This window comes from Veillonella sp. CHU594 (assembly GCF_003992265.1).
In the GTDB taxonomy this organism is placed as follows: Bacteria; Bacillota; Negativicutes; order Veillonellales; family Veillonellaceae; genus F0422.
Genome location: NZ_RQVB01000002.1, coordinates 173,014 through 278,657, shown reverse-complemented (window position 1 = coordinate 278,657; position 105,644 = coordinate 173,014). Strand labels below are relative to the sequence as shown.

Below are 105,644 nucleotides of genomic sequence, written 5' to 3'. Positions count from 1 at the left end.
AGAAGGTTTACGTTTCGCGATTCGCGAAGGTGGCCATACAGTAGGCGCTGGTGTTGTTACAGCTATCGAAGCATAATCTGACTGAAAGATTATCTATATAAACCGTGCAATCAAGGAGCGGCAAATTTGCCGCTCTTAGGTTGTGTATAAACTATGATATAGAAGGTTGCCCTCGCGAGGGAGAATTTCTATGGAGCAGTTCATTCTGGAAATGGACGAAGGGAGATATATAACAATGGCAAAACAACAAAAAATCCGTATTCGCTTGAAAGCATATGATCACAAAGCATTGGATCAAAGTGCTCAACGTATTGTAGACGTTGCAAAACGCAATGGCGCATTGGTTTCTGGACCAATTCCATTGCCTACAGAAAAAAACATTTTCACGATTCTTCGTTCTCCACATGTTAACAAAGATTCTCGTGAACAATTCGAAATGCGTACACATAAACGCTTAGTAGAAATTATTGAACCAAATTCGAAAACAGTAGATGCAATCACTCGCCTTGATTTGCCAGCTGGTGTATCTATTGAAATAAAATTATAAGAAATAAGGAGGTGCGATTATGTCTAAAGCTATTTTGGGTAAAAAGTTAGGAATGACTCAAGTCTTCACTACTGAAGGCAAACTAGTTCCTGTCACTGTAGTGGAAACTACACCTAGCGTAGTAGTGCAAGTAAAAACTGTTGAATCCGACGGTTACAATGCAGTACAGCTTGGATACGGTTCCATTAAAGAAAAACATTTAACTAAACCTGTAAAAGGCCAGTTCGATAAAGCCGGCGTTGCGCCAGTTAAATATCTTCGTGAACTTCGCCTTGCTGAAGCAACTGATTACACAGTGGGCCAAACTCTGGCAGCTGATATCTTCGCAGAAGGTGAGCTAGTAGATGTTGTGGGTACAGGTAAAGGTAAAGGTTTCGCTGGTACAATTAAGCGTCATAACTTTAGCCGTGGTCCTGAAACTCATGGTTCCAAATCTCATCGTGAACCAGGTTCCATCGGTCCAATGATCTCCGGTGGCGGCGGTAAAGTATTTAAAGGTAAAAAACTTCCTGGACAAATGGGTGGTGGCAGAGTTACTGTACAACGTCTATCTGTTGTAAAAGTTGATACTGAACGTAACCTTTTATTAATCAAAGGTGGCATCCCTGGTGCTAAAGGTAGCCTAGTGATGGTTCGCAACACAGTAAAACCTGTTAAATAACTAATTGTCGAAAGGAGGATACATAATGCCAACAGTAACTAAATACAACATGTCCGGCGCTAAAGTCGGCGAAATCCAGTTGAATGATGCAGTATTCGGTGTTGAAGTAAACGCTGCTGTTATGCATCAAGCCGTAGTTCGTCAATTGTCTAACGAACGACTTGGTACACATGCAACTAAAACTCGAGGAGAAGTACGCGGTGGCGGTAAAAAACCTTGGAGACAAAAAGGTACAGGCCGTGCTCGTGCTGGTTCTAGCCGTTCCCCAATTTGGGTAGGTGGTGGTATCACTTTTGGTCCACAACCACGTAGCTACTATAAAGCTATGCCTCGTAAAGCTAGACGCTTAGCAGTTAAATCTGCATTATCTGATAAAGTAAATAACAGCGAATTGTTCGTAATCGACGAATTGAAATTAGCTGCACCAAAAACTAAAGAAGTATTAAACATTCTTAATAACTTCCAAGTAGGTGACGCAAAAGTTCTTTTCATCACTGATGGTGATGTAAATGTGGAATTATCTGCTCGTAACATTCAAGGTGTGAAAGCTCTTCCATACACGAACATTAATATCTTCGATTTATTGCATCACGACAAACTCTTCATCGCTGAAGGTGCTATTGCAAAAATTGAGGAGGTGCTTGGATAATGAACAAATTTGATGTATTAATTCGTCCAATCATTACAGAAAAAACAACTTTGTTAATGCAAGAAAACAAATACACTTTCCAAGTTCCTTTGAATGCGAACAAAGTAGAAATCCGTAAAGCTGTTGAATCTATCTTCAACGTAAAAGTAGAAAAAGTAGCCACTATCCGTGTATTAGGAAAAACTAAACGCATGGGTCGCACAATGGGTAAACGTAGCGATTATAAAAAAGCTATCGTAACTCTAAAAGCTGGCGAAACTATTGAATTATTTGAAGGTGTATAAGAGTCTAGTAAGGAGGCCCAATAATGGCAATTAAATCATTTAAACCGTACTCCGCTGGTCGTCGGTTTATGACAGTGTCTGCCTTTACTGAAATTACAGCAAGCAAACCTGAAAAATCCTTGCTCGCAAAAGTAACTTCTAAAGGTGGTCGTAATAACACTGGTAAAATGACAGTACGTCATCAAGGTGGCGGTCATAAACGTCAATACCGTATTATTGACTTCAAACGTACTAAAGATAATATCCCAGCTCGCGTAGCTACAATCGAATACGATCCTAACCGTAGTGCTCGTATTGCATTGTTAAACTATGCAGATGGTGAAAAACGTTATATCATTGCTCCACATGGTCTTAAAGTGGGTGATGTAGTTTACTCCGGTCCTGAATCCGATATTAAACCAGGTAATGCATTACCATTGGCTAATATCCCATTGGGTACTCAAGTACACAACATCGAAATGAAAATCGGTAAAGGCGGACAAATCGTTCGTTCTGCTGGTACTTCCGCTCAATTAATGGCGAAAGAAGGCAACTATGCATTACTTCGTTTACCATCTGGTGAACTTCGTCGTGTACGCGTAGAATGCCGTGCTACAGTAGGTGTTGTATCTAACATTGACCATGAAAATATCACTATTGGTAAAGCTGGCCGTCAACGTTGGTTAGGCATTCGTCCTGGCAACCGCGGGGTTACAATGAACCCTTGTGACCATCCTCATGGTGGTGGTGAAGGTAAATCTCCAGTTGGTCGTAAACATCCTGTTACACCTTGGGGTAAACCAGCTCATGGCGTTAAAACTCGCGACAAGAAAAAAGCTTCTAGCAAGTTAATCGTTAAACGTCGTACAAAATAGGATATAGGAAGGAGATATAACAGTGTCCAGATCAATTAAAAAAGGCCCTTTTGTTGCAGAATCTCTTCTGAAAAAAATTGATGCCTTAAATGAAACTAATGATAAAAAAGTAGTAAAAACCTGGTCCCGTGCATCTACTATTTTCCCACAATTTGTAGGCCATACGATTGCTGTGCATGATGGTCGCAAACATGTACCTGTATTCATTACAGAAGATATGGTAGGTCATAAATTAGGTGAGTTCGCTCCTACACGTACTTATAAAGGTCATGGTAAGGACGAAAAATCTACAGGCAGAAAATAGGAGGATTTAACATGGAAGCAAAAGCAATCGCTAGACATATTCGTATTGCGCCTCGTAAAATCCGCATCGTTGCAGATTTAGTGCGCGGTAAAAACATCGGCGAAGCATTTGCCATCTTGAAGTTTACTCCGAAAGTTGGCGCCGATGTAGTAACTAAAGTTTTGACATCTGCTATTGCAAATGCAGAACACAATTTTGATATGAATGTAGATAATCTTTATGTGTCCGAGATCTATGTTGATCAAGGCCCAACAATGAAACGCATTCATCCTCGTTCCCGTGGACAGGCTTTCAAAATTTTGAAACGTTCTAGCCACGTAACAGTAGTTGTTAAAGAAAGAGCTTAATCGAAGGAGGGAAACAGAGTGGGTCAAAAAGTAAATCCACATGGCTTGCGTGTTGGTATCGTAAAAGATTGGGACGCAAAATGGTATGCTGATAAAGATTTCGCATCTAACCTTCATGAAGACGTAAAAATTCGTACTTTCTTGAAGAAAACACTTTTCATTGCTGGTATTTCCCGCATTGAAATTGAGCGTACAAATAAACGTATTAAAGTAACTATCCACACAGCTAAACCAGGTATGGTTATCGGTAAAGGTGGACAAGGTATCGAAGATATCCGTAAAGAGTTAAAACGTTTTACAGATAAACAAATCGATGTAAACATTGCTGAAATTAAACAAGTAGACATGGAAGCTCAACTTGTTGCTGAAAGCATTGCTAGTCAATTGGAACGCCGTGTAAGCTTCCGTCGTGCAATGAAACAAGCAGTAGGTCGCACTATGCGTTTAGGCGCTAATGGTATCAAAGTAATGGTATCCGGTCGTCTTGGCGGTGCAGAGATCGCTCGTAGCGAATCTTACCGTGAAGGTTCCATTCCACTTCATACACTTCGTGCAAATATCGACTATGCAACAGCAGAAGCACATACAACATATGGTTGCATCGGTATTAAAGTATGGATCTACAAAGGTGAAGTTTTGCCAGAAGCTAAACAAACATCTAAAAAGGAAGAAGGTGACAACTAATGCTAATTCCAAAGCGCGTAAAACATCGTAAACAATTCCGCGGTCGTATGAAAGGCCGTGCAATGCGTGGTAACAAAGTTGCTCATGGTGATTTCGGTTTAGTAGCATTAGAGCCATCTTGGATCACAAACCGTCAAATCGAAGCAGCCCGTATTGCTATGACACGTTACATTAAACGTGGTGGTAAAGTTTGGATTAAAATTTTCCCTGATAAACCAATCACTGCAAAACCAGCAGGCGTTCGTATGGGTTCCGGTAAAGGTTCTCCAGAAAAATGGGTAGCAGTTGTTCGCCCAGGACGTGTAATGTTTGAAATGAACGGCGTTCCAGAAGTAGTGGCTCGCGAAGCTATGCGTCTTGCAAGCCATAAACTTCCAATCAAAACGAAGTTCGTTGTTAAGGGTAAAGAATTGGGTGGTGACGTAAATGAAGGTTAATGACATTCGCAATTTGAGCGCTGCCGAGTTGAACACTAAAGTTTCCGAATTGAAAGAAGAGTTGTTTAACCTACGTTTTCAACTCGCTACTGGTCAATTAGAAAATCCAATGCGTATCCGTGAAGTTAAAAAAACTATCGCTCGTATCAAAACTGTACAACGAGAAGAAGAAATTAAAGGTAACGCATAATAACAAATTTTGTTTGGATTGAATAGGAGGCTTAAAGTCGTGGCAGAAGTAAGAAATGTACGAAAAGCACGTGTAGGTAAAGTTGTAAGCAACAAAATGGATAAAACAGTTGTTGTACAAATCGATCGTAAAGTACCTCACGAATTATATAGCAAGCCAATGGTAACAAGCAAACGTTTTAAAGCTCATGATGAAAATAACGAATGCTTAGTTGGCGATATCGTAAAAATCGTAGAAACTCGTCCATTATCTAAAGATAAACGTTGGAGAGTTGTAGAAATTATTGAAAGACAAAAATAATCAGTGATGTAAGGAGGAAAAGTCATGATCCAGCAACAAACAATTTTGAATGTTGCCGATAACACTGGTGCGAAACGCATTATGTGCATCCAAGTGATGGGCGGTTCTTACCGTAAATTTGGCAATATTGGTGACGTAATCGTTGCTTCTGTAAAAGATGCATCACCCGGTGGCGTTGTCAAGAAAGGCGACGTTGTAAAAGCCGTTATTGTTCGTTCTAAAAAAGGTATCCGTCGTCAAGATGGTTCCTATATCCGTTTCGATGAGAACGCTGCTGTAGTTATTAAAGACGACAAAAGCCCTCGCGGAACTCGTATTTTCGGACCTGTAGCAAGAGAACTTCGTGAAAAAGATTTCATGAAAATTATCTCCCTTGCTCCAGAAGTGTTATAAGAAGGAGGAGCTCAACATGTCCCAAAAACTACATGTTAAAAAAGGTGATACAGTTGTTGTTATCTCCGGCAAGGAAAAAGGTAAACAAGGCGAAATCATCGCTGTTGATATCAAAAAAGAACGAGTAACTGTAAAAGGTCTTAACCTAGTTAAACGTCATACAAAACCTAGCCAAGCGAACCCTCAAGGTGGCATCATTGAAAAAGAAGGTACAATCCATGTATCCAATGTAATGGTGTTAGATCCTGAACAAAAAGTTCCAACTCGTACTAGAAAAGTTGAGGAAAATGGTTCTTTAGTTCGTGTAGCTGTTAAAAGTGGCGCTAAACTTTAATTGATAAGGAAAGGAGGTCTTTTACAAAATGTCTCGTTTACAAGAAAAATATACTTCTGAAATTAAGAAGGCTTTACAAGAGAAATTCCAATATGGCAACGTAATGGAAATTCCTAAATTAGAAAAAATCGTAATCAATATCGGCGTAGGCGATGCTGTTGGTAACTCCAAAGCATTGGATGCAGCTGTTAAAGATTTAGAAATTATCGCTGGTCAAAAACCAGTCGTAACTCGCGCGAAAAAATCCATTGCGAACTTCAAAGTTCGTGAAGGTATGCCTCTTGGCACAAAAGTAACTCTTCGTGGCGAACGCATGTATGAATTCCTCGATAAATTGATTAATGCGGCATTGCCTCGCGTGCGTGACTTCCGTGGTATCAGCGCTAAAGCGTTTGATGGTCGTGGTAACTATGCATTGGGCCTAAAAGAGCAATTAATCTTCCCTGAAATCGAATACGATCAAGTAGAACGAGTAACAGGTATGGATATTATCTTCGTAACAACAGCTAACACTGACGAAGAAGCTCGTGAATTATTGGCACAATTCGGCATGCCTTTTGAAAAATAATTAGGAGGAAACGATAGATGGCTAAAAAATCTATGATCGAACGTGAGAAAAAACGTGCACGTATCGTTGCAAAATATGCAGCAAAACGCGAAGCGTTAAAAGCAGCAGGCGATTATGAAGGTTTATCCAAATTACCTGCCAACGCATCCCCAACACGCTTGCACAACCGTTGCAACTTAACAGGTCGTCCTCATGGTTATATACGCAAATTCGGTATTAGCCGTATTGCGTTCCGTGAATTGGCGTACAAAGGACAAATCCCTGGCGTGAAAAAAGCTAGTTGGTAATAGGATAACGAGAGGAGGTTTTTAGAAGATGGTAATGACAGATCCGATTGCGGATATGCTGACTCGCATCCGTAATGCAAACTCTGCACTTCATGAAACAGTTGAAATCCCTGCTTCTAAAATGAAGGCTGCTGTTTTAGCTATCCTTAAAGACGAAGGTTTCGTTAAGGAAGTTGAAACAATTGAAAATGAAAAACATGCTACTTTAAAAGTAACATTGAAATATGGTTCTAATAATGAAAAAGTAATTACCGGTATTAAACGTATCTCTAAACCAGGTCTACGTGTATACGCGAAAAAGGAAGAACTTCCTCGCGTACTTGGTGGTTTAGGTATTGCAGTTATTTCTACATCTAAAGGCATTATGAGCGACAAACAAGCTCGTAAAGAAGGCTTAGGTGGCGAAGTAATCGCTTACGTTTGGTAATCATAGCAATAGGAGGTAGAAAGAATGTCACGTGTCGGTAGAATGCCTATCGAGATCCCAGCTGGCGTAACAGTATCTCAAAACGAGAATACGTTAACAGTTAAGGGTGCAAAAGGTGAATTAACTCGTACTTTCCATCCGGATATTAACATTGCTGTTGAAGAAAATGTAATCACAGTAACTCGTCCTAGCGATGGAAAAGAACACCGTTCTTTACACGGTTTAACTCGTGCTCTTGTTGCAAATATGGTAACAGGCGTACATGAAGGCTTTACTAAAACTTTAGAAATCAATGGCGTTGGTTACAGAGCGGCTAAGCAAGGTAACAAACTTGCTTTAACATTGGGCTTCTCCCATCCAGTAGAGATGGAAGCTCCTGCTGGTATTACAATCGATGTCCCAGCTCCTAATAAAATCGTTGTTTCTGGTGCTGACAAAGAAGTTGTTGGTGCAGTAGCAGCTGATATTCGTAAATGGAGAAAACCAGAACCTTACAAAGGTAAAGGTATCCGTTACGAAGGCGAAGTTGTTCGTCGTAAAGCAGGTAAAGCTGGCGCTAAAGGTAAGTAATAACAGTTTACATTAGAAAGGAGTGGACATCTTGGCAGGAACATCCAAACGCAAAATTGCTCGTGCAAAACGTCATTTACGTTTACGTCGTCACATTTCCGGTACGGCTGCACGTCCTCGCTTGAACGTATATCGTTCTTTAAGCAATATTTATGCTCAAGTCATTGATGACGTAGCTGGCAAAACATTAGTATCTGCTAGCTCTCAAGATAAAGAATTAAATCTTTCCTACGGCGGTAACGTAGCTGCTGCTAAAGCAGTTGGTGAAGCTGTTGCGAAAAAAGCAATTGCTGCAGGTATCGATACAGTAGTATTTGACCGCGGTGGTTACATTTATCATGGTCGTGTAGCAGCCCTTGCAGAAGGTGCTCGTGAAGCAGGCTTAAAATTCTAAGAAGGAGGAACTATAGACATGGCAAGAATTGATTACACAACTCTTGATCTTAAAGAAAGAGTAGTATTCATCAACCGCGTAGCCAAAGTTGTTAAAGGTGGTCGTCGTTTTTCCTTCAGCGCCCTTGTAGTTGTTGGTGACGGCAACGGTCATGTAGGTGTTGGCTTAGGTAAAGCTGCGGAAGTACCTGATGCAATCCGTAAAGGCATTGATGATGCTAAGAAAAACCTTATTCATGTTGTTATTAAAAATGGTACAATCCCTCATACAGTTACAGGAACATTCGGCGCAGGTCGTGTATTCTTGAAACCAGCTGCAGAAGGTACTGGAGTTATCGCTGGTGGCCCAGTGCGTGCCGTATTGGAATTAGTTGGTGTTCGTAACATCTTGACTAAATCCTTAGGATCTTCTAATCCTAACAACATGGTTCGCGCAACACTAGAAGGTTTAGCTCAATTAAAACGAGCTCAAGACGTGGCTGCACTTCGTGGCAAAACTCTTGAAGAAATTTACGGTTAATAAGGAGACCAATAATGGCACAAGTTAAAGTAACATTAACAAAAAGCTTAATCGGTCGTCCTGCAGATCAACGTGCGACTGTTAAAGCTCTTGGATTGAAAAAAACTAACTCCCAAGTAGTTAAAGAAGTGACACCTCAAATCGAAGGTATGCTTCATAAAGTTAGACATTTAGTAAAAGTAGAAGAAGTATAATAGATAAGGAGGTGCACGAATGAAACTTCATGAATTAGCTCCGGCTGCAGGTTCCAAAAAAACTCGTACTCGTGTAGGTCGTGGTCTTGGATCCGGTTTAGGTAAAACTTCCGGTCGTGGTCAAAAAGGTCAAAATTCTCGTAGTGGTGGCGGTGTGCGCACTGGCTTCGAAGGTGGCCAAATGCCTCTTTATCGTCGTTTACCAAAACGTGGTTTCAAAAATATCTTTGCACTTCAATATGCAGAAGTTAATGTATCCCAATTGAATCGTTTTGAAGACGGTGCAACTGTAGATCCAGTAGCTCTTATTGAAGCTGGTATTTTGAAAAACGTACGTGATGGTATCCGTATCCTTGGTAACGGAACTTTAGAACGTAAATTAACTGTTATCGCTAACGGATTTACAAAATCTGCAGTAGAAAAAATCGAAGCAGCAGGTGGAAAAGTAGAGGTGATCTAGGGTGCTAGATAGCCTCTTGAATATCACAAAAGTAACGGAATTACGCAACAAAGTAGTTTATACATTACTTATGTTCATTGTCTTTCGCTTAGGTATCCATATTCCGGTACCTGGCGTAGAGGCATCTGTTATTGAAAGCTTATTCACCAGTGGTAACTTATTTGGTTTGCTAGATTTGTTCGCCGGTGGTGCGTTAAGTAAGTTCTCTATCTTTGCAATGAGTATTACTCCTTATATCAATGCATCAATCATTATGCAATTGTTAGGAGCCGTAGTACCAACATTTGAAGCATGGAGTAAAGATGGAGAAGAAGGGCGTAAAAAAATTGCTAAAGTAACACGTTATGGTACAGTAATTCTTGGCTTTATTCAAGCCTTTGGTATGACTTATGCATTACGTGCTAGCAACGCACTTATTGATAATAGCTTCATGTCTGTAATTCTAATCTCTATTATTTTGACAGCAGGAACATGTTTCTTGATGTGGGTAGGAGAACAAATTACAGCTCATGGCATAGGTAATGGTATTTCTCTCATTATCTTTGCTGGTATCGTGGCGCGATTCCCTGATGGGGTTCAAACCATTTACCAGTACCTACAAGTAGGTACAATTAATGTATTTCAAGCGATTCTATTTGCTATCATTGCGGTAGCTATGATCGTTCTTGTAATTGCTGTGACACAAGGCCAACGTCGAATTCCTATTCAATATGCTAAACGCGTAGTAGGACGAAAAATGTATGGTGGTCACTCAACATTCCTGCCGTTGAAAGTCAATCAAGCAGGGGTTATCCCAATTATCTTTGCGTCATCCATATTGATGTTCCCAGCCACATTGGCACAATTTGTACAAGTACCTTGGGTACAAACAGTTGCAAGTTATTTCCAATGGGGAACGCCGATACAAACTATTTTGTATGCTGTGTTGATTTTATTTTTTACATACTTCTATACAGCTATCTCAATCAATATTACGGATATGGCAGATAATATGAAAAAACACGGTGGTTTTATCCCAGGTATTCGCCCAGGAAAACCGACTGCTGACTATGTAGACCGAGTAATGACTCGAATTACATTAGTAGGTGCATTTTTCTTAGCTTTCGTTGCAATCTTACCAAATATGATTGGTGGATTGACAGGTATTCAAGGTGTGTACTTTGGTGGTACAGCACTACTTATCGTGGTGGGCGTAGCATTAGATACAATGCAACAAGTAGAATCTTTAGTATTAACACGCCAATATAAGGGCTTTGTGAAATAGGAGATTATGATATGTATATTTTATTAATGGGACCTCCAGGTGCTGGTAAAGGCACGCAGGCAGCTCGTCTGATTGAAAAATATGGTATCCCTCAAATTTCTACAGGTGACATGTTCCGTGCCGCTGTAAAAGAATCTACTCCATTAGGATTAGAAGCTAAGAAATATATGGATGCTGGACAATTAGTTCCAGATAGCGTTACCATTGGCATCGTTCGTGAACGCTTGTCCAAGGATGACTGTAAACAAGGTTTCATTTTAGATGGCTTCCCTCGAACAACAGCACAAGCTGTTTCTTTGGATGCGATTTTAAAAGAAATGAACATCGTTCTTGATGCTGTACTTAATTTAAGTGTTCCCTCTGAAGAGTTGGTTCGACGCATCAGTGAAAGAGCACGTCTTGAAAATCGTGATGATGACAAACCGGAAACAGTACAGAAACGTCTTGCTGTATACGAAGAGTCTACTAAACCATTGATCGATTACTATCGTAATAGTGGTCAATATGTAGAAATCAACGGCTTACAGGATGTGGACACAGTATTTGCAAATATCGTTACGGCTTTGGAGAAATAATCAATGATTATTTTTAAATCGCCCGAAGAAATTGAGCATATCCGAAAGGCATCTCAACTGACAGCAGCAACGTTAACCGAGCTTGCTAAACTAGTTAAGCCGGGTGTTTCAACGCTTGAGTTAGACCAATTTGCCGAAGAATATATTCGCAGTCATGGAGGAGTTCCAAGCTGCATTGGTTACTATGGGTATCCAGCAACTATCTGTGCTTCCATAAATCATGAAGTGGTACATGGGATTCCAAGTGCATCTCGTATACTAAAAGATGGCGATGTCATCAGCATTGATTTAGTATCATCTATTAATGGATATCATGGGGATTCTGCTATTACTGTTCCAGTAGGAGAAGTAAGTCCTAAAGTCTATGCATTACTAAAAGTTACAGAGGAATGTCTTTTCAAAGGGATTGAACAAGCTGTAGCGGGTAATCATGTAGGAGATATTTCCCATGCCGTACAATCTCATGCAGAACGTCATAGATATGGTGTTGTGCGAGATTTTGTAGGACATGGTTTAGGAAAAAGCATGCATGAAGATCCACAAGTTCCAAATTATGGTACTAAGGGCAAAGGTCCAGAACTTAGACCAGGAATGGTCATCTGTATTGAGCCAATGATTACTATGGGCACGCACAAAGTAAGAGTTCTTGAAGACAACTGGACTGCGGTCACAATGGACCGTAAGCCAGCTGCTCACTTTGAACATACCATTGCCATTACTGAAAATGGTACTGAAATACTTACTATGCGTGATACACCGAGGTTAATACAATAACCAGTAACCGGAGGATAAAAGATATGTCAAAAGAAGACGTTATTGAAGTGGAAGGTACGGTCGTTGAGGCACTACCAAATGCTATGTTCCAAGTTGAATTGGAAAATGGGCATGTGGTTTTGGCTCATGTGTCAGGTAAAATGCGTATGAATTTTATCCGTATCCTTCCTGGTGATAAAGTTACTATGGAACTGACACCATATGACTTAAGCCGTGGTCGCATCACCTATCGCTTTAAGTAAGCATAGGATCCACAAAGGAGGTACTTATGAAGGTTAAACCATCAGTTAAAAAGATATGCGAAAAATGTAAAATTATTAAACGTAAAGGCCGTGTAATGGTTATTTGCGAAAACCCAAAACATAAACAAAAACAAGGATAATTGATAGGAGGTGGATGAATAGATGGCACGTATAGCCGGTGTAGATTTACCACGTGACAAACGTGTGGAAATTGGTTTAACTTATATTTACGGTATCGGTCTTACTCTTTCTAAAGAAGTATTAGCAAAAACTGGTATCAACCCAGATACTCGCGTTCGTGATTTAAGTGAAGATGAAGTAGCTAAAATCCGTGAACTTCTTGATGCAGAGTATAAAGTAGAAGGTGATCTTCGTCGTGAAGAAGCACTTAACATTAAACGCTTAATTGAAATCAACTCCTATCGCGGTAAACGTCATCGTATGGGACTTCCATGTCGTGGTCAACGTACGAAGACAAATGCTCGTACTCGTAAGGGTCCTCGTAAAGCAATCGCAGGTAAGAAGAAATAATAAAGGAGGGATATTGTGGCTAAGAAAACAGTTAGATCCAAAAGAAAAGAAAAGAAACATATCGAATCTGGTGCAGCGCATATTCGCTCCACTTTTAACAACACTATCGTTACAGTAACAGACGTAAACGGTAATGCTCTTTCTTGGGCATCTGCTGGTGGTCTAGGTTTCCGTGGTTCCCGTAAATCCACTCCATTTGCAGCACAAATGGCAGCTGAACAAGCGGCAAAAGCAGCTATGGAACACGGTCTTCGCACTGTAGAAGTATTTGTTAAAGGTCCAGGATCTGGTCGTGAAGCAGCGATTCGTGCGTTGCAAGCAGCTGGTCTTGAAGTAACAAGCATTAAAGATGTGACTCCAATTCCTCATAACGGCTGTCGTCCTCCAAAACGTCGTCGCGTATAATCTGAGCTATATACTTAGAAAAGTGACAAGTTTTAGAGGAGGGTATACCTGATGAGCGAAGAAAAAAAACTTAGAATCGAGAAAGTAGTAATGACAGAAGATGGCCGCTACGGTAAATTCGTATGCGAGCCATTGGATCGTGGTTATGGTATTACTCTCGGTAATAGCTTGCGTCGCATTTTGCTTTCATCCTTAGATGGAGCAGCAATTACTTCCATCAAGATTGACGGAGTACTTCATGAGTTCTCTACGATTGAAGGTGTTCGTGAGGATGTATCCGATATTATTCTGAACCTTAAACAGTTGTGCATTCGTCTTGAAGATGAAGCACCTGTACCGATGGATGTACATATCGATGTTCGTAAAGATGGAGTATTAACAGCAGGTGACTTGATTCAATTCATGCCTCCTGAAATCGAAGTCTTAAATCCAGAATTGGTAATTGCTACAATGGATGAAGCAGCTCATCTTGTAATGGATGTGCGTATCGAACGCGGTAAAGGATATGTACCATCTACTAAGAATAAACGTGAAGATGATATGATTGGTCAAATTCCAATTGATTCTATCTTCTCGCCAATTCTAAGAGCAAAATATGAAGTCAGCGATGTCCGCGTGGGCAACGAAATGGACTTTGATAAGCTTACTTTAGAAGTTTGGACAAATGGTTCTATTACAGCATCTGATGCAATTGCTAAATCTGCAGCAATCATGATTTCCTATCTAGGAAACTTTACTCGACTAGCTCATTCTCATGATATGATCAATGTAGGGGAAAGTGAAGCAGAATTAACAAGTGCAAATGGTCAAGAAGGTGGCGATATTGATGCTGAACCTAAAGGACCAACGACAATTCCTATTGAAGATCTTGAGTTGTCTGTTCGTGCTTTCAATTGCTTGAAACGTGCTAACATTCATACTATCGGTGACTTAACTGGTAAAACAGAAGACGAATTAGGAAAAATCCGCAATTTAGGGAAAAAATCTGTAGAAGAAATTCTAGAGAAATTACAATCTTACAATGAGAGTAATGATTCCTTAACATCTCAAAGCGAATAAGAGGAGAAAGACTAATGGCATACAGAAAATTAGGCCGCAACAGTTCCGCTCGTAAAGCGTTGTTCCGCGGTATGGTAACATCTCTCTTCGTACATGAACGCATTGAAACAACAGAAGCAAAAGCAAAAGAGCTTCGCAAATATGTTGATGAAATGATTACATTAGGCAAACGTGGCGACTTACATGCTCGTCGTCAAGTTCTTGCTTTTCTTATGAACGAAGATGCAGTAAAAAAATTATTTGATGAAATTGCTCCAAAATATGCTGAGCGCAACGGTGGTTACACTCGTGTAATCAAACTTGGCCTTCGTAAAGGCGATGCAGCTCCATTAGCTATTCTTGAGCTTGTATAATCAACAGCAATCTGGTTGTGATAGGATGAGTTTCACTCATTCTGTTGCAGCCTTTTTTGCTTTTCTATGGAAAACAGCGACTCTGTCCCGTGGGATGGAGTCGCTGTTTTAGTATTAATTAAATTGTGTTTCGTCTACTTCTAAGAATCCGAAGTATTCCATACGTCGAATCATTTCTTCGTAGAAAGCAAGGATCATAGTGTATTTGTTAGATTGTTGTAAGGCTAGAGGGCTAATGCTTTCTTCTGTCATAGCCTCGTAGATTTTGCACATTACATCATGTTTTGTGGTTGGTTTGCTGAGGAGTTTCATGAACTCCAAATCTTCTTCATTAAAATCGGAAATAGGGTCATTGTAGCGATTGCCAGGATAGATGTAGGCGTTCACGCCTTCTTGTGGCATAATTTCTACGAATGGAATATAGCGCTCAGGGATGTAGCTTTTCTTCTCTTCAAAAATATGATGTTTGAAAGGATGCTCTGTTTCCAGCACAGATAGGGTGATACCGCCTTGAATGATGTGTTCTACTAGGAATTGATAGAACAACGGCAAGCACATATCAGGAATGGTATGCTCTCCTGTATAGGTCACTAATGTGTTGTGTTTCACATAGAAATGCGGGCCTTCTTGTTGGAACAAATCTACCAATGCTTTTGTTGCAGAGCTATCCATCTGTTTTGCTAAGGCTTCAAAGATTGGCTCTAAATGTTCCGATGGAATGCGAAGAGTGAATAGGAATTGCTCCAAGCTGTTTTGGAAGTCTGCATCAGTGACAGATGTTTCGGTGATGCATTTTGGCGTAGCCCCTTTGTGGGTAAATAAGGATTTGCGGAATGCTGTATTCAGCATGAAATCGATGTACTGTTCTCGTGCCAATGGATCATGTGGAGCTAGCTCTTGTAATTGCGTGCGCAATGTTTCGTCATACACATCGGGAAATGATAAATTTAGATCGCAGTCGCAGAGGTAGGTGAATCCATGCTCTGCCATATGGTCCATGCATTGGTGAAAGTACACCGGCGTGTTCACTGGCTCTAAATGGTCATGGCCTACATAGCAATCCTGCTTTTGCAATGTTTGACGTAAGGACTGCAAAAATGATGTCTGTTGGTTTTTTACCGTATCGTATTCAAGCATGAGAGCGCCTAGCTTGCTCGCCACCGTTTTACCGTGGCGCACTTTTTCGCGATGGTTCAAGGTGTCGATATCTTTGTTGGCAAACTTCAAGAGAGCGCGAACACTGTCCATTTTATGCCAACCTGGGTAGGTGTTATAGGACATGTACAAGATGCCGTTCTCCGCTAAATGCTCTTTGCAGAGGCGAAGAAAATTATCCTTTGTGTCCTCGTCCACCCAAGAATAGAAACCGTGGGCAATGATGTAATCGTAGGTGCCGAGGTGATCGTGGCTTTCATTCACATCACCTTCTAATAAGTCAAGGTTTGTGATGCCCAATTGGTCAATATAGGTCTTGCCTACACTCACTTGGGTGGGGGCAATTTCGATGCCTGTGAAAGTCGCCTGCGGATAGAACAGGGCTTGGGAAATTAAATTACCGCCGTAGGAAGATCCGATTTCCAAAATGCGAGCTGTATTAGCAGGGGCTGGTGAAAGACCTAATAGACGAGCGTAACTTTCAAGGAATGGAGCAGACGCATACGGAAAGGGCTGAGATAAATACCCTAAATCAGCGTAGATTTCTTTAGCCTGCTCTTTAGTCATTCGTGTGTTGTATCGCATAAAAACTCCTTTATTCTCTGGGATGTTATAGTAGTATTCATCAGTTGCTATGAGTAGTAGTTTGCATAGTTATATAGTTATAAGTATATCAGAAAAGATATAAATTACATACTATTATCTATGGCGACTAGGGGCTCAAATTATTTTGTATAGAGAAAGAGTGTTTTCTATTGTGACCTCAAGCTATATATGGATGAAAATTGAAGATAGAGCTGTATAAGTAAATGAAAATAATTTTTAAATAACAGAAGGTTATATGTGATATAACTAATAGAAATACGGGGGGGGGGTTAAATTTTTTATTGATTTACTTAATTAATTCTGTTATTATGAACGTAACATGAAATTATAGAAGGGTTTTACTAATAACTTAACTTCTAAGTCTTTTTAGTGTGGTACAAGTTGTTTAACTAGTAGAAAAGGGGAAATCTATTATGAATCAAATTTTCAAAGTTGTGTACAGTGCAGCAAAACAATGTTATGTGGTAACATCTGAGTTTGCTAAATCAAATGGTAAAAAAGCAGCAGTCGTAGCAGCTGCGTTGGTATTAACAAGTGGTGTGGGGGCTGTAAATGCAGCTGATGTAGAGACACGTTTAACGGCTGTAGAATCTAATATTCGTACAATGAATGCTACAATCGCTAATATTAAAGATACAGTAGATAGTACAAGTGATGCACAAGTAGCGACGAATAAACAAAAATCTGAAGCTAACGAAACTGCGATTAATGAGCTAAAACCAAAAGTAGAAGCTAATACTGCAGCAGTAGGAAAAATTGATAATAAAATCGATACAGCAAAAGCAGCAGCTATTACAGAAGCTGGCACAAAAGCAGAAGAAAAAGTTAATGCTGCAAAAACAGAACTAGAAGGAAAAATTACTACAGCAAAAACAGAAGCTATCACGGAAGCTGGCACAAAAGCAGAAGAAAAAGTTAATGCTGCAAAAACAGAACTAGAAGGTAAAATTACTACAGCAAAAACAGAAGCTATCACAGAAGCTGGCACAAAAGCAGAAGAAAAAGTTAATGCTGCAAAAACAGAACTAGAAGGCAAAATTACTACAGCAAAAACAGAAGCTATCACAGAAGCTGGCACAAAAGCAGAAGAAAAAGTTAATGCTGCAAAAACAGAACTAGAAGGCAAAATTACTACAGCAAAAACAGAAGCTATCACCGAAGCTGGCACAAAAGCAGAAGAAAAAGTTAATGCTGCAAAAACAGAACTAGAAGGCAAAATTACTACAGCAAAAACAGCATTAGAAGCAAAAGACCAAGAACAAGATGGTAAAATTGCAGATTTAGAAACTAAATATAACTCTGCCACTGATATTAAGGCTGCTAATGATCGTTTTACTGCTCTTGAAGATGCAGATAGAGCACATGATGAAGCTCTTACTGGTATCAATAACAAAATCTCAGAGATAAAGAAAGATATCCAAGATAATGATGAAGCGATTGATACTATTTCTGAAACTGTAACTAAACATGCAGAAATGCTCAATAGCCATACAACTGATCTTGAAAAAATGGGTGAATCTGTTAATAAAAATACAGAGGATATTGGCAAAACTAGAGATAGCTTGAGAGAATTAGCAACGGGTATTCTTGAAGGCAATGAAAAGTTAAGTGAAGATATTAATAATATGGCTACTGAACTTAAAGAAGAAATTAAGGAAAATGCTGATGCTATTGATGCCAATACGAAGGCCATCGATAAAAATACGGCAGCCGTTGATGAAGCTAATAAAAAGTTAGTAGAACATGCAACAGTAATTAATGAAAATACAAAAGCTATTAATGACAATGTTGATAGTATCAATACAAATGCTGAAAGTATTGCTAAAAACACAGGCTATATTAAAGAAATAGTAGAAAAAAATATAGAATTAGGTGAAGCTGTAAAAGAAAATAAAGAGAATATCAAAACAGTAGCAACTGGCTTAATTGAAACAGCAAAAGAAATCGATGCGTTAGAAGCTAAAAATACTGAACAAGATGGTAAAATTGATGCTAATACAAAAGCTCTTGAAGAAGCTAAAAAAGCTTTAGAAGAAAAAGATACTGCATTAGAAGCTAAAAATACTACTCAAGATGGTGAAATTACAAAAGCTCAAGAGACAGCAGATGCAGCTAAAGCAGCAGCAAAAGCAGCGGATGATAAAGCGGCTGCAGCAGCTCAAGCAGCTACTACTAAATCTGAAGCTGCAAAAACTGAAGCAGTAGCAGAAGCTGGTACACAAGCAGATTCTAAAATTAAGACAGCTAAAGAAGCCATTGCTGAGGATATCAAAGCCGCAAAAGCGGAAGCTATTGAAACAGCTGGTACTAATGCAGATGACAAAGTAATGAAAGCAACTAAAGCTTTAGAAACAAAACTTAGTGGCTTAGATTCTTCTACAGTTAAACTAGATAAATATGGTCAAGACATTGCAGCTTTACAAGAAAAAGACAAAAACCATGAAGCTCGTTTAACGACTGTTGAAAATGATGTGAAAATTGTAGGCGCTAATGCAGCGGCGTTAGCAGCGTTGAAACCTTTACAATACAACCCTGGTCAAACTACTCAAGTAATGGCAGGTGTTGGTACATACCGTGGCAAAACTGCTGTAGCATTAGGTGCAGCTCATTATGCTAGCGAAAACTTAATGTACCATGCAGGCGTAAGCTTCGGTAATGGTAACGGCGCAATGGCTAATGCTGGTGTTACAATTGGATTCGGCAGCGGAGAAGGTGCAAAAGCAAACTCCTCCAAAGTAGCTGAATTACAAAGCGCAGTAGATCGTTTAACAGCTGAAAACGAACAAGTAAAAGCAGCGTTGTACGATATCTACGCAAAATTACAAGCTAAATAAGAAATAACTTAGAGAATAGATAACTAGGGTATCTCCTAGTGTATAGATACTAAGATTATGACAGGAATACATGTTAGGTATACTCTATTTTGGGTATCCTAACATGTATTTTTTATATGAATCAATGTATGTTGTTTGAATGTCTACATATATTTTGTATCTAAGTTTTCAATGACTAAGCTAGAATAATGATACTCCTTATGACATATTAGGACTGCGTTAGAATTTCACAGGTGTGGTATAATTGTAATAGAATCTATATAACATGTCCCTACTCAGGTATTAGGGACGATGAGGAGTCATATGAAATATATTAAGGAGCCTTTACAATTAGATAATCCTTTGGAGTTTTGGCTAAACTTCGAGGGTGAGGAACGAGTCTTTTGGGTGGACCGTCAAAGCGATCGTGTGGTGGTAGGCGCCAAACGATTGGCGGTGGTACAAGACGACGTCGATCGGAAACAGTATGCCTATGTATTTTATGGGGGCACGTTCTTCCCAACTGTGAAAGATAAAAAATGGAGTAATATGGGCCATGAAATGGTGGCTTTCACCCATTACTATATTGTGGAAAATGGGGAGTCCTTTTACTTGCATGCAGGGGAGGGCGTAGACATACAGCGCCATAAGATTGAGCGGGTGGACCATACGTTTACAGAAACTAGTGATGATAAACAAGATTGGGATACCTTGATGGATGCCATTTTGACAAATATCCATGAAGGGCGCATGACGAAGGTGGTCTCCTCTCGTGAGGTAGAGTTTACCAGCCCTACAACGTTTGATGTGGTGAGTATCTTGGACCGTTTGGTGGAGAATAACCCAAATTGCTTTATTTTTGGGTATGAGAAAGAGGGACGTACCTTTGTGGGGGCATCCCCTGAAATTCTCGTGCGCCATCGGGGGGATGAAATTCTAAGTTATGCTTTGGCAGGGACGGCACCGAAGTTTGGTCCTAAGGCGTGGACGAAAGAGCGATTCCTGAATGATCATAAAAATCGAGTGGAGCACAATATTGTGCGAGATCGTATTGTGCATACGATGCGACAAGTGACGGAGGACGTGACTGTAGGAGAGATGGGCATTATGGAGCTTTCACGGCTATACCATTTGCGGACTATTATCACCGCTAAAGATAGCACGAAGTCCCTCATCGAATGGGGCCGATTATTACATCCTACACCAGCATTAGGGGGCGAACCGAGAGAGTTAGCCATGGACCTATTGGCGAAGTACGAAGCCCATGAACGTGGTATGTATGCGGCGCCCTTTGGATTTATGAAAGATATGGGAGATGGTATTCTAGTGGTTGCCATTCGGTCTGCCCTCATCATGAATAACAGACTCTATGCCTATGCAGGGTGTGGTATTGTGAGCGAATCCAATAGTGATGAAGAATACGAAGAAACCATCAACAAAATGGGTACTATATTGGATGCCTTGTAGGATGATACATCCACGTATAGATCCAATTAGGCATGCCATAGGGTAGGATGATGAATCCGTACCGATGTATTGAACAGATACAGGAAGTTAAACAGGAATGTTGAGCAATCAGCATTCCTTTTTTTGTTATGAACCCATGTCTATGTATGTCAGTTCATTATGAACGAGATAGGGGCGTCTAGGTGTTAGATAGATACCCAGTGCAACTCATATGGATACGTACAGAATCTAAAAACAATGGTATAATACATAGTAGATAGCACTATTAACTATAACGCAATGCCACAGGTTGGTATGGGAGATACGATATGAATGAATATATAGCAAGTTTGGTGGATGAGTTATACCAATTAGGGATGCGCCATGCGGTGTTCAGCCCTGGTTCGCGGTCCACTACATTAGCCATGCTTTTTCAAAGCCATGGAGGCTTTCACACGCATATGAATATTGATGAGCGGTCCGCTGGGTTTATGGCATTGGGCATTGCCAAAGCGCAAGGCGAACCAGCCGTATTGGTGTGTACATCGGGGTCTGCGTTGACTCATTATGGACCGGCGGTGGTGGAAGCCAAGCACAGTGGTGTGCCTATGATTATTTTGTCCGCTGACCGTCCGTACACCTTGCAACAGGTGGGGGCACCGCAGACCATTGACCAACAGAAATATTTTGGCACCTCCGTGAACTATTATGAGGAATTGTCTGTGCCTAGTGAAAGTCACTATTACACGTACCCTCGTCAAGTGGCACGCCGTGCCTATTTGAAAGCGAATGACCACAAACTGGGACCGGTACACATCAATGTACCTTTGTTTGAACCCTTGGTGCCCAATCGTGAGGAGGAGTATTTTAAACAAGGTCGCAGTGCGAAACCATTCCGACTTGTGAAACATCAGGAGATAGCATCCTTGGCATCATTGCTGGACGGAAAACGAGTGCTCATTTTGGGTGGTCCTACTGTGACGAATCCGAAAGCAGTTGTAGACTTCGCCGATCGGATTGGTGCTGTTGTCATCGGTGATCCCTTGTCTAATTTGCGCCAATACGAAAAAGTGATCAGTACCTACGATGCGTTCTTGGCTCATCATGAACGATGGGAAGAGTTGCGACCTGATGTGGTCATCCAATTGGGACAAATCCCTGTGTCAAAACGGATTCAGCAATGGATGGGGACCTTGACGGACATCGATTATATTACCGTCAGCCCTAATGCAGAGGTGGTGAATCCTAGTTTGACGACTACCATACATGTGATGGCGAGTGTAGATGTATTTTTAGCGGAGATCTATCGTGGCTTATTTGCTGTATTGGGTCTAGGTAGTCGAATAGGCGATACAGTGCAGGGATTATTAGACAAGAGTGATACGGAAGGCTCTAGCTCTTATAAATTTGGACTGGAACAGGACATCACAGATATCAATCATCGACATAGATTAGAGGAATCTAACACAGCATATACTTGCTATACAGTATCGGATCTAGAGTATGTTAGAGTATGGCAAGGTATCGAATCCAACAGCCGTGAACAATTAGACAAAGTCCAAGAGGAACCGAATCTATTTGAAGGTCAGACCATTCACATGTTACAACAAATGATGCCAGATGAGGGACAACTTCTGGTGGCGAACAGCATGTCTATTCGTGATATGGACTATTTCTGGGCCACTGGGCGCTCCCAAGCCATGGTGTACGGAAATCGTGGCACCAATGGTATCGATGGGACCGTGTCTACAGCGTTAGGACTTAGCACGAATGGAAAACCAACAGTGATGCTGACGGGAGATTTAAGTTTCTTTCACGATATGAATGGTTTAGCCATTGGAAAGACACATGGTATGAACTTGACCATCATTTTGCATAACAATGATGGAGGCGGGATTTTCCAATACTTGCCACAAAAAGGGACGGATGATTTTGATTACCTATTCAACACACCGCAAGGCATCGATTACAGTGGCTTAGCGACCATGTATGGCTTAGACTATGTGAAAGTCACCAACAATGCAGAATTAGAACAGGCGATGCAACATTATATCGGTACAGAGGGGATTCACCTCATTGAAGTGCCTACCTCTAAAGAAATCGGTCGTGAATTGCACAAGGTCTATCGGGTACAATAATATGAGACTAATGATTCAAGATATACGAACCTTAGATATGCAGCGTATGCAGATCCACATGGGAGAATACTACTATGGGGTGACTGTAATGGGTACGGGAAAACCGTTAGTTTGTTTTCATGGATTTTCTGAATCCGGGTCTACCTGGGATGGCATTGGGGTCAGTGGGTATCGACTGATACGTATCGATAGTATGGGTCATGGTAGGTCGGCTCGACCTATGGAATTACAACCTTATACATTGACTCAGATGCTTAGCGATTTGCACCGGGTTATCTATGCCGTAGCCGGTGAAAGATATGCCCTCATGGGATATTCCATGGGAGCTAGGCTAGCCTTAGTATATGCATTAGAGTATCCTCAGGAAGTGACGCATCTAGTCTTGGAAAGTGGCTCTGTAGGGATAGAAGATAGAGTAGAACGACAAGACCGCTATGTAGCCGATCAAGGGCTGGCTGAACGGATCCGATCACATGATATCACTTGGTTTAGCGAGACTTGGGCTCAGCTAGAAATTTTCAAGACACAACAAGGTTTACCTACAAAGGTGCAACAGCAGATTAGAGGACGGCGCTTGCTCAATAGCCCCCATGCATTGGCTTTCACCTTGGAAGGAAGCGGACAGGGGAATATGCCTTACGTAGGACATCGATTATCGGAGCTAACCATGCCCGTTTGTTATATTAGCGGTGAGCTAGATGCAAAATATACAGCCATTGGTGCTAAATATTTTGGTGATGTTCATCGTATTGTACCGCAGGTGGGTCATAATGTACATGTGGAAGCACCAGAGGCGTATCGGCAAATTTTAAAACAATTTTTCCTATAATCGGAAGTATTAGTGAATGTGTGGATTATTTATACTCTTAGGATGCGCGGATATGGAAGAAGATAGTGGCTAGGAGTGTATTCACTATGTAATACAGTAATCGACATCGTATCTACTAAATAATATAGTGATGAATCTATGTAATACAGTCATAGAGGAGCTATAGTATGAAGTTAGCTAGGTTATCTTAAAAGGTTAACTAGACGTATATAATTCTAGTTGCAGTAATAGAAATGAGAGGTGTCCTATGATTACAAATATCACCCTGTACCATGTGCAACTACCGATGAAGTTTACTTTCAAAACGGCAAAGGGCGAAGTCGGTGTCAGGGATACTCTCATTGTTCGTTTGGAAGATGAAGCGGGCTATGTAGGCTACGGCGAATGCGTGGCTTTCGTAGACCCTTTTTATACAAAAGAAACGGTGGCATCTTGTTGGGATACCTTATGTACGAGGTATTTACCAAACCTGTTGGGGCAAGAAACAACAACCACATTGCCACAACAATGGCTGATGGAAGGAATGCCTATGACTGTGGCATCTGTGGAAAATGCCTTGCTTCATCTACAATGCCATCACTTAGGGGTCAATACAGTGGAATATGTGCTACAGCAATCCTTACTGCCGACCGTATCTACGGGCATTGTCATTGGGGACGTCCCTTTGGATACCTTGGTGGATGCTGTGTCTGCTTATGTATCACAAGGGTGTCAGCGCATTAAATTGAAAGTATCCCCCAAGGATGGGTATGAACGAGTACAGCGAGTGCGTTCAGCCTATCCAGACCTTACGTTAGCGGTGGATGCGAATCAAAGTTACACCTATGAAGATGTGGATAAGGTGCGGGCCTTACAGGGGTTTCATTTGGCCTGTATAGAAGAGCCTTTTCAGATACAGAGTTTAGAAGACTATCATCATTGTAAAACAACTCAAGAGTGGGATATTACCATTCCTATATGCTTAGATGAGTCGATTTTGAGCTATGATGATTTGGTCTATGCCCATAGGCATGGTTTGTTGGATGTACTCAATGTAAAAGTGGGTCGTTTAGGTGGTCTTCGAGAAACGGCTAAGGTCATACAGTATTGTCGAGACCATGGAATCCAGTACTGGATTGGATCCATGGTAGAATCCAGTATTTCTAAATGGATGCATGTACAATTAGCGGCTCTAGGAGATACCTATATGCCGGGAGATTTGTCAGATTCGTTACGCTATTTTGAGCGAGATTTGACTCGACCGCCTATTATTAGTACAATAAAAAACTGCAGTACAGAGAGACTTTCACAGTTTGTAGAGGTGCCTAATGGTGCTGGATTGGGTGTAGACGTTGATATAGAGGCGTTAGAGGCGTATTGCATACATAAGAAATTATGGCACCTATAACTGATTTATATACTTGTATAGCTTGTGGATGTGGTATGATACAATATACAAGTAGTGTATGAAACTATATGACATATACAGATATGATGCATTTCAAGTAGAGGTGGAATGTATCGTTGTTTTACATAGATATGTAGGAGGTTTGTATGACAGAGTACATAGAATTATTAAAACGTGAGGTAAAACCAGCCTTTGGTTGTACGGAGCCGATCGCCTTGGCATTTGCAGCGGCGAAAGCGGCAGAACTATTAGGCGTTCGACCAGATCACATTCATGGTCGGTTAAGTGGCAATATTATTAAGAATGCAAAAAGTGTAACCATTCCTAATTCAGAAGGTCGTACGGGCATTTATTATAGTCTTATTTTAGGCACCTTAGTAGGGACTGCAGCGAAAGAATTAGAAGTATTAGAAGACCTTACTCATGAACAAGTGGTAGAAGCAGACCGTTTATTTGAAGCGGATTACTGTGATATTGAGCTAGCAGAAGGGGTAGAAAACTTATTCATCGAAGTCACTGCTGTGGCTGGTGAACATACGTCTAAGGTCATTGTTCAAAATACACATACCACTATTTCTTACGCAGAAAAAGACGGAGAAGTGTTGATTGCCTTATCTGCAGAAGAAGTGGCTAAACATTCTATGGAATTGTGCTTTGACTCTTGCTATGAGTTTGCTAGTACTGTAGATGCGAAAGAGTTGGAAGATATTTTAGGACCACAATTAGATTTGAATATGGCTATTGCCGAAGAAGGTATGAAAAACAATTATGGTTCCAACATTGGTAAATTGATTATTTCCAATTCTTCTTCCATTGCGGATAAAGCTCGTGCCTATGCAGCTGCTGGCTCTGATGCACGCATGGACGGTTGTTCTATGCCAGTAATGATTAACTGCGGTAGTGGTAACCAAGGGATTACATTATCTGTACCTATTATGATGTATGCTAAAGAATACGGTATCGATCGTGACCATACGTTGCGTTCTTTAGCCTTAGCCAATGTGTTAGCTCTATACATTAAACAATACATTGGTCGTTTGAGTGCTTACTGCGGTGTAGTGAGTGCTGCTTCTGCTACAGCCGCTGGTGTAGCATTCTTGCTTAATGAATCCAAGGAAGTAGTTTGGGAAACATTATCAAATGCATTAGCAGGCACATCCGGTGTGGTTTGCGATGGAGCAAAAGCATCTTGTGCTATGAAAATTGGTATGTCCCTTGGTAATTCCTTATTAGCCTATACACAAGCAAAGACAGATAATAGCTTTAAAGCAGGCCAAGGTATTGTAAAAGAAGACATTGACCATACGGTGCAAACGGTAGCAACCATTGCCCGTGAAGGAATGAAGCAAACCGATGTTGTCATCCTAGAAACCATGTTAGAAAAGTAATCTATGCATTATTGGTATAGAGAATGAGAATAATTCTATATTGATTTTTCTAAAAATATAGTGTATGATAGACACATAGATTGATTTCATAGTCACATACTCAGTATGTGCTATGTATAGGTTGTAACAATAAAGGAGATTTAGCATGGCAATCATCGGTAAACAACTACCAGCTTTTGAATTAGATGCATTCCGTAAACCAGAAATTATTAAAGTAAGCAATAAAACTATCGAAGGTAAATGGAGCGTGTTTGTATTCTATCCAGCAGACTTCACATTTGTATGTCCAACAGAATTGGCAGACTTACAAGATCAATACGCAGAATTGAAAAATTTGGGCGTAGAAGTATTCTCCGTATCTGTTGACTCTGCGTTCGTTCACAAAGCATGGTCCGATGCATCTCCTACAATCAATAAAATCGAATACACTATGATATCCGATATTAAACATGAATTAGCTGACTTCTTCGAGACATTCTCTGAAGAGTCTGGCCAAGCGTATCGCGGTTCTTTCGTGGTAGACCCAGAAGGCATCGTTCGTGCCGCAGAAATCTGTGACATGGGTGTAGGTCGTTCTGCTGCTGAGTTAGTACGTAAAGTACAAGCTTGCCAATTTGTTGCAAAACATGGTGAAGTGTGTCCAGCAAAATGGACTCCTGGTGAAAAAACGTTGAACCCAGCAGATCTTGGCTTAGTTGGCAAAATCTAATGTAAATAAACAGCTCCTGTAGTAGTTGTGGTTGAAGGCTCCTCTCCCTCTCTCGAATCTTCAACAATACATGATGGACTACTTGAGTGTGTTGACTATATTTGTAAACTTTCCTAAGAACACATCTTAGATCCTTTACTTCCCATAAAGACGACAAAGCTATGCTTTGTCGTTTTTATCTTTCTCAAATTATATAGTTGTATTACTAAAAAGTATCCTTTATTCATTTAAATTATTAGATTTAGTTTAGAAATTTGTATATAATAGGGAGGTAAGGTTACAAATAGAATGCATATAGGAGAATGAGAATGTTAGAAGTTACATACGAACGATTGGCAGGGATTTTTAAAGCTCTTAGCGATGAAACAAGATTGCACATTGTAGACATGTTGTCTTGTAATGAATTATGTGCGTGTGATATTTTGGCTAGTTTTGAGTTATCTCAATCTACTCTTAGTTATCACATGAAAATTTTAATTGATGCAGGTATTGTGAATTCTGTGCGTAGCGGTTTGTGGACACGCTATTCCATTAATGAAGAAGCATTTGATGAATTTGTTAAATTCTTGCCTGAATTATATAAAACAAAAGATGAGTGCATTTGTGCACAAATCAAATACTGCCGTATTGAGGATGCTCCACAAGCGGTGGCAGAATAATATGAAACGTTGGATTATGCATGTAGACATGGATGCTTTCTTTGCATCTGTAGAACAACATGATCGTCCAGAATTACAAGGTCATCCAGTTATCGTGGGTGGCCTTTCTTCACGTGGTGTGGTGGCTACGTGTAGTTATGAAGCACGGAAATTTGGGGTACGTTCTGCTATGCCTATTGGGAAGGCTAGAAAATTATGTCCAGATGGTATCTATCTATTGCCACGAATGGAACGATATCACGAAATTTCTGATCAAATTCATGACGTGTTGCATCGGTTTAGCCCCTATTTAGAGCCCATTTCTTTGGATGAGGCTTTTTTAGATATTTCAGGATTAGGAAAACTCTATGAGTCTCCTATGGCGGTGGGCCGTGCTGTGAAAGAACAAATTAAGGACTTAACGGGCTTGGTCGCATCTGTTGGAATTGGACCGAATAAGTTTTTAGCAAAACTAGCGTCGGATTTACGAAAGCCAGATGGTTTATATATTATTCCTCATGGGCAAGAAAGAGCTCATATTAAACATTTACCGGTACGCAGGTTGTGGGGCGTAGGGGCTCATATGGAACAAGCATTACAGCGAGGCGGCTTTCATCGGATTCAAGATATTGCACAGTTAGATTCGTATCATGAGTTAGAACCCTATTGCGGTCATCAAAGTGAACGTGTGTATTTGCTGTCTAAAGGCATTGATAATCGTCCTATTGAGTGGAATCGTGAGTTGCAATCCGTAGGCAATGAACTGACCTATGAAAGGGACTTAATGGACCCAGAGGAAATCGACAATGAATGGCGATATTTTGCGCATCATGTAGCTAAGCGTTTGCGCCAGAAAGGTCTCAAAGGTCACACCATTGCTATCAAAGTACGATTGTCTGACTTTACCACCAAAACAAGGCAAAAACGATTATCCTATCAGACGGATAGAGAAGATGTATTGTATGAGACGGCCTGTGTATTATATAATAAACTTAATGTACAGGGGCCGTTCCGGTTATTGGGGATTACGGTCAGTGGCTTTCACCAAGAGGTGGAGCAAGAGTCGCTCTTTCAGAGTGAAGAAACAGAGCCAGATCGGTTAGCACAAGTACTAGATACTTTGGAAGAACGATTTGGAGAAGATATTGTTACCACAGGAGCTATGTGGAAACGAAAATTGAAGGATGACACGACATCGTCCTAGGAGGATAGTATGCAACAATATATATTGGACCAGGAACAGATTGAAAAGTTGTTACAAGGCTTGCAAACAGCGTATGGTCATTGCAAAGAAGTACAACAGCAATATGTGGCGAATTTAGAGGCGCACCATATGGAGTCCCCTGAAATGGCTATGGAAGTGGTAGAAGACTTAGAAAACTTTGCTCATATGTTGGCTCTATTGGGAAAACAATGGGAAGAATTACGTGGGCTCCAAAGTATGGTAACAGAGCACTATCTGTATGATATGATATCTTCCTTAGAAGAGACACCAACAGTAGAAGCTGTGGCGGATGAAGGTGTGGAAGGCTATGATGTAGGTGTGGCATTAGGCGTAGATTTTGTGATGGCTGAGCGTTGGCAAGGGGAAACCTTTGCAGAGAAGGTTGAACCGAAGGCGACATCGAGTTCTTTTATGAGTTTATTCAGCAATACCAGCGAAACGAAGCATATTAATGAGTATGACTATGATGACGATGGGGAGGATGACGACCCTAAAGACGATGAAGAGGATGCGGTCATTGAGTTAACGAAATATACTAACAAAAAATCTAACTTGTATGATATGTTTGAGATGGAGTCGTCAACAGAGACAAAAAAACAGCATAAAAAGCGTTGCAAACATTGCACAGAAGATTCTCCCATACCAGAAGAGCGAGACAAATGCTGCATTGTTAAACAAGAAAAAAAGAAAAAGAAGGAAAAAAGCAAAGATAAGTCGAAACATAAAAAAGAAGCTCCCTCTGTAGACAAGTGGGCAAAAAAATTGTCTAAATGGGAACGCTATGCAGAAGAGCATGGCGATGCATGGACAGAAAAAGTCTTGCAAAAAGTAGCAAAAAAGGCAGAGAAAAAAGCGGAAAAGCGAGGCATGAAAGCGGTCTTCAAAAAGCATAAGTTAGACCGATTTGCGAAGCTGTCTAAGGAGGATTAAGGTATGGATGTGGTAAGTGTATTAGGCTTTGTATTGCTAGGCGTAGTTGTAGCCGCATTGGGAACCATCATTGGTGCAGGTGGCGGATTGATTTTTGTGCCAGTATTTCTTTACTTCTTTCCAGAATGGACGCCAGCTATGGTAGTAGGTACATCCTTGTTTACGGTAACCTGTAATGCCATTTCGGGTACTATTGCCTATGTGCGGCAGAAGAAAATATTATATAGCGCAGCAATTCTATTCGGGATTGCCACCTTCCCAGGGTCGATTATCGGTGCTCATGTAGCGGAATATTTTGATCCTAGTGGGTTCCGATTCTGGTTTGGTTCTTTCTTGCTAATCATGTCTTTGTTCATTGGTTATAAAAATATGAATAAAGGGGAACGCAAAGAAGAGTCCTTGCAATTAGAAGAGTTGACCTATAATAAAGTGGTAGGTATCTTAATTAGCATGGGAGTAGGCTTTATTTCTAGCTTATTTGGTATCGGCGGTGGCTTGATCCATGTGCCGGCTTTCATTTATATCATGGGATTTCCTACGCATATGGCCACCGCCACTAGTCATTTTATCTTGGCTATGTCTACCTCAGTAGGGACTTTAACACATTTTTTGAGTGGTCATATTCATTTTGAAATTGCCATTCCTTGTGGTATTGGTGCCTTAGCGGGTGGTCAATTAGGGGCGTTCATTGCGAAACGATTGCGAGCAAAAACGATTTTAATTGGGTTATCCATTGGGATTGGATTACTGGCATTACGCTTAATTTACACATCTCACGTATTGTTCTAGTGTCATAGTATAGATTAAATAGAGAGGACTTTATGGGAAAGGGAAAGAAACGGAAACAACACCAACCACAGCCACAACAGACGATTACGACAGCCCGTTTGACCACGATGATTAAATGGATGTTGTTTATTAATCATTTAGCTTTGTGCTGGTTCTTTAATGGTCGGGCTGATATGAGTTTACTAGCTGCTAATATGCTAGGTGGCTTAGCCCTTTGCGGGATTTACTGGATGCGTTTTAAGAAGGAAATGTTCACCGATGAAGATGTAGAGCGTGGCATGCGCTATGTATTGTCCTATATTCTGATGACGATGACAGCTTTCTTTTATACCTTGGCGATGTATCGTTCGGGGGAGTTAACGGATACTATGTATATGATTATTACAGGAGCTAGTTTCTTTGTGTGGTTCTGCTTGTATAGCGCTACACAAGGGTTTATCAAAAAAAGTGAATAATATATACTACAAGTTCTCATTACGTTATAGGTAATGGGAACTTTTTATATTTAAATATTTCGATAAACTATATGAAAAGCTATTGCATTTTATGATTTACTATGCTAAGATATACACATAACAAATAATAATTATTAATTGCTAATTAGAATAATTAGCAAAATTAGTAAAATAACTAAAGAAAAGGAGAAACAGGTATGAAAAACTTACAAGCAGTCAATCAATATATTGCAAACTTAGCAATTTGGAACATTAAACTTCACAATTTCCATTTTAATGTAGTAGGATCTCAATTTGTGCCAGCTCACAAATATTTAGAAGAAGTTTACGATGTAGCATTTGATTATTATGATGCAGTAGCTGAGCATGTAAAAATGCAAGGTGAAGAACCTGTAGTGCATGTGGCAAAATATTTAGAAATTGCTTCTTTGAAAGAAGAACCAGGCAACAAATTCTCCGTAGAACAAGTGTACAACTTCTTAGTAGGAGATTTCGAATTGTTGAACAAAGAAGCTCGTGCCATCCGCGAAGCAGCTGATGAAGAAGGTAACTTCGGATTAGTGGCTATCATGGAAGACCACATTGCTTACTATGAAAAACAATTGTGGTTCTTACGTGCTACTTTAGGCTAATTCCTCCTGACAGTAACATCGAACCAATCACATAACACTCCCTTATATGTGATAATATCCTGAATATGACTAACACAATATAACTATACAATTAACTATACAAGAGGACCCCTGTTTCGCGCAGGGGTTCTTTCAGTATATAGAACATACCTTTGAAAGGTGATAAAACGATGTATTGTAAAATTTCATTGCCAGGTGATACAATACAAGTAATGTAAGAGAGGTTGAGAAAGGGGCATAGAGGATGAATCGATTTTTACGACGAGGACAATTACAAACTATAGAACCACAGAAGGATACATCTGTGGTAGAAGACATGGATACGCTGGTGAGTGAAGTGAGTTCGGATGAGTTCTTGGACATGGTGCAACAAGAGGGGACGTCAAAGGATTTGAACCGAGCTATGGATATGGTGGAGATTGAAGAGTCAGAAGAAAACCGTGCACCTTTGGACCCTTATGAAGCAATGACGATTCGTGATTATAGTCAATTGGATGTATTGCCAGAGCATGCTGATGAAGATTATGGTTTTTCTAGTGCAAACGAAACAGAACAGGATCAATTTTTCCATAACAACTACAATGATATTATGGAAGATGAGTTAGAGTATGATCAACAAGAGGCTGATAGTTCTTATGATTACAATTCTGGAGATAGTTTTGACTTCGACTTTGATGTTGACTTTGACTTGTTTGATGACTTTGATAATGACTAGTAAGGAATGAATGATGACGAAGCCCATACATACAAGGACATCAGTATGTCCTTATGATTGCCCAGATGCCTGTGGATTGATCTTGACCATTGAGGGAGACCAGTTACAACGGGTACAAGGTATGAAAGATCACAGCTTTACGAGAGGAACGCTGTGCCAGAAAATGCAACAGTATGAACGAACAGTCCACCATAGGGAACGTCTGACAACGCCTTTGCGACGCATAGGTCCTAAGGGAAGCGGTCAATTTAAACCGATTACTTGGGACGAAGCACTAGAGGAAATTGCTCAGCAGTTTCAGCACTGTATCCATACATACGGTTCTGAAAGTATTATGCCCTATTCCTATGCAGGGACCATGGGAATCTTACAAAAGAGTGCAGGGGATCCACTCTTTGCCATACTTGGTGCGACCCGTCAAGATAAGGGGATTTGTTCCCCTGCCAAACGGTATGGTTGGGCTAGTCTTATGGGGAATACCCTAGGGAGTCGTCCACAAGATATACAATACAGTGATTGTGTGGTGTTGTGGAGCCTCAATGCAGTGGCTACGGATGTACATGTCCTACATGATGTGACCATAGCTCGCCAGCGAGGTGCCAAGCTTTGGGTGATTGATACGTACTATACGGAGACAATGAAATTAGCAGATGAAGTCATTATCATACGACCAGGTACAGATGGAGCCTTTGCGTTGGGTGTGGCTTATGTGCTCGTGGAAGAAGGATTAGTACATGAGGAATTTATTCATCAGTATGTACAAGGCTATGAAGGATTCCGTGATGCTGTTACTTCTCAATATCCACCATCGAAAGTGGCTCGAATCACAGGCGTACCAGAGGAACGGATTATCCAGTTTGCTCGTGCTTATGGACAGGCAATGGCACCATTTATCCGCTTAGGCAGTGGACTATCTCGCTATGGGAACGGAGCGAATACGGTGCGATGTGTAGTGGTACTACCTGCCTTGGTGGGGGCGTACCTACATACAGGAGGTGGCCTCTTGTCGAGTGCCTCGGGTAGTCAATTTGTTGGCGGTAAGCGTGTCAGTTGGGAGCGCTTTCAGACAAAAGAAACACGGTTGAACCCTATGATTCATTTCGGACCGATGTTAACAGAGGCGGACAACCCACCGATTAAGGCCCTCTATGTATATTCCAGCAATCCTGCGGTGACCTCACCGGACCAAACAGTGGTACGCAAAGGATTGTCACGAGAGGACCTATTCACAGTGGTGCACGAACGGTTTATGACAGATACGGCAAAGTATGCGGATATTGTACTCCCTGCAACTACGTCCGTAGAGCATAATGATATCTATAATTCTTATGGGCATTACACCATTGGTTGTGGTTATCAAGCCATACCTCCTGTAGGTGAAAGTCGCTCTAACTGGGACACCATTTGTAGTATTGCCAGAACTATGGGCATCGATGACCCTGTGTTTGCTATGTCAGAGTTGGAGATGATTGAAGATATTGTGCGATATGCTCCGATTTCAAGAGAAGTGCAAGATAGAATCTTGGCAGGGGAGCTAGTGGAGATGGATCTATCCAGTACGTATAAGCTAGAGTATGGTACACCATCGGGTAAGATTGAATTATATAACCCATTAGAGTGTGAGCCCTATCCTGTGTATCGTGAGGCTCATGGAGATACAGCGGAGTTCTTCCTCATCAATGGTGCTGATCCACGTATACTAGATTCGTCCTTTTGTGAGATACAAGAAGATACACCAAAGATGGTTGCTCGTATGCATCCTGATGATGCCCAGCGCAAGGGCGTATGGCACAGTGAATTTGTGCGTATGTATAATGAGCGAGGTTCCTTGCGGATTGCCTTAGTCATTGATGATGCGGTGCCAAAGGGGACTATTGTGAGCAGTGGTGTCTGGTGGCAATCGCAGTCCTATGATACAGAGCATACCATCAATGTATTAACTGCCTCACGATCTACCGATTATGGTTGGGGTAGTACCTTTTATGATGTGAAAGTATATGTAGAGCCCTGCGACTAAAAATAAGTAATGCTTGGTTATAGTTAATAGATGTAGTTTGCCTATCAATTATAGTTCGGATATATATGCATAATTGGTATAGACAAAGCCATTTTCCACAAAGAAAATGGCTTTTTATTTTACTTATAATTAGATATAATAAAAAAATAAGCATAAGAAGTGTTTTTATACAGTGTATATTTGTTATTATGGGATGTATTTGAAAGGAGATATTATGTCAGATCATACTCAACTATCGGGGCGAGCCTATATTGCTATCGGCCTGATGCTGTTCGCTTTATTCTTTGGGGCAGGTAACTTAATCTTCCCTGCTACCTTAGGTCAACATGCAGGTACCAATGTGTGGTGGGCCATCTTAGGGTTTATCGTAACTGGTGTAGGTTTACCATTGTTAGGGGTTATGGCCATGGGATACTCCGGTAGCCGTAACGTACAAAGTTTGGCAAGCCGTGTGCATCCAGTGTTTGGGGTCCTATTTACATTGGCATTATACTTATCCATTGGCCCTGCTTTTGCCATCCCTCGTACGGGGACTGTATCCTATGAAATTGCAGTGAAACCATTCTTAGGTGGAGCTGCCTCAGATACAGCACTATCCTTGTTCCTTGTGGGGTTCTTCGTAGTCACATTGTGGCTCTCTATTAATCCGCAAAAATTGGTGAATCGCATTGGTAAAATCTTAACACCAGCCTTGCTACTGACCATCGTGGTATTGATTGTTAAATCTTTGATTACTCCATTAGGCAGCTATGGTACACCGACAGAGTCCTACGCTACTAGCGGTACAGCATTCCTACAAGGATTCTTAGATGGATATAACACATTAGATGCCTTAGCATCTTTCGTATTTGGTATTTTGGTTATCGAATTCGTGACACTTTCAGGGGCACAAACACGTGATGAGATTACACGCGCCACTATGAAAGCAGGTTTAATCGCTGTAGGTTGTTTAGGCGTGGTGTATATCTTCATTGCTAGCTTAGGCGCTACCAGCGTAGAACAGTTAGGCATCTTAGATACAGGGGCGCCTGTATTGGCAGAATCTGCTCGTTTGTTATTCGGCGATTTAGGGGCTATGATCTTGGCAGTTATCGTATTGTTGGCGTGTTTGACGACGAGTATCGGACTTGTTACTTCTTGTGCACAGTATTTTAGCACACAATTTGGTGGCTTATCCTATAAATCCTATGCAGTGCTATTCGTGTTGATTTCTTTCGGCGTAGGCATGTTTGGATTGAAAACCATCATTACTGCAGCCATTCCTGTGTTGATGTTCCTGTACCCATTATCCATCGCATTGATTGTGTTGGCTTTCTTACATCCGTTGTTCAACGGTCGCCAATGCGTATATGCTTGGACAGTAGGGGCAACCTTCATCACAGCTCTTGTATCTGGCTTAGAAACAGCGAGCATAGACTTAGGTAGCTTAGGGCAATTCTTTGCTACACAAGTACCAATGCATGGCATCGGTATGGACTGGCTTGTATTCGGCGGCGTAGGATTCGTGATTGGATTGATCCATCGGGCGTTGGTGAAAGCGTAAGGTAGATATAGTATTAATAACTAAATATGGTCTGCACATTTATAGTTAAATAGTATTTAGCATTTTTATAAGGTCTTCTTTTGATTAGGTTCGTAGAATCTATTGTCATAGAGAAGACCTTTTTGTATGTACTTTTAATGAATACAAAACATTAAAAATGTTGACGGGGGGGGGACATTTGCTATTATGAAGATATCATGAAGAAATAATATATTTTTGTAATGAATGTCAGAAAGGGAGATTATAAAATGAGAAAAAAACGACTTCGTTATATCATTTTATCTGCTATCGCTGGGAGCGTATTATTAACACCTGCCATGGCACATAATTATGACTCTTACATCACGAATCCAAGAGAGCCAGTTACGTATATTGTAGATGGTAAAGCGAATACTATGCAAATTGCTAAATTAAGTAAAAATGACCCTTATGAGGGTTATGATGGTAAGCATGCATTTACATCTACTAACATTGAGGATCGCTTTGAATCTCGTGGGGCAGTGACACGATATACACGACCAAACTCTGAAGATGCCGATGGAGCCATGAGTGTCAATCCAATGTCGGTACAATCGATAAACCATCCTAATGATAAAGTAACTTGGGGACCAGATGCGGGTGATTCTGATAAAGATGCTGAGTTTAATTATGTAGCACTGCAAAATGGAACAACAGAAACTGTATATGTGGTTAATCATCCTATGAGCGGGCATGGAAATGCTAGACTAAATGTATTAGAAATGTTCAGTGGCGATAATTTGCATGAAATTGCAGCGGTAAATAATGCTGTGAATGCAATGCAAAATCGTGTCATTCTACGAAATGTAGGACGGTTGCGAGATGTCATAGGTGCTGAAATCAATAATGGAGATGGCAGCGCCATTGATAATGATGTCTTCGTAGCTGGTGGTAAAGATATTGATATTATTTATGGAGCTAGAGCTTATAATACTTTTCCTGCAACAGGTTCTTTAAAAAATAATTTAGTTACCTTAGGGGCAGGCAAAGTAGTCACAGCATTTGGTGCTTATGCTACTACTCGAGATGAAGAAGAATCATTTTTCCAAGGAAAACCATCAACAGAAAAATCTAAGGAAGTTATTGGAAACCGAGTTCAATTAGGGTTTAATCCAGATGATAAATGGCAAGCGGACGGAAGAAGCCCAGCTACAGTAGGTCAAATCGTAGGTGGTTTTTCTGCAACCAATAAAGCTAATAAAAATACTGTGATTATCGGTGAAGGATCCATCGGTGGTCTAGGTATGTTCAAAGTAAAAAATGAACAATCTAAACATAATATTAATGGTGTAGATACAAATGGTATTTATACGGATGAAGTTCCTTATGGTGACGATAACACAGTCTATAAATATTTCCGCCAACCAGGTAACTACTACATCATCGGCGGTATGAGTGATGTAGAAGCCACAGGTAATACGGTAGATATTAATAAAGCAGAACCATTTGCTAATAAACAAGTTGGTATTTGGGGTGGCCATTATATCCTAGGTGGTTCTACTGGTGATATCAAATCTGGTAATACCTTGAATGTAAATAAAGTAAAAGGAATTACGTTATCTCATTTAGCAAACTTTGAAAACTATAACTTTGATTTACCTGAAAATGCTGTGAATGGAGATACTATCCTTACAGTAACCGATTCACATGGCACAGATGTATCTAATACAAAAATTAATGTAGGTGTATCTGGGGCAGCTCCAGTATTACATAATGGAGATAGCATTAACCTTATCTATAACAGAAATGGTGTGAATACAACAGGTGTTCAATATGGCAAGTTACAACAAGGCGTATCTTTAAGCTATGATATCACTGCTAAAGCAGGAGATGATAAAAAATCTGTTGTTGCTGTAGTAGGTAAAAATACAAGTGGTCGTCCAGCGACAACTAGCATAGATGAGGTTACAACTAATAGTTTGTCATCCTATACTAGTTACTTAGTAAATACTGCTAATAGTACCTCTCAACCAATTACATTAAATGCGGCTACTGCGCATAGAGATGCTAATGGAAAAATGGTATTTACAACAGATGACATTGGAAGTCGCATCCAATCTCGTGGGGAAGAAACGAAGTATGAACGTCCTGAAGGACCTAAGGTAGAGATGAGTGTAAATCCACTTCATGAGTTTGATTCGCATGATAATGGCGAAGCAAGTACATCGAAACCTAGAACTTGGGGACCTGAACTTGTAAATGCACGTGGAGGTAATAGTGCTAAAAATAATTATCTAGCATTAGTAGATGATACAGATCAACAAGCATTTACGGCTAATGTCGATGGAAGTGGACATGCAATTGGAAATGTACTTGAATTATTCGCTTATCATAAAAGTAGTGTACCAGTAGGTGTTAATAATAAAATAGATAAGTTAAGTCCATTGGATAAAGCTCCTAATGAATCTGATAAAGGTATAATAGGGGCAGCGATTGTAACTGGTAGCGGTAATGCCTCTAAAAACCAAGTTGTTATTCAAAGTGATGATAGACACTATAGTGATATTGTGGGTGCAGCTATAGTTAAAGCTGAAGGAGATAGCCCTAATAACGAGCCAAATGGTGATGCAGTAGATAACGAAGTAGTAAGTCTTGGTGATGCGACATTAGAAACTTTATATGGAGCGATGTCCGTTAACAAAAATGCTAAAGGAACTTTAAAAAATAATAGGGTTGTTATCATTAATGGATATCCAACTGTGGCATATGGTGCATTTGCAACCGTGCTAGATGAAGATGAAACTATATTCAATGGCATTAGATCCAAACAAATATCAAAAGAAGTAGTTGGTAATTTGGTTCAGCTTGGTGCTGGAGCAAATGAAAAGTCTTTAGTAAAAGGTAAGGATCCTGCTACGGTAGGTCAAATTGTAGGAGGATATTCTGCAACGAATAAAGCCAATAAAAATGCTGTGATTATTAATGACGGTATTATAGGTGGTGTTGGTGTATTCAAAGTTAAAAGTGAACAAAAGCAACATAATATTAATGGCATAGATGCAAATGGTATTTATACAGATGAAGTATCGCCTATTGAAAAAAACTCTGATCGTAAATATTATAATAAACCAGGTAACTACTACATCATCGGCGGTATGAGTGATGTGGAAGCCACAGGTAATACGGTAGATATTAATAAAGCAGAACCATTTGCTAACAAACAAGTTGGTATTTGGGGTGGTCATTATATCCTAGAGGGTTCTACTGGTGATATTAAATCTGGTAATACCTTGAATGTAAATAAAGTAAAAGGAATTACTTTATCGCATTTAGCAAACTTTGAAAACTATAACTTTGATTTACCTGAAAATGCTGTGAATGGAGATAGTATCCTTACATTAACTGATCCACATGGTACAGATGTATCTAACACCAAAATTAATGTAGGTGTATCTGGCGCAGCTCCAGTATTACATAATGGAGATAGCATCAATCTTATCTATAATAGCAATGGTGTGAATACAACAGGTGTTCAATATGGCAAGTTGCAACAAGGTGTATCCTTAAGCTATGATATTACTGCTAAAGCAGGAGATGATAAAAAATCTGTTGTTGCTGTAGTTAAAAATTCTTCTGAAGAAACAACTACTCCAGCAAAACCATCTACAGGCGATACAGCAAAACCAGTAACACCAGTAGTACCAAGCACAGGTGATACAACAAAACCGGTAACACCAAGTACAGGTGATACAACAAAACCAGTAACACCAGTAACACCAAGCACAGGCGATACAACAAAACCAGTAACGCCAGTAGCACCAAGTACAGGTGATACAGAAAAACCAGTAACACCAGTAGCACCAAGAACAGGTGATACAACAAAACCAGTAACGCCAGTAGCACCAAGTACAGGCGATACAGTAAAACCAGTACTACCAGTAGTACCAAGCACAGGTGATACAACAAAACCAGTAACACCAGTAGCACCAAGAACAGGTGAAACAACAAAACCAGTAACTCCAGTAGCACCAAGCACAGGTGATACAACAAAACCAGTAACGCCAGTAACACCAAGCACAGGTGATACAGAAAAACCAGTACCACCAGTAGTACCAAGTACAGGTGATACAACAAAACCAGTAACACCAGTAACACCAAGTACAGGCGATACAACAAAACCAGTAACACCAAGTACAGGTAATGTTCCTGTAAAAGTATTGCCACAAACTAAATCTTTAGTGGAAACTAGAACAGCTGTTTCTGGCTTTATTAACAATGGACAAGATAGCATTACTAAAGCATTTGCAAATCATACTGGTGAAACTTCACCAATCATTGCAGGGATTAACCATGACCGCATGAAAATGGAAACAGGATCTTATGCAAATATTAAAGGATCTCATGCTGTTTTAGGTTTATCTAAACAGTCAGGAAGAACGTACTGGGGACCATTCTTAGAAATGGGGTGGGCTCGTTATGATAGCCATTTGGATTCTGGTCTTCGTGCAGAAGGAAATGCGAAATACTACGGTGTTGGTATGTATGCAAAAACAACCCTTGATAATGGAGTATATGTAGAATCTAGTGTACGTGGTGGACGTACGAATTATACCTATGAAAGTAATGAGTTAGTAACAGCTTCTAGCAATGTTCATGCTTCTTATGATGCGCATAACAGCTACTATGGTGCACATTTAGGACTTGGAAAAGTAGTGTCTTATGGTAATCATTTAGAAGGTAATGTATATGCTAATGTATTCTATAGCCATCAAGGAGAAGCAAATGCCACTCTTACAGGTAAAGGGCTAGGTGAAACATATGCATTTGACAGTGTGAATAGTGTTCGTACACGCTTAGGATACAAAGTTTCTAAACACATGAGTAATCATAATACATGGTATTTAGGTGTTGCTTATGAACGTGAATTCTCTGGCGAGGCGCATGCAACTGTTAAAGGTTTAAGTACATTGGCTCCTTCTTTAGGAGGTTCCAGCGGTCTTGTAGAAGCGGGCTATACATATGGCAGCAATAAAGATGCTTTCAGTGCTACGCTTAATGTTGAAGGCTGGTTCGGTCAAAAACGTGGGGCAACTCTCGGAGGAAGCATTAATTGGAAATACTAATCATGTTACCCTGGTAGCCTGATATAAGAAAATTAGCACTAGTTATGTATAGCTAGTGCTAACTTTCATTCCTATTTTAAATTAATATGATATATCTATCATTAGTTACAATCTAGGATAGTTAAATCATAAAGCTCTTTAAATTACATACCAATCGAGAAAACAAAAAGCTACACAGTAGAATGTATCTACGTGTAGCTTTTATGTATATAACCTTACAGGCATTCTTATTCCAAATCATCGAAATCAAATGCTGCTGCTTTTGTATAGTTTGTAACTTTTGCTTCAAAGAAGTCAGTTTTCGTGCTATTCAAGTTGGAGAAACTTTCAATCCAAGCCATAGGATTTTCTTTGATTTCTGGATATAACGGTTGCAAGCCGATGGAATCAGCACGTTGGTTTGCTAAGTATTTGATATAGCGCTCGATCAATGTGTTGTTGATGCCAAGGATTTTGTCATCTGTAATGTATTGACCCCAAGCGATTTCATTTTCTGTACCTTCGTGAAGCATTTGTGTCAATTCAGCCTCTAGTTCAGGAGTGAATAGTTCAGGGCGTTCGATGCGAAGCTCACGGATAATGTTTTGGAACAATACTAAGTGAGTCACTTCATCGCGATTGATGTATTTAAAGATCGTGGAAGTTGCGGTCATTTTACCTTGGCGAGCCAATGTGTAGAAGAAGCTAAATCCGGAGTAGAAATAGATGCCTTCTAAAATGTAGTTTGCCATGATAGTGCGAATCAAATTGTGCTCTGATGGTTCATCGCTAAAACGTTGGTAAATGTCAGCGATGAAGCGGTTACGAGCTAGTAAATGTTCATCTGTACGCCACTCATCATAAATGCGGTCACGAGTAATTGGATTCGTTACCGTATCTAAAATGTAAGAATAGGATTGAGCGTGAATTTCTTCTTGGAAGGCTTGGATATTCAATAAAGAAGCCACTTCGGATGCCGTAATATAACGGCTCAAGTTTGGCAAGTTCTCGCTTTGAATGGAGTCCAAGAAGTTCAAGAAAGAAATAATTTTGTCGAAGGCACGGCGTTCGCTGTCCGTTAAATAAGGGAATTGCTTAATATCTTCGTTCAAAGAAATTTCTTCAGGAATCCAGAAATTGTTCAGCATCGTGCGATACAATGTATTCGCCCAATCGTACTTAATACGATTCCATTCCCGTAAATTCGTCGTATTACCGCCCACCATACTTTGTGTGCCACGGTCGCCATGTTCATTAAAAATCAGTTTCTTTTCCATGAAAGTAACTCCTACCTTATCTATAATAACAATATATTTATGAATTATTATGAAAGCCTGGATAGAATACATGCTTTCATAGGTCTGTAGATATAAACTACCTCCTATTATACTAAAAATGCATACTAAAAAGATAGGGGGAGGGATGATTAATAGGTAGAGCGTTGTGAATTTGGATATAGCAATATATAATGATATTAGATAAAAGTTAAAACAATAGTGTATCCGTATTTATTAGAGGTATTAGAAAAATAAAATCGTTAATGAAATGAAAAAAGGGAGGTATATATGTATGGAGAATGTAGGTCGTGTGTCTAAAAAGACACAGGAGGTACGGAAAGAAAATAAACGAAATACATTAGTATCTTTAGCCAGTTTGTTGAAGGAAGAATTGGATAGGGAATTGCAAAAAGGAATAGATTCGTTAAAGAATGATAAAACCTATAGTATAGATGAAGTAGATGCATTTTTTATGAAGAAATATGGTATATAAAAAGCACAGGGACGCGAGCCCTGTGCTTTTGTATACTTTATATTAGAATGTGGGGGCTATTCATTTAGTACAGTCTTATATCATCATTTCTGTACATTCTTATGATAGCATTTATACATTTATAAACTGTTTTCCAACAAAAAATCAATCACATGTTTGTGAACGATTCCATCTTGGCTAAAGTCAATGGTATCCATGGAGAGAACAAACTTAGGGTAATTATCTTGTACATGCGCATAGACGCCAAATTCACGTTGTCGTGTAGCTTCTGTTTCCATAAGATAGGACACTTGATAGTATATTCGTTCTTTATCCTTCGTAGCAATAAAGTCGATTTCCATATCCTTTACCTTCCCAATTTCTACGGTATATCCTCTAGATATCAGCTCAATATATATGATATTTTCCAGGGTTCTTTCAATATCTTTCGTATTAGAATACCCTTTGGCAGCCCGAAATCCATGGTCTGTAAGGTAATATTTTTCATCGATTTTAAGATTCTTTTTACCGACCGTATCGAATCTAGGCACTTTTTTCAGGATGAAAGCTTGCTGACAATAGTCTAAATAATTCAGTATAGTATCAATGGAAACATCCCGATGCTCGCTCTTTAAATATTTTTTAATACTAGTTGCAGAAACGGGGGACCCTATATTTTGTATAGTAAATGATAGGATTCGATTGAAAATATCTACATCGCGAATTTTATTGTGTGTCAACACGTCTTTGATCAAAACCGTATGATACACATCATTTAGATATTTATAACTACTATTTTCTTCTAAGTTAAAGTATTTTAAGGTAGGCATACCACCTAATTGGATGAACTTAGTGAATAGCTCTTCCTTACTAAGCTGTTTTTCTTGGAATACTTCTACAAACTCATCAAATGTAAACGGCTGTATTTCAAATTCTACATATCTGCCAGCAAGAAGGGTAGCAAGTTCGCCAGAGATTAAGGTGGAGTTGGAACCAGTAATATAGATGTCGCAATCTTTATCAACACGTAGACCATTTACAACTTTTTCCCAATCTTCCACTAACTGTATCTCGTCAAAGAAATAGTAAAGCTTCCCATCCAAGTGCTTTGTTGTTTCTATGAGATATTTTGCCAATAATGTGGCATTGTTTATCTCTAAAAATTCTAAGGATTCAAAGTTAATATAAACTTTACGTTCATCAGGCACTTCTTGTAAGATAGTGTCTTTAATTATCGTTAATAAAGTAGACTTTCCAACACGGCGCATACCTGTGAGAATTTTAATTACAGGCTTATCAATGAATGGTTCTATTTGGGTTAAGTACTTAGGACGTTTAATATATTCCATAGCTAATACCTCACTTTCATTGATTCTATTATACTCGAAACAATTAAAGATTCCAATAATTATTTCGAGTATGGTCGAAAGTATTACAGATTGCGCATATCAATTCGATTATACTCGAAAGGGTGGGAGAGAATTTGGTTTTGATTATAAACGAAATCCATAGAAGAGTCATCAACGTGAGTTGGGCTCATCTCTTCCTATTATGGGAGGAGGTGATACTATGACGAAATATGAAACAATCAGCTTGATCATTTCTATTTTATCATTAGTAGTTAACATTATTGCTTTATATAAATAATGAAAACGCCTAACGTAAAGAGGTATCTCACCACCTCAACACGTTAGGCCATTTCATTTCATCATTTTTTTGAGATGAGCCTAACGCCACCACACGTTGAAGACTCTTCTTGTTTGTAAGTCAAGTATACCATAGTTACTAACAGAATACAAACATACCTATAAATGATGACTAATTTTTCATCGATTTTAAGTTTATTTACCCACTGTATCAAATCTAGGTATGTTCTTGAGGCTGAAAACTTACTGAGAATAGTTTAATGATAGAAACTTTAACCGTGTGCAATTCGACACGTTTAGAAAACAGTTAATAATAGAATTATCAAAGAAACTAACAAGAGAATATGGTAAGGGATTTTCAAGATAGAATTTGCAAAATATAAGGAACTTTTATTTGTTATATCCAATTTGCCAGATAGTGTCTAGCAAATTAAGTTGGTCACTAGGACAATACTATAGACATACCAAAAGAGCACAGTGTGCCCCGAACAAACATCATGAAATGCCGTTTGTGAGGAGCATGCCGTGCTCTTATATGTATCAGGTTTAACCCCACCAAAGATTAGGAGGAACAGCTAGTGCATTCATCCATTTCTAAGGATTGGTTACGGATATAGTAAATTGTCTTAATACCTTGTTTATACGCTTCCACATATAAATCTAGAATTTCTTTTGCTTTCATTTGTGGCGTAATATACAAGTTGAAAGACTGTGCTTGGTCGATATGGCGTTGGCGGATACCGCACGCTTTGATAGACCATTGTTGATCAATCGTGTGGGCTTCTTTGTAGAACCACATAGTTTCGTTGCTCAAATCAGGTGCTGTTTTAGGTGTAAAGCTACCTTTTTTCTCTTCAATGAAGAATTTTTTGAAGATAGGATCGATACCAGCTGTGGTATTAGCAATGTTGGATGTACTGCCTGTTGGAGCGATAGCCATTAAGTAACCGTTACGGATACCGTATTTTGCCACATCTGCTCGCAGTTGTTGCCATCTTTCAGAGGTATATCCACGGCGTTCAAAATATTCCCCCGTTTCCCATTGAGAACCTTTGAAAGCAGGGTAAGCACCTTTTTCTTTCGCTAATTCCATGGATGCCTTGATGGCAGCGTAGGCAATATTTTCAAACAATGTGTCAGCTACAGCCAAATGCTCATCGCTTTCCCATTGTACTTTATGTTTCACCAAGTAGTGGTGGTAACCGCTAGTGCCAAGGCCGATAGCGCGATATTTTTCACTTGTTACCCGTGTTTCAGGCACAGGGAATTGGTTGATAGTAATAACGTTGTCTAACATACGAACTTGTAAGGCGATATTTTCTTCCAATTCTTCGTCAGAGGTTTGACCTAGGTTGATAGAGTTCAAATTACAGGTTACCATGTCCCCTGCTTTTGTACGAGTCACAATGGAACCATCGTCTTGGATAATTTCTTCATCTAAATCGGTGAAACCAACGTTTTGTGCGATTTCATGACATAAATTGGAAGCATAAATCATACCCGCATGTTTATTAGGGTTCGCACGGTTCGTCGTATCTCGGAAGAAGATGAAAGGTGTACCAGTTTCTACAGCAGAACGCATAATTTTTTTCATCATGTCTAAAGCACTGACTTCGATGCCGTGTAAATCTGGGCTAGCTTCACAAGCTAAATATTTTTCCGTGAATGCTTTATTCGTATCGTCATCGTAATAGTCTTCTAATTGGAAGCCCATCACACGAGATACTTCATGTGGATCGAATAAAGTGAAGTGCTCACGATTGATAACACGTTCCATGAAAATATCTGGTACAGATAGAGCAGGGAAAATGTCGTGTGCCTTACGGCGATCGTCACCATTGTTCGTACGAAGTTCAACAAATTCGTAGAAATCTTTGTGCCACACGTCAAGTGTTACTGTAGCACCGCCTTTGCGTTTTCCTAACTGGTCTACGGCAACGGCAGTATCATTGTATAAACGAATCCAAGGGATGACACCGCCAGAAGAATTTTTATAGCCACGAATGTCAGAGTTCAAGGCACGTACTTTACCAAGATAAATACCAAGAGCGCCACCATGCTTAGACACACGGGAGAACTTTGCATTCACATCGTAAATGGACCATAGATTATCTTCTACACCAGAAATAAAGCAAGAACTCAATTGATGGAATGGTGTACCAGCATTCGCCAATGTTGGTGTAGCTGTAGTCATTTTTAATTCACTCATCAAATCATAGAATTTTTTAGCGTAGTAGACTTTTTTGTCCCCTTCGATGACAGCTAAATGCATAGCGATAGCCATGAAACGCTCTTGTGGAAGTTCGTAAATTTCTTTGTTGAAGCCTTTCACTAGATAGCGGTCTGCCAATAATTTAATACCTTCGTAGTTAAATAAGTAGTCACGTTTTGGCTTGATATAATCGCCTAGTTCTTCTAACTCAGCTTCTGTATATTGTGTTAAGAAAAAGTCTGCATAACGGCCAGCAGCAACTAAGGTTTTTACTAAATCAGTGAAGTTACCATACCCAAAGGCCTTGTATTTACGGTTAATAGCAGCTTCTTTGTATAAATCGAACAAGTATAGACGAGCTGCCACGAATTGCCAGTCTTGGTTCATACGGTTCACCATGTTACCGAAACCATCATCTACCTTTTGGATGACTTTCTCGATGGCAGTTTGAACAAGAGTTTGTTGAATTTGTTTCGTAGTCATGCCGTCCACGAACTGCAATTTACAGTCCATTTCAAGCTCGATAGGGTCACAAGAGTCTAAGCCTAAACAAGCAAAGGCAACCATTTTCTTCGTTTTTTCTACCGACAATGGCTCATAATGGCCATCCCGTTTCTTGATCATAATGCTCATGAGAGTCTCCTTTTTCTGACGATGTAGTTTTTGTACCTGTTGTAAAAATTATCCACATATATTGAATATATGTGAAAGCATATCCGGTTAACATAATGTATTAGGCCTTGACCATAAAAGGCCTCCCATTTACGAATCGCAAATGAGAGTGCATAGATATGTTTTCACACGGACTCAATATCAATATATTGTATAGAGATAAAGTGCTTTGGCACAACATCTTCTAAAATTATACTATATCAGTCATTTTTTCACAACGCCCTCAGCATGTCAAAAATGCATACCATAATGAGGAAAAGATACTTTACAAAATAAAGAGAATGAAAAATTTCGTCGTTTTTGTATAAGATAGTTTGTAGTGGGTACTTTCAGAAAAAGAAAATGGAAAAAAATAGATATGACTTGTAGTCGAGGTGTGATAAAAATCAATATATTGTAATATGAGTTTTAGTAATTTTAATAATGCAAAATAAATATATAAAAGAAAGAAAATAAATTATGAGAAAAACTATCACATAATAAAAATGAGTAATTTTAGAAATAGTAAGAGGAAATTATTTCTAAAGAAACTTTTAATAATGACAAAAAATTATATAACCTAAAAAATTGTGTAATAACAAGATAGTTGGGGGAAAAGATAAAAGTACACTGTATAAGTATAAATTGAATGAGAATTACCTTGAAAATAGTATATTGTTAAATGCTTACTTAAAACCTGTGAAAAGCGTTATCAAAACCGCTTAATCCCTTGTAAAAAGAGGGTTTTTAAGGGCTGCTGTGACAATTGTAACACTTTGGAATACCGTATATAATAAGGCTATAGATTGATGCATATATCAGTCATATATGCAGTTAAACATAGTTCCTTATTTTAAGAACAGTATGTAAGAGGTATAGTTCAAAATAAGACAAGTGTTTTTTGAGGAGGTACGTATGGAACAATATGATGTTCTCGTAGTAGGTAGTGGTGGAGCAGGCCAACGAGCTGCTCTAGAAGCTGCACGACGTGATGGCTTGCGTGTAGCATTAATCACAAAAATTTTCCCAACACGTTCTGCCACAGCAATGGCACAAGGTGGTGTTAATGCGGCGTTAAATAACGTAGCAAAAGAAGACTCTACAGAAGTTCACACATTCGATACTGTAAAAGGTTCTGACTATCTTGGCGACCAAGATGCTATCGAATTCTTCTGTCAACGTTGCCCAGAAGGCGTATTAGAAATGGATTTCATGGGAACTCCTTTCTCTCGTACAGACGAAGGCAAAATCGCACAACGTAACTTTGGTGGACAATCCTATCCACGTACATGCTACAGTGCGGATAAAACTGGTCACGTAATTCTTCATACAACATATGAACAATGTCTTAAAGAAGGCGTACATTTCTTACAAGAATGGTACCTATTAGATATCGTTGTAAAAGACGGTAAAGCTGGTGGTGCTATTATCTGGAATATGAAAAAAGGTAAAGTAGAAATTATCAAAGCTAAATCCATCGTATTATCCACTGGTGGTGCTGGCCGTGTATTCTGGACTCGTACAACTAACCCATTCCTTTCTACTGGTGACGGCATGGCAGTAGCTTTCCGCGCTGGTGTAGGCTTAAAAGATATGGAAATGATTCAATTCCATCCAACTGGTCTTGGTAAAACTGGTATCTTGATGTCCGAAGCTGTTCGTGGTGAAGGCGGATACTTGTTAAACGTTGAGGGCGAACGTTTCATGAAAAAATACGCTCCTAACAAAATGGAATTAGCGTCTCGTGACGTTGTAGCAAAAGCAATCGAAGATGAAATCGCAGCTGGTCGTGGTTTCAATGGTTCTGGCCTTGATGCATACGTAGTAGCTGACCTTCGTCATTTAGGACCTGAAGTTATCATCGAAAAACTTCATGGTATCCGTGACTTGGCTCTTTGCTTTGAACATTGCGATCCTTTAACTGATCCAGTGCCAATTCGTCCTACTTGCCATTACATCATGGGTGGTATCGACGTAGTAGACTACAAAACTTGTGCTACAGAAGTTCCTGGTATCTTCGCATCTGGTGAAGCATCTTGTATCTCTATTCATGGTGCTAACCGTTTAGGTGGTAACTCTTTGGCAGACGGCGTTGTGTTCGGTAAAGTATCCGGTGCGGGCGCTGCTGATTATGCACAAGCTAGCGCATTCGCAGATTGCGATGCTGAATTAAAAGCAAAAGCTGAAGAATGGGAAGCTAAATTCGTTGAAGTTACATCCCGTACTTCTGGTCGTCCAGTAGCTGAAATTCGTGATGAATTGGCAGTAGCTATGTGGAATAAAGTAGGTATCTTCCGTAATGAAGCAGGTATCACAGAAGCTCTTGAAGTGATCGATCGTTTGACAGAAGAATATGAAACTTGCTATGTAGGTGACTCTAACCGTACTTACAATATGGCATTCGTAAACTACGTAGAAATCAAATCTATGTTGACAGTTGCGAAAGCTATCGCTTTGGGCGCTTTACATCGTAAAGAATCTCGTGGTGCTCACGTTCGTGAAGAATTCCCTAAACGTGATGATTCCCAATACTTAAAACACGCTATTTGGAAACTTGGCGAAAATGGCGAATACGTAATGTCCGAACGCGATGTAGTGTTCACTAAATACGAACCACAAGAAAGGAAGTACTAAGATGAGACAAATTACTTATCATATCCACCGCTTTAACGAAGGCCGCGCGTATGTACAGTCTTATACTTTCGATTATGAAGCAGACCGTACTATCCTTTGGGGCTTACAAAAAATTAAAGATACATTAGATCCAACATTAACTTTCGTAGCAGCTTGCCGTTCTGCAGTATGTGGCGCTTGCTCCGTGAAAGTTAACGGTCAAGCTATGCTTGGTTGTGAAGCTAAAATTGATGAAATTACAGAACGTTTCGGTTCTGATGAAATCACAGTAGCTCCAATCGGTAACTTTGATGTAATCCGTGACTTAGTAGTTGACTGGGAAGCAAAAGTTAGCCGCTTGAAAGAAGTAGCTCCTTGGATTTTCGTAAAACCAGAATTCACTACTAAAACTGGTACACGCCAATCTGCTGCAGACTTCAAAAAATTCGTTATGAACACAGAATGTATCCTTTGCGGATGCTGTGCTTCCGAATGTAATAAATTGTCTGCTAACCGTGAAGACTTCTTGGATCCATATGTATATACAAAAGCTAATCGTTTTGTAATGGATTCCCGTGATGTGTCCCCAATGGCGCATACTACACCAGCTTTCAATCATGGCTTGTGGAAATGTGTACATTGTATGAACTGTATCACTCGTTGTCCAAAACATTTGAAACCAGAAAAAGATATTTCCAACCTTCGCCGTGTAGCGACACAAGCAGGCTTGTCCAATAAAGGTACTCGTCATGCTATCGCGTTCAAACAAGACTTGTTAAAAACTGGTCGCCTAAACGAAGTAACAATGAGCTTGAAAACAGACGGATTATTGGATTCCGCAAAACAAGGTCTATACGCTCTTCGTTTATGGAAACATGGCAAAATCAATCCATTCGAATTGGTAGTTCCTCATAAACCAGTGAATGGTATTGAAGGTGTTCGTACAATCGGTCGTGCAGTAGAGGAGGCTGGAAAATAATGAAATACGGATTTTTCCCAGGTTGCGTATTAGAAGGCGCATCTAAAGAAGACTACTTAGCAACCGTTGCAGTAGCGAAAAAATTAGGTATCGAAATCCAAGAATTAGATGGATGGACTTGCTGCGGCGCATCTCATGTTCAAGATATCGATCCATTATTGACTCTTTCCACTAATGCTCGTAACATTGCGTTAGCTGAAAAAGAAGGCTTAGATATTCTTACAGTTTGTAACACTTGTACTTTAATGCTTCGTGAAGCTAAAAAAGAGCTTGATGACCATGAAGTAACTCGCCAAAAAGTTAATAACATTCTTGGCGAAGCTGGTATGAGCTACAAAGGTACTAGCGAAGTAACACATTTCTTGTGGGTACTTATCCGCGAATATGGTTTAGATAATTTGAAAGCAAAAGTGGTTCGTCCATTGACTGGTCTTCGTGTTGCTGAATATTATGGTTGCCATATCCTTCGTCCAGAAGAAGAAATGGGCTTCGAAGATATGCAAATCCCAACAAGCTTGGCAGATTTGATTACAGCATTAGGTGCTACTCCAATCGATTTCTCCCGTAAATTAGATTGCTGTGGTTTCCATGCAGTATATCCTGCACATGATTCTGTAATGCAAATGACTGGTTCTATCAATGCTGATGCGCAAAAAGAAGGTGCTGATTGTGTCGTAACACCATGCCCACTTTGCCAAATGCAATTGGATATGTTCCAAAAAGAAGCAAAAGCAACTGTTCCAATGAATGGTGATATGCCTATCATCCACATGAGCCAATTAATTGGCCTTGCATTGGGTTGCACTCCAGCAGAAATGGGTATGACAGATCGTCACTTGGCAAGCACTGCTTCCTTGAACCGTTTCTTATAATCAGAAATACAATCGTATTACACAAACTTACAACAGGTTGTCCCTCGGGGCAACCTGTTTTTTGCGTGCTCATGGAAGCCTTATATTGTAATTGTACATGTCTAACTGTGGCTTATAGGACAAAATGAGTTTGTTTTAATAGAGGCGATCCTAGTTAAATACTAGCTTCGTTGCATGTTAAAGTTGTTTTAAAAACGTTGAGGTCGGATATAATGAGATGCATTTCCTAGTGGTAAACCAAGTCAAATACAGGGCATATTGTGTAGTAATCTTTTTAAAATATAGTAAATTACTATACTATTGTAAGATTAATATACCGAACATATATATTGAAAAAATAGAACAAATATGCTACTATACTAGTGTGGAGGAGGGATAGTATGGCAGTGTATATGTGTTTAGATTTGAAGAGTTTTTATGCTTCTGTGGAGTGTGCAGATTTGGGGGTAGATCCCTTTACAACTCCATTAGTTGTGGCCGATGCATCACGTGGGCTAGGAGCGATTACATTAGCTATTTCTCCGGCATTAAAGCAATTAGGCGTCAAGAACCGATGTCGATTGTTTGAGATTCCCTCTACTATTGAGTATATGGCAGTAAAGCCTAGGATGCGACGATATATGGAAGTATCTGCCTCTATTTATGGCGTCTTATTGGACTATGTGGCACCAGAAGATATTCATGTGTACTCTATTGATGAGTATTTTATTGATGTGACTCCCTATAGTCGATTGTATAAGAAAACATGGCGAGAACTAGCATTGCTCTTCAAATATAAGGTATTAGAACAGACTCATATTCATGCTACAGTTGGATTAGGAACTAATTTATTTTTAGCTAAGGTAGCTCTCGATGTGTTGGCCAAGCATGCGCCACAGGGAATTGGTATTCTTAATGAGAAGCTATTTAAAGAAAAAATATGGCATCATCAACCGATTACAGATATTTGGCAAATCGGAAGGGGAATCGCAAGCCGGTTACATAAGTATGGCGTAGTGGATTTGCATGGTATTACGACGGTGCCTGAGGAACGCTGGTATAAGGAATTTGGGATTAATGCAGAGCTGCTCATTGACCATGCTTGGGGGCGTGAGACATGCACTATGAAAGAGATCCATATGTACCGACCAGCGAAACACTCTTTGTCGAGAGGGCAAATTTTGCTGAGGAATTATTCCTACGAGGAGTGTCTTGTGCCTCTTCGGGAGATGGTGGAATCTTTATTGTTGGAATTGATTGCAGAGGAAGCGCTGACAAAATATATTTCCTTAGGGGTGCGGTATGCAGATAAAAAGGTGAAAGGTACCGGTGGATCAAGACGGTTATCGAAGTATACGTGCTCCTTAGAGGTACTTTCACAGGCAGTATTGGAACTGTATAAAAAAACTACTCACCCTCATCAAGAGATTCGGCAGTTATCGGTGGGGTTTGATGATTTGGTCAGTCGTGAGGCCGTACCTTGGGAAGAAGATTTGTTTTCTACGTTTCAGGATAGGGAAGAAAAAGCATACCAAGTGGAACGGACCGTATTGTCGATTAAGGAAAAATTTGGAGGTAATTCTATACTTCGTGCTAGCAGTTTGCAAGAAGAGGGGACCATGCAGTTTCGTAATACCTTGGTGGGAGGACATAATGCAACATAAACGACCAAAGATGACATTGTTACAGAGGGCTAAACAATTTATGCCCTTTGCTGCCTTGAAGGGATTTCAAGAGTTATTGGAGGAAACTGCACGATATAAAGAGAATCGTAAAGAACTTTCAGAGGAGCAATTGGAAGTATTGGATGCACAGTGTAAGGGACTAGTGATAGGGAATGTAGTCAGTGTAGTTTATCATAATGGGCGAGCGTATGATACGGTGCAAGGGCGATTACAACAGATTGATACAGTGTATCGAATGATGACGGTAGGAGATGTGCTTGTACCAATGTCTCATATTATGCGAGTTACTACTATCGGTTGAGTATTGACCATTTTTGTAAATCATGTAGAATGGTACATATACGCTATGTGTTAGATATGCGAGCCATAGTGAATACATGAGAACAGGATGGACATAATGAAACAAAAGCGATATAGAACCTATGGGTGGTGGGCCATAGGATTGAGTCTAATCTTGGCTTTGCTAGGATTAGGCTGGAATATGTATGTGAAATATACAACGCCGGTGACGAAATATGTGATAGAAGCAGGCGATTTTGAATTGCAAATCCCTAAGTTAGGCATAACTAGTACCACGATTTCCTTAGCGTGGAATCCAGTGAATGATGACAGATTGGCGGGGTATGATATTTACGTTAATCAAGAAAAAGTGAAAGAAATTCGTCCTAGTGCAAAGGGCGTATCTATCATTCCTAGAATAGAGTTGAAGGGACTAGAATCTGATACAGTATACTTAGTGCAAGTAAAAGCTGTAGATGATACGGGCTCTACCTTGTCTGATTCTTCCAAGATACCAGTCAAAACATTACCTCAAGAACCGCGTTTAGAGGCTACCGCCTATGGCGCAGTAGGAGATGGAATAACGGACAATACGTTAGCGTTACAAAAAGCGATACGTGATACCCCAGCGGGAGGTATCTTACATATTAGTAAAGGTGTATATCTCACAGGAACGCTATTCTTGCACAGTTATATGACCTTAGAATTAGATGAGGATGCTGTACTGATGGCGGTTAATAATAGCTCTGCCTTTGTGAAACCTAATTATGTGGTGACAGGAGGTACGCCATATTTAGGACTTTTACAGTTAGAAGGCGATGAGCAAGGACCTATCGAAAACGTTGTCATTCGTGGTGGTACTATTGATGGATATGGATGGAAAGAAGACCTTTTACAAGAGGAGAATACACCTGAAGCGGATGCAGTGACGCAAGATGTGCTTGATCATACTGGTTTGTTAAGTAAGTCGGAAGTACAAGCTGCTATGCGTAGAGGGGCTAGTTATGAAAAAGGTAATTCTACACGGTCTTCTTTAGTGGTTATCCATCATGGTAAGGATATTTTTCTGAAAAATACGGTGTTAAAAAATGCATCAGCTCATATGGTGGAGGCCACACAAGTGGATCAACTAAGCATCCAAGAGGTGCGTATGGAAGGTAGACACAGTGGTGATGGCTTACATTGGGATGGTGTAGGGTTACTGACACAGAATCTTGTGATGGAACGTATGCAACAAGGGATTGTGGTATTAGCAGGACACCCTGTAGGATCCAGTGTAACGGAGCAGTGGAATGCGTACAATTTACAGATTCGTCATAGTCGTGTAGGCATTGTTTTTGCTAATACAGGAAATACTTGGATTCAACATATGTATTTACAAGGGTTGACTATGGAAGATGTACTACTTGCTATGCGTGTTCGTGAGACTACAACCATAGGAGGCGGCATTCGTGATATTGTGGTACGAGATACTCAACTGCGAGGGATTGCACAACAAGTAGATATAGGAAACAGACGAAATAGTCCTACAGAATGGATTCATACTACTGTAGAGCCTCTAAATTAACAAATAATAAAGGAGAGTTGATGTATCAACTCTCCTTTATTGTAAGTGTTTTATTTCTTGAGATTAGATTTGTTTTTGTAATGGATTGTAGAATAATCCCTGTGTTTTTTTGCGACGCTTATTAGGTACGTAGACCTGTAAAAACTTAGGCAATACTTCTAAGTCTACTGGTGCATCAGGTCCGATATCGCCATCCATATTGGTGGACGCATCCATGGTGTCACACACTTCGATGCGAGCTTGTTTGACTTTTAATATGGTTACATATTTTGAATTATAAATAGAACCACTTAGAATGAGTGGCAAGATGAAGAATAGGTTCATGATGAAGTATTCTTTGAAAATAATAATACGCATATACCCATCATCTACGGAAGCAGTAGGCATAAAATGTTCAAAGCTAGATACCACATTGGTCAATAAGGCGATGACCAATGGGGACATAAATTCTTGGGTCCCTTCTTCGGTAGTGATGCGGAATTTATAATCCTTGGTTGTAAATAAAGCTTGTCCACCTTTGGCAAAGTAGGCTAAGGGGCCCAGTAATTGTTTTTCTTTTGGCGTGACGGAGGCCACAACCTCAGGGATGACCCCAATGGCGATATTGTTGCAAAAAAACGAATCGTTACAACGACCTACATCGACATGGCGGATAGTACTATTTTTTAAGCCGTGAATAGCTTCTAATGGTTGTAAGGGGATGCCCAAAGCACGGCTCATATCATTGACAGTGCCAAGGGGAATGAAACCGAATTTAGAGCGACAGCCAGCTTTCACAATACCATTGACAGTTTCATTGATGGTGCCATCACCGCCCATACAAAAGATAGCATCGAACCCTTCGTTGGAGGCTTCGATGGCGAAGCGGGTGGCGTCGCCGGATTGTCGGGTAAATTTTACTTCTAAGCGATCAAAGAGCGCGCTTAGTTGCCATTGTAGTTCCATTACGTATCGGCGAGCCCGACCGCCACCTGATACAGGGTTTATAATAATTAGACAACGACTCATGGTTGATTCCTATGTTAAACATAAATATAGTAGTTATTACTATTATAGCATAGGAAATTTAATTGTGGGAAAGGGTTGTTTCTGTAGATTTCATTGATTTTTAGGACCTACTTCACGTATAATGAAAGAAATGTGTTACGTATGCCAGACTAGGTGAAAATATAGAAAAGTAACATCCTGGAGGGGGATTTGATGGATAAGACGGAAGAGTATCGTTTGCATAGTATTGACTCAATTGGGCGACTGCCGTTGAGTGAGCAAGTATATATGTCGCTAAAGCAAGCCATTTTAACGGGTTCTTTAAAGCCAAAAATGAAATTAAGTGAAGTGCGTATTGCAGAGCAATTAAATGTGAGTGCCACACCGGTACGTGAAGCATTTCGTAAATTAGCGAAAGATAATTTGGTGGTTATCAAGCCATGGAAAGGTGTGACGGTAAAAGGTTATTCTCCAGAAGAGATTGTAGCCATGTATCAATGTCGTGAAGTAATGGAAGGCTTGGGTGCTAGACTTTGTGCAGAACGATGCACAGAGGAGCAACTAGTAGAGTTACAAGAAGTGTGTGATGCAGGGATTCACACGGAAGATCCAGAAGAACGGGTGGCTATTAATAGTCGCTTTCATACGTTAATTGCAGAATTTTCTGGAAATGATCGTGTAGCAGATTATCTAGCAGATTTTCGGGAAATGGTCAATCGCGATATGTACATCAGTACATCAGATAAAACTCGAACAATCTCTTGTGACCTAGAACATCAACAAATTATGGAAGCTATCCATGATCGCAATGGACAGCTGGCAGAAGAACGAATGCGAGCTCATGTACGGAATGCGTTTGTATTTAAAAAGGCTCATGCAGAGTTATTGGCAAAACAGAAAGAGAAGTAAATATCCTATTGAAAGAATATTAATAGGCTATAATATAAATATTTTATAATGTTATATGTAAAAAATATATAAAAAAGCTTTAAATTTATGGTTCATGTGTTTACTTTTAAAGTATCATTTGCTATAATAACTCAGGCAAAGGGTTCACACTACCTTTGCTAGATAAAGATCTCTCTCTTTATCTACCTAACTTACAATAGGGAAGGGTTTATCTTATACCTTCCCAGGTAAAAGACCCTACTTTTACCGAAGGGGCGCCCCCCATTGCCCCAACAAAACATTTGAAGCTATTTCAAATGTTCTCTCTCTTTTTTCTCAAATACAAAGACCTCGGCTGTATTCTCTTGGCCGAGGTTTTTGTATTTTTTTGCTTATAGGGAATGTCTATATATAGAGAGTATTATATATGTTTAGAAAATAGATGTATAAATAGTCTTTAAGTGGCGCAAAAATAGTTTATAAATATAGGGAATATGATTGATGAAAAACGGTAAAAATGCTATTATTAAAGATGAACTTTGAGAGATTGATGTGTATCGAAAACACTTAATAAATAACAGTCTTTCTGTGGTCCTATATTACAATCCTAAGGAGGGTGAATCTCTTGCAAAAACGTAAAGATTTTATCTGGAAAATGGGCGGTCAGCAAGGTGAAGGTATTGAAAGCTGTGGCGAAATTTTAGCTACGATTCTTGCCAAAGAAGGTTATTCCTTGTACAGCCAACGTTTGTTTGCATCTCGTATCAAAGGTGGTCATACAACATTTGCATTACGTATCGCATTAGAACAAATTATGACAGTAGGCGAGCATATCGATTTCTTGGTAGCGCTTGACCAAGAAACTGTAGATATGCACGGTAAAGAAGTACGTGAAGGTGGCTTTATCATTTGCGATAGCAAAGTAAATCCTAATTTTGAAGCTTTCACAGGCACAGGTGTGACTTGTTTGGCCTTGCCAATTTCTGAAACGGCATTACAACAAGGTTCCTTGTTGATGCGTAACATCGTAGCATTGGGGATGTCTGTTGCCTTATTAGGCTTTGAAACAGAATTATTCTTAACAGCCATTAAAGCTCGCTTTGCGAAAAAATCCGAAGATATTATTAACAAAAACTTACAAGCATTCCAATTGGGTTATGATCTTGTAAAAGAACAATTGGGTGATGTAGAAGTAGATACATTGGACAAACCAACACCAAAAGATCAAATGTTCTTACTTGGTAATGAAGCCTTAGCATTAGGTGCGATTGCAGCGGGATCCCGTTTTATGGCGTCCTACCCAATTACACCGGCTTCTGAAGTAATGGAATACATGATTAAGAAAATGGATAAAGTTGGTTCTACTGTGGTACAAACAGAAGATGAGATTGCGGCATGTATGATGGCTATGGGTGGTGTATACGCTGGTGTTCGTGGCTTTACATGTACATCTGGCCCTGGCTTGAGCTTGATGGCGGAGTCTTTATCCATGGCATCTATGGCTGAATTGCCAATGCTTATCATCGATGTACAACGTTCTGGCCCATCTACAGGCATGGCTACAAAAGTAGAAACATCCGATATCGATGCAGCTTGCTACAATGCGCATGGCGATTATTCCAATATCGTTATCGCACCTACAAGCATTGAAGAATGTTTCTACGAAATTCAACATGCCTTCAACTTGGCAGAACAATACCAATGTCCAGTTATTTTCATGCCTGATTTACAACAAGGCTTGAATAAACAATCTGTACCAACATTTGATTTGAACCGTGTTGGTATTGAACGTGGTAATTTAATGAAAGAAGAAGAATTGCCAGCATTGGAAAATCCTAAGTATTTCAAACGTTTTGAAATTACTGAAAGTGGTATTTCCCCTCGTACTATCCCAGGTATGAAAAATGGTCTATTCTTGTCTACTGGTCTAGAGCATAACGAAGAAGGTAAACCAGCAGAAGCACCTTCTATGCACGTGGCACAAACAGATAAACGTTTCCGTAAATTATCTACAGTAGCAGATGTATATGAACCATTCTTAAACAATGCAAAACATGAGGAAGCAGATGTTCTTGTCATCGGTATTAACTCTAGCCGTGGTGCTATTGAAGAAGCTGTAGTGGAATTAGAGGCAGAAGGCCATAAAGTGAACCATTTACAACTTCGCTTGATTAAACCATTCCCGAAAGAACAATTGCTACCATTCTATAACAGTGCTAAAAAAGTTGTGATCTGCGAACAAAATGCTACAGGTCAATTGACTAACTTATTCCGCATCAACATGCCGAATAAAGAAAAACTTTCTAGTTGCTTAAAATATGATGGTAATCCATTTACAACATCTTATGTAAAAGCGGCAATTAAGGAGGTTTTATAATGGCTACAGCAAATGAATATAGAAATGATATCCGCCCTAACTGGTGCCCAGGTTGTGGTCATTATGGGGTACAAGCAGCCATCGCTGATGCAGTAGCTGCTCTTGATATTGCGCCTGAAAAATTGGCTGTTATCTCTGGTATCGGTTGTTCTAGCCGTATCGGTGGTTACTTCTATGCCTATGGTGCGCATACAACACATGGTCGTGCACTTCCTTATGCACAAGGTGTGAAATTAGCAAATGAAGATATGAACGTTGTGGTTTGCGGTGGTGACGGTGATGCCTTCGCTATCGGTATGGGTCATACGATCCATGCGTTCAAACGTAATGTAAATATTACGTATGTGGTTATGGATAACCATGTATATGGTTTGACAAAAGGCCAAACATCTCCTCGTTCTGACGTGGGTTTTGTGACAAAAACGTCTCCACATGGTTCTTTTGAAAGTCCATTGCCAATCTGTGAAACAGCCATTGCTTCTGGTGCTACTTTCGTAGCACAAAGTTACATGGTAAACCGTGCACAATTGGTGGATTTAATTAAACAAGGTATGCAACACGAAGGATTCTCTTTCATTAACGTGTTCAGCCCTTGCGTAACGTACAATAAACAAAATGGCTATGATTACTTTAAAGATAATCTAGTAAACTTGCCAGAAGGTTACGATCCAACAAACCGTGCACAAGCATTCGCTACATTAGGTGAAACAAATGGACTTGTAACAGGCTTGATTTATCAAGATACAACAAAACCATCCTTTGAACAAGCATTATATGCTGCCAACGGTGGTCCACATGCTCGTGCATTAGTACATGACGTGGTGAAACCAGATGCAGACATGTTTGCAGCTCTTTGCAACGAGTTTAAGTAGAAACGACATATCTCTAGGATATGAAGTGTGGTGAAAAGCCGTACAACTTCAGAAAACTGCCCTACGCGAAAGTTTTCTTGAAGTTATACGGCTTTTCTTTTGCATATAATACTCCGAGAGGAGATATGTTGTTTTATAGTTTGTGAATTTTTGCTATACTGTAGATGTTACCTCCCCGATACTGGTAACAGGAAGGGGGTGGATTCATGGAGATACTAGTCAACTTGTTAATCTCTGTTATGGCAGGAATAATCAGTCAATATTTCTGCAAGTGGTTAGACAGATGGTTTAAAGGTAACTAACCCAATCTAGAGGTAGCTCTCTTTAAAAAGCAGAACCCCCACAGTAGCCGCTGTGGGGGTTTGTTGTTCCCATGGAACTAGTCAACTTGTTGTCAACTAAATTATATCATGCTTAGAAAGAATTGTCATCTAAAAAAAGCAGAAACCCCACAGCTGCAACTGTGAGGTTTCGTCGTCCCAATGGAACTTAATCAACTTGTATCTCTAGTATAGCATAAGTCAGGTTTGATGTCATAAGAATATTAAACTCTTACTTGGGGGAATTGACGAAATAGGCTCAGTTCATAGAATAGTATTGTTTGTAGGTTTCGCTTACTTTCAAAATTTCATTTATGTTGCTATAATGTGAGTACATTAGAAATGAGGAGTGATAATTAGATGAAATCTGTTTTATATACAATGATGATAGCGGCGTTTTTAAATCCCTTTGTATCGAGTTCTCTCACGATGTCTTTTCCAGATATGATGCAAGAGTTTGGGGCTACTACGAATGATATGGCATGGGTGGTGGAATCTTTTTTACTGTGCTGTACGGTGGCGGTGATTCCTGCTGGTAAGCTAGCGGACATCTATGGAAAGCGCAAGCTATTTTATATAGGTAGTATTGTATTTACGATGATATCTGGGTTTATGTGCTTTGTTGACTCAGTAGAGATGCTGACGGTGTATCGAGCCTTGCAAGGAATTGCCTTAGGGGTTGTATATACTACGTCTATGTCTATTTTAACTTTATCAGTACCATTAGAACGGCGCGGTTATGCATTTGGTATGATCGGAGGTATGGTCTATTTGGGATTATCCTTGGGGCCGGCCGTAGGTGGATTTCTAAATTATTATTATAGTTGGCGCAGTATTTTTGTGTTTACTACCTTACTAGGTGTTGTTGCAAATGTGATGGCTTTTCGCTCTTTGCATGAGGAATGGGTACATACACCAGATAGTAGTATTTCTACGAGAAGTTTACTTTTATACGCCTTGGGTATCAGTGCAGTGATGATTGGTATTACCGAATGGGTTCGATTTTGGTGGAGTGTCTATGCTTTTGTAGTAGGATTGGTGGCATTAAGCGTGTTAGGATATGTAGAATGGCATAGTAAGGATCCGCTCATTCCAGTTAGGATATTTGTGTCGAATCTAGGATTTACTATGTCTAGTGTGGCTGCCATGATGAACTTTAGCGCCACTTTTGGCGTAGGATTTGTATTATCCTTGTTTTTACAAATGATAATGGGCTTTGATTCTCGTATGACCGGATTGATTTTATGCATACAAACTGGAATTATGGTATTTTTAGCGCCTCGTATGGGTGCTTTATCTGATCGATACAATCCATCCCAATTTGCTAGATGGGGGATGGTGCTCATCGGCTTAGGATTGCTTAGCATGGCCTATGGTACTTTCACTGAAAGTATGGCAATTATCATGATAAGCTTAGCCATCGTAGGTATCGGAGTGAGTTGCTTTGCGCCACCGAACAATAATCTAATTATGAGTTCTGTACCGAAAACGTACATTGGCTTTGCCTCTTCTACGATTTCCACAGTACGCCTATTAGGACAAACCTTGAGTATGGCTTTGATTGGAATTATCCTAGCCTACACCATAGAAGGAAGAACAGCACTACAAATGATGGAATATAATAGTATTGTTGCATTACTTGTGTTTGGAGTGATTTGTTTAGTAGGGACTATCCCAGCGGGGATGCGTAATATGCGTAAGTGAACTGTCAACTGTTGGTTGACAGTTCGCTTGGGTGCTATAAAAATTTTGTTGCCCAATTAATATATTTCCTTAGAATAGTCGTATTGCTTCTAAAAACTTTCATGTAGGTCAGTTTTTAGAAGTGATGTAGAGGTTCTTGTGATGCACTAGTCTGATATATTTAGAGAATTGAGAATGTGCTTTCTGTTGCTGAGTGGTTGTAAACTATTAGTTGACAACCACTTAATAATTGTTGAACTGTTAACTAATAGCTGACAGTTGCCCCTGATTTTTGTATAATGATAAGGTAATATAGAATGCCCTGTGAGGTATGACTTTCATAATAGATAGTAAATATATTTCTATAAGAAAATGGATTAGATAAAGGAGTTAAGGAATGATTAATCGCTACACTCGTGAAGAGATGGGACATATTTGGAGTGAACGGAATGAGTTCGATACGATGTTATTAGTTGAAATTTTGGCATCTGAAGCGCAGGCAGAATTGGGTATTATCCCGAAGGAAGCGGCGGTAGCGATTCGTGAGAAAGGTGACTTTCAAGTAGAACGGATTCGTGAAATTGAACGGGAAACAAATCATGACATCATTTCCTTCGTCACTGCGGTGGGCGAATATGTAGGTCCTGAGTTTGCAAAATACATTCATCTTGGCTTAACGTCCACAGATGTAAAAGATACAGCATTAGGATACATGATGAAACAAGCCTGTGATTTATTGTTAAAAGGGTTGCGTAATTTCCGTGATGTGTTGGCTCGCCGTGCGGTAGAGTTTAAATACACGCCGATGATTGGTCGTACGCACGGTATTCATGGAGAGCCGATTACATTTGGTATCAAATTGGTGAATTGGATGTCCGAGATTGATCGCGACATTGCTCGTTTAGAACAAGCTCGTCAGTCTGTAGCGGTAGGTAAATTATCTGGTGCTGTGGGCACGTACTCTAATATCGATCCATTTGTGGAACAATATGTATGTGAAAAATTGGGCTTGGAACCTGTGAAAGTAGCGACACAAGTAGTATCTCGTGACCGTCATGCTGAATTGTTGTCTATGATTGCTGTTATCGGTGGCACCTTGGATCGTATCGCTTTGGAAATTCGTCACTTACAACGTACAGAAGTGCGTGAAGCGGAAGAGTATTTCAGTCCGAAACAAAAAGGTTCTTCTGCGATGCCTCACAAACGTAATCCAATTACTTGTGAAAGAATCTGTGGCTTAGCGCGTGTATTGCGTGGTCATGCACAAGCGGCATTTGAAGACCAAGCCTTATGGCACGAGCGAGATATTTCTCATAGCTCTGTAGAACGTGTGATTTTACCAGATGCAACGATTACATTGGATTACATGATTCATCTAGCTACACGTACAGTAGATAAATTGTTAGTATACCCTGAAAATATGATGAAAAACTTGAACTTAACAGGTGGTCTTGTATTTAGCCAAACGATTTTAACACATTTGGTGGATAAAGGGGCTGTTCGTGATGAAGCCTATCGTTGGGTACAACGTCATGCTATGGCTCGTTGGTTGGAAGGAAAAGACTTTGCCACAGGATTAAAATCTGACCCAGAGATTACTAAGTATTTAAGCCCTGAAGAAATTGATGCTTGCTTTGATCCAACACCATTGTTACGTCATGTAGATACTATTATGGCTCGTTTTGGACTATAATAAGGGATGTTTTGTATTTTGAGGATATTTGGTATATAATAAGCTTAGGTACTAAGGATTGATAACTCGAGCATGTTGTCAAACAAAAAAGGACGGTTGCCGCCGTCCTTTTTTGCGTCCTGCATAACATTATAAATGCATACTAACGTAATTAGAATGAATAAAGTTTATATATTGCTTTCGCAAAAATACCTGTAAATATATATAAATGAACACTCTATCATTTATGAAAAAGGAATAGTTATGCATTAATTTCATAGTTGGTATATTTACAAATAGAGGTCTCACCCTATATACTAGAAGATAGAGTTTATAGAAAGGTGGATTTTTATCACCGTTGTGTTATCACATTAGTGATGCCTTACAAGATGGTAAGCATGTGTAAAAGGAGGAACTATGAAACGTTGGTTAGTGCTAGCAATGACCTTAGTTGTTGCCCTAGGCGTATTGGCTGGATGCGGTTCAGACACTAGTAAAAGTGGCAAGCATGCAGGCTTAGGTTTATTCTGGTTTGGGGAAACTTTGGATCCAACGCATGAATGGGATGCATGGACATTGACTCGTATTGGTGCCGGTGAAACATTGGCGACAGTAGATAAAGATATGACATTCCAACCACAATTGGCAGACTCTTGGGAAAATGTTGACCCAATGACTTGGAAATTCCATATTCGTGAAAATGTAAAATTCCATAATGGCGTTGTGATGACTCCAGATATGGTGAAAGCATCTATCGAAAGAACTATTGCTAACAGCAAACGATCTAAAGATGCCATCAAAATTGAAAGTATCACTGTGGATGGTCAAAACCTAATCTTCAAAACAACAGAGCCCAATGCGCATTTATTGGCAGACTTAACAGAACCTGCTTTCGTGATCGTAGATGTAGCGGACACAAAAGATATGGAAAATGCCCCAATCTTAACAGGTCCTTATAAAATTGTGAAACATACGAAGCAAGAAGAAATTCAACTAGAACAACATAAAGAATATTGGGGTGGCACACCTGGTTTAGATACGTTAACTGTTAAAAATATCGAAGACCACAGCAAACGTGCTATGGCATTACAATCTAAAGAGGTAGATATTATCCAAAAAGTAGACGGTGCTAACCGTAGCTTATTTGAAAATAAAGACTACAACTTGTTAGAAGTAGCTGGTGTTCGTACGCATATGCTACAAATCAATATGAAAGAAGGTTCTCCATTAGCAAACACTATGGTTCGTGCTGCAATCTCTTATATGATTGATTATGAAGGATTAGCAAAAGCATTGGGTAATGGTGCGATTCCTGGTGGTGCTACATTCCCTCCAACAGCTAACTTAGGCTTTGATAGCTTGCCAAATAAACAACATCAAGATTTAGCAAAAGCAGATGAATTGTTAAAACAAGCTGGTTACACAAAAGAAGGTGACGTATATACAAAAGATGGTAAACCATTGCAATTAACAATGGGTGTATGGGGCAAAGATACTGTATCCTATGAAAAAATCCAATCTGACTTAAAAGCTGCTGGCGTACAAGTAGAGTTAAAACGTGTACAAAGCGCTGATGATGTCTTAGGTGGTGCTACAGATAATTTAACTATGGGTGAAAATAACTGGTCTACCTTAACTAGTAATGACCCATTCCGTTTCTTATCTGCTTTATTTGCAACAGGTACGAAAGCTAATCGTGGTGGCTACTCCAACCCTCGTGTAGATGCATTGTTGGACAAAATGACAAATACCTTTGATGCAGAAGAACGTCGTAACATTACAAAAGAAATCCAAAATATCTTAATTCAAGATAATGCGGCCTACTTCTTGTATTACCCAGTATCCTCTGTGGTAACAAGCAAACGCGTTCATAATGCACAAGCATTCCCAATTGATTATTATTTAATGACGAAGGATGTTACTGTTGACTAAATAGGAAAGCAAATAGTATTTATGATGTCCTAGCCGATGAGAAAAGTAAAACTATAAAAAAAGAAACATAAGTGAGGCTACTTTGCTATATCTGAAAACAGTTATATCATGCATCTCACTGATGTTTCTTTTTATTTTATTATAGTTACATCTTTATACAGTTCTTATAGGAAAGAGACTGAATAGAGCATACCCTTATTCTACAGTAGTGTCTTTTGTAATCACATAATAGTCAATAGGGAATACTTTCACATTTTTAACTCGTTTTGTTGTTACAACATTGGCGCTTGGATAGTACAAGAAATAACCAGCATTATCTTCTAGCAACACATTTTGAATATCCTTGACAATCGCTGTGCGTTCTTCTTCGTTAAATGTGGTTGTCATTTTATCAATTAACTCATCAACCTTCGGATTCGAATAGTCGCCACGATTGGATTTAGCACCACTTTTGAAAGCTAGGCTAAGGAACCAATATGGATCATTTGTGGACATTGTTACCCAGTTTGTTTCTCCCATATCAAAACCATTAGGAGCTAAAGTTAATAATTCATCAGGACCTTGTACACGTTTTAATTCGACTTCAACACCAGCTCGTTTTAAATCATCTTGAAGTTTTTCGTAAACGCTACTATCTTTACCAAAAAGAGCTAGCACTAAGTGTAATGGTTTGCCATCTTTCATGTAGGTATCACCTTGTTTTGTGTAACCAGCTTGTTTTAGTAATTCATCTGCTTTAGCTAAATCTTTATGTTGTTTATTTTTTAGTTCGTCAAAGCCTAGGTTGGCTGTTGGAGGGAATGGGGCACCTCCAGTAACGGCACCATTACCGATTACTTTTGCTAATGCATCATAATCGATCATATTTGCGATAGCTGCTCGTACGGTCGGATTTGATAATACATTGCCTTCACGGACATTCAACTGTAGCATATATGTGCGAACCCCTGCGGACTCAATGATGTTATAATCACCCTTTTCAAATAAACTTCGATTAGCACTATCTACCTTTTGGATCATATCTACATCTTTAGACTGTAGAGCCATAGCACGTTTATTATTATCTTCTAGATCTTTAACTGTTAAAGAATCTAAAGCAGGTGTTCCACCCCAGTATTCTTTGAACTGCGCCAACTGAATTTCTTCTTTTTTTGTATGTTTTACAATTTTGTAAGGACCAGTCAAAATTGGCGTATTATCCATATCTGTTGTACCTTGTACATCTACGATGACAAAAGCAGGCTCAGTTAAACTAGCTAGTAAATCAACATTTGGTTCTGTTGTTTTAATAATTAGATTTTGACCATCCACTGTAATAGAGTCTATCTTTACAGCTTCTTTGGAACGCTTGCTTTCGGCGATTGTACGTTCAATAGATGCTTTTACCGCCGTAGGTGTCATCATGGAACCATTATGGAATTTTACATTTTCGCGAATATGGAATTTCCAAGTCAATGGATCCACCACTTCCCAGGAATCGGCTAACTGAGGTTCAAATTTCATATCTGAACTTACTGTCGCCAACGTTTCGCCGGCACCGATTCGTGTTAATGTCCACGCATCCCATTCATGTGTAGGATTCAATGTTTCACCAAACCAATATAAACCAAGATTTAAATGCTTGCCAGTTTTACTTGATTCATCAGAACCACAGCCAGCAATTAATCCGATAGCAACAAACAGTGTCATTGCTAGTGCAACCCATTTTTTCATATATCCTCCTTATAAAAAACTAAAAGAATAACTATAGTATACCGTATCTTTCCTTAAAAGACAATGATTCTCATAAAAGTGAATATATGTTGGAAGTATATAATTTATTAACTGCTTTTACAATTATATATGTAATCATAGTCAGGGATAAAATTAAATTGCTGTATTTACAAAGAGAGGCCCTATCTTATATACTTTAAGGGAGAAAATATAAAGAAAAGGTGGATTGATATGGTACGAGTATTATTATATAAATTGGCATCTATGGTGGGTGTATTATTAGCAGTTACATTGGGAACGTTTCTCTTAATGCAAATGTCTTCTGTAGACCCCGTATCGGCACGATTTTATCTGCAAGGTATGACACCAGATCCTACTATAGTGGAACAAATTCGGCAAGAGTTAGGTCTTAATGACCCTTGGTATATACAATATGGTCGTTGGTTGTGGCAGATGTTACACGGAGATTTTGGACAGTCTATCTTCCTGAATGTGCCCGTTGTAGATTTGTTGCAAAGTGCTTTACCAAGGACCTTATCCTTGGTGGCGGTTTCCATTGGTTTAGGCAGTATCCTATCGATAGGGTTAGGAGGACTGGCAGCGCATTATAAAGATACTTGGATCGATTATGTGGTGCGTATAGTATCCTTTCTAGCTTTAGCAGTACCAGCATTTTGGGTAGGTTTGTTGTTATTATATGCGCTAGCCGTGAAGATTCCTATTTTTTCTGTGACAAATACGAAGGGGTTAAGTGCTTACGTGTTGCCGAGTATTACCTTGGCGATTTGGTTTTGTGGCTTATACATTCGTCGTGTTCGCAATGCTGTGGTGCAAGCTCAAGCATCGTTGCCGGTGATAGGGGCAAAAACGATGGGTATACGGACACGATATATCTATCGCGATTACATTATTCCTCAAGTGCGCCTTGTGCTGTTATCCATGTTAGGGATTACGACCGGCGCTATGTTGGGCGGTTCTGCAGTGATTGAAACGGTATTTTCTGTCAAAGGGATGGGCCAACTCATGGTGCATGGTATTATTAGTCGTGATTATATTGTGATTCAAAGTTATATCGTATGGATTTCTCTAGTCTATGTGGTGGTCAATACATCAGTGGATATATGGATGTACTTACTTCATCCTGAAAGAAGATATGGAGGGCGCCCATGATTCGTTTATGGAAACAAGATAAGCTACTCTTAGGGGCCATTTTACTGACTATACTTTGGATGGGACTCTTTCTATTTGGTTCTCACTTAGCTCCCTTTGACCCTAATGAGACAAATTTAGGGGCTAGATTACAAGATATAAGTGCGACGCATTTATTAGGTACGGACCAATTGGGTCGTGATGTACTTTCACGGATATTATGGGGCGGACAAGATTCATTGTTCATAGCTATATCCATCATTGCCATTAGCAGTATCATTGGCATTTGTATCGGTGGCCTGTTAAGTATGAGTCCTTGGTATATTGATGAATTGGGATCACGTTGCATCGATATGATACTAGGGTTCCCTAGCATGATCGTGGCCATTGCCTGCATCGGTATATTGGGGCCGTCTGTGGAAAATATTATCATTTCACTGTGTCTAACTCGTTGGGCAGAATACGCAAAGATTACACGGAACTTGGTGAATTTGGAAAAACAAGCACAATATGTGGTTGTAGCACGTATGTCTGGGGCGTCCTTGTGGCGCATTATCCGTCGCTACATGATTCCCAATCTTCGAGGGACTCTATTGTTGGTCATCATTCAACATATGGGGGACACGATTATTACGGTGGCAAGCTTTTCCTTGATCGGCATTGGCGTACAACCGCCTACACCAGAATGGGGCGCTATTTTGCTGAATGCTCGAGATTTCTTGCAAACAGCGCCTTGGCTGTTGATCTATCCAGGGTTAGCAATTTTTATCACTGTTGTGTTATTAAATTACATTAGTGATGCCTTACAAGATGGTAGGCATGTGTAAAGGGCGAAATAGTTGCCCCAATTTGATTCTTATGTAATGACAAAGGATAGTACCATTGACTAATACAGATTTAGTAAGCGTAGACAATTTATCCGTCTCTTACGATGGAGTAAAGGTCGTGAAAGACGTGTCTTTCACGTTAAAACGAAATGAAACATTTGCCATCATCGGTGAAAGTGGATCAGGGAAGTCCACAGTGGCGAAAGCTCTTTTAGGGTTGCTGGAACAGGCAGACCTAGAAGGAGCCATTCACTACGGAGGCGAGAATTTGCTCACCTATGGTCCAAAGGAGTGGCAACGTCTGCGAGGCGTAGAGATAGCTATGATTTACCAAAATCCGGGCAATTATCTGAATCCTTTCAAACGGGTGGGTGACCAAATGAAGGTAGTCTTAGCCTCTCATGGTAAAGCCTATGATGAAGCGGATATCGTAGCGTTGTTAGAGGCAGTTTCCTTGCCTGGTGGTCACACTGTATTGGACTCCTATCCCTTTCAATTGAGTGGCGGTATGCAGCAGCGTGTAGCTATCGTCATGAGCTTGCTCATACATCCGCAACTCCTCATTGCCGATGAACCGACCAGTGCTCTTGATGTATTGGTGCAACAGGACATTGTGAAAGTCCTACAAGAGGTACAACAGCGTTTGCAGAATACGTTGCTGTTTATTACACACAATATTCAGATAGCCCGTAGATTGGCAGATCGTGTGGGCATTATGCATGAAGGTGCATTGGTGGAAATCGGTAAGACCGAAGAGGTCTTATCAAATCCGCAACATGAATATACAAAATTACTTTTACAGTCCTTACAGGAGGTGAAAGTATGATAGTGGAAGTAAAAGGAATTAGCAAAATCTACAGCCGTCAAGGGGAAACTGTCACAGCTTTACAGGATGTTAATCTTAGTGTTGGTGCTCAGGAACGTATCGGTATTGCGGGAGGCAGTGGATCTGGTAAAAGTACTCTATTGCGACTCTTGTCCTTGCAAGAAACGCCTACTGTGGGGGAGTTAAACCTCTTTGGTCGCTCTGTGTCAGAGTGGAAGGGGCATGAAAAAGAATTATATCGTTCTTTGCAAATGATGTTTCAAAACTCCTTTCATAGTATTAGTCCTCGCATGGCATTAGGTGAATTTATGCTAGAGCCTTGCGTGAACTTTGGCATAGGCACCAAACAAGAGGCAATAGAGCGCTGTGAATGGTGGCTTTCAAAAGTGGGGTTGGAACCATCGGTATGGCATAAATACCGCCATGAATTGAGTGGCGGCCAGTTACAGCGATTGGTCTTAGCTCGCATGATGGCAGTCGGCGCTGAACTTGTGTTATTTGATGAACCGACGAGCGCCCTTGATGTGTGCAATCAAGCGCGGGTCATCGAACTGATTCAAAGCGTTTATGAAGAGCAACCGTTTACCTATGTGTTTGTGAGCCATGACCTAGGCGTTTTGCAAGCTCTCACCGATCGCATTGTCGTGATGAAAGCGGGCGCTATCGTAGAAACCTTGGCATCAAAAGACTTAGGATTGGCAACACATCCGTATACAAAACAATTATTAAAAGCTAGTCGTATATAAAGGGCTATCGACTATGAAGTGATAAAGACCGCAACAGTTTCTTAGTGGAGAAAGTGTTGCGGTTTTTTGTGTTGTATGGGTTTAACCCAATTGTATCTACATAAAAATTGCCTTACTGATAGGGTGAACCGTAAGAATCCTTACGGGGAGTGAATGTAAATATTGGGGTTAGTGATAGCATGAATCGTAAAAAAATAGTATAATTGTATTTTAGAATATACGATACAAGTGATATAGAAGAAGATAGGGAGGAACGAATGAAAGAAATCAAAGATGTGTCGAAACTGAGTTATACCCATGTGCAGGGTGGCCAGTTTCGTTGGATAACGGTAAGTACCATCATGCTAGCGTTGGGAACAATTCTGCATGCAGTATCGCCAAGTGTGGCAGGGGTGACACCGAATTGGACCATAGCGACCTATTGTGTAGCTATCAACTTAACGCGTCCAACCCTTAGACAAAGTTTGGGCATCGGCTTGGTAGCCGCCTTGATCAATGTATTTACATCGAAATCGGCATTGCCATACGGTAACTTGATCAGTGAGCCTTTAGGGGCTTTCACATGTGCTGTATTAGTGCATTACATTTCTAATCTAAAAATTGGTAAGTTAAATTTGATGCCTATATTGAGTGCTTTCATCAGTACTGTGGCATCTGGTGGCGCTTTCATTACTTGCTTGTACCTCGTGTTAGGTTTGCCTAGCAATGTGTATTGGAATGCTATGTGGCCATTGGTGTTGATGGTGGCTCTCTGTAATGCCGTAGTGGCACCATTCCTGTACATTCCGGCGCAAAAATTGTTGGCTCGCCAAACTGTGAAAGGACAACAATTAACGGACAGCAGTGATCACAGTGATTTACAGATTGTACCATCCGTGAAAGCTCCTATCGTCATCGACCATATGAGTTATCGCTATGGAAATCAAATGAAATATGCTGTGAAAGACATCAACTTAGTTGTGAACGAAGGAGATTTCCTTGTTATTACAGGACCAGCAGGTTGTGGTAAATCTACTATCTGTATGGCTATGGCAGGGGCTGTGCCTAAGTTTTACGGTGGTACTATGGAAGGCATGGTATTCATCAATGGTAAAGCGGTGACGCAATTAGAAATTCCAGACGTAGCCGATGATATCGGTATTGTCTTAGCTGACTATGATACACAATTAGTAACAATGACGGTAGCAGAAGAAGTAGCCTTTGCCCTTGAAAACCGTGGTTATACGGCGGAAGCTATCGAAGAGCGTACTGCCATCGTATTAGACCAAGTGGGATTGACAGGCTTAGAAGACCGCAATGTATATAGCTTATCTGGTGGTCAACGTCAACGATTAGCGATTGCCTCTGTACTAGCTGTCAACCCATCTATCTTAGTCTTAGATGAACCAACTAGTTCCTTGGATCCAGAAGGAACAGAAGAATTGTATCGTTTGGTAGGTTCCTTGAATCGTGACCATGGTATTACTGTAGTTGTTATCGACCACGATTTACATGCTGTATTGCCGTATGCAAACCGTATGGTATTAGTCGATGGTGGGGAGCTAAAAATCGATAGCTCTGTAGAAAATGTGTTATCTTACATGTATGATACAAATACCTATGTAGATGCATTACCATCCTTATTTGTGACCTATAAATCATTAGCAGCGAAAGGGATCGCCTTAGATACACCATGGTTGTCCTTGGAATCTGCTCAGTCTTGTCTGTTGAAAGGAGAACGCTAATATGTTACAAGTTGAAAATTTGCGCTTTTCCTATGTGCCAGGACAAGACATTATGAAAGATGTGACTTTCACTATTGGCAGTGGTGAGTTCATTACATTAGGTGGTCGTAATGGTTGTGGAAAAACTACCGTGACCCGCTTATTAGTCGGTTTAGAAATACCCGTAGAAGGCAAGATTTCTTATGATGGCCGAGATATTACACATATGCCTACCTCTGAACGAGGCCGTTTTATTGGCTATGTATTTCAACAACCAGATCGTCAAATGTTCCGCCAAACCGTGGCAGAAGAGGTGGCATTTGGGCCTGAACAGTTGGGATATGATACAGAAACCGTTCGTAGTATTGTGAAAGATGCGTTGGAACGAGTAGGTATTTCTCATTTAGCAGAATCCTATCCATTAGGCCTGCGCCGTGGAGAAAAGCAACGGGTAGCTATCGCCTCTGCCTTGGCGATGCAATCGAAATTGTTAATTCTTGATGAGCCGACGAGCGGTCAAGATGGAACGGAAACAAAGGAACTTTTGGTATTATTGCAAGAATTACAAGCCCAAGGTTTGACGATATTATTAATTACTCATGATATGGAAATTATGGCAGAATATTCTACACGAGTGATCATTATGGGATACGGCACGAAAGCCTTTGATGGGTCCCCAGAAGAATTATTTACAAACCGAGAGGATCTATTGGAACTTGGTTTGACAAAACCACCGAGTGTGGTACTCAGTGAAACGGTACCAGCATTAGGGTATTGTAAGTCTATGAAAGAGTTTGAACTGCGATATGCAGAGTATGTGAAAGGTTAGGAGGAAAGCGATGAAATTTGTACCATTAACAAAAATTTGGGCTACTATCTTCGTGTCCATCTTAGCCATTGCTATGAAAACTCCGGAGCTATTGTTAGCATTATTTGGGGTAGAATTGCTGTTAATGCTACTTGGTGGTATCTTGTTCCGTCAATGGAAACCTTTATTGGCTTTAATTGGATTTTCTGCATTCTTAGGTATCGTACAGTATTTGGGTAGCTGGTCTGTGGATTCTGCTATTGTGACGGCTTTGCGTATGTTGACGATGACTACTATTTTTATGATGCTCATCGTGACAACAAAAACACAAGATTTAACAGTGGCTCTTGTGCAACAATGTCGCATCCCCTATGCTTATGCATTTATGTTTACAGCGGCTTTACGATTTGTACCAGACTTTTTACGTGAAAGTAAAGCGGTACAAGAAGCACAGGCTTGCCGTGGTATGTCTTTAGAAGGCAATTGGCTGACAAAGATAAAATCTTATATGACTGTCATTCAACCATTGATGCTGAAATCATTAAGTCGATCTGAGACAATGGCGTTGTCTTTAGAGCTTCGAGGCTTTGGAAATCAGCAACATACATTTATGCGAAAAGTGAGCTTGCAAGGCATTGATTATGTGGCAGTTCTTGTTATGTTGGGCATCACATATGCTGTGATACATTACATCGTACTATAAGGGTCACTGGTGATGCTATATAGCCTGTGGGGTGTCACTAGTTCCGCTATGTAGCCTGTGGCGTTCTTAACTAAATATGATAAAGGGAAGAGCGCGATGCTCTCCTGTTGATGATTGTCACGTTCAAACAATACTATATAAAGCAAATAAAGAGCACGGCACATTCCTTCAGAAACGGTATTTCATAATGTTTCTTCAGGAACATGCCGTGCTCTTTTAGGATAGGTGTAATTATGATATAAATGAACGTGACATTACCTTAGTTTATTTGAGGCACACCGTGCTCTTCTTGTATTTGTTTTATTTAGGCAGTAAAGGAATGCCACAAGGCTACTACGGCTAACTGCGTTCCCTAGGGAAAAAGAGGGCTGTTTATTTTGTTATAGTTTATAACTATGCAAATTTAGCATAGAGAGATCTATGGTTATATTTGACGTCCTATTTGTATCTAAGATATACTAATACTATAGGATATAGAGATATATCGATATAAAAGATAAGTTTCGTGTATTGAGGAGAAAATATTATGAATAAAGTAATGAAACAAGTAGCGTTAGCAGCTGTGGTAGGTGCAGGTTTATTTGTGTCTGCAGTGCCAGCACAAGCGGCTTTCAGTAAATATACACCAGTACAAGCGCAAGCAGCAATCAGTTATGATCGTGCGGTAGAAATTTTTAAAGCGCAATATCCAGATTATCAAATTAAAGATGTTGATTTTGATGTGGACTATGGCCGCCCTCATTATGAAATTGAAGGCTTCCGTGGATACGAAGAAGTAGATGTAAAAATTGATGCAGCTACAGGTGAGATTTATCGCGTGAAATATGATCGTGATTAAGTCGTCTCTTGTTTTGCTATGCAGCCTGTGGCGTTCTTAATAAGATAAAGGGAAGAGCACGGTATACCCCCTCTCAAATGGTATTTCATAATGTTTGTTCGGGGGCACACCGTGCTCTTCTTGCGTTTGTGTGATTTAGATAGTAAAGGAGCGCCACAAGGCTGCTACTCGTAACGGCGTTCCTCAGGAGAGGGGAAGAGCACGGCACATTCCTTCAGAAACGGTATTTCATAATGTTTCTTCAGGAACATGCCGTGCTCTTCTTACGTTTGTGCGATTTAGGTAATGAAAGAACACCACAAGGCTGCTACTCGTAATGGCGTTCCTCAAGGGGAGTGGCATCTTTTTAATAATAACTTTCAAAATTATTCTGTAAGTACTTGAAATGGACATGGCTGTTAGTGCTATAATAGAATGAGGTAAGTTCGTGCAGGGGTTGAAAGGAGAATTGATGGATTATAAAGTAGCAGCTTCTTTTTGGACAGAGAAGGATAAAACTGCAAGAAAGATGGACCCACGTGAATTGCATGTTGAGATTGTTGATTTTTTGAAAGCCCATCATACGTGTGCTTTGTCCACGCATAGTGAAACGGGTGTTCGTTGCACTCCATTATCGTATACTGTGCATGGTGGATACATTGATATTTTCTCTGAAGGTGGTGAGAAATTCTTTCACTTAGAAGAAGATAAAAATGTATCTCTTACTGTGTTCGATCCTTATGAGGGTCCAGGTACGGCGAAGAGTGTTCAGATTCAAGGTGTAGCAACAGTGCTAGGCCCTGATGATGAAGAGTATGCTAAGGTACTAACAGAAATTGGTATGGAAAAATTATTAGACCGTGATGATGCATTATATTTGATTCGTGTGAAATCGAATGAGATTGTTTACTTGAATGGTTCTTTGCGAGCACGTGGCTATTATATTCGCCAAGTCTTGGCGAGATAGGGTAGATTCTTTTTGCACATCTGCGTCAAGTATGATATAATAAACAAAGACCGCCGTTAGAGGTTTCATCTAACGGCGGTCTTTATTTTAGAAATGGAGACAACAATTAATGAATATACAACGTATCTTACTGAGTGCGCTATTAGGAGCAACGTTAGTAGTGACGGCTGCTTGTGGTACTGACGCAGCTCAGCAAGCAAAATCTGAAGTAGGGAAAGAAGTGAAAGTAGAAACAAAAATGCCTAGCTTTGATGCGACGCCAATTGCTGATGAATATGCTACGATTCATACGAATAAAGGCGATATCAAAGTGCGTCTATATGGTAGTAAGGCACCTATTACTGTGAAAAACTTTAAAAGTTTAATTGAGCAAGGATATTACAATAATCTAACCTTTCACCGTGTTATCGATGGATTCATGATCCAAGGTGGAGATAATAAAAAAGGCGGTCCTGGGTATACAATTCCTGATGAAGTAAGCAATGATTTGCACTTTAACAAAATGGGGATTTTGGCGATGGCTAATGCAGGCCCTAATACAGGGAATGCTCAGTTCTTTATTACAGTGGCACCAACGCCTTGGTTAGATAATAAGCATACCATCTTCGGAGTGGTTGTGCAGGGTATGGATGTAGTAGAAGCGATCAGTCGTGTGCCGAGAGATAAACGGGATACTCCAAAAGAACCAGTGGTGATTCAGTCTGTTGATTTAGCACCAATCCCAGCTGGTGAGTAAGATGGAAGAAAAATTTTACACCTATATGGTACGCTGTGCAGATGGCTCTCTCTATACGGGATGGACTACGGATTTAGAAAAACGTATACGAGCCCATAATGGTGAAATTAAGGGGGGCGCCAAGTATACACGAAGTCGAAGACCAGTCACTTTGGTATGGAGCACAGCTTTCAGTAGAAAGCAAGACGCTCAATCCATGGAACAGCAAGTAAAGCGCATGGAACGGTCCCAAAAAGATGCCCTCATTGCGGCAAATTGTGATATAATGAAATGATACAGATAGTGCGTGAATACGAGAGGAGGAATGCTAATGAAACGAGTCATTGTGTCCGTGAAAAGTACGCAACGTGATGCGGATGGAGAAGATACGGTGGTGGAATTAGTATCCTCTGGTAAGTATTATGAAACAGCCTTGGCGAAACACATCATTTATGATGAAAGTGAAGTCACTGGTTTGGGGAATACAAAAACAACCATTAAAGCCTATAAGGATTCGGTGGTACTCCTAAGAACTGGTGAATTTTCTATGCGCCATGAGTATCAACTGGGGAAGACTAACATTGCAAGTTTGGAAACGCCATATGGGGCGGTAGAACTAGCTATGTTAACCCATGAATTAGACATAGATTTGAAAGATGGCAAGGGCCATATTTGTTTAGGATATGATATCTCTGTTGGTGGTGAATGGCAATTTTACAACCAGCTATATGTAGAGATTCGGGAGGATGTACATTATGGACATGAAAGAAGTTTTGAAAGCAGCCATTAAGGATGCTTTGCAGATAGCTCTAGAACAAGGAGAATTACCAGAAGGTGCCTATCCAGAAGCACATTTGGAAGTGCCACCGCAGAAAGAATTTGGCGATTTTTCTACGAATATTGCTATGCAATCTGCACGGATAGCGAAATCGAATCCAAGAGCTATTGCGGAAACGATCATTTCCCATATGAATTATGATTGGTTAACGCGCGCAGAAGTAGCAGGTGCGGGATTTATTAATTTCTTCCTAGCCTCTGATGTGATTTACGATACTTTAAAAAATATATTAACAACAGGGGACACATATGGTAATGCACCACTTCGTGAAGAAGATACAGTGCAAATCGAGTATGTTAGTGCAAACCCAACTGGTTTGTTACATGTAGGCCATGGTCGTGGTGCTGCCTATGGTAGTGCGTTGGTAAATTTAATGCGTGCAGCTGGATATAATGTGTTTGCTGAATATTACATTAATGATGCAGGTAAGCAAATCGATAACTTAGCGGCCTCTGTGAATGCTCGTTATTTAGAACTATTAGATATGAAACATGAGTTCCCTGAGTCTGGCTATCGTGGTCAAGATGTCATCGATACAGCGCAGGAATTGATTAACTGGAGAGGCGATTTCTTTGCAGTGCTTCCAGAAGAAGAGCGTGTTCCATTCTTTAAAGAATTTGCTTTAACAGAAAAATTAAATGGATTACGCAAAACATTACGTAATTTCCGCGTAGGGTTTGATCGTTGGTTTAGCGAACGTAGTTTGCATAAAAGCGGTGAGATTCGCACATTGGTGAATCAGTTATTAGAGTCTGGCGGAATGTATGAAAAAGATGGGGCTTATTGGTTGGCATCTATGCAATATGGAGATGACAAAGACCGTGTAGTTATCCGTGACAATGGAGAGCCAACATACTTAGCCGCAGATATTGCGTACCACAAAGATAAATACGAACGTGGTTACAAACAATTAATTAACATTTGGGGTGCTGACCATCATGGTTATATTGCTCGTGTAAAAGCAGCTATGGAAGCGCTTGGATTCAATCCAGATAAATTAGAAGTTCTGTTATTACAAATGGTATTCTTATACCGTGATGGGGAACTTGTAAAAATGTCCAAACGTACTGGTGAAACCATAACTTTGGATGAATTGATTGAAGACGTAGGAGTGGATGCAGCAAGATACTTCTTCTTGATGCGCTCCTTAGATAGTCAATTGGACTTCGACATCAATTTGGCATCCTCTAAATCTAACGACAATCCAGTGTACTACATCCAGTATGCACATGCTCGTATTCATAGTATTTTTGGACAAGTAAAAGAAGCGGGTATTGCCTATGGCGACTGGGCAAATACATCTTTCACAGCATTGCAAAGTGAACAAGAAGTGGAATTGATTAAAAAATTAGCGGCTTATCCAGAAGAAATTCAACTATCTGCTAATAATAAAGCACCACATCGTATCGCTAAATACTTGTACGATGTAGCAAGTCTATTCCATTCCTTCTATAAACAAGGTCGTATCATGGGCGTTGAACCAGAATTGCAACAAGCTCGATTAGGCTTGATTACGGCAACAGCACATGTATTACAACATGGTCTTGGTATCTTAGGTATTTCTGCTCCTGAAAAAATGTAATCAGAAGCGCATAATTTATTAGGGAGGCATCATGTCAACAAAGTATATTTTCGTAACAGGTGGCGTCGTATCATCATTAGGTAAAGGCATTACTGCAGCATCCTTGGGACGTTTGTTGAAAAACCGTGGATATAAGGTGACAATTCAAAAATTTGATCCATATATTAATATTGACCCAGGTACAATGAGTCCCTATCAACATGGTGAAGTGTTCGTCACTGACGACGGTGCAGAAACTGACCTAGATTTAGGCCACTATGAACGTTTCATCGACATTAACTTAGGTAAAACATCCAATATTACAGCTGGTAAAGTGTATTGGTCTGTGATCAATAAAGAACGTAAAGGTGAATATCTTGGCTCTACTGTGCAAGTTATCCCTCACATTACGAATGAAATCAAAAATGCTGTGTTCCGTGTAGGTAAAGAAGACAATGCTGATGTGGTAATTACAGAAATCGGCGGTACTGTAGGTGATATTGAAAGCTTACCGTTCTTGGAAGCTATCCGCCAAGTGAAAAAAGAAGTGAACCGTGATGATGTGTTATATATCCACGTAACATTGGTACCATATATTAGTGCAGCTGGTGAGTTGAAAACAAAACCAACACAACATAGCGTAAAAGAACTTCGTGGCATCGGTATTCAACCAGATATCATTGTATGCCGTACGGAAAAAGAAATTTCCCGTGAAATGAAAGATAAATTGGCATTATTCTGTGACGTGGATCCAGATGCTATCGTGGAAAACCGCACTTGTAGCACGATCTATGAAGTGCCTTTGATGATGCAAGATGAAGGATTAGACAGCATTGCTGTACGCAAATTGAACCTAGAAGATCGTCCTGCAGATATGACAGAATGGAAAGAAATGGTTCATAAAATCTTACATCCTAAACAAGAAATTACCATCGCTCTTGTTGGTAAATACGTAGCATTACATGATGCGTACATTTCTGTAGCAGAAGCGTTGGGTCATGCAGGTATCGTAGAAGATACAAAAGTGAACATTAAATGGGTTGATTCTGAAGCGGTAGAAGCTGAAGGTACTGATTTAGTCGAAGTATATAAAGATGTAGATGGTATCTTAGTACCAGGCGGTTTTGGTTGCCGTGGTGTAGAAGGTAAAATTTCTACGATCCAATATGCTCGTGAGCACAAAGTGCCGTTCCTTGGCATTTGCTTGGGCATGCAAACATCTGTGATGGAATTTGCTCGTTCCGTTTTAGATATGAAAGGCGCTACTTCCACAGAATTTGATGAAAGTTGCCAGTTCCCTGTGATCGACTTAATGGACGACCAAGTAGATGTAGATGAAAAAGGCGGTACAATGCGTCTTGGCGTATACCCATGTAAAACAGTACCTGGTACAAAAGTGCATGAAGCATACGGCGAAGACTTGATTTACGAACGTCATCGTCATCGTTGGGAATTCAACAATGCCTATCGTCAACAATTGACAGATGCAGGCTTGATTATCTCTGGTACATCCCCTGATAATCGTCTAGTAGAATGTGTTGAAGTAGCTGATCATCCTTGGTTCGTAGGCGTACAATTCCACCCAGAATTGAAATCTCGTCCAAACAATGCACATCCGTTGTTCAAAGGATTCGTGAAAGCGGCCATCGAAAATAAAAAATAAGACATAGTGAGTATGTAACATAGAAAGGACTGTAACGAGAATACAATAGATTCTGGGTGCAGTCCTTTTGTACTATATAACAGAATTTATTCGTATTGTGTACACACTTAAATAAAAAACACATTAGTCTATTGACAAGCGACTAGAAATGCTATAGAATAGTTTTCAGTTACATAAAGCAAATGCGATGAACAGGTATAAAGATATAGTTAGTTGCTTTCAGAGAGCTACTGGTTGGTGCGAAGTAGTAGAACGGTTATATTGAAACTCCCCTGTGAGCAGCGATGGTGAAATCAAGTAGTCATCGACGGTAGTTCCGTTATAACTGTGAGAACCAACTAGGGTGGGACCGTGTTATTGAAATGATAATGCCCCTTGATGTGCACTGCACATTGAGGGGCTTTTTTGTATCATAGGTTGATTAGTGTTTCTTACATTTTACGATGAGATCTGTATAAGGTATACAGTACAAGTAGACTCTATTAGAATGTTCTGATAGTTGTAAGCATAGCTTACTAGCAGTAGAATATGCGGTTGGTTGTGAACAAACCGCTACACAAGATAGAGAAAAATCTGCGATGTAGTACTACTAGAAATATAGTATGTAAAATGTAAAAACCTTTATGAAACCAATACGCTACATATAACGCCCCTAGGGATGCATAGTCATCTCTGGGGGCGATTTTTTATTTTTAGAAAGAGGAATCATCATGGACAACAGAATTTATTTTTTTGATACTACACTACGCGATGGGGAGCAAACACCAGGTGTGTCCCTTCAAACACCAGAAAAAGTAGAAATTGCACAATCTCTTGTACGCCTTGGATTAGATGTCATCGAAGCGGGGTTCCCAGCAGCATCGGAAGGTGACTTTGAAGCAGTATCTACGATTGCGAGAGAGGTACGTGGATGTACGATCGCAGCCCTTGCTCGATCCAACGAAAATGACGTGACAAAAGCAGCAGAGGCGCTAGCTAGTGCAGAGCGGAGTCGTCTTCATGTGTTTATTGCTACTAGCGATATTCACCTAGAATACAAATTAAAGAAAACTCGTGAAGAAGTACTAGCGATAGTGAAACATATCCTTGGGTTTGCGAAAGGTAAATTTGATGAAATCGAGTTTTCCGCAGAAGATGCATCTCGTACAGATTTAGATTATTTATGCCGTGTCTTTGAAGTGGCTATCGAAGGTGGAGCTTCTATCTTGAATGTGCCAGATACAGTAGGGTATATGACTCCAGAAGAGTTTGGCAATCGTATTCGCTACATTAAAGAGCATACGAAAGGTATCGAAAAAGCAATCATCAGTGTACATTGTCACAATGACTTAGGTCTTGCGAATGCCAATACGTTGGCAGCTATTGAAGCTGGGGCTCGTCAAGTAGAATGTACTATGAATGGCTTAGGAGAACGAGCTGGTAATGTGGCTATCGAAGAAGTAGTAATGGCCATTAAAACACGTCATGACCACTATCCATTTGATGTACACATCAACACACCACTATTTACTCGTACTAGCAAATTGGTGAGCAAACTTTGCGGAGTTGCCGTATCTCCTAATAAAGCTATCGTCGGAGCGAATGCCTTCGCTCATGAGTCTGGTATTCATCAACATGGTATGTTGAATAATCCAACTACCTATGAAATCATGACACCAGCTAGTGTAGGAGCGGAAAAAACGTCTATCGTATTAGGCAAACATTCTGGTCGTCATGCCTTTGAAGATCATCTAGTGAATTTAGGCTTTCAGTTAGAAGAAGAACGAGTGAATGAGCTATTTGTGCAGTTTAAAGCCTTAGCAGATAAGAAAAAACAAGTTTACGATGAAGATATCTACGCTTTGGTGATGGATACTATGCATCACGAACAAGCATTTCACGTGGTACAACACGATTACCGTTCCGATCAAAATGGATACGTTCTTGCTAGCATTCGTGTATTAACACCGAGTGGGGAACGCATGGATGCCGCTGTTGGTGATGGTCCAGTAGATGCTTCTTTCAGAGCTATCGAACGGTTAGTGAACACACCGTTTGTATTGGAAGATTTCCAAATCCGTTCCGTAACAGTGGGTAAGGATGCCCTTGGTGAGGCGGTTGTGAAAGTTAACTACAATGGCCGCAGATTCCAAGGCCGTGGGGTGAGCACAGATATCGTAAAATCTAGTGTAAACGCCTATATCAACGCAGTGAATGCCATTTATTTAGCAAAAGAATTAGAACAAGAGTTTGGAAACCAGGAGGGTTAATGTCATGGGTATGACCATAACAGAAAAAAATATGGCTCGTCACGCAGGGCTAGCAGAAGTAAAAGCAGGTCAAATGATCGAGTGTCAATTAGATTTCATCTTAATGAACGATATTACATTTCCGCCAGCGAAAAAAGAGTTTGAAAAAATCGGTAAACCTGTATTCGATGCAAACCGCATCTATTTAGTACCAGACCATTTCACACCGAATAAAGATATTAAATCTGCTACACAAGCCAAAGTAATGCGCGATTTCGTGCGACAACATAAGATTACGCACTATTTTGAAGTAGGGCGTATGGGTATCGAGCACGTATTATTACCAGAACAAGGTTTGATTGGACCAGGGGAAATGATCATCGGCGCCGACTCTCACACTTGTACGTACGGTGCATTAAATGCGTTTGCTACCGGCGTTGGTTCTACAGATGCTGGGGTTGCTATGGCAGAAGGTAAAACTTGGTTCAAAGTGCCAGAAACGATCAAAGTCGTGTTAGAAGGGAAACCTGCCAAATGGATTTCCGGTAAAGATATTGTGTTGGATTTAATCGGTAAAATCGGTGTGGATGGAGCTCGTTATAAAGCTCTTGAGTTCCATGGTTCTGGTGTGCAGTACATGACGATGGCAGACCGTTTGACCATCTGTAACATGGCCATCGAAGCAGGCGGTAAATGTGGTGTATTCCCATACGATGCAGTGACAGAGGAGTATATCCAAGGTCGCATCACACGCCCTATCGAACCGATTGCAGCAGACGAAGATGCAGAATATTGCCAAGTAGTAACCATCCAATTGGACGAATTAACACCAGTGGTAGCGTACCCACATCTTCCTTCCAATACACATTACATGAAAGACATTGTGAAAGAAGACCGCATTCAAATCGACCAAGTCATCATCGGTTCTTGTACGAATGGACGCTTTGAAGATTTAGAAATGTGCGCAGAAATTTTTAAAGGTCGCAAGGTAGCGGATTTCGTGCGTTGCATTGTCATCCCAGGGTCCCAAGATGTATATAACCAAGCTGTAAAAGCAGGATTAATGGATATCTTCATCGAAGCAGGCTGTGCTGTAAGTACGCCAACGTGTGGTCCTTGCTTAGGTGGTTATATGGGTATCATGGCAGAGGGAGAACGTACCGTGTCTACCACAAACCGTAACTTCCGTGGTCGTATGGGACACGTAGACAGTGAAGTATATTTGGCAAGTCCTTATGTGGCGGCAGCAAGTGCAGTAGCAGGGTATTTAGCAAGCCCTGAGGAGGTATAATATGGCAGACTTTCAAGGAACAATTTGGCGCTACGGCGACAATGTAGATACAGATGTAATCATCCCAGCACGCTATTTGGCAATCGCGGATATGGCGGAATTAGCAGAACATGCTATGGAAGACATTGATACGACTTTTGCACCGAATGTGAAAGCTGGTGAAATTATGGTGGCTGGTAAAAACTTTGGTTGTGGTTCCTCTCGTGAACATGCGCCAGCAGTGATTAAAGAAAAAGGTATTTCTTGCATCGTAGCAGATAGCTTTGCTCGTATCTTTTTCCGCAATGCTATCAACATCGGTTTACCAGTAATCGAAATTGGTGATGCAGTAGACCGCATTCAAGAAGGTCACGAAATCGCTGTGGAAATGGCCACAGGTGTTGTCCATAATGTGACAACTGGTGAAAGCTATCAAGGAACGGCACTACCACAATTTGTGCAAAATATTGCCAAAGCAGGTGGACTGGTGAATTTTGCAAAAACAAGACAGGAGTAATATGATGAGTGAAAAACAAATTGTCCTAATTGCTGGTGACGGCATTGGGGAAGAGATAACAAATTCGGCACGCGCTGTGGTGGATGCAGCCTTTGCCAAAGCTGGTGTAACAGCAAACTGGATTGAGAAAAAAGCAGGTGGTGCGGCCATCGATGCCTTCGGTGAACCATTGCCACAAGATACCATCGATGCATGCCAAGCAGCAGATGCTGTATTATTAGGCGCTGTAGGCGGCCCTAAATGGGATGACGTAGATCCGTCCATCCGTCCAGAAAAAGCCATCCTTGGTTTACGCAAAGCATTGGGCTTGTTCTGTAACTTGCGCCCAGTGAAAATCTATCCAGCATTGCGTGAATTTTCTCCGTTGAAACCAGAATTGGTAGAAAGCGTTGACTTTGTCATCGTTCGTGAATTAACAGGCGGCATCTACTTTGGGGAACGGGAAGAAGCACAAGGAGAAGGCCCAACAGAGTTTGCTTGGGACAAAGAGACCTATGCTCGTTATGAAGTAGAACGCATCATGGATGTAGCTGTGGAAACAGCTCGTAAACGATCTGGCAAAGTGGTGAGCGTAGATAAAGCTAATGTATTGGCGTCTTCTCGTTTATGGAGAAAAATTGCGAAAGAAAAAGCAGAAGCGAATCCAGATATCAACATGGATTACTACTATGTAGATAACACAGCTATGCAATTGGTAACAAACCCAGGTCAATTTGATGTGTTAGTGACAACGAACTTATTTGGAGATATCTTGAGCGATGAAGGGGCTGTTATCTCTGGATCTCTTGGTTTATTGCCATCTGCTTCCATTGGTACAGGTACTTCCTTGTATGAACCAATCCATGGATCGGCACCGGATATTGCAGGACAAGGCATTGCCAATCCATTAGGTACGATTTTGTCTGCTGCTATGATGTGTCGTTACTCCTTGGACTTGCCAGAAGTAGCAGATTCCATCGAACAAGCAGTGACAGCCGTTCTTGATGCGGGCTATCGTACAGGGGATATGTACCGTGAAGGATTTACAAAAGTAAATACTCAAGGTATGACTGATGCTGTCATAGCGCACTTAGGATAAGATGTAAGAGTATATAAGGTATAAAAAATCGCGGTACACTCCTCCACAAACTGATACTATCATTAGGTTTGCTTCGGAGTATGCCGCTCTTTTTTCATATGTTGTTGTCTAGATACCACTAACATCGCCTAGGGGCGCTATGAGGGGATTAGAGAAAAGTAGCTATGTATAATTTTAGGGAAAAGAGGAAGGTCTGTACAGACCTATCTCACAAGAAATATATATACTGGTTAAGGGTTCATGTACTTTTGTGTATAATAGAGTACATATGTCAATGTTAGGAACGGAATATAGGAGGAGTTACTATGCCAGATGAACGAGTTACGGATCTACAGTTGGCACACTCTGTGCTAGGCTATACAGGCGTACCTGGGGCCTATGCCTATGAAGTGTTACAGAATGTACTTTCAAAATATATAGAAAAGGGCGGATCCGTGGAAGGACAACGGATTGAGCGCTGTCAAAGTCATCGTGAGCTCGTACAGGCTGTTCACGAAGGGCGCATCGATTATGCTATATTGCCTATTGAAAACTCCATTGTCGGAGAAGTGCGAGATAGTACGGATTTAATCAAAGATAAGAATATCCACATCGTAGGAGAAGTGCGACATCGTATTAGCCATAGTTTGCTGGGGATACCGGGAGCCAGCCTTGACACGATTCAAGAAGTGTACTCCCACGAGCAAGCACTCATGCAATGTTCGCAATTTTTGGCAACTCATAGTTCATGGCAATTAGCACCTATGAACAATACAGCCATGAGCGCAAAATACGTAAACGAAACACAGGATATCACGAAAGCATGCATTGCTAATGCATCTGCTAAAGAACTATATGGACTCACATTATTGGCATCAGACATTGCGAACTTCAAGGAAAACTTTACACGATTCTTCATTATTACCCACAAGGATGTAGTGATTCATGATGCCCATAAGTTAAGTATCATTGTACAAACATCGAATACGCCAGGGGCACTGGTGAAAGTATTACGAGTCTTTGAAAATCATCAGCTGAACATGGTGAATATCAAGTCACGACCATGTATGCACACGCCGTGGGAGTACTTTTTCTACATTGATATAGAAGGGGAAGGCCGTGAAGAAGTAGTACAACAAGCTTTAACAGAAGTGCGAGAACTATCTAATTACTTGCAAGTGTTAGGACATTATAAAATCTATGATGTACTGTGAGGGTTCAATCAGAACTCTGATATCATAGAATGCTAATATAGAGACATAATGTTTTGCGATTTCTAGATGTTGTAATGATGGATAGTATAAGAGGAGTAATTTAAAAGTTTGATGAAGTTTGGATTTACCCCCCCTTGCCCACAGAAATAGAGGTATGATACTATATTACTATAAACCATATAGAAATATGTAGATATACTATGTAGATGTATTATGCAGACATATTATACTAATGTACTATGCAAATCTAGTATAGGCGGTCGCCAATTTCTATGTGAGTATTAAGAATGTGAAATTTGAGTAAGGAGACATAGTATGAAACGAAGCATTATTTCTTTTTTAGTAGGCGTAATCGTGACAGGTTGTGCAATGGGGTGGTTTTGGTATCACGATCGTGAACAGTATACACGTGCCATTCCAGCTGTAAAAGGATCAGCCCAAGTAGCGCCAGTGGTGAATGGGACACCAGCAGGAACGACAAATAATGCTGTACAACAAACTGGAGCTGTAGTGCCACAAGCAACGCAGCAACAAGTACAAATTACGCAAGAAAAAGCGATGGAAATCTTCAAAACAGCATACCCTGACTATCGAATTGAAAAAGTTAAGTTCGATACAGATCATGGTCGTGCTCATTATGAAATTGATGGGGAAACCTTAACACGGGAAGTAGAAATTAAAATCGACGCTGTTACTGGGGAGATCTTCCAAGTTAAAGAAGGGCATTAATAGTTTTTATTTTAAATACGATAGTCTCACTTTATATGCAAGCATATAACTTTACATAGTGATGAATTATAATATGGAACTATATCATAATTGCAACACATCTATTATAATAAAGAATGATTATGGTTTGTAAATTCCCTTGTAGTATCATTAGGCGTATGTTACTATATAAGTATATCGAAGGATATAGATATAGATTAAGTGATGGAATAAGATATATAAGTTATACAAGGAGAATACAATGAAACGATTTATTATGGCAATAGTAGTGGCAATTATCAGTACATCTAGCGTGATGGGTGCCGTTTGGTCCCAAGACCGCGTACAACATACAGAATCAACATCGACTATGAAAGTATCTGCACAAGCGGCACAAAGTGATACAGTAGTACCGAAACGTACAGGCAATACAGAGTTCAAACAAACAACGACTGTAGTACCTGTACAAGTGAACCAACCGGTGTACCGTGCACAAGATAACACTGTGGTACCGAAACGAGTGGGCAATACATTGCAAGCGACTACTGTTGTGCCAGTACAAATTGCAGAATAATACCTAGTGATGGATTCCTATGATATAGAACATATTGGATACCACTATAGAATACCTAACCTAAGTTTTGGGTTAGGTATTTTTTTGCTTCTATGGATATAGTTTTAATAGCTAAGTAGTATTATGTATAGGATACTTGGTACCTGTATTAGTAGTCATCATAGTATGGGTAATGAATACGAGGTATCATAAACTAAGTCCATAGAATATTCGCAAAAATTAGGATACTTTGCTATAATTAAATTGATTTCATTGAATATAAGAAATGTTATGACCTTATAGATTAGATTGTTCTATGCAGAAAATATAAGAGAGGAATTATAAATGAAGTTAAACCAAAATACATCGATTACAAAAGAAGAAACAGAGGTAATCGAACACTTAAAAAATTCCTATAATGAATTAGTGTATCCATCTAAATCTTTTGGGGTTACCTCCATTAATAGTTTAGAAGCAAAGGCAAAATTGTGGGGGTTAAATCCAGTTCCAGCTAAAGAGGCTCGCGTGTTAGAACTAGGTTGTTCTATGGGTGGGAATATCATTGGACAGGCTGTGTATCACCAAGGGGCTACTTTTGTAGGGGTTGATCTTAGCGAATCTCAAATTGAAATTGGTAACGAAATCATCAACGCTATGGAGTTAAAAAATGTAAAATTAGTAGAACAAGATATTCTAAAAATTGACAAAGACTTTGGAACCTTTGATTATATTATCGTTCATGGGATTTGGTCTTGGGTGCCAGATGTGGTAAAAGATAAAATTTTAGAAATCTGTAATGTAAACTTGTCCGAACGTGGGGTAGCCTACATTTCTTATAACGTATACCCAGGTTGGCATCGATTGAATCAAGTTCGTGAAATGATGATATTTGCCACACAAAATGATCAAGGTATGGATTTATTAGAACGTACAGAAAAAGGAATTTCCTTTGTACATCATATGAATGAGCTTATTAAAGAGTCTAAAGATCTTGTTCCTACCTTGGAGTGGAAAACAAATAGCTTTGATTCGGCATTGGATCACAAAACCTATTATATTGCTCATGAATATTTAGAACCTATCAATGATCCGGTATATGTGAGTGATTTCATTAAGAGAGCTAAAAACTATAACATGGTATATGTAGCAGATACAGATCTACAATTGTCGGCGATTACTTGGATGAAACAAGAACGTAGGAAATTAATTAATACTATGTCAGGTGGAGATTGGAATACAAAGGAACAAATTCTAGATTTTTATTATGACACACAATTCCGTCGTTCCCTATTATGCCATGAGTCGCAAGCGCATTTACTACGTCATAATGAAGAGTTTTTAATTGAAACTTTAGATTCTTTGTATTTTGGTATGGTTAATAAAGGTAAAGAGTTGAAGGATACTGACAATGCTATAGAGCAAGCCATTGTAAATCAATGCCGAAAAGGAGAATTCTTTAATGTCGCAGATTGTAAAGCAGAACTGGAACGATTGCAGAATGGTGCAGAATACAATGAAATAGAATTATACAGTATGCTCATTCGTTTCTTGTTATGTGGATTCATTGTACCTGTGACGGAGAAAAAAGAAATTACTACATTCCAAGAAGGTATGTCCACAGTGCCAAAAGAGATGGCTAATTATGTACAAACTGTTGTGGATAGAGGCGGTGATAAGTTCATTAATATCTCCGACTTATACAACGACAGTATCACTGGATTTAACTCTGGACATGTGCTGATGATGAAAGAGTTAGAAACACCAAAAACATTAGAAGAACTCTATGTACTGGCAGATGAAAAGTTAAAAGTAAATGAAACAGAATTATCTGGAAAAGTGGTAGAAATAGCTGGTCGTACCGTTGTAGATGGTGTGTTAGATGATTTGGGACGTCTTGGATTCCTGTGTAATAAGTAGATGGATGTATGTATGTCTGCCTAGATGGTAGATGTAGCTTTTCCTATTAAAAAGAGCTGTACTAGCATGTCTATGTGACATGTAAGTACAGCTCTTTTGTTGTGCTAGAGAATATACAAAGGACAGGACATTCATAATGATGTGTATACAACAGGGGGAATCGCGTAGCGATCCCCCCTTGTGTATGGTGTTATTGTAATTTTTCTAATAAGGTTAATAAGAATTTAGATACTGTATCTACTGCTGGCAAGTGTAACCGTTCTTTTGGAGTATGAGCGCCTAAGATAGTAGGACCAAAGCTAATCATTTGTGTATTCGGTAATTGTGCTTTTAATAAGCCACATTCAAGGCCTGCATGCACGGCTGTTACATGAGGTTCTACACCGATTACCTCTTTGTATAGAGCAATCGCTTGTTCTTCTAAACGGCTACCACGTTCGTATTCCCAAGCTGGGTAACGACCTTGCTCGGAAGCCGTGAAGCCATGTGCTTTTGCCAATGTCATGATGCGGTCACGTAGGTAAGCTAGTTGACTCATAGTCAAGCTACGTACGGAGATGAGAATATCTAATTGTGTGTCATTATCTTCGACGATAGCGATATTGTTGCTGGTATCTACTAAGCCCTCCAACTTTTTACTCATACCAAATACACCATGAGGTGCTAAGTATAAGAATTGCAAGAAGGTGTGTGCTTGTGCATCGCTATAGATCGTAGCAGGTGTGTCACAAGGAGTGACTTTCACTTGTAGATTTGGATCTTGTGGAGATAATTCGTGACGAATGATCTCAGCGTTGCCTTGGATATGAGCTTGTAATGCGTCTGCATCAGAAGGTTGGCAAAGAATAGTTGCCTCTGCAAAGCGAGGAATTGCATTATGCTTAGAACCACCTGTAAAATGGCTTAAAGAAATAGGGGATTCTTGTTGTGCTTCCACTAATAAGCGAGCTAGGATTGTCACAGCATTACCAAGTTGTTCACCAATTTCAATGCCGGAGTGACCACCATGGAGTCCATCTACGGAGACTTTCAAAGCAGTTAATCCAGCTGGTGTTGGTACAGCGTTCGTTGGCAAGGTAAGGTCCAAACGACAGCCCCCAGCACAGGCTACAATGAATTCATGTTCTTGTTCTGTATCGATATTGAGCAAATATTGTCCGTGTAGGCGGTCACCTTTCACAGCCATGGCACCATTCATACCTGTTTCTTCATTAGTGGTAAATAGGCATTCTAAAGGTCCATGCGGGATGGTTGGATCATCTAGCACGGCCAGTGCCATCGCCACAGCGATGCCATTATCGGCACCTAGAGTAGTTTCGTTGGCGTGCAACCATTCACCTTCTTCAATCAGCTCGATGGGGTCCTTGGAAAAATCGTGAGTGGATGTGTCAGATTTTTCTGCCACCATATCGATATGACCTTGTAAAATGATAGATGGATGATTTTCATAGCCAGCAGTTGCATTAGCACGAATGATTACATTTAATTCTTCGTCTTGTTCTGCTTCTAAACCTCTATCTTTGGCAAATTGCATTAGAAAATCGCTAATACCCTGCTCATTACCAGATTCACGAGGGATTTGACTGATTTCACGGAACCAGTGTAATACATTAGTTGTATAGTTAGTATGTGTCATAATAAACCCTTTCTTAGGATGGATGAAATATTCAATAAAATAACTATACTCTATTAGCCGTAAGGGGTCAATATAAGAATAAATGATTCTTTTATGATGAAAGTCTATGTCAATGGTGTGCCAAGGAATGCTATAATAAGAATAGTGATTTCAAAGGAGGTTATCACATGAAGGATACAAAGATTATGATTATAGGCACAGGAGGTACCATTGCAGGTACAGGAAATGGGTCTAGTGCATTAACGGAATATAGAGCGGGATCCATAGGCGTGTATGATTTGATACAGGCTGTGCCTGCTTTGAATGAGTATGGTCCTTTTGAAAGTGTGCAATTCTCTAACATAGATAGTTCTGAAATGAGCCCTTATCGGTGGGTACGGTTAGCACTACTTGTGAATGAAGTGGCTGAGCGAGATGATATAGGTGGTATTGTTATTACCCACGGCACAGATACGATGGAAGAAACTGCGTATTTCTTGCAATTGACGGTACATACGAAGAAACCGGTTGTGATGACTGGTTCCATGCGTCCTGCTACAGCACTCAGTGCTGATGGTCCGGTGAATTTGCTGCAAGCAGTGCAAGTGGCGCGCAGTGAAAGTGCTATCCACCAAGGTGTTCTTGTAGTGATGAATGGATATATTGATAGCGCTAGAGAAGTAGCAAAATTACATACCACCGATGTGGCTACCTTTGGAAATACCCAATTAGGCCATATGGGGTGTATACAAAATGGAAAGGCTTATTTTTACTATACTCCATGTCGTAAGCATACAAGTGACAGCGAATTTATTTTGCGTGAAGAAGTGGAATTGCCACAAGTGGGAATTGTGAATCTCTATGGAGGTATGGATACAGAAATACTAACTATGGTAGCAAGTCGATCACAAGGGTTAATTGTGGGTGGTTTTGGGCATGGCACATTGCCACAGGCTGTACGAGATACGCTCAAAAAAATTACCATTCCCAAAGTACGATCATCTCGCATTGGAAATGGTATTGTGTCCAGTAATTCATCAGATGTAAAAGAAGGCTTTATCGTTAGCGATTCCTTGTCACCTGTGAAAGCTAGAATTCTTTTGATGTTGGCTTTACAACAAGAACGAAGTCGAGAAGATTTAGAGAACTTATTTGCACTCTATTAAGGCATCTCTTGTTCTGCTATGCATTCTATAGAGGTCTAGGTTAACGAAATGGTAGCAAATAAGTCCATAAAATTTACAGATCCAAGGTAGCTGTGTTTTCTAATGCTTTTTCTATAGCACTTCGCACGGCTTTAGCTAAGGTGTCACCAAATTGGGAGAAGGTTCCTGTATCTGTCAGGAGCGCTCCATTTGGATCGATGGTCATGATGACGCCATCTGTGGATGTACCAGTGGCAGGCTGATTAGATAGAACGCTAGTGATTCCTATAGATTGAAGTGCCACTGTTTTGGCTTCGGTAATTGTGAGAAGTGATTTTGTAAGTGCTCCATCAGTAAGTGCACAATTAGTAAAGACTAAGAGATTGATGGTGCCTCCAGCGTGAAAAACTCCATCTTTTTCGTAGTATGTGTAGCCATCGCCTGCTCGATGCGCTGTTTTTTCAACACCGGCGGTGGCAATGACTTCTACGATGATAGTTCCTTCTTGGTAACATACATAGGCATGTCGATTCATAGAGGCACTAGTCAATAAGGCTGTACAAAAATGGATGGGTAAGTCTAATTGAACGCACTCTTTTGCTAAATAGTCAGAGGTAGAACCACCAGGTAATTCACTTTCATTATTGACGAAAAAAGTTAATTGCTGATTGCGTACTGCCATGACATGGTGCAGGCCACCGTTGAAAGGGCTCGTGCTGATGGCATAATAGGGCATATCATAGGTCACGGTAATGGCTGAACTATGGATATCCACGTAGCCACCACTACGTAGTGTAGTAGGAACCTTGTATTGATTGTAATTGGGCATATATCCTCCTAGTAAGTAACATGTTATTTTATATAGTTATAGTACCATAAAAAGAACTAGGATAGTATAATAGATTATATAATCATTGAGGAGGAGTCTATCATGGAAGAGAGTCATTTTTTTGCGCTATTGCAGCGTCTGAAATATATTCAACGCTGGAGCTTAATGCGCAATACAGAAGTAGAAAACTTACAAGGCCATAGTTTGGAAACAGCTATGATTGCGCACCAATTAGGCGTGTTACGGAATACCTATTTTGATGGGGCTGTAGATGTGAACCGATTAGCGGTATTGGCTATGTATCACGATGTGAGTGAAGTTTTTACAGGAGATATGCCGACACCGGTAAAATATTTTAATCCTAAGTTGCGTGCCCTCTATGGGGAAGTAGAACAGTTGGCAAATGAAACTTTGTGGCATACATTACCAGAAGAGGTTCAACCGTGCTATGAGGAGGCTTTATTAGGTAGCTCTGATGAATATGCAGTCTTAATTAAAGCAGCAGATACGATGTCAGCATTTATGAAATGCGTCACAGAAAAAGCTGCGGGTAATGATGAATTTAATGCAGCCTATGACAGTATTTATAAACGTTTGCAGGATATGAATTTACCAGAGGTGAATTTATTTTTGAAAGTGTATGTTCCGAGCTTGACGAAGTCTTTAGATGAAATGAATGTGTCTTTTGCAAAGTAAGAGTGTACTTATTACTTTTCATGTATGCAAAGGACATGTTACCTATATGAGTACAACTATAGAGGCTTTAAAGGTGTCTAAAAAGAACCCTGGGATTGTTATTAAGGGGAACCTGTACTATCTCTAGAAAATATAGAGGGTTTATAGTTTGTCATATTGACGTCATTACATACTTTCACGTATACTAATATTATATAGATAATGACTAAGAAGAGGAAAAATCTTTTGAACGCATCACAGAGAGCATTGGGTTGGTGGAACAATGTATGTAATAGAAAGAGGGTAGCCTCGGAGTTGGCATGGTGAACTAAAGTAAGTATGCCCGCTGATCAGCGTTAACGATAATGAGTGATTGCTACGGCAATAATCTAGGTGGTACCGCGGAAGTATAGACCCTTTCGTCCTAATGGACGAAGGGGTCTTTTTGTATATAGAAAGAATATCTATCATTTTTGCGACTTTGCAAGTTTACCATAGAAATATGCTAATTGAAGGGTAGGAATGTAAAGATATATTTGAACTAGGAGGACATATGAAGGAATATAAAAATCTCACAACTTACAATCCAAAAGAGATTGAACAACAATGGTATACATATTGGGAAGAGAAAGGGTACTTTCATGAGGAAGTGGACACAAATAAAGAGCCTTTCAGCATTGTGTTACCGCCACCAAATGTAACAGGTCAATTGCACATGGGTCATGCCCTTGATAACACCTTGCAAGATATTTTGATTCGTACGAAACGTATGCAAGGCTACAACGTGTTGTGGATGCCTGGTACAGACCATGCAGGGATTGCAACGCAAGTAAAAGTAGAAGAAAATATCATGAAAACAGAGGGGAAATCTCGTCATGATTTAGGTCGTGAAGAGTTCTTGAAACGTGTATGGGAGTGGAAACAAGAGTACGGTAGCACCATCGTAAAACAAATCCGTAGTTTAGGTGCTTCTTGTGACTGGACGAGAGAGCGTTTTACCTTGGATGAAGGTTACCATGAAGCAGTATTAAAAGTATTCGTAGAGTTATACGAAAAAGGTTTAATCTATCGTGGAGAACGCATCACTAACTGGTGCCCTAATTGTTTGACAGCTTTATCCGATATCGAAGTAGAACACGAAGATGAAAATGGTCATTTATGGCATATTAAATATCCTGTGATCGGGGAAGAAGATGTATTTTTAACAGTAGCTACCACACGCCCTGAAACGATGTTTGGTGACGTAGCCGTAGCGGTGAACCCTAACGACGAGCGCTATGCCCATTTAGTAGGCAAAGAATTATTGCTTCCATTCGTGAATCGGCATATCCCAATCATTGCTGATGAATACGTAGATCAATCTTTCGGTACTGGTTGCGTAAAAATCACTCCAGCTCATGACCCTAATGACTTTGAAATGGGACAACGCCATAACTTAGAAAGTATCGTGGTGATGAACCCAGATGGCACCATGAATGCAGGAGCAGGTCACTTTGTGAACATGCCTCGTGAATTAGCGCGTAAACAAGTAGTAGCAGAACTTGAGGCTCAAGGTTTATTAGAAAAAGTGGAAGAACATGGGCATAGTGTAGGTCATTGTTCTCGTTGTAACACGACAGTAGAACCTATGGTGTCGAAACAGTGGTTCGTATCTATGGAGCCATTGGCAAAACCTGCCTTAGAAGTGGTACGTGATAAATCTATTGAATTTGTACCAGAACGTTTTACTAAAACATATACCAACTGGTTAGAGTCTATTCGTGATTGGTGTATTTCTCGTCAATTGTGGTGGGGACATCGTATCCCAGCGTGGTACTGTCAAGATTGTGGGGAAACGATTGTAACGACAGAAACATTGACAGAATGTCCACATTGCCATGGCAAAGTAGAACAAGATCCAGACGTACTAGATACATGGTTCAGCTCCGCTTTATGGCCATTTGCCACAATGGGTTGGCCTGACAATACAGAGGAAGTGAAACATTGGTATCCAACTAGCGTCATGGTAACAGGGTATGACATTATCTTCTTCTGGGTAGCTCGTATGATTTTTATGGGCTTAGAATTTAAAGAAGAAATTCCTTTCAAACACGTATTCATTCATGGCCTAGTACGTGATAGCCAAGGTCGCAAAATGAGTAAATCCTTGGGCAATGGTATCAATCCATTAGAAGTGATCGAAGAATACGGTGCCGATGCGTTGCGCTTTACCTTGGTAACAGGCAATACACCGGGGAACGATATGCGTTTTTACATGGAACGTGTGGAAGCAAACCGTAATTTCGCTAATAAAATTTGGAATGCATCCAAATTTGTGTTGATGAACTTAGAAGGCTTTGATGAAAGTTTTGTACCAAGCGCAGAAGACTACACATTGGCAGATAAATGGATTCTAGAAGAATACAATAAAACAGTCACAAACATTACGAATAACCTTGATAAATTTGAATTAGGGGAAGCAGCGAGCGCTGTATACGATTTCATTTGGAATACGTACTGCGACTGGTACATTGAATTAGCGAAACCTCGTTTGTACAACAAAGAAGGTGGCCGTGACCGTCAAACAGCTCAATACCTATTGGTATCCATTCTTCGTCATATGATGGAATTATTGCACCCATTCATGCCATTCGTAACAGAACATATTTGGCAACACTTGCCACATGAAGGGGAGAGCATCATGGTTGCTCCATGGCCAAGTACATTATCCATGGAAGGTTTCGGCTCTGCAGCGGCACATATGAATGTGATGATGGACGGCATTAAAGGTATCCGTAACATGCGTGCAGAAATGAATGTACCAATGGGCAAACGTTCTGAAGTTATCTTAGTGCCTGCTACAGAAGAATTGAAAGGTATCTTAGAAACCCATGGTGATTACTTCCATACCTTAGGTTGGGCAGAAAAAGTAACAGTACTTTCACCAGATGCGCCAAAACCAGAAAACGCTACAGTAACTGTGGTGAACGGCTTAGAAGTGTACTTGTTGTTGAAAGATTTAATTGACGCAGACAAAGAAAAAGAACGTATCGCCAAAGAACAAGCCACAGTATTGAAAGAAATCGCTCGTTTAGAAGGTAAATTGAACAACCAAGGATTCTTAGCGAAAGCCCCTGAAGCGGTAGTGGCGAAAGAAAAAGAAAAATTGGAAGAATACAAACAAAAACAACAAGCCTTGAATGAACGTGAAGAGTTCTTAAAAACATTAGCATAAGGAGATCCATTATGAATTATACGGAAGCGATTGCCTACCTAGAAGAGGTAGCCTCCTTTGGGATTCATCCAGGATTAGAACGGATTACTGCATTATTAGAAGAGCTAGGTAATCCACAACATACATATAAAACTATCCATGTCACAGGAACAAATGGGAAAGGATCTGTTTCTACTTATATTACCTATGGCTTGTATATGAGCGGCCTTCGAGTGGGGACATTTACGTCCCCGCATCTGCAATCCTACACGGAGCGCATGCGTGTGAATACGGCCTGCATTACAGAAGAGGCTTTTGCTGATTTGATTGAACGTGTAAGTCATGCTGTGAAAACTATTATGGATCGCGGTGTGGAAGCACCCACACAATTTGAAATCTTAACAGCAGCGGCATTCCTATTCTTCCAAGAACAAGGTGTGGACTATGCCGTTATCGAAGTAGGCTTAGGTGGATTACTAGACTCTACGAATGTCATCACTCCAGAAGTGGCAGTAATTACAAACGTGACCATTGACCATCAAGCGTACTGTGGAGATACCGTAGAGGAGATTGCTCGCCATAAAGCAGGTATCATCAAACAAGGAGTACCTCTTGTAACAGCAGCTCAAGGGAGCGCTCTTGATGTAATCAAGGAAACGGCTCGTTCTCTAGGCGTGACCTACCATGTGTTTAATGAGGACTTTACCATCGATAGTCGCAGTGCGATGGCGATGGGGCAAATGATTACTGTAAAAGATAAAGAAGGACATAAAGACATGCTCTTTACTTCTATGCATGGTATCCATCAAGCCCTGAATTTAGCGTGTGCAGCAAGGGCATTGCAAATCTTGAAAGACAAAGAACCAGCGGTGAGCGAAGAAACGTACCGTGAAGGCTTAGCTCGTGCTACTTGGCCGGGACGGTTTGAAACCTTCAAAGTTCATGGTAGGACAATCATTTTAGATGGGGCTCATAATGCGAGCGGAGCAGAAGCCTTTTCTATGACTTTCAATGAACTGTATCCAGAAAAAGCAAAAACTGTGGTTTTATCAATTTTGGAAGATAAAGATGTATCCACTATGGTTAGTTATTTAGTGGGACAAAAAGACCGTGTCATTACGGTGCCAGCACCAACACCACGAGGCATTGCACCGCAACAGTTAGCAAAACAAATGCCCGTCCAAGCAGATCCTATGGAGACAATCCAAGAGGGCTTAGACCATGCTATGAAAATAACTAAGGAAGGCGATATCATCGCTGTGGTGGGATCCTTATACATTCTTGGGGACGTGCAACAATGGCTCGCCCAAGAAATGGGGCACTAATGGATGCCCTACGTAGACTATCTGTGGACCAATGGATAGTCTACCTCCTCTATGGAGCCACCGTATGCATTCCTTTAGTACCCATAGGTGGCAATATTCTTGTCCTTGTGGCGGGGATGCTGGCATTGTTGTTTGATAGGCAACGATTTTCTGGGGCCTTACATTGGCTACAATGGGCGGTTCTGGGGTTTATTCTTTGGACGGGATTTTCTATCGTTAATTCCATAAATATACAATGGTCGGCTATGAGCTGGTTCTACCATATAGGTATGTATGGCAGTATCTATTGGTTGATGACATATTATATAGATAATGAATTACGGCAGAAAACGTTTTTGTCCTTATTTTGTATTACTGGAGTTCTCGTGTGCTTAGGTGCGGGATATCAGTATTTTTATATGACTCCGGAACATATTCATGAATGGGTGGATAATGTTCATTTTCCAGGACTCATGCGGCGCATGTATGGGACGTTACAGAACCCTAATTTATTGGGTGAGTATTTATTGTTTGTCCTATCCGTTGGTGGATTAGGAACGATACAGGTATTGAAAGCTAAAGATTGGAAACGCTTTGCTTACATGGCATTAGCAGTCATATGTATGCTACTATGCCTTGTCCTTACTTATTCGAGAGGTATGTGGCTTAGTTTGGCTATTGTTGTATTTGTGGCAGGTATTTGTGTAGAGCGAAGATTATTATATGCTCTTCTAGTAGTGCCGTTAGTGTTATTCTTTTACCATGGGGAAGTATCCAGTCGATTATGGTCGCTCTTTAGTGGGCAAGACACATCGGTCATGCTTCGGTGGGCATTATGGGATAGCACTATGTACATGATAGAAGATTTTCCTATCTTTGGTATTGGTTGGGATGCCTTTTGGATGACCTATCCAGACTATAATTACTTTATCCAAGATCCAACGGTGATTATCTATCATGCCCATAATTTGTATTTGCAAGTGGCTGCAGAAACGGGCCCGATTTCCTTGTGCTTGTTGTTAGCAATTTTATTAGGGCATAGTAGAAATATACAAAAACAAAAGCACCTTGCCATTCCATATCGCTATAGTATGACCTTGATTACCGTAGTTGTTTTGGTAAGCGGTCTCTTTGACCATGCTTTATATAGCCAGCAAGTAGGTATGGTCTTGTGGCAACTATTAGGCTTTTCTATGAGTGTCATACGGAATAAAAAATAATATAAAACTTAAAAAGTATAGAGAAGGTCTTATGACAATCTCTATACTTTTTATATGTGGTAATCATTGTGTTTAGATTGTATATTGTCTATAACAATATTTGCATACATCAATTGTTATAGAAGAGTATGAATATTGAATTAAGAAATATGAAAAATGATACTGTTGTTTTGAAGTTAAAGGAATCATTAATTATATAGCTTTGAGTGGACCAACACAGTAAAGTAAAAAACTATAACTTGGGAAATAACAAAAAAGAATAAAAGCAAATAACTGTTAGTTATGAATAATATAACACGTAGAAATGCATAAACATAAATAGAGTGTATGCATAAGAGTTGGAATATCGAAAAAAGTTGTACTACACCAACATTTATAGATATAGGTAGATAAAGGGTATAACAAAAAGTTATACTCGCATTGGATTTATCTGTTCTGTATGCCTATTATGCATATATTTGCATATATGGTTGACAATAATAAGAAAAATGAGTAGTATTTATGAGAATTAACAAATGTCACACTTTGAGTAGATATTTAATCTTATATTTCTATAACAGTTTTGTAAGTAAGAAATTTCTTTCATAATAGAAATAAAAGAATTGAATGTATAGTGTGATTGTTAGATAGCTGAATAAGTCATTCAAACTAAAGGAGATGGTAGTATGATCGACATTTTAGATCGCGTGCAAGGCGCAGCGTTGCAAGCAAAAATTACTACAGCAGAAGAAGCAGCTAAATTGATTAATCCAGGAGATCATGTAGGTATCAGTGGTTTTACACCATCTGGTTACCCTAAAGCAGTGCCATTGGCTCTAGCAAAACGTATGGAATCAGATCCTTTCCAAATTGATCTTTGGACTGGTGCATCAGTTGGTGATGAAGCAGACGGAGCATTAACTCGTGTAAACGGTATTCGTCGTCGTTTCCCATATCAAACAAATAACGATACTCGTAAAGCTTTAAATAGCCAAAAAATTCGTTATATTGATATGCACCTTAGCCAAATGGCTCAACAAATCCGTTATGGTTTCTTCGGTGACACTGACGTAGCTATCATTGAAGCGGTTTGCATCCGTGAAGATGGTGGTATCGTTCCTAGTACATCCGTTGGTAACTCTCCAACATTTGTTAGCCAAGCTAAAAAAGTTATCGTAGAAGTGAACGTATCTCAACCAATGTCTTTGGTAGGTATGCACGATATCTATGAACCACAAGATCCTCCATACCGTGAGCCATTCCCAATCAAAGCGGCTGGCGATCGTATCGGAACAGATTACATCCCATGTGATCCTGCGAAAATCGTAGCTATCGTTCCATGTGATGTACCTGACACAACTCGTCCACTAGCACCAATCGATGATGATGCAAAAGCGATGAGTCAACATTTGATTAACTTCTTCTTAGAAGAGGTAAAAGCAGGTCGTTTACCTGAAAACTTATTGCCATTACAATCTGGCGTAGGTTCTGTAGCAAATGCTGTTGTGTCTGGCTTGGCTGAAGGTCCTTTCACAAACTTATCTATTTTCACTGAAGTTATCCAAGATGGCATGTTGGATTTAATCGATGCAGGTAAAGTAACAGATTGCTCTGGTACAGCATTGTCCCCATCTCCAGATGGATTGAAACGCTTCTATGACAATATTGAAAAATACAGCAAACATATTCTCTTGCGCCCACAAGAGATTTCCAATAACCCTGGCTTAGCTCGTAGACTTGGTGTTATCACTATGAATACAGCGATTGAATTCGATATCTTCGGTAATGTAAACTCTACTCATATCATGGGTAGCAAAATGATGAATGGTATCGGTGGTTCCGGGGACTTCACTCGAAATGGTTATATCTCCATTTTCTGTACGAACTCTGTAGCAAAAGGCGGAGATATCAGCTCCATCGTTCCTTTTGTATCTCACATTGACCATACAGAACATGATGTACAAGTATTCTGTACAGAACAAGGTATTGCCGATGTTCGTGGTTTGGCTCCAATTGAAAGAGCATACAAAATCATTGAAAACTGTGCTCACCCAGACTACAAACAAGAATTACTTAACTACCTCGAAAGAGCTATTGAAAAGACAAATGGCGCCCATACACCTATCTTATTAGATGAAGCTCTTTCTTGGCATAAACGCTTCACTGAAACAGGAAGCATGAAAAAACAAGGTTAATTTTATAGGAGGATGATGAACATGGCTAATGACAACTTAAAAGCCAAACTTGCTGAATATGATGCAGCGTACGCTAAAAACTGTGAGAAAGTACCTGCTCGTCAAAACTTACCAGAACAACCGGTATACACACCGCTTGATTTAGAAGGTTTTGATTATGAACGTGATCTTGGATTCCCAGGATTCTATCCTTATACTCGTGGTGTGCAACCTACTATGTACCGTGGCCGTTTCTGGACAATGCGTATGTATGCTGGTTTCGCAACTGCTGAAGAGTCCAACAAACGTTACCGTTACTTAATCGAGTCCGGTGCAACAGGTCTTTCTTGCGCATTCGACTTACCAACACAAATCGGTTATGACTCTGACGACGCTATGGCTGAAGGCGAAGTTGGTAAAGTAGGTGTTGCGATTGACTCCTTAAAAGATATGGAAATCTTGTTCCAAGGTATCGACTTAGGTAAAGTTTCCACTTCTATGACAATCAACGCTCCTGCATCTGTACTTCTTGCTATGTACATTGCAGTTGCTGAAAAACAAGGTGTACCTTCCACTGAACTTCGCGGTACAATTCAAAATGATATTTTGAAAGAGTACGCAGCTCGCGGAACTTACATCTTCCCTCCAAAACCATCCATGCGTTTGATCACTAATATTTTCGAATATTGCTCTCAATATGTGCCAAAATGGAATACTATCTCCATCTCCGGTTACCATATTCGTGAAGCTGGTTCCACTGCTGCGCAAGAAATCGCTTTCACAATTGCTGATGGTATTGCATACATCGAAGCAGCTCTTAAAGCTGGCTTGGAAGTTGACGATTTTGCAGGTCGTTTATCCTTCTTCTGGAACGCACACAACAACGTATTAGAAGAAGTTGCGAAATTCCGTGCATCCCGTCGTCTATGGGCACATATCTTGAAAGAACGTTTTGGTGCTAAAAAACCTAAATCTATGATGTTACGTGTACATACTCAAACAGCAGGTTCTATGTTGACTGCACAACAAGTTGACAACAATATCGTTCGTGTTGCTCTTCAAACTGCAGCTGCTGTAATGGGTGGTACTCAATCCTTACATACTAACTCTCGTGACGAAGCATTGGCTCTTCCAACTGAAGCATCTGTACAAATCGCTCTTCGTACTCAACAAATCGTTGCTTACGAATCCGGTTTAGCTGACGTAGTTGACCCATTGGGTGGTTCTTACTATGTAGAAGCTATGACTAATGCTATCTATGAAGAAGCTAAAGCATACATCCAAAAAATCGATGAAATGGGTGGCGCTGTTGAAGCTATCGAAAAAGGTTACATCCAAAAAGAAATCCAAGAGTCTGCTTATAAATGGCAAATGGAAGTGGAATCTGGCCTTCGTACAATCGTAGGTGTTAACAAATTCCAAGTTGAGGAAAAACCAGTTGAAGGTCTTCTTCGCATCGATGCTTCTGTAGGTATCAACCAATCCAAGAAAACACAACAAGTTCGTGCAGACCGTGATCAAGCAGCAGTTGATGCAGCATTAGCAGCATTAAAAGCTGGTGCAGAAGATGAATCTGTAAACTTGATGCCATTAATCTTGGCTGCCGTTAAAACATATGCTACATTAGGTGAAATTTGTAACGTATTGCGCGGCGTATTCGGTGAATACCAAGCTCATTCCACACTATAATTAATCGAACCTATTTGGAGGTATAACATCATGGCAGAAAAACGTATCAGAGTAATCGTAGCAAAACCAGGTCTTGATGGTCATGACCGTGGTGCAAAAGTAGTAGCACGCGCACTTCGCGATGCTGGTTTCGAAGTTATCTACACAGGTCTTCGTCAAACTCCAGAACAAATCGTTGAAGCTGCTCTTTCTGAAGACGTTAACGTAGTTGCGTTATCTCTTCTTTCTGGCGCGCACAACACATTGTTCCCTAAAATCGTTGAAATGCTTAAAGAAAAAGGCATGGGCGATGTATTAGTAGTTGGTGGTGGTGTTATTCCTGACGCTGATATCCCTGGTTTAAAAGAAGCTGGCGTATCCGCAGTATTCACACCAGGTACTCCAACAGCTGATGTAATTGAATTCATCAAAGCTAACGTAAAATAATATACTTGAGCTAGGCTCGGGCATGTATGTTCGAGCCTAGACGTATATATAATTGGGACGGTGACAAAATGGATTTAATCAAAGAACTATTAGAAGGTTCTCGTCTTGCATTGGCTCGGTCCATAACGGCTGTAGAAAATGAATACGATAATGCGATCGACATTATGAAATCTATCTATCCACGTACTGGTAAGGCTCGTATCTTGGGTATCACAGGTGCTCCAGGAGCTGGTAAAAGTACATTGACAGATAAAGTGGTTAAGCATTATCTAGAACAAGGTAAGAGAATCGGCATCGTTGCTGTTGACCCGACCAGTCCATTCTCAGGCGGCGCTATTTTAGGTGACCGTATTCGGATGAATGATTTGACATTAAATGAAAATGTATTTATCCGTAGTATGGGTACACGTGGTAGCCTAGGTGGATTATCTAAAAAAACAGCAGATGTTGTTAAATTAATGGATGCATTTGGCATGGATCTTGTTATCATAGAAACCGTAGGTGTTGGACAATCCGAAGTAGATATCGTTAAAAATGCAGATACTACATTGGTTGTATTGGTACCAGGTTTAGGTGATGATATCCAAGCAATCAAAGCGGGTATTTTAGAGATTGGCGATGTATTCGCTATCAATAAAGCAGATCGCGATGGCTGTGATAAGCTTAATGTTGAAATTGAAATGATGCTAGATTTAGATTCTCGTGAACTTGATTGGAGACCACCAATTAAGAGAACTATCGCTAGTAAAGATGAAGGTGTTGATGAATTAGTGGAAGCACTAGATGAACACTTTGAATATCTTGAAGATAGTGGAGAATTAGCAGCTCGCCGTGCAGAACGTACGCATGAT

Annotated in this window: 100 protein-coding genes and 2 other annotated features (1 of these 102 running past the window's edge); of the genes, 92 read left to right on the top strand and 8 right to left on the bottom strand. The window is 40.0% G+C overall.

The window, feature by feature from the left end:
* The 31 genes from EO111_RS08440 to rplQ all read left to right on the top strand — a co-directional run.
* The coding region (locus EO111_RS08440; protein ID WP_164723757.1) for a hypothetical protein at positions 1 to 76 on the top strand (76 nt) is incomplete at its 5' end.
* 159 nt (positions 77 to 235) lie between these two features.
* On the top strand, positions 236 to 547 hold the full coding sequence (gene rpsJ / locus EO111_RS01755; RefSeq protein WP_009353924.1) for a 30S ribosomal protein S10: 312 nt from the start codon (positions 236 to 238) through the stop codon (positions 545 to 547).
* A gap of 19 nt (positions 548 to 566) precedes the next feature.
* The gene (gene rplC, locus EO111_RS01750) at positions 567 to 1,208 is read left to right on the top strand and encodes a 50S ribosomal protein L3 (protein WP_009353879.1); all 642 of its coding nucleotides are present in this window, start codon (positions 567 to 569) and stop codon (positions 1,206 to 1,208) included.
* Positions 1,209 to 1,233: 25 nt separating this feature from the next.
* Complete coding sequence (gene rplD, locus EO111_RS01745; RefSeq protein ID WP_009353880.1) at positions 1,234 to 1,857, top strand: 50S ribosomal protein L4; 624 nt, start codon at positions 1,234 to 1,236, stop codon at positions 1,855 to 1,857.
* Complete coding sequence (gene rplW / locus EO111_RS01740) at positions 1,857 to 2,141, top strand: 50S ribosomal protein L23 (protein WP_009353943.1); 285 nt, start codon at positions 1,857 to 1,859, stop codon at positions 2,139 to 2,141. Before rplD ends, rplW begins: the two co-directional genes overlap by 1 nt.
* A 23-nt stretch (positions 2,142 to 2,164) precedes the next feature.
* Positions 2,165 to 2,995 carry a 50S ribosomal protein L2 gene (gene rplB, locus EO111_RS01735; RefSeq protein ID WP_009353898.1) on the top strand — a complete coding sequence of 277 codons (831 nt, stop codon included), beginning with the start codon at positions 2,165 to 2,167 and terminating at the stop codon, positions 2,993 to 2,995.
* Positions 2,996 to 3,017: 22 nt separating this feature from the next.
* Positions 3,018 to 3,299, top strand: coding sequence for a 30S ribosomal protein S19 (gene rpsS, locus EO111_RS01730; protein WP_009353934.1), 282 nt, complete (start codon positions 3,018 to 3,020; stop codon positions 3,297 to 3,299).
* 11 nt (positions 3,300 to 3,310) lie between these two features.
* Positions 3,311 to 3,646, top strand: a complete 336-nt coding sequence (gene rplV / locus EO111_RS01725) for a 50S ribosomal protein L22 (RefSeq protein ID WP_127010326.1) — start codon at positions 3,311 to 3,313, stop codon at positions 3,644 to 3,646.
* 18 nt (positions 3,647 to 3,664) lie between these two features.
* On the top strand, positions 3,665 to 4,330 hold the full coding sequence (rpsC, locus tag EO111_RS01720; protein ID WP_009353925.1) for a 30S ribosomal protein S3: 666 nt from the start codon (positions 3,665 to 3,667) through the stop codon (positions 4,328 to 4,330).
* Complete coding sequence (gene rplP / locus EO111_RS01715; RefSeq protein ID WP_009353916.1) at positions 4,330 to 4,767, top strand: 50S ribosomal protein L16; 438 nt, start codon at positions 4,330 to 4,332, stop codon at positions 4,765 to 4,767. The genes rpsC and rplP overlap by 1 nt, the downstream gene beginning before the upstream one ends.
* Complete coding sequence (gene rpmC / locus EO111_RS01710; RefSeq protein ID WP_009353915.1) at positions 4,757 to 4,957, top strand: 50S ribosomal protein L29; 201 nt, start codon at positions 4,757 to 4,759, stop codon at positions 4,955 to 4,957. Before rplP ends, rpmC begins: the two co-directional genes overlap by 11 nt.
* A 39-nt stretch (positions 4,958 to 4,996) precedes the next feature.
* On the top strand, positions 4,997 to 5,257 hold the full coding sequence (rpsQ, locus tag EO111_RS01705; protein WP_009353932.1) for a 30S ribosomal protein S17: 261 nt from the start codon (positions 4,997 to 4,999) through the stop codon (positions 5,255 to 5,257).
* 24 nt (positions 5,258 to 5,281) lie between these two features.
* The gene (rplN, locus tag EO111_RS01700) at positions 5,282 to 5,650 is read left to right on the top strand and encodes a 50S ribosomal protein L14 (protein ID WP_009353930.1); all 369 of its coding nucleotides are present in this window, start codon (positions 5,282 to 5,284) and stop codon (positions 5,648 to 5,650) included.
* Positions 5,651 to 5,666: 16 nt separating this feature from the next.
* Positions 5,667 to 5,984 carry a 50S ribosomal protein L24 gene (gene rplX, locus EO111_RS01695; protein WP_126941255.1) on the top strand — a complete coding sequence of 106 codons (318 nt, stop codon included), beginning with the start codon at positions 5,667 to 5,669 and terminating at the stop codon, positions 5,982 to 5,984.
* Between the two features lie 28 nt (positions 5,985 to 6,012).
* Positions 6,013 to 6,552, top strand: coding sequence for a 50S ribosomal protein L5 (gene rplE / locus EO111_RS01690; RefSeq protein ID WP_009353920.1), 540 nt, complete (start codon positions 6,013 to 6,015; stop codon positions 6,550 to 6,552).
* A 17-nt stretch (positions 6,553 to 6,569) separates the two neighbouring features.
* Positions 6,570 to 6,839 (top strand): 30S ribosomal protein S14, encoded by a 270-nt coding sequence (gene rpsN / locus EO111_RS01685; protein ID WP_009353911.1) that lies wholly within the window; start codon positions 6,570 to 6,572, stop codon positions 6,837 to 6,839.
* Between the two features lie 28 nt (positions 6,840 to 6,867).
* A complete protein-coding gene (gene rpsH, locus EO111_RS01680) occupies positions 6,868 to 7,266 on the top strand; it encodes a 30S ribosomal protein S8 (protein ID WP_009353887.1) in 399 nt (132 codons plus the stop codon).
* Positions 7,267 to 7,290: 24 nt separating this feature from the next.
* Positions 7,291 to 7,836 carry a 50S ribosomal protein L6 gene (gene rplF / locus EO111_RS01675; RefSeq protein WP_009353919.1) on the top strand — a complete coding sequence of 182 codons (546 nt, stop codon included), beginning with the start codon at positions 7,291 to 7,293 and terminating at the stop codon, positions 7,834 to 7,836.
* Positions 7,837 to 7,867: 31 nt separating this feature from the next.
* Complete coding sequence (gene rplR, locus EO111_RS01670; RefSeq protein WP_009353882.1) at positions 7,868 to 8,230, top strand: 50S ribosomal protein L18; 363 nt, start codon at positions 7,868 to 7,870, stop codon at positions 8,228 to 8,230.
* 18 nt (positions 8,231 to 8,248) lie between these two features.
* Positions 8,249 to 8,749, top strand: a complete 501-nt coding sequence (gene rpsE / locus EO111_RS01665) for a 30S ribosomal protein S5 (RefSeq protein WP_009353893.1) — start codon at positions 8,249 to 8,251, stop codon at positions 8,747 to 8,749.
* A 14-nt stretch (positions 8,750 to 8,763) separates the two neighbouring features.
* Positions 8,764 to 8,943, top strand: a complete 180-nt coding sequence (rpmD, locus tag EO111_RS01660; protein WP_009353936.1) for a 50S ribosomal protein L30 — start codon at positions 8,764 to 8,766, stop codon at positions 8,941 to 8,943.
* A 19-nt stretch (positions 8,944 to 8,962) separates the two neighbouring features.
* Positions 8,963 to 9,403 (top strand): 50S ribosomal protein L15, encoded by a 441-nt coding sequence (rplO, locus tag EO111_RS01655; RefSeq protein ID WP_009353906.1) that lies wholly within the window; start codon positions 8,963 to 8,965, stop codon positions 9,401 to 9,403.
* 1 nt (position 9,404) lies between these two features.
* A complete protein-coding gene (secY, locus tag EO111_RS01650; RefSeq protein ID WP_009353878.1) occupies positions 9,405 to 10,667 on the top strand; it encodes a preprotein translocase subunit SecY in 1,263 nt (420 codons plus the stop codon).
* Between the two features lie 11 nt (positions 10,668 to 10,678).
* Positions 10,679 to 11,242, top strand: a complete 564-nt coding sequence (locus EO111_RS01645; RefSeq protein WP_009353894.1) for an adenylate kinase — start codon at positions 10,679 to 10,681, stop codon at positions 11,240 to 11,242.
* Between the two features lie 3 nt (positions 11,243 to 11,245).
* Positions 11,246 to 12,016, top strand: coding sequence for a type I methionyl aminopeptidase (map, locus tag EO111_RS01640; protein WP_009353874.1), 771 nt, complete (start codon positions 11,246 to 11,248; stop codon positions 12,014 to 12,016).
* Positions 12,017 to 12,039: 23 nt separating this feature from the next.
* Positions 12,040 to 12,258: a translation initiation factor IF-1 gene (gene infA, locus EO111_RS01635; protein WP_009353944.1), complete on the top strand. Its 219-nt coding sequence runs from the start codon at positions 12,040 to 12,042 to the stop codon at positions 12,256 to 12,258.
* 26 nt (positions 12,259 to 12,284) lie between these two features.
* On the top strand, positions 12,285 to 12,398 hold the full coding sequence (gene rpmJ, locus EO111_RS01630) for a 50S ribosomal protein L36 (RefSeq protein WP_007391661.1): 114 nt from the start codon (positions 12,285 to 12,287) through the stop codon (positions 12,396 to 12,398).
* 22 nt (positions 12,399 to 12,420) lie between these two features.
* On the top strand, positions 12,421 to 12,789 hold the full coding sequence (gene rpsM / locus EO111_RS01625) for a 30S ribosomal protein S13 (protein WP_009353922.1): 369 nt from the start codon (positions 12,421 to 12,423) through the stop codon (positions 12,787 to 12,789).
* 15 nt (positions 12,790 to 12,804) lie between these two features.
* The gene (gene rpsK / locus EO111_RS01620; RefSeq protein ID WP_009353912.1) at positions 12,805 to 13,194 is read left to right on the top strand and encodes a 30S ribosomal protein S11; all 390 of its coding nucleotides are present in this window, start codon (positions 12,805 to 12,807) and stop codon (positions 13,192 to 13,194) included.
* Positions 13,195 to 13,245: 51 nt separating this feature from the next.
* A complete protein-coding gene (locus EO111_RS01615) occupies positions 13,246 to 14,253 on the top strand; it encodes a DNA-directed RNA polymerase subunit alpha (RefSeq protein ID WP_127010324.1) in 1,008 nt (335 codons plus the stop codon).
* Positions 14,254 to 14,267: 14 nt separating this feature from the next.
* Positions 14,268 to 14,606, top strand: coding sequence for a 50S ribosomal protein L17 (gene rplQ, locus EO111_RS01610; protein ID WP_009353923.1), 339 nt, complete (start codon positions 14,268 to 14,270; stop codon positions 14,604 to 14,606).
* A gap of 114 nt (positions 14,607 to 14,720) precedes the next feature.
* On the opposite strand, the gene EO111_RS01605 is transcribed toward rplQ, so the two are convergent.
* Complete coding sequence (locus EO111_RS01605) at positions 14,721 to 16,346, bottom strand: class I SAM-dependent methyltransferase (RefSeq protein WP_127010322.1); 1,626 nt, start codon at positions 16,344 to 16,346, stop codon at positions 14,721 to 14,723.
* Between the two features lie 434 nt (positions 16,347 to 16,780).
* On the opposite strand from EO111_RS01605, the gene EO111_RS01600 reads away from it, so the two are divergent.
* The 17 genes from EO111_RS01600 to EO111_RS01520 all read left to right on the top strand — a co-directional run bounded on the left by EO111_RS01600 (position 16,781) and on the right by EO111_RS01520 (position 41,102).
* Entirely contained in the window at positions 16,781 to 19,201 is a 2,421-nt protein-coding gene (locus EO111_RS01600) for a YadA-like family protein (protein ID WP_127010320.1), read from the top strand.
* 303 nt (positions 19,202 to 19,504) lie between these two features.
* Positions 19,505 to 20,647, top strand: coding sequence for an isochorismate synthase (locus tag EO111_RS01595; RefSeq protein ID WP_127010318.1), 1,143 nt, complete (start codon positions 19,505 to 19,507; stop codon positions 20,645 to 20,647).
* A 308-nt stretch (positions 20,648 to 20,955) separates the two neighbouring features.
* A complete protein-coding gene (menD, locus tag EO111_RS01590) occupies positions 20,956 to 22,764 on the top strand; it encodes a 2-succinyl-5-enolpyruvyl-6-hydroxy-3-cyclohexene-1-carboxylic-acid synthase (protein WP_127010316.1) in 1,809 nt (602 codons plus the stop codon).
* Between the two features lie 10 nt (positions 22,765 to 22,774).
* The gene (menH, locus tag EO111_RS01585; protein WP_127010314.1) at positions 22,775 to 23,593 is read left to right on the top strand and encodes a 2-succinyl-6-hydroxy-2,4-cyclohexadiene-1-carboxylate synthase; all 819 of its coding nucleotides are present in this window, start codon (positions 22,775 to 22,777) and stop codon (positions 23,591 to 23,593) included.
* 247 nt (positions 23,594 to 23,840) lie between these two features.
* The gene (gene menC, locus EO111_RS01580; protein WP_127010312.1) at positions 23,841 to 24,980 is read left to right on the top strand and encodes an o-succinylbenzoate synthase; all 1,140 of its coding nucleotides are present in this window, start codon (positions 23,841 to 23,843) and stop codon (positions 24,978 to 24,980) included.
* A gap of 146 nt (positions 24,981 to 25,126) precedes the next feature.
* Positions 25,127 to 26,368, top strand: coding sequence for a serine dehydratase subunit alpha family protein (locus EO111_RS01575; protein WP_009353877.1), 1,242 nt, complete (start codon positions 25,127 to 25,129; stop codon positions 26,366 to 26,368).
* 145 nt (positions 26,369 to 26,513) lie between these two features.
* Entirely contained in the window at positions 26,514 to 27,077 is a 564-nt protein-coding gene (locus tag EO111_RS01570; protein WP_009353870.1) for a redoxin domain-containing protein, read from the top strand.
* Between the two features lie 308 nt (positions 27,078 to 27,385).
* Positions 27,386 to 27,736 (top strand): helix-turn-helix transcriptional regulator, encoded by a 351-nt coding sequence (locus EO111_RS01565; protein WP_009353907.1) that lies wholly within the window; start codon positions 27,386 to 27,388, stop codon positions 27,734 to 27,736.
* Between the two features lies 1 nt (position 27,737).
* Positions 27,738 to 28,919 carry a DNA polymerase IV gene (locus EO111_RS01560; RefSeq protein WP_127010310.1) on the top strand — a complete coding sequence of 394 codons (1,182 nt, stop codon included), beginning with the start codon at positions 27,738 to 27,740 and terminating at the stop codon, positions 28,917 to 28,919.
* Between the two features lie 9 nt (positions 28,920 to 28,928).
* Complete coding sequence (locus EO111_RS01555) at positions 28,929 to 29,870, top strand: hypothetical protein (RefSeq protein WP_126941186.1); 942 nt, start codon at positions 28,929 to 28,931, stop codon at positions 29,868 to 29,870.
* Positions 29,871 to 29,873: 3 nt separating this feature from the next.
* Positions 29,874 to 30,659, top strand: a complete 786-nt coding sequence (locus EO111_RS01550) for a sulfite exporter TauE/SafE family protein (protein WP_062401143.1) — start codon at positions 29,874 to 29,876, stop codon at positions 30,657 to 30,659.
* 32 nt (positions 30,660 to 30,691) lie between these two features.
* Positions 30,692 to 31,114: a hypothetical protein gene (locus tag EO111_RS01545; protein ID WP_127010308.1), complete on the top strand. Its 423-nt coding sequence runs from the start codon at positions 30,692 to 30,694 to the stop codon at positions 31,112 to 31,114.
* 197 nt (positions 31,115 to 31,311) lie between these two features.
* Complete coding sequence (locus tag EO111_RS01540; RefSeq protein WP_009353871.1) at positions 31,312 to 31,746, top strand: DNA starvation/stationary phase protection protein; 435 nt, start codon at positions 31,312 to 31,314, stop codon at positions 31,744 to 31,746.
* A gap of 244 nt (positions 31,747 to 31,990) precedes the next feature.
* Positions 31,991 to 32,461: a hypothetical protein gene (locus EO111_RS01535; protein ID WP_127010306.1), complete on the top strand. Its 471-nt coding sequence runs from the start codon at positions 31,991 to 31,993 to the stop codon at positions 32,459 to 32,461.
* A gap of 13 nt (positions 32,462 to 32,474) precedes the next feature.
* A complete protein-coding gene (locus EO111_RS01530) occupies positions 32,475 to 34,478 on the top strand; it encodes a molybdopterin-dependent oxidoreductase (RefSeq protein WP_127010304.1) in 2,004 nt (667 codons plus the stop codon).
* Between the two features lie 214 nt (positions 34,479 to 34,692).
* Positions 34,693 to 36,021 (top strand): branched-chain amino acid transport system II carrier protein, encoded by a 1,329-nt coding sequence (brnQ, locus tag EO111_RS01525; RefSeq protein ID WP_127010302.1) that lies wholly within the window; start codon positions 34,693 to 34,695, stop codon positions 36,019 to 36,021.
* A 248-nt stretch (positions 36,022 to 36,269) separates the two neighbouring features.
* Positions 36,270 to 41,102, top strand: coding sequence for an autotransporter domain-containing protein (locus tag EO111_RS01520; RefSeq protein WP_127010301.1), 4,833 nt, complete (start codon positions 36,270 to 36,272; stop codon positions 41,100 to 41,102).
* Between the two features lie 227 nt (positions 41,103 to 41,329).
* Here EO111_RS01520 and EO111_RS01515 read toward each other — a convergent pair whose 3' ends face one another.
* Positions 41,330 to 42,358 (bottom strand): ribonucleotide-diphosphate reductase subunit beta, encoded by a 1,029-nt coding sequence (locus EO111_RS01515; RefSeq protein WP_062401135.1) that lies wholly within the window; start codon positions 42,356 to 42,358, stop codon positions 41,330 to 41,332.
* Between the two features lie 292 nt (positions 42,359 to 42,650).
* Here EO111_RS01515 and EO111_RS01510 point away from each other — a divergent pair, with 292 nt between their 5' ends.
* Positions 42,651 to 42,851, top strand: coding sequence for a hypothetical protein (locus EO111_RS01510; RefSeq protein WP_127010299.1), 201 nt, complete (start codon positions 42,651 to 42,653; stop codon positions 42,849 to 42,851).
* 119 nt (positions 42,852 to 42,970) lie between these two features.
* On the opposite strand, the gene EO111_RS01505 is transcribed toward EO111_RS01510, so the two are convergent.
* A complete protein-coding gene (locus EO111_RS01505; protein ID WP_127010297.1) occupies positions 42,971 to 44,179 on the bottom strand; it encodes an ATP-binding protein in 1,209 nt (402 codons plus the stop codon).
* 859 nt (positions 44,180 to 45,038) lie between these two features.
* On the bottom strand, positions 45,039 to 47,321 hold the full coding sequence (locus EO111_RS01495) for a ribonucleoside-diphosphate reductase subunit alpha (protein WP_127010295.1): 2,283 nt from the start codon (positions 47,319 to 47,321) through the stop codon (positions 45,039 to 45,041).
* A 933-nt stretch (positions 47,322 to 48,254) separates the two neighbouring features.
* Here EO111_RS01495 and EO111_RS01490 point away from each other — a divergent pair.
* The 6 genes from EO111_RS01490 to EO111_RS01465 all read left to right on the top strand — a co-directional run bounded on the left by EO111_RS01490 (position 48,255) and on the right by EO111_RS01465 (position 55,313).
* On the top strand, positions 48,255 to 49,973 hold the full coding sequence (locus EO111_RS01490; RefSeq protein ID WP_127010293.1) for an FAD-binding protein: 1,719 nt from the start codon (positions 48,255 to 48,257) through the stop codon (positions 49,971 to 49,973).
* 1 nt (position 49,974) lies between these two features.
* Positions 49,975 to 50,931, top strand: coding sequence for a succinate dehydrogenase/fumarate reductase iron-sulfur subunit (locus EO111_RS01485; protein WP_062401129.1), 957 nt, complete (start codon positions 49,975 to 49,977; stop codon positions 50,929 to 50,931).
* Positions 50,931 to 51,803 carry a CoB--CoM heterodisulfide reductase iron-sulfur subunit B family protein gene (locus tag EO111_RS01480; protein ID WP_062401127.1) on the top strand — a complete coding sequence of 291 codons (873 nt, stop codon included), beginning with the start codon at positions 50,931 to 50,933 and terminating at the stop codon, positions 51,801 to 51,803. The genes EO111_RS01485 and EO111_RS01480 overlap by 1 nt, the downstream gene beginning before the upstream one ends.
* Before the next feature lie 380 nt (positions 51,804 to 52,183).
* Positions 52,184 to 53,446, top strand: coding sequence for a DNA repair protein (locus EO111_RS01475; protein ID WP_127010291.1), 1,263 nt, complete (start codon positions 52,184 to 52,186; stop codon positions 53,444 to 53,446).
* Entirely contained in the window at positions 53,436 to 53,768 is a 333-nt protein-coding gene (locus EO111_RS01470) for a hypothetical protein (protein WP_127010289.1), read from the top strand. The genes EO111_RS01475 and EO111_RS01470 overlap by 11 nt, the downstream gene beginning before the upstream one ends.
* A 96-nt stretch (positions 53,769 to 53,864) precedes the next feature.
* Positions 53,865 to 55,313 carry a glycosyl hydrolase family 28-related protein gene (locus EO111_RS01465; RefSeq protein WP_164727580.1) on the top strand — a complete coding sequence of 483 codons (1,449 nt, stop codon included), beginning with the start codon at positions 53,865 to 53,867 and terminating at the stop codon, positions 55,311 to 55,313.
* A gap of 63 nt (positions 55,314 to 55,376) precedes the next feature.
* Here the strand turns inward: EO111_RS01465 and EO111_RS01460 are convergent, their stop codons facing one another.
* Positions 55,377 to 56,321: a diacylglycerol kinase family protein gene (locus tag EO111_RS01460; protein ID WP_126940931.1), complete on the bottom strand. Its 945-nt coding sequence runs from the start codon at positions 56,319 to 56,321 to the stop codon at positions 55,377 to 55,379.
* A gap of 192 nt (positions 56,322 to 56,513) precedes the next feature.
* Between EO111_RS01460 and EO111_RS01455 the strand changes: the two genes are divergently transcribed.
* The 6 genes from EO111_RS01455 (at position 56,514) to EO111_RS01430 (ending at position 66,044) form a co-directional block, all read left to right on the top strand.
* Entirely contained in the window at positions 56,514 to 57,209 is a 696-nt protein-coding gene (locus tag EO111_RS01455) for a GntR family transcriptional regulator (RefSeq protein ID WP_009352927.1), read from the top strand.
* A gap of 604 nt (positions 57,210 to 57,813) precedes the next feature.
* Complete coding sequence (locus EO111_RS01450) at positions 57,814 to 59,565, top strand: 2-oxoacid:acceptor oxidoreductase subunit alpha (protein ID WP_009352980.1); 1,752 nt, start codon at positions 57,814 to 57,816, stop codon at positions 59,563 to 59,565.
* Complete coding sequence (locus EO111_RS01445; RefSeq protein ID WP_127010285.1) at positions 59,565 to 60,437, top strand: 2-oxoacid:ferredoxin oxidoreductase subunit beta; 873 nt, start codon at positions 59,565 to 59,567, stop codon at positions 60,435 to 60,437. Before EO111_RS01450 ends, EO111_RS01445 begins: the two co-directional genes overlap by 1 nt.
* Positions 60,438 to 61,117: 680 nt before the next feature.
* Positions 61,118 to 62,461 (top strand): MFS transporter, encoded by a 1,344-nt coding sequence (locus EO111_RS01440; protein WP_127010283.1) that lies wholly within the window; start codon positions 61,118 to 61,120, stop codon positions 62,459 to 62,461.
* A 376-nt stretch (positions 62,462 to 62,837) separates the two neighbouring features.
* Positions 62,838 to 64,133: an adenylosuccinate lyase gene (gene purB / locus EO111_RS01435; protein WP_127010281.1), complete on the top strand. Its 1,296-nt coding sequence runs from the start codon at positions 62,838 to 62,840 to the stop codon at positions 64,131 to 64,133.
* Between the two features lie 396 nt (positions 64,134 to 64,529).
* Entirely contained in the window at positions 64,530 to 66,044 is a 1,515-nt protein-coding gene (locus EO111_RS01430) for an ABC transporter substrate-binding protein (protein ID WP_127010279.1), read from the top strand.
* A 195-nt stretch (positions 66,045 to 66,239) separates the two neighbouring features.
* On the opposite strand, the gene EO111_RS01425 is transcribed toward EO111_RS01430, so the two are convergent.
* Positions 66,240 to 67,757, bottom strand: a complete 1,518-nt coding sequence (locus EO111_RS01425) for an ABC transporter substrate-binding protein (RefSeq protein WP_127010277.1) — start codon at positions 67,755 to 67,757, stop codon at positions 66,240 to 66,242.
* A 231-nt stretch (positions 67,758 to 67,988) separates the two neighbouring features.
* On the opposite strand from EO111_RS01425, the gene EO111_RS01420 reads away from it, so the two are divergent.
* From EO111_RS01420 to EO111_RS01315, 22 genes are all read left to right on the top strand, one after another.
* Positions 67,989 to 68,927 (top strand): ABC transporter permease, encoded by a 939-nt coding sequence (locus tag EO111_RS01420; RefSeq protein ID WP_127010275.1) that lies wholly within the window; start codon positions 67,989 to 67,991, stop codon positions 68,925 to 68,927.
* Entirely contained in the window at positions 68,924 to 69,733 is an 810-nt protein-coding gene (locus EO111_RS01415) for an ABC transporter permease (RefSeq protein WP_127010273.1), read from the top strand. The genes EO111_RS01420 and EO111_RS01415 overlap by 4 nt, the downstream gene beginning before the upstream one ends.
* A gap of 55 nt (positions 69,734 to 69,788) precedes the next feature.
* Positions 69,789 to 70,559, top strand: a complete 771-nt coding sequence (locus EO111_RS01410; RefSeq protein WP_127010272.1) for an ABC transporter ATP-binding protein — start codon at positions 69,789 to 69,791, stop codon at positions 70,557 to 70,559.
* Positions 70,556 to 71,305, top strand: coding sequence for an ATP-binding cassette domain-containing protein (locus EO111_RS01405; protein WP_127010270.1), 750 nt, complete (start codon positions 70,556 to 70,558; stop codon positions 71,303 to 71,305). The genes EO111_RS01410 and EO111_RS01405 overlap by 4 nt, the downstream gene beginning before the upstream one ends.
* A 257-nt stretch (positions 71,306 to 71,562) precedes the next feature.
* On the top strand, positions 71,563 to 73,029 hold the full coding sequence (locus tag EO111_RS01400; RefSeq protein WP_127010268.1) for an energy-coupling factor ABC transporter ATP-binding protein: 1,467 nt from the start codon (positions 71,563 to 71,565) through the stop codon (positions 73,027 to 73,029).
* 1 nt (position 73,030) lies between these two features.
* Positions 73,031 to 73,837: an energy-coupling factor ABC transporter ATP-binding protein gene (locus EO111_RS01395; protein ID WP_127010266.1), complete on the top strand. Its 807-nt coding sequence runs from the start codon at positions 73,031 to 73,033 to the stop codon at positions 73,835 to 73,837.
* A gap of 10 nt (positions 73,838 to 73,847) precedes the next feature.
* On the top strand, positions 73,848 to 74,519 hold the full coding sequence (locus tag EO111_RS01390) for an energy-coupling factor transporter transmembrane component T (protein WP_127010265.1): 672 nt from the start codon (positions 73,848 to 73,850) through the stop codon (positions 74,517 to 74,519).
* A gap of 526 nt (positions 74,520 to 75,045) precedes the next feature.
* Positions 75,046 to 75,357, top strand: coding sequence for a PepSY domain-containing protein (locus EO111_RS01385; protein WP_127010263.1), 312 nt, complete (start codon positions 75,046 to 75,048; stop codon positions 75,355 to 75,357).
* A 451-nt stretch (positions 75,358 to 75,808) separates the two neighbouring features.
* Positions 75,809 to 76,303, top strand: a complete 495-nt coding sequence (locus EO111_RS01380; RefSeq protein ID WP_127010261.1) for a pyridoxamine 5'-phosphate oxidase family protein — start codon at positions 75,809 to 75,811, stop codon at positions 76,301 to 76,303.
* A 109-nt stretch (positions 76,304 to 76,412) separates the two neighbouring features.
* Entirely contained in the window at positions 76,413 to 77,039 is a 627-nt protein-coding gene (locus EO111_RS01375; protein ID WP_009352896.1) for a peptidylprolyl isomerase, read from the top strand.
* 1 nt (position 77,040) lies between these two features.
* Positions 77,041 to 77,313 carry a GIY-YIG nuclease family protein gene (locus EO111_RS01370; RefSeq protein WP_062401102.1) on the top strand — a complete coding sequence of 91 codons (273 nt, stop codon included), beginning with the start codon at positions 77,041 to 77,043 and terminating at the stop codon, positions 77,311 to 77,313.
* Positions 77,314 to 77,349: 36 nt separating this feature from the next.
* Positions 77,350 to 77,808: a DUF1934 domain-containing protein gene (locus EO111_RS01365; RefSeq protein ID WP_038144345.1), complete on the top strand. Its 459-nt coding sequence runs from the start codon at positions 77,350 to 77,352 to the stop codon at positions 77,806 to 77,808.
* A complete protein-coding gene (argS, locus tag EO111_RS01360) occupies positions 77,774 to 79,438 on the top strand; it encodes an arginine--tRNA ligase (protein WP_127010259.1) in 1,665 nt (554 codons plus the stop codon). Before EO111_RS01365 ends, argS begins: the two co-directional genes overlap by 35 nt.
* A 31-nt stretch (positions 79,439 to 79,469) precedes the next feature.
* Positions 79,470 to 81,080, top strand: coding sequence for a CTP synthase (locus EO111_RS01355; RefSeq protein WP_127010258.1), 1,611 nt, complete (start codon positions 79,470 to 79,472; stop codon positions 81,078 to 81,080).
* A 178-nt stretch (positions 81,081 to 81,258) separates the two neighbouring features.
* Positions 81,259 to 81,459, top strand: a binding site (T-box leader).
* Positions 81,460 to 81,790: 331 nt separating this feature from the next.
* Positions 81,791 to 83,329, top strand: a complete 1,539-nt coding sequence (locus EO111_RS01350) for a 2-isopropylmalate synthase (protein WP_127010256.1) — start codon at positions 81,791 to 81,793, stop codon at positions 83,327 to 83,329.
* A gap of 4 nt (positions 83,330 to 83,333) precedes the next feature.
* The gene (gene leuC, locus EO111_RS01345) at positions 83,334 to 84,599 is read left to right on the top strand and encodes a 3-isopropylmalate dehydratase large subunit (protein WP_127010254.1); all 1,266 of its coding nucleotides are present in this window, start codon (positions 83,334 to 83,336) and stop codon (positions 84,597 to 84,599) included.
* Between the two features lies 1 nt (position 84,600).
* Positions 84,601 to 85,095: a 3-isopropylmalate dehydratase small subunit gene (locus tag EO111_RS01340; protein ID WP_009352818.1), complete on the top strand. Its 495-nt coding sequence runs from the start codon at positions 84,601 to 84,603 to the stop codon at positions 85,093 to 85,095.
* Positions 85,096 to 85,099: 4 nt separating this feature from the next.
* The gene (leuB, locus tag EO111_RS01335) at positions 85,100 to 86,173 is read left to right on the top strand and encodes a 3-isopropylmalate dehydrogenase (protein WP_009352939.1); all 1,074 of its coding nucleotides are present in this window, start codon (positions 85,100 to 85,102) and stop codon (positions 86,171 to 86,173) included.
* A gap of 305 nt (positions 86,174 to 86,478) precedes the next feature.
* Positions 86,479 to 87,366: a prephenate dehydratase gene (pheA, locus tag EO111_RS01330; protein ID WP_127010253.1), complete on the top strand. Its 888-nt coding sequence runs from the start codon at positions 86,479 to 86,481 to the stop codon at positions 87,364 to 87,366.
* A gap of 315 nt (positions 87,367 to 87,681) precedes the next feature.
* Complete coding sequence (locus tag EO111_RS01325; RefSeq protein WP_126940949.1) at positions 87,682 to 88,095, top strand: PepSY domain-containing protein; 414 nt, start codon at positions 87,682 to 87,684, stop codon at positions 88,093 to 88,095.
* A 241-nt stretch (positions 88,096 to 88,336) separates the two neighbouring features.
* Positions 88,337 to 88,648: a hypothetical protein gene (locus EO111_RS01320; RefSeq protein ID WP_126940950.1), complete on the top strand. Its 312-nt coding sequence runs from the start codon at positions 88,337 to 88,339 to the stop codon at positions 88,646 to 88,648.
* Between the two features lie 324 nt (positions 88,649 to 88,972).
* On the top strand, positions 88,973 to 90,544 hold the full coding sequence (locus EO111_RS01315) for a methyltransferase regulatory domain-containing protein (RefSeq protein ID WP_127010252.1): 1,572 nt from the start codon (positions 88,973 to 88,975) through the stop codon (positions 90,542 to 90,544).
* A 190-nt stretch (positions 90,545 to 90,734) separates the two neighbouring features.
* Here EO111_RS01315 and EO111_RS01310 read toward each other — a convergent pair whose 3' ends face one another.
* Positions 90,735 to 92,180, bottom strand: coding sequence for an aminoacyl-histidine dipeptidase (locus EO111_RS01310; protein WP_127010251.1), 1,446 nt, complete (start codon positions 92,178 to 92,180; stop codon positions 90,735 to 90,737).
* Between the two features lie 167 nt (positions 92,181 to 92,347).
* Between EO111_RS01310 and EO111_RS01305 the strand changes: the two genes are divergently transcribed.
* Positions 92,348 to 93,325 carry an asparaginase gene (locus EO111_RS01305; protein ID WP_126940953.1) on the top strand — a complete coding sequence of 326 codons (978 nt, stop codon included), beginning with the start codon at positions 92,348 to 92,350 and terminating at the stop codon, positions 93,323 to 93,325.
* A 73-nt stretch (positions 93,326 to 93,398) separates the two neighbouring features.
* On the opposite strand, the gene EO111_RS01300 is transcribed toward EO111_RS01305, so the two are convergent.
* Positions 93,399 to 94,133 carry an adenosylcobinamide amidohydrolase gene (locus EO111_RS01300; protein ID WP_127010250.1) on the bottom strand — a complete coding sequence of 245 codons (735 nt, stop codon included), beginning with the start codon at positions 94,131 to 94,133 and terminating at the stop codon, positions 93,399 to 93,401.
* Positions 94,134 to 94,235: 102 nt separating this feature from the next.
* Between EO111_RS01300 and yfbR the strand changes: the two genes are divergently transcribed.
* From yfbR to meaB, 8 genes are all read left to right on the top strand, one after another.
* Complete coding sequence (gene yfbR, locus EO111_RS01295; protein WP_127010249.1) at positions 94,236 to 94,829, top strand: 5'-deoxynucleotidase; 594 nt, start codon at positions 94,236 to 94,238, stop codon at positions 94,827 to 94,829.
* Between the two features lie 198 nt (positions 94,830 to 95,027).
* Positions 95,028 to 95,238 (top strand) — a binding site (T-box leader).
* Between the two features lie 123 nt (positions 95,239 to 95,361).
* Positions 95,362 to 98,022, top strand: coding sequence for a valine--tRNA ligase (locus EO111_RS01290; protein ID WP_009352961.1), 2,661 nt, complete (start codon positions 95,362 to 95,364; stop codon positions 98,020 to 98,022).
* An 11-nt stretch (positions 98,023 to 98,033) separates the two neighbouring features.
* The gene (locus EO111_RS01285; protein ID WP_127010248.1) at positions 98,034 to 99,326 is read left to right on the top strand and encodes a folylpolyglutamate synthase/dihydrofolate synthase family protein; all 1,293 of its coding nucleotides are present in this window, start codon (positions 98,034 to 98,036) and stop codon (positions 99,324 to 99,326) included.
* Positions 99,299 to 100,525: an O-antigen ligase gene (locus EO111_RS01280; RefSeq protein ID WP_127010247.1), complete on the top strand. Its 1,227-nt coding sequence runs from the start codon at positions 99,299 to 99,301 to the stop codon at positions 100,523 to 100,525. The genes EO111_RS01285 and EO111_RS01280 overlap by 28 nt, the downstream gene beginning before the upstream one ends.
* Before the next feature lie 665 nt (positions 100,526 to 101,190).
* Entirely contained in the window at positions 101,191 to 102,699 is a 1,509-nt protein-coding gene (locus EO111_RS01275) for an acetyl-CoA hydrolase/transferase family protein (protein WP_009352985.1), read from the top strand.
* A gap of 21 nt (positions 102,700 to 102,720) precedes the next feature.
* Entirely contained in the window at positions 102,721 to 104,367 is a 1,647-nt protein-coding gene (locus EO111_RS01270) for a methylmalonyl-CoA mutase (protein WP_126941051.1), read from the top strand.
* Between the two features lie 30 nt (positions 104,368 to 104,397).
* The gene (locus EO111_RS01265; protein WP_009352817.1) at positions 104,398 to 104,793 is read left to right on the top strand and encodes a cobalamin B12-binding domain-containing protein; all 396 of its coding nucleotides are present in this window, start codon (positions 104,398 to 104,400) and stop codon (positions 104,791 to 104,793) included.
* Between the two features lie 68 nt (positions 104,794 to 104,861).
* Positions 104,862 to 105,644 carry the 5' portion of a methylmalonyl Co-A mutase-associated GTPase MeaB gene (meaB, locus tag EO111_RS01260; protein WP_062401068.1) on the top strand. It continues 159 nt past the right edge of the window, so only the first 783 of its 942 coding nucleotides appear in the window; it begins with the start codon at positions 104,862 to 104,864; the stop codon falls past the right edge of the window.

What these genes read in the sequence shown, in the direction of transcription:
- EO111_RS01445 (WP_127010285.1), top strand. Translation starts at nt 59,565, where the DNA reads ATGGCTACAGCAAATGAATATAGAAATGATATCCGCCCTAACTGGTGC.
- EO111_RS01480 (WP_062401127.1), top strand. Translation starts at nt 50,931, where the DNA reads ATGAAATACGGATTTTTCCCAGGTTGCGTATTAGAAGGCGCATCTAAA.
- EO111_RS01535 (WP_127010306.1), top strand. Translation starts at nt 31,991, where the DNA reads ATGAATCGATTTTTACGACGAGGACAATTACAAACTATAGAACCACAG.
- leuC (WP_127010254.1), top strand. Translation starts at nt 83,334, where the DNA reads ATGGGTATGACCATAACAGAAAAAAATATGGCTCGTCACGCAGGGCTA.
- EO111_RS01305 (WP_126940953.1), top strand. Translation starts at nt 92,348, where the DNA reads ATGAAGGATACAAAGATTATGATTATAGGCACAGGAGGTACCATTGCA.
- EO111_RS01555 (WP_126941186.1), top strand. Translation starts at nt 28,929, where the DNA reads ATGCAACAATATATATTGGACCAGGAACAGATTGAAAAGTTGTTACAA.
- EO111_RS01560 (WP_127010310.1), top strand. Translation starts at nt 27,738, where the DNA reads ATGAAACGTTGGATTATGCATGTAGACATGGATGCTTTCTTTGCATCT.
- EO111_RS01275 (WP_009352985.1), top strand. Translation starts at nt 101,191, where the DNA reads ATGATCGACATTTTAGATCGCGTGCAAGGCGCAGCGTTGCAAGCAAAA.
- EO111_RS01570 (WP_009353870.1), top strand. Translation starts at nt 26,514, where the DNA reads ATGGCAATCATCGGTAAACAACTACCAGCTTTTGAATTAGATGCATTC.
- EO111_RS01370 (WP_062401102.1), top strand. Translation starts at nt 77,041, where the DNA reads ATGGAAGAAAAATTTTACACCTATATGGTACGCTGTGCAGATGGCTCT.
- pheA (WP_127010253.1), top strand. Translation starts at nt 86,479, where the DNA reads ATGCCAGATGAACGAGTTACGGATCTACAGTTGGCACACTCTGTGCTA.
- EO111_RS01420 (WP_127010275.1), top strand. Translation starts at nt 67,989, where the DNA reads ATGGTACGAGTATTATTATATAAATTGGCATCTATGGTGGGTGTATTA.
- EO111_RS01310 (WP_127010251.1), bottom strand. Translation starts at nt 92,180, where the DNA reads ATGACACATACTAACTATACAACTAATGTATTACACTGGTTCCGTGAA.
- EO111_RS01265 (WP_009352817.1), top strand. Translation starts at nt 104,398, where the DNA reads ATGGCAGAAAAACGTATCAGAGTAATCGTAGCAAAACCAGGTCTTGAT.
- rpsM (WP_009353922.1), top strand. Translation starts at nt 12,421, where the DNA reads ATGGCACGTATAGCCGGTGTAGATTTACCACGTGACAAACGTGTGGAA.
- EO111_RS01380 (WP_127010261.1), top strand. Translation starts at nt 75,809, where the DNA reads ATGGATTATAAAGTAGCAGCTTCTTTTTGGACAGAGAAGGATAAAACT.
- EO111_RS01470 (WP_127010289.1), top strand. Translation starts at nt 53,436, where the DNA reads ATGCAACATAAACGACCAAAGATGACATTGTTACAGAGGGCTAAACAA.
- EO111_RS01615 (WP_127010324.1), top strand. Translation starts at nt 13,246, where the DNA reads ATGAGCGAAGAAAAAAAACTTAGAATCGAGAAAGTAGTAATGACAGAA.
- rplQ (WP_009353923.1), top strand. Translation starts at nt 14,268, where the DNA reads ATGGCATACAGAAAATTAGGCCGCAACAGTTCCGCTCGTAAAGCGTTG.
- EO111_RS01355 (WP_127010258.1), top strand. Translation starts at nt 79,470, where the DNA reads ATGTCAACAAAGTATATTTTCGTAACAGGTGGCGTCGTATCATCATTA.
- EO111_RS01520 (WP_127010301.1), top strand. Translation starts at nt 36,270, where the DNA reads ATGAGAAAAAAACGACTTCGTTATATCATTTTATCTGCTATCGCTGGG.
- EO111_RS01505 (WP_127010297.1), bottom strand. Translation starts at nt 44,179, where the DNA reads ATGGAATATATTAAACGTCCTAAGTACTTAACCCAAATAGAACCATTC.
- EO111_RS01545 (WP_127010308.1), top strand. Translation starts at nt 30,692, where the DNA reads ATGGGAAAGGGAAAGAAACGGAAACAACACCAACCACAGCCACAACAG.
- EO111_RS01485 (WP_062401129.1), top strand. Translation starts at nt 49,975, where the DNA reads ATGAGACAAATTACTTATCATATCCACCGCTTTAACGAAGGCCGCGCG.
- EO111_RS01405 (WP_127010270.1), top strand. Translation starts at nt 70,556, where the DNA reads ATGATAGTGGAAGTAAAAGGAATTAGCAAAATCTACAGCCGTCAAGGG.
- infA (WP_009353944.1), top strand. Translation starts at nt 12,040, where the DNA reads ATGTCAAAAGAAGACGTTATTGAAGTGGAAGGTACGGTCGTTGAGGCA.
- rplC (WP_009353879.1), top strand. Translation starts at nt 567, where the DNA reads ATGTCTAAAGCTATTTTGGGTAAAAAGTTAGGAATGACTCAAGTCTTC.
- rplF (WP_009353919.1), top strand. Translation starts at nt 7,291, where the DNA reads ATGTCACGTGTCGGTAGAATGCCTATCGAGATCCCAGCTGGCGTAACA.
- EO111_RS01490 (WP_127010293.1), top strand. Translation starts at nt 48,255, where the DNA reads ATGGAACAATATGATGTTCTCGTAGTAGGTAGTGGTGGAGCAGGCCAA.
- EO111_RS01350 (WP_127010256.1), top strand. Translation starts at nt 81,791, where the DNA reads ATGGACAACAGAATTTATTTTTTTGATACTACACTACGCGATGGGGAG.
- yfbR (WP_127010249.1), top strand. Translation starts at nt 94,236, where the DNA reads ATGGAAGAGAGTCATTTTTTTGCGCTATTGCAGCGTCTGAAATATATT.
- rplB (WP_009353898.1), top strand. Translation starts at nt 2,165, where the DNA reads ATGGCAATTAAATCATTTAAACCGTACTCCGCTGGTCGTCGGTTTATG.
- rplW (WP_009353943.1), top strand. Translation starts at nt 1,857, where the DNA reads ATGAACAAATTTGATGTATTAATTCGTCCAATCATTACAGAAAAAACA.
- EO111_RS01455 (WP_009352927.1), top strand. Translation starts at nt 56,514, where the DNA reads ATGGATAAGACGGAAGAGTATCGTTTGCATAGTATTGACTCAATTGGG.
- EO111_RS01540 (WP_009353871.1), top strand. Translation starts at nt 31,312, where the DNA reads ATGAAAAACTTACAAGCAGTCAATCAATATATTGCAAACTTAGCAATT.
- rpsE (WP_009353893.1), top strand. Translation starts at nt 8,249, where the DNA reads ATGGCAAGAATTGATTACACAACTCTTGATCTTAAAGAAAGAGTAGTA.
- EO111_RS01385 (WP_127010263.1), top strand. Translation starts at nt 75,046, where the DNA reads ATGAATAAAGTAATGAAACAAGTAGCGTTAGCAGCTGTGGTAGGTGCA.
- EO111_RS01300 (WP_127010250.1), bottom strand. Translation starts at nt 94,133, where the DNA reads ATGCCCAATTACAATCAATACAAGGTTCCTACTACACTACGTAGTGGT.
- EO111_RS01390 (WP_127010265.1), top strand. Translation starts at nt 73,848, where the DNA reads ATGAAATTTGTACCATTAACAAAAATTTGGGCTACTATCTTCGTGTCC.
- EO111_RS01515 (WP_062401135.1), bottom strand. Translation starts at nt 42,358, where the DNA reads ATGGAAAAGAAACTGATTTTTAATGAACATGGCGACCGTGGCACACAA.
- brnQ (WP_127010302.1), top strand. Translation starts at nt 34,693, where the DNA reads ATGTCAGATCATACTCAACTATCGGGGCGAGCCTATATTGCTATCGGC.
- argS (WP_127010259.1), top strand. Translation starts at nt 77,774, where the DNA reads ATGGACATGAAAGAAGTTTTGAAAGCAGCCATTAAGGATGCTTTGCAG.
- EO111_RS01440 (WP_127010283.1), top strand. Translation starts at nt 61,118, where the DNA reads ATGAAATCTGTTTTATATACAATGATGATAGCGGCGTTTTTAAATCCC.
- EO111_RS01575 (WP_009353877.1), top strand. Translation starts at nt 25,127, where the DNA reads ATGACAGAGTACATAGAATTATTAAAACGTGAGGTAAAACCAGCCTTT.
- menH (WP_127010314.1), top strand. Translation starts at nt 22,775, where the DNA reads ATGATTCAAGATATACGAACCTTAGATATGCAGCGTATGCAGATCCAC.
- EO111_RS01415 (WP_127010273.1), top strand. Translation starts at nt 68,924, where the DNA reads ATGATTCGTTTATGGAAACAAGATAAGCTACTCTTAGGGGCCATTTTA.
- rplO (WP_009353906.1), top strand. Translation starts at nt 8,963, where the DNA reads ATGAAACTTCATGAATTAGCTCCGGCTGCAGGTTCCAAAAAAACTCGT.
- rpmC (WP_009353915.1), top strand. Translation starts at nt 4,757, where the DNA reads ATGAAGGTTAATGACATTCGCAATTTGAGCGCTGCCGAGTTGAACACT.
- EO111_RS01400 (WP_127010268.1), top strand. Translation starts at nt 71,563, where the DNA reads ATGAAAGAAATCAAAGATGTGTCGAAACTGAGTTATACCCATGTGCAG.
- EO111_RS01375 (WP_009352896.1), top strand. Translation starts at nt 76,413, where the DNA reads ATGAATATACAACGTATCTTACTGAGTGCGCTATTAGGAGCAACGTTA.
- EO111_RS01465 (WP_164727580.1), top strand. Translation starts at nt 53,865, where the DNA reads ATGAAACAAAAGCGATATAGAACCTATGGGTGGTGGGCCATAGGATTG.
- rpmD (WP_009353936.1), top strand. Translation starts at nt 8,764, where the DNA reads ATGGCACAAGTTAAAGTAACATTAACAAAAAGCTTAATCGGTCGTCCT.
- EO111_RS01315 (WP_127010252.1), top strand. Translation starts at nt 88,973, where the DNA reads ATGAAGTTAAACCAAAATACATCGATTACAAAAGAAGAAACAGAGGTA.
- EO111_RS01530 (WP_127010304.1), top strand. Translation starts at nt 32,475, where the DNA reads ATGACGAAGCCCATACATACAAGGACATCAGTATGTCCTTATGATTGC.
- EO111_RS01430 (WP_127010279.1), top strand. Translation starts at nt 64,530, where the DNA reads ATGAAACGTTGGTTAGTGCTAGCAATGACCTTAGTTGTTGCCCTAGGC.
- EO111_RS01285 (WP_127010248.1), top strand. Translation starts at nt 98,034, where the DNA reads ATGAATTATACGGAAGCGATTGCCTACCTAGAAGAGGTAGCCTCCTTT.
- map (WP_009353874.1), top strand. Translation starts at nt 11,246, where the DNA reads ATGATTATTTTTAAATCGCCCGAAGAAATTGAGCATATCCGAAAGGCA.
- menD (WP_127010316.1), top strand. Translation starts at nt 20,956, where the DNA reads ATGAATGAATATATAGCAAGTTTGGTGGATGAGTTATACCAATTAGGG.
- rplN (WP_009353930.1), top strand. Translation starts at nt 5,282, where the DNA reads ATGATCCAGCAACAAACAATTTTGAATGTTGCCGATAACACTGGTGCG.
- EO111_RS01270 (WP_126941051.1), top strand. Translation starts at nt 102,721, where the DNA reads ATGGCTAATGACAACTTAAAAGCCAAACTTGCTGAATATGATGCAGCG.
- rpsN (WP_009353911.1), top strand. Translation starts at nt 6,570, where the DNA reads ATGGCTAAAAAATCTATGATCGAACGTGAGAAAAAACGTGCACGTATC.
- EO111_RS01550 (WP_062401143.1), top strand. Translation starts at nt 29,874, where the DNA reads ATGGATGTGGTAAGTGTATTAGGCTTTGTATTGCTAGGCGTAGTTGTA.
- EO111_RS01645 (WP_009353894.1), top strand. Translation starts at nt 10,679, where the DNA reads ATGTATATTTTATTAATGGGACCTCCAGGTGCTGGTAAAGGCACGCAG.
- rpsH (WP_009353887.1), top strand. Translation starts at nt 6,868, where the DNA reads ATGGTAATGACAGATCCGATTGCGGATATGCTGACTCGCATCCGTAAT.
- rpsJ (WP_009353924.1), top strand. Translation starts at nt 236, where the DNA reads ATGGCAAAACAACAAAAAATCCGTATTCGCTTGAAAGCATATGATCAC.
- menC (WP_127010312.1), top strand. Translation starts at nt 23,841, where the DNA reads ATGATTACAAATATCACCCTGTACCATGTGCAACTACCGATGAAGTTT.
- EO111_RS01605 (WP_127010322.1), bottom strand. Translation starts at nt 16,346, where the DNA reads ATGCGATACAACACACGAATGACTAAAGAGCAGGCTAAAGAAATCTAC.
- EO111_RS01595 (WP_127010318.1), top strand. Translation starts at nt 19,505, where the DNA reads ATGAAATATATTAAGGAGCCTTTACAATTAGATAATCCTTTGGAGTTT.
- EO111_RS01290 (WP_009352961.1), top strand. Translation starts at nt 95,362, where the DNA reads ATGAAGGAATATAAAAATCTCACAACTTACAATCCAAAAGAGATTGAA.
- rplP (WP_009353916.1), top strand. Translation starts at nt 4,330, where the DNA reads ATGCTAATTCCAAAGCGCGTAAAACATCGTAAACAATTCCGCGGTCGT.
- EO111_RS01565 (WP_009353907.1), top strand. Translation starts at nt 27,386, where the DNA reads ATGTTAGAAGTTACATACGAACGATTGGCAGGGATTTTTAAAGCTCTT.
- EO111_RS01365 (WP_038144345.1), top strand. Translation starts at nt 77,350, where the DNA reads ATGAAACGAGTCATTGTGTCCGTGAAAAGTACGCAACGTGATGCGGAT.
- EO111_RS01340 (WP_009352818.1), top strand. Translation starts at nt 84,601, where the DNA reads ATGGCAGACTTTCAAGGAACAATTTGGCGCTACGGCGACAATGTAGAT.
- EO111_RS01425 (WP_127010277.1), bottom strand. Translation starts at nt 67,757, where the DNA reads ATGAAAAAATGGGTTGCACTAGCAATGACACTGTTTGTTGCTATCGGA.
- EO111_RS01280 (WP_127010247.1), top strand. Translation starts at nt 99,299, where the DNA reads ATGGCTCGCCCAAGAAATGGGGCACTAATGGATGCCCTACGTAGACTA.
- EO111_RS01510 (WP_127010299.1), top strand. Translation starts at nt 42,651, where the DNA reads ATGGAGAATGTAGGTCGTGTGTCTAAAAAGACACAGGAGGTACGGAAA.
- EO111_RS01475 (WP_127010291.1), top strand. Translation starts at nt 52,184, where the DNA reads ATGGCAGTGTATATGTGTTTAGATTTGAAGAGTTTTTATGCTTCTGTG.
- rplX (WP_126941255.1), top strand. Translation starts at nt 5,667, where the DNA reads ATGTCCCAAAAACTACATGTTAAAAAAGGTGATACAGTTGTTGTTATC.
- EO111_RS01395 (WP_127010266.1), top strand. Translation starts at nt 73,031, where the DNA reads ATGTTACAAGTTGAAAATTTGCGCTTTTCCTATGTGCCAGGACAAGAC.
- rplD (WP_009353880.1), top strand. Translation starts at nt 1,234, where the DNA reads ATGCCAACAGTAACTAAATACAACATGTCCGGCGCTAAAGTCGGCGAA.
- rpmJ (WP_007391661.1), top strand. Translation starts at nt 12,285, where the DNA reads ATGAAGGTTAAACCATCAGTTAAAAAGATATGCGAAAAATGTAAAATT.
- purB (WP_127010281.1), top strand. Translation starts at nt 62,838, where the DNA reads ATGATTAATCGCTACACTCGTGAAGAGATGGGACATATTTGGAGTGAA.
- EO111_RS01460 (WP_126940931.1), bottom strand. Translation starts at nt 56,321, where the DNA reads ATGAGTCGTTGTCTAATTATTATAAACCCTGTATCAGGTGGCGGTCGG.
- leuB (WP_009352939.1), top strand. Translation starts at nt 85,100, where the DNA reads ATGAGTGAAAAACAAATTGTCCTAATTGCTGGTGACGGCATTGGGGAA.
- EO111_RS01320 (WP_126940950.1), top strand. Translation starts at nt 88,337, where the DNA reads ATGAAACGATTTATTATGGCAATAGTAGTGGCAATTATCAGTACATCT.
- rplE (WP_009353920.1), top strand. Translation starts at nt 6,013, where the DNA reads ATGTCTCGTTTACAAGAAAAATATACTTCTGAAATTAAGAAGGCTTTA.
- EO111_RS01325 (WP_126940949.1), top strand. Translation starts at nt 87,682, where the DNA reads ATGAAACGAAGCATTATTTCTTTTTTAGTAGGCGTAATCGTGACAGGT.
- EO111_RS01495 (WP_127010295.1), bottom strand. Translation starts at nt 47,321, where the DNA reads ATGAGCATTATGATCAAGAAACGGGATGGCCATTATGAGCCATTGTCG.
- rplV (WP_127010326.1), top strand. Translation starts at nt 3,311, where the DNA reads ATGGAAGCAAAAGCAATCGCTAGACATATTCGTATTGCGCCTCGTAAA.
- EO111_RS01600 (WP_127010320.1), top strand. Translation starts at nt 16,781, where the DNA reads ATGAATCAAATTTTCAAAGTTGTGTACAGTGCAGCAAAACAATGTTAT.